Source organism: Luteibacter aegosomaticola, assembly GCF_023078475.1.
In the GTDB taxonomy this organism is placed as follows: Bacteria; Pseudomonadota; Gammaproteobacteria; order Xanthomonadales; family Rhodanobacteraceae; genus Luteibacter; species Luteibacter aegosomaticola.
Genome location: NZ_CP095741.1, coordinates 1,893,096 through 2,008,438, shown reverse-complemented (window position 1 = coordinate 2,008,438; position 115,343 = coordinate 1,893,096). Strand labels below are relative to the sequence as shown.

Here is a 115,343-nt window from a genome sequence, read left to right as displayed (position 1 = left end):
GTGACGTCGTAGGTTTCGATGTGGCGGATCACTTCCGGCAGGGCATCGAGGCCTTCTTCGAAGGTATAGACGAAGCCGTGGTGCACGGTGCCCAGCGCTTCGGCCGCCACCTCCGCCGCCTTGAGATCCGGCGAGCCATCGAGGCCAATGGCGAAGGAGTGCAGACGCGGCCACCAGGCCTCGTCGCGGTCATCGTCCTCGATGCGGCGGCGGGCGAAACCCGCGGCCACCGCGGCAACGAGCGAAGAATCAAGCCCGCCCGAAAGCAGTACACCGTAGGGCACGTCGGTCATCATCTGGCGGTGCACGGCGGCCTCGAAGGCCGCACGCAGGTCCTTCGGTTCGATCGTCTTGCCCTCGGTGACCTCGTAGTCGCGCCAGGCCGGCGACCAGTAGCGCGTGGCTTCACCGGTCGCGCTGTCGTACACATGGCCCGGCGGGAACGGCGCGACGTCGGCGCACACGCCCACCAATGATTTCATTTCCGAAGCGACGCACAGGCGGCCCTGGCGATCATGGCCCCAGTACAGCGGACAGACACCCATCGGGTCGCGGGCAATGAGGTAACGGCGCTGCACGGCATCCCACAGCGCAAAGGCGAAGATGCCGTTGAGCTTGCCGAGGAAATCGGCACCATGCTCGCGGTAGAGCGCGTTGATGACCTCGCAATCCGACCCCGTCGTGAAGTCGTAGCCGCTGGCGGCGCGCAATTCGCGGTGGTTATAGATCTCACCGTTCACCGCCAGGGCCAGCGCACCGTCACGTGAACGCAGGGGCTGGGCGCCACTGGCCGGGTCGACGATGGCGAGGCGTTCGTGAACGAGGATCGCGCCGTCATCCAGGTAAACGCCACTCCAGTCGGGCCCGCGATGACGCTGGCGCTGCGATAGCTCCATGGCCTGCGTGCGCAGCGCCTGGAGGTCATCGCCGGCCGTCAGGCCGAACATTCCGAAGATCGAACACATGGGCCTTGCTCCTGTCAGATCGATAGCTGGATGTGAGGGTGAAATCGGGACAAAGAAAAAGGCCCGCCTTTGAGGGGCGGGCCTTTGGTGATTCGGTGGTTTCAGTTGCAACCGCCTACACGCCGACCCTCCCGAGGTTCCGGGCATTATTGGTATTGGCGTTATTGGCGGCGATGCGAATCATGGCCCGACTAAATCACGTTTCCTGATGCAGTGCAATAGGCCAGATTCGCCTCGGTATGCGTTTACATCGCCGCGAGTTTTTTCACCGTATGGCGGTAGTCGGTAGCGGCGCGGGTCTCGGCGCTATGCACGTGGTCGCGCACGCGCCACGTGCCACCCACCATCACATCGCGAACCAGCGGCGTGTTACCTGCGAACAGGAACGTATCGATCACATCGGCTTCGTCGCGTGCCGCGAGCAGCGGCGCCTGGTCATCGAGCACGAGCAGGTCGGCACGGGCGCCCTGCCCCAGTCGTGCGATATCGGCACCCGACGCACGCCTTCCGCCATCGAGCGCACGCTGCCATAGCGCGACGCCGGTGCTTTCTTCCGGCTTACGTGAAGCGACATTGCGATGGCGCGTGACGAGGCGCTGGCCATATTCGAGCCAACGCAATTCTTCCACCGGCGAAACCGAGATATGCGAATCCGAGCCGATGCCCAGCGTGCCGCCAGCGTCGATGTAATCCGCGAGCGGGAACAGGCCATCGCCGAGATTCGCCTCGGTGGTCGGGCACAGGCCGGCCACCGCACCGCTCTGCGCGATGCGCTTCGTTTCATGGCCAGTGAGGTGCGTCGCATGGACCAGGGTCCAGCGTTCGTTGACATCGGCGTGATCGAGCAGCCACTCGACCGGGCGCGCGCCACGCACGGCGAGGCAATCCTGCACTTCACCGATCTGCTCAGCGATGTGAATGTGGATCGGGAGATCCTTCGCCACGCCCGTGGCAAGCACCGCGCGCATCGCCTCTTCCGGCACCGCGCGCAGCGAATGCAGCGCAATACCCACCTTGAGCATGTCGTGCTGCATCGGTACAAGGCGCTCGAGCAACGATACGTACTGACCCACATCGTGGCGGAAGCGCTGCTGGCGCTCGCTCAACGGGCGGCCGTCGAAGCCGCCGGTCATGTAGAGCACCGGCAACAGCGTAAGGCCAATGCCCGCCTCTTTCGCCGCCTCGATCAACGCCAGCGACATCGCCGCCGGATCGGCGTAATGCACGCCCTTCGGCCCGTGGTGCAGGTAATGGAACTCGCAGACCTGCGTGTAACCGGCCTTCACCATCTCGACATAGAGCTGGGTGGCGATGGCTTTCAGGTCGTCCGGGTTGATGGCCTCGGCGAAGGCATACATGGTCTCGCGCCAGGTCCAGAAGCTGTCTTCGCCCGGACCGCGGCGCTCGGCCAGGCCAGCCATGGCGCGCTGGAAGGCATGCGAATGCAGGTTGGGCATGCCCGGCAGCACGAAGCGGCCGATGCGCTGGCCCGCATCGCCGTTCCGAGGTGCGAAACGGCCCTCCTTCACCGCCAGGCCCGCCTCGGCCCAGGCACCATCGGTCCAGAGGAAATCGGCGGTGAAGTGCGACTGGGTCATCGGAAGAGCCTTAGGTAGGAGCGCGCTTGCGCGCGATACGCACAGGATAGCGTGCCCGTGTGAATGGCTTCACGCTGCGGGGGCATAATAGGGACATGACTGAGACCGCCCCCGCCCAGACCCCGAAGCTCACCCTCCGCCTGGCCCGTCCCGCGGATATCCCGGAACTGGTCGCCCTGACCGCCCGCGTCTACACCGCCGAGTGGGGCCATTCGGCCGAAATGCTGCAGGGCCAGCAGAACAACTTCCCCGAAGGCCAGTTCGTCGTCGAGTACGAAGGCCATATCGTGGGTTTCTGTGCCACGTTCCGTATCAACGAAGCGGTGGCCCTCGCCCCGCATACGTGGATGCAGATCACCGGCGGCGGCTTCGCCTCCAGGCACGATCCCAAGGGTGACTGGCTCTACGGCATGGAAGTGGTGGTGCACCCGGATTACCGCGGCATGCGCATTGGCCAGCGTCTTTACCAGGCCCGCAAGCGCCTGTGCACGGACCTGAAACTTCGCGGCATCGTGTTCGGCGGACGCATGCCGGGCCTGGGCCGTGCCATTGGCCGCTACGGGAGTGCGGAAGGCTATGTCCAGGCCATCGTCGATGGCAGCCGCCGCGATCCCACGCTGAGCTTCCAGCTGAAGAACGGCTTTGAAGTGATCGGGCTGTTGCGCGAATACGTGCCTTCCGACCACGAATCACTGGGCTACGCGGCCCACCTTGTGTGGCGTAACCCGCACCTGCTCAACCATCCGGATACGCCGCGCGTGTCGCACAGCCACCGCCTGCCCGATTCGGTCCGCGTGGCCTCCGTGCAGTACCAGCAGCGCCGGATCACCTCGTTCGCGGAATTCGCTACGCAGGTGGAATACTTCGTGGATATCGCGGCAGACTACGACGCGGATTTCGTCGTCTTCCCCGAGCTGATCACGCTGCAGCTGCTCTCCATCGAGAACGCCGAGCTCTCGCCGGTGGATTCGATCCGCCGCCTCTCCGAGTACTCCGATGAGGTGAAGGCGCTGTTCCATCGCCTGGCCGTGCACTTCAACATCAACATCATTGGCGGCTCGCACCCCACCCGCCAGCCGAACGGCGACATCCACAACGTCTGCTACGTGGCGCTGCGCGATGGCTCGCTGCACGAGCGCGAAAAACTGCATCCGACGCCCAGCGAGAAGAACGTGTGGAACATCACCGGCGGTGATTCCGCGGCGACGATCCAGACCGACTGCGGCCCGATCGGCGTGATGATCTGCTATGACTCCGAGTTCCCCGAGGTGGCCCGCCACCTCACCGACCAGGGTGCGCTGATCCTGTTCGTACCGTTCTGCACGGATGTACGCGAAGGCTACCTGCGCGTGCGTTACTGCTCGCAGGCCCGCGCCATCGAGAACCAGTGTTACGTGGTGCTCTCTGGCAATGTCGGCAACCTGCCCGGCGTGAACAACTTCGATATCCAGTACGGCCAGAGCTGCATCCTCACGCCCAGCGATTTCCCGTTTGCACGCGACGGCATCGCCGCGGACGCCACGCCGAACATCGAAACCGTGCTGTTCGCCGATCTGCGCCTCGAGAACCTGGCTAAGGCGCGCAACTCCGGCGCGGTGCAGAATCTCAAGGATCGCCGTTACGACCTTTACCAGGTGCGCTGGGCGCGCACCCCAGAAGCCCGATGAACGATACGACGGGGGAAGGCGCGCCCGCATCGCGCCTCGAACGCCTGCGCCAGCACGATTGGCTTTCCGCACAAGAGTGGCGCCGCCGCATCCTGTTCTGGAGTGGCGCGGTGATCGTGGGCCTCTCCGCGGTGTTCTTCGCCAAGGCCGCTGACTACGCGTACGAACTCTTCCACGGCATGGCCGAGCACGGTTGGTGGGTACCATTCCTGGTGACCCCAGCCATGTTCGCCCTGCTCTGCTGGCTCACCCAGGGCGCCATGAAAGCCACCCGCGGCTCGGGCATTCCCCAGGCCATCGCCGCCCTGAAGGTCGAAGACGAAGGGTTCCGCGACCGCCTGCTATCGCTGAAGATCGCGGTGGGCAAGATGGCGCTCACCCTCGCGGCGCTCGTCGGTGGTGCCTCGGTCGGCCGTGAAGGCCCGACCGTGCATGTCGGCGCGGGGCTGCTCTATTCCATGGGGCGCCGCTTTGGATTCGCGGAGCCCGCCGCCGCGGGCCGCTTCATCCTCGCCGGTTCCGCCGCGGGCCTCTCCGCCGCGTTCAACACGCCGCTCGCAGGTGTCGTGTTCGCGATCGAGGAAATGTCGGGCACCTTCGAGCACCGCATGAGCGGCACGCTGCTCACCGCTGTGATCGTCGCGGGCGTCGTGTCGCTCGGCGTCGTCGGCAACTACGCGTACTTCGGTGAGATCACCGCCGCGCTGCCACTGGGCAAGGCGTGGATCGCCGTATTGCTCACCGGCGTCGTGGGCGGCCTGGCCGGCGGCCTGTTCGCCCGTCTCATCATCCCGTCGGCCCGGGGCTTTCGCGGCGCGATGGCGCGCATCCGCGGCCGCCAGCCGGTGGTCTTTGCCGCGTTTTGCGGCCTGGCGCTCGTCTTGCTCAGCCTGCTGACCGCGCACGGCCTTTACGGCACGGGTTACGGCCAGGCCCGCGCCATCCTCGAGGGGCATGGCGATACCGGCCCGTTCTTCGGCGTGCTGAAGTTCCTCGGCAACATCGCATCTTCCTGGGCAGGCATCCCGGGCGGCATCTTCTCGCCCGCCCTCGCCGTCGGTGCCGGACTGGGCTCGAACATCGCCCACCTGTTGCCGGGCGCCGATACCTCCTCCGTCGTGCTGCTCGGCATGGCCGCTTATCTGGCAGGCGTCACCCAGGCTCCGCTCACCGCCACGGTGATCTCGCTCGAACTCACCGCGAACAACCAGATGGCGTTGCCGATCATGGCTGCGTGCCTGCTCGCCCGCGCCATGTCGGGCCTGGTCTGCCGCGTTCCGGTGTACAAGGCGCTGGCGGATACCCTCGTCGCATCGTATGAAGAAGAACGCGCGCGCCGCGAGGCGCCGCTGCCGCCGGATGCCGTCACACCATGACCACCGATACCCGCTGGGATTACCTGCTGCTCGATGCCGGCCTCGCCACACTGGCCGATAACGGCACGCCCTACGGCGCCATCGCCGATGGCGCGCTCGGCATCAAGGACGGGCGCATCGCGTTCGTGGGCGCCCGCACCGAACTGCCCGGCGAACCCCATAGCCTGTCGCACCGGGTCGAGTCATTGCAGGGCACCTGGATCACGCCAGGCCTCGTTGATTGCCACACCCATCTTGTCTTCGGTGGTGATCGCGCGCAGGAATTCGAGATGCGCCTGGAAGGCGCTACGTATGAAGAGATCGCGCGTTCCGGCGGCGGCATCGTCTCCAGCGTACGCGCCACGCGCAGCGCCAGCGAAGACGAACTGTTTGCGCAATCGCTACCCCGGGCGCGCGCCCTGCTCGCCGATGGCGTGACCACGCTGGAGATCAAATCCGGCTACGGCCTGGAACCTGATGCCGAACGGCGCATGCTGCGCGTCGCACGGCGCATCGGCGTGGAGCTGGGCATCGACGTGCGCACCAGCTTCCTCGGCATGCACGCGCTGCCGCCGGAATACGCCGGGCGCCGCGATGACTACGTGGCGCTCGTCTGCGACACGATGCTGCCATCGCTAGCCGAAGAAGAACTCGTCGATGCCGTCGATGCCTTCTGCGAAGGCATCGGCTTCAGCCATGCGGAAACCGAACGCCTCTTCGAAAAGGCGACGGCACTGGGCCTGCCGGTGAAGCTCCACGCCGAACAGCTCTCCGACCTGGGCGGCGCCGCGCTTGTCGCACGTTACCACGGCCTTTCCGCCGATCACCTCGAGTGGACGAGCGAGGAAGGGATCAAAGCCATGGCCGCCGCAGGGACCGTTGCCGTGCTGCTCCCCGGTGCTTACTACGCCCTGCGCGACACGCGGCCGCCGCCTATCGCCGGCTTTCGCGAGCACAGCGTGGCGATGGCCGTGGCCACCGACCTCAATCCGGGCACCTCGCCACTGCTCTCCCTACGTCTCGCCATGGGCATGGCCTGCACGCTGTTCCGCCTCACGCCCGAGGAAGCGCTGCGCGGCGCAACCCAGCACGGTGCCCGCGCACTCGGCCTGGATGACCGCGGCACGCTCGCGATCGGCCAGCGCGCCGACCTCGCCGTGTGGAACGTTCGGCACCTGCCAGAACTGTGCTACTGGATCGGCGGCAATCTGCTAAAGGAAACATGGGTGGCTGGCGAGCGCACGGTGTAATCCGAGCGATTTTTCAGAATCCTTCCATCGATCTGGCGGCAACGGTTGCCTAACATCAACAAGCTCGGGCCGCGTCCCAGGAAGCTTGTTGAACACCCTATCCATTCTCCGCAAGGCGCTGCCACGCGCATGCCTCTTCGTGTTCGCGCTGGGCGTGGCCGCGCTCGTAGGCGCGTGCGCGGAGAAACGCGATAGCAAAGCCGAAGCGGCGGAGCGCGCACGGCAGATGCGGGATGTGTCACGGATGCTCGATGCGATGGAAGACCCGGCAGAGCCCGGCGACGCCATGGCGAAAACGCCCTCCGCAATCACGGCACCGAGCCCCCCGCCGCAACCGCCGCAACCGCAGCAAGCGAGCGCCAACATGCCGTGGATGCCATGGGCAGCGGGCGCTGGCGTGTTTGCCCTGCTGGCCTGGGCGACGTTTGCCTGGCGACGCAGGCGCAAGCAAAAGCCCGTGCCCGACATGCCGTCCAGGGTCTCGATCGCCGCGCAGTTCGAGCCCACGCCGCCACCCGCTGTTACCGAGGACGAAACCATCGCAAGGACACATGCCCCGCCAGAGTGGACGTATCAACGTACCGCCTACGAAGCCCCTGCACTGCAACTCACCCTGGAGCCCGTGGACCTGCTCTCCGTACGCCGCGCCGACCCACCCGCGCCGGCTAGCAGCGTGGGTGACTCCCTGATCGCGCAGCTGCACGCCCCGGGTGCGCCAGCTCGGCTCTACCTGAGCGGCGACCGCGAACACCCCGCCATCCGCCACGTGGGCCGCCACGCCGACGACTTCGCTGCATGGGAGGGCATCCTGCGGGCCACGGCGCCAGCACCGGGTGCGGATGGCGATCTCGCACGCTGGCTACTCCCCGCCTTACTCACGCAACGCGCGGCGATCCTCGATCGCGCCGAAGCGGCACGCGCCGGCGATGAAGCCCTTGCGCTCTGCCACGCCGCACTCGCGACCTGCACGACCGCGGAGCGCCCCTGGTGGCGGGCCCAGCTCCTGCGCACGGAACTGGGCCGGATCAGCCGCCAATCCGGCGCGTCGCGGCTGCTCGCCCTGCGCGACCTTGGCGGCGACGGCCAGGATCAGGAGGCGCCCCCGCTCGACGCATGGATCGACATCCACCTGGCTTGGTCGCGCTGGCTCGTCGGCATAGCGGTACGAGCCCGGCTCGATCTTGCCGATGCCGTCTGCGCACGCCTGGCGTTGCACGCCCCTGCGCATGCCGAGCGCCGCCGTGCGGAAATCGTCCTGTACCGCGCACGCGCGGAAAAAGGCGACGCGCAGCTAGCTTCACTCGACGAGGCATTAACACGCCTCGACACGGCCCTCGGGGACCCTGCCTCCTTGCTGCTCGCGGCTGAATGCGAGCACCAGCGCGCCACGCTGCTTCCACCCGCTGATGCCGCCGATGCCTGCTCACTCGCGCTCGGTTACGCCTTCAGCGCGGGGCAACACCCGGCATGGCACATCGCATCGCTCGAACTGCGACTCGCCATCCAGGCCACTTTCGAACGCCTTCCAGGCCACACGGCGAGCGGCGACATCGCCGGCGCCCTGCGCCGCGAACTGGCCGACGCCCGCTCCCTCCTCTACCCCGGAACCCCATGACCCGCGCCAAGAACCCACCGCTGCTAACGACCCGCTACGGTGTCGCCGCCCCTACCACGAGCGACACCCCCGCCGCGCGCTCCCTGCGGCTCTACGGCGAATGGGCCGAACAGGAAACCGACATCCTGAGTGGTGTCGTTACCGATGGCCACGTCGTCGTCGAAGTTGGTGGCGAGCATGGCGCGCATACGCTCTGGCTGGCACGCGCCGTCGGTGACACAGGCGTCGTGCACGTCGTTGAACCGCGCCGCCTGCCGTTCCAGCAACTGTGTGCCAACGTCGCCCTCAACCAGCTCGGCAACGTGTACACCCACCATGCATGGTTCGGCGCGAACACGGGCGTGGAAGACCTCGATGGCGAACCGACCCGCCGCACCACGCTCGACGACCTCGACCTGCCCGCCGTGCATCTGCTGAAGGTGAGCCTGCCCGATGCCTTGCCCGGCCTGCTGGCAGGTGCTGCGCGGGCGCTCCACCAACATCGCCCGCTGATCTACGCCCGCCTCGGTGGCGTGGCATCTGCTGAGCGCGAAGTGGACGCGGTGAAGGCCCTGGGCTATCGCGCGTGGTCGCATACACCGCGCCTGTTCAATCCGGACAACCACGCGAACGAATCCCGCAACGTGTTCCCCGGCCTGGTCAGCTGCAACCTCATCGCCGCCCACCCGGAGAGCGGCATGGAGTTCGAGGACCTCCCCGAACTCTAGGCAACAAAAAACCCCGCCAGGGCGGGGTTTTTCGTGTCACGCCGAGAAGGGATCAGGCCTTCTTGCGCGGAGCTGCCTTCTTGGCCGCTGCCTTGGCGGCAGCCGGCTTGGCAACAGCGGCGCCGGACACGATATCGACGTGCGGACGTGCATTGCCGTAGCTGGAACGGTAGATCTTGCCGCGACGGGTGCGACGATCGCCCTTGCCCATGGGAAACTCCTTGATGCTGGTAATGGAGAGAAACGGCCGATCATCGTATCAGCGGCCGCGTAAATGGCAAGGGTCCGGGCTAATCGGACCCTGTCAGTGGCTGTGCCGGCCGTCCTGCCCGCAGCCTTCCAGCTCGTCCGGACATTCACCCGGGTCAAACTGTACCGTGGCGTGGCCCACCTGCCAGCGCTCGCTGAGGGTCGTCTTGATCGCCGTGAGAACACGCGCCTGATCGGCCCCGGGAGCCAGCTCAGCGTGAAGCGTGGCCATCCGCGAACCGGCGGTCATCTGCCAGACGTGGACGTGATGGATGTCCAGGATCGCCGGATCGGACGCGTGGAGCACCTTCGTGACCTCGTCCAGGTGCACGCCCTCGGGCGTACCTTCCAGCAGGATGTGGCCGGAACGCCGCAGGAGCGACCAGGCGCTGCGCAGGATCAGCAGCGACACCAGGATCGACAGGACCGGATCGGCCCAGAGCCAGCCCATCCACATGACCGCCAACGCCGCCAGCACCGCCGCCACGGACCCCAGCAAATCGCCGAGAACGTGCAGGCTCGCGCCAGCGATATTCACGTCATCGGGGTCGTGGCCATGCAAGGTGCGCAAGACCACCACGTTGGCGACAAGGCCCACGCCGGCGACGACGAGCATGATCTTGGACAGGATCGGCTCGGGATGGAAAAGCCGCTGGACGGCTTCGAAAATAATGAACGCGACCAGGGCGAACTGGGTGAGCGCGTTGACGAAGCCCGCCAACACCTCGATGCGGCCATAGCCGTACGTGCGCCGCGCATCCGCCGGCCGCGCGGCGAAACGCGCGCCAAGGAAGGCCAGAAGCAGCGCCAGGGCGTCGACCAGCATGTGCCCGGCATCCGCAAGCAGCGCCAGCGAACCGGAAACGAGGCCGCCCGCGGCTTCCACCAGCAGCATGACAAGGGTGAGCACGAAGGCGAAAAGCAGCTTCTTTTCGCTACTGCCTTCGAAATGCGAGTGATCGTGCGAATGATCATGCGCGTGGCCATGCGAATGGCCGTGCGCGTGGGCGTGGTCGTGTGACATGGGGCGAAGGCTAGGTGCTGCGGCGCCGGTTACACAATCACGGGTGGGCGCAGGTGGGGCCGTGGATATGCCCGGCATGCCCGCTGTGGTCGACCCGGAGGTTGATGAAGTGCGCCGTGGCGACCAGCAACCCACCGATCGTGACCAGCACGCTATGGATCAACAGCGAATCGCTGTGCAGGAACGTCACGCCCAGGACCAGCAGCAACAGGCCCGGCACGGCGAACGCAAACGGCAGGCGACGGCGGTGGCGGCGGTAACCCGACACCAGGGCGGCCATGGCGAGGACACAGGCACAGGAGACGAAGATTTCCTCGAACCGGTGGTTGGCCAGGAACGACAGGCCCAGCAGCGGCAGCGCCGCGATAACGAACGGCAGCAACGCGCAGTGGATAGCGCACAGGAACGACGCCGTGGCTCCCAACCGGTCGGCCGCATGCCACCAGCGACGGCGGGTCTCGGGGGTAACGATGGGAGCGAGCGTGGGTTCGGTCATGGAGTGCATAGCGTGGGGTTTTGCACAGGTCGAATCAAGCAATGGTACTTTATAACATTGCTCCGGCGCCACACCCGTCAGGGCGGGCTTTCCACCGCCTTGTCGGCTACGCGGCCCGCCTTTCAGCGGCCTTTCAAAAATTCGTGACTTCTTGCGCTGAACGGCACCCGACGTGATACTTTATAACATCACATCAAGAAGCCACGGAGTTCCACCCCGATGCGTAAGACCCTTCTCGCCCTGACCCTGGCCGCCACGTTCGGCCAGGCGATGCCCGCCCTTGCTGACGACACCGCCCAGGACACCCAGACCGATGCCCAGGGCAAATCGAAGAAGCATGTCGACAAGCTCGAGGGCATCGTGGTGAACGCCGTCCCGGGCGGCCGCAGCGCGGACCAGATCGTGGCACCGGTGGCCGTGCTGGCCGGCTCGGCACTGGATGACGCCAAGGGCGTCTCCCTCGGCGAAACCGTCTCTTCGATTCCCGGCGTCCAGACGTCGGCGCTCGGTACCGCCGTGGGCCGCCCGGTGATCCGCGGCCTCGATGGTCCGCGTGTCGCGGTGCTGGAAAACGGCCTGTCCTCCCAGGACGTCTCGAACGTCAGCCAGGACCACGCGGTGACTCTCGAGCCCTTCCTCGCCGACCAGATCGAAGTGCTGAAAGGCCCGGCCACCCTGCTCTACGGCTCCGGCGCGATCGGCGGCGTGGTCAACGTGGTCGATGGCCGTATCCCGGAGAAGGCGCCGGAGAACGGCTTCGCCGGCCGCGCCGAAGTCCGTACCGATTCGGTTTCCGACGGTAAGACCGGCCTCGCCCGCTTCGATGCAGGTAACGACCAGTTCGCGATCCACATCGACGGCATGCATCGCGACAACAAGGATTACGACATCCCGGGCGGCACCCTCGCCAACAGCGCGGTGAAGACCACCTCGGGTTCGGTGGGCGCCTCGTTGCTGGGCTCGTGGGGCTACCTGGGCCTCTCCGTCTCGCGCTTTATGGATCTTTACGGCAGCCCCGCCGAGCCGGGCGATGCCGCTGAAGGCGAAGATCCGGTGCACATCAAGATGGCGCAGACGAACTACACCCTGAAGGGTGGCCTCGTGCAGCCGATCGATGGCATCAGCAAGATCGAATTCAGCCTTGGCCACGGCGCGTACCAGCACGTGGAATTCGAAGGCGACGCACCAGGAACGACGTTCTCCACCGATAGCAACCAGGGCCGCCTCGTGGTGACCCACGACGACTTCGGCGGCTGGGTGGGTTCGTTCGGCGTGCAGACCCAGCACCGCAAGTTCGCTGCCGTGGGTGAAGAGACCTTCGTGCCGGCGACCACGACCAAGGGCGCAGGCGTATTCCTCACCGAAACGCGTGACTTCGGCCCGGTGAAGGTGGAACTCGGCGCGCGTCACGACAAGCAGAGCGTGCAGCCGGTCGATGGCGCCAAGCGCAATTACTCGCCAAACAGCTTCTCCGCGGGCTTTGCCTACCGCTTCGCCGAACAGTGGCACCTGTCACTGAACCTCGACCACGCCGAACGCGCGCCGTCGGAAGAAGAACTGTTCGCGAACGGCCCGCACGAGGCCTCGAACACCTTTGAAATCGGCACCGACCTGGGCAAGGAAAAATCCAACCAGGCGGAACTGGGCCTGCACTTCCACGGCGATGTCGTCGAGGGCAAGGTCGCGGTGTACTACAACCGGTACAAGAACTTCATTTACCTCGCCGACACCGGCCTGGTGGAAGACGACCTGCCGGTGCGCACGTGGTCGCAGAACGATGCCAAATTCCGCGGTGCGGAAGCGGAAGCCACCTTCCATCTTTCCGATAGCCCGGCCGGCCACTGGGACCTGCGCGTGTTCGGCGATACCGTGCGCGCCACGCTGAGCGACGGCGGCGGCAACGTGCCGCGCATCCCGGCGGGCCGCGTCGGTTCCACCCTGAGCTGGAGCGCCGATAGCCTGCGCGCGAATGTCGGCGCGGTGCGCTACATGAAGCAGGACAAGGTGGCGGCGTTTGAGACCGATACCGCGGGCTACACGCTGGTGAACGCGCACTTCGGCTGGACCTTCGTCAATGACGAACGCAGCCAGTGGGAAGCCTTTGTCGACGGCAACAACCTCACCAACCAGACGGCCCGCCCGGCCACATCGCTGTTCAAGGACGTGGCACCGATGCCAGGCCGCAATGTATCCGTAGGCGTTCGCGCCTATTTTTAAGGGATACGCGACGGGGCACCGCAGTGATGCGGCGCCCCGTTTTTTATGCGCTTACGAAACGGCTTACGACTCGCGGCAGTTCTTGCAGATGCCGTGGACTTCGAGGGTCTGTGCCTGCGGGCGGAAACCGAAGGCCTTGGCCTGGGCTTCGATCAGGTCGGCGACACGCTCGTCGCAGACTTCCTGCGCGCACTGGCACTTGTCGCAGATGAGGAACGGCACCTGGTGCGACTCCGCCGGATGGTGGCAGGAGACGTAGGCGTTGATCGATTCCAGCTTGTGGATGAAGCCGTTCTCGAGCAGGAAATCGAGCGCGCGATACACCGTGGGCGGCGCGGCGTTGCCGTGCTTCTCGCGCAGGCGATCGAGCAGGTCGTAGGCCTTCACGGGCTTGCCCGCCTCGGCCACCAGTTCCAGTACCTCGCGGCGCAGCGGCGTGAGGCGCAGGCCACGCTCGTTCGAGGCGAGCTCCACCGCCTCGACGAAGCCGCGGGCGTCATCGTGGTGGTCGTGATCGTGATGGTGGCTGGCGTGAGTGCTCATGGCTGTGATTCTAACATGAGGCCAGCCTTGCGTTTTTCGAGTCCGGGAGGGCTTGCGAGGGCGTGCCGGCGTTAAGGGCCCCGCTTAAGCGGAGGCGGCTGTCGCTGCGGGGGCACGGGGCCGCTACGCGGCAACGGAGGCGGCTCGACAGCCTTGCGCGGCAGGAAGGGCACGGCCCAGCCGAACGGGCCCAGCACCAGCGAAGCGACCACGGTGGCCGTAAAGCGGCCGCGCCACCAACCCAGTAGCGCGCCCACCACGATGAAGACCACCTGCCAGGCGATGAGCTGGCCCCAGGGGACCAGCCGCATCAGGTTCATGAAGATGGTGAAGAACGCCCCGGGCGCCTGGGGATCGACGCCCTGCGTGGCTTTGGCGAGGAGTTCTTCCACAATCCGTCAGGCAGTGGCCTTGGCCACGGCGGCGTCGATGCGGGCCAGGGCACCGTCGCGCCCGCACAGGTAGATGGTGTGCTCGATGGACGGCGAGACCTGGGTGCCGGTCATCGCCACGCGCAGCGGCGCGGCCACCTTGCCCATGCCCAGCTCCAGCGCCGCAGCGGCCTGCTCGACCGCCCCATGGATGGCTGCGGGGGTCCACTCCGGCAGCGCCGCGAGCAGTTCCTTCGCCTTCGCCAACACCGTGGGTGCCGTTTCGGTGCGCAGGTGCTTCTCGATGGCCTTGTCGTCCCACTCGGTCAGCGGGCCGTACCAGATCTTCGCGCGCTCAGCCATTTCCACGAAGGTCTGCACACGGTCGCGCAAGGCCACGACCACGTCGGCCGGGTTCGGGCCATTGGCCGGATCGATGCCGATGCGCTGCAGGTGGTACGCGAGCTCGGGGCCAAGGGCCGCCGGGTCGTCGGTCTTCAGGTAATGCTGGTTCAGCCACGAGAGCTTGGTGACATCGAAGCGCGAGGCCGCCTTGTTCACGTCGGCCGCATCGAACAGCTCGATCATCTCGCCCACGGAGAAGATTTCCTGGTCGCCATGCGACCAACCCAGGCGAACCAGGTAGTTCAGCAGCGCGTGCGGCAGGAAGCCGTCTTCGCGGTACTGCATGACGCTGACCGCGCCGTGGCGCTTTGACAGCTTCTGGCCATCCGGGCCCAGGATCATCGGCAGGTGCGCGAATTCCGGCACCGGCGCGCCAAGCGCCTTGTAGATGTTGATCTGGCGCGGCGTGTTGTTCACATGGTCGTCGCCACGGATCACCTCGGTGATGCCCATGTCGATATCGTCGACCACCACCGCGAAGTTGTAGGTGGGGAAGCCATCGGAGCGGAAGATCACCAGGTCGTCGAGCTCGGTGTTCGCCCACTCGATGCGGCCCTTCACCTTGTCATCGAACACCACCGAGCCCGAGGTCGGGTTCTTGAAGCGGATGACGCGGTTCGGGTCGTCGCGGAGCGGCTCGTTGCGATCGCGGTAATAGCCGTTGTAACGCGGCTTCTCGCCCGCGGCCATGGCGGCATTGCGCATGGCCTCGATCTCTTCCTTGGTCTCGTAGGCGTAATACGCCTTGCCCTCACGGAGCAGCTGGTCGGCCACTTCGCGGTAACGGTCCATGCGCAGGGTCTGGTAGTACGGGCCCTCGTCGTGCGACAGGCCGAGCCAGTTCATGCCGTCGAGGATGGCCTGGACGGCCTCCTGGGTGGAACGCTCGCGGTCCGTATCCTCGATGCGCAGGATGAATTCGCCGCCGCGACGGCGCGCTTCGAGCCAGCAGTACAGCGCGGTGCGCGCGCCGCCGATGTGCAGGTAGCCGGTGGGACTGGGGGCGAAACGGGTACGGACGGTCATCGTGGGGTCATGGGTTTAGCGGGTAGAACGAGGATTTTATCCGGATCGGACGGAACCTGCTGCGCCCTGGTCCATTCGCCGATTTCGCGGGTACCTGTCATATCCCAGTCATGCCGCGATAACCGGCGCGACACGGCCCGACGAGACCATGGGTCAACAAGGCCAGAAGGGTCACCGCCATGCGAGTCGGCATCGTTACCGAGACCTACGCACCGGACGTGAACGGCGTCGCCCTCACCGTCCAGTCACTCGCCCGCGGCCTCGTCCGCCGCGGCCATGCCGTCGACCTTATCCGCCCGATCCACGCTGCCACCCCGCCCCTGGCGGATGCCGGCATGGATGTGCTCGAAGTAGAAGGTGCCTCCCTCCCCCGCTACGCAGGCCTGCGCTTTGGCCTGCCGGCACGCTTCCGCATCGAGCGCCGCTGGCGCACCGAACGGCCGGATGCCATCTACGTGGCCACGGAAGGCCCCCTGGGCTGGAGTGCGGTGAGCGCCGCCCGGCGCCTCGGCATCCCGGTCGCCACCGGCTTCCACACCCGCTTTGATTTCTACGTCGGCCACTATGGGTTCGGCGCGCTGACGCCAGTGGTTCGCCGCTACCTCGCCCGCTTCCATCGCCGCGCCCAGGCCACCCTGGTGCCGACGGGCCAGCTCGCAGGCGAGCTCAACGACCTTGGCGTGCATGACGTACGCGTGCTGCGCCGCGCCGTGGATACCGTTCGCTTCCACCCGGAACGCCGCAACGACGAATTACGCCAGGCCTGGGGCGTTGGCCCGGATACGCCAGTCGTACTGAGCGTTGGCCGGGTCGCCTCCGAAAAGAATCTCCACGTGGTGATCGACGCGTACCGGGCCTTGCTCCGCCGCGCACCCGATGCCCGCTGCGTCATCGTCGGCGACGGCCCGGAGCGGGCCGCGCTCGAAGCGGCAAATCCGGACGTTATCTTTGCCGGCACGCGTCGCGGCGATGAACTCGCGGCGTTCTACGCCAGCGCGGACGTGTTCGTCTTCCCGAGCCTCACCGAAACCTTTGGCAACGTGGTCCTGGAAGCCATGGCCTCGGGCATCCCGGTGGTGGCGTATGCCGAAGCCGCCGCGCGCGAATACATCCGCAACGGCCAGAACGGTATTCGTGTGGCTCCGGGCAACGAAGGTGGCCTGATCGAACGCGCTGCCACGCTTGGCGCCGACCCGACGGTACGCGAAGCGATGGGCCGTGCCGCCCGCGCCTCCGTGGCAGGGCTGTCACCGGAATCGGTCGTCACGCAGTTTGAATCCATCATGCAATCGCTCGCCGAGGAGAACCTCCATGAACGCAGCACCGCCGTCGCCGCGTAGAGCGAACCTCGACCGCCGCATGTGCGTCGCCGCCAACCGCTGGGGCGCGCGCCGTGCGATCGGTGTCTTCTTCGGCATGATCAGCCGCCTGGGCGATGGCGTGTTCTGGTACGCGCTGATGAGCGTGATCGCACTGGTCGGCGGCCTGCACGGCCTGGCCGTCGCGGTGCAGATGGCACTCACCGGACTCACCGCACTGATGATGTACCGCGTGCTGAAGCGCTGGACGAAGCGCCCGCGCCCCTTCCGCTCGTGCCCGGGTGTGATCGCGCACGTGCCGCCACTGGATGAGTTCAGCTTCCCGTCGGGACACACACTGCAGGCGGTGGCGTTCACCGTGGTGGCTGTGGCGCATTACCCGGTGCTGGCGCCGTTCCTTATCGGCTTCGCGGCTCTCATCGGCGCATCACGCGTGATTCTTGGCCTGCATTACCCCAGCGACGTGCTGGCTGCCACGGCGATCGGTGGCAGTCTTGGCACGTTGTCGCTGTGGCTGGAGCGCGTGATTTTTTGAGGCGCCTCGCCAAAGCTCACGTGAACGGACGCAGCCGTTGCCTTGTAGAGGCCGAACAGGATCCCTAGAACGGCTGCGCCGCCCAGAATCAGGGTTTTCCAGGTCTTCAGGGAATCCACGTCCTCCCTGGTCGCTTCCGCCAGGCCCCTGAGGTGTTTCAGTTCCGTCTCGATACGCGGAATGGAATCTTTCACCCGCCCCAATTCCCTCTCGATACGCGGGACGGAATCCTTGAACCTGCTCAGCTCCACCTCGATACGCGGAAGAGCATCCTTGAGTTGAAGGAGAATCGCGTACGACAGATCGCCGCCTGGCGCGGGCGCAAACGTCGTGATCGATGGCTTGAGAGTTCGCGTCTGGCTCATGGTGCACCTCCCCTTTAGAGGGCCTTGGTTGCGGAAGTCGCACTGTGAAGTGACGCGACGCGCAAGTCCAACCCGCAGCGACGCAAACTGTGCCGGCACGCAAGCCAACCTCATGAAACACGCGCTGAAACAGCCACATGGAGTCCAGCCACCCTCAAGTGCCTGTGTGACTTCATTGATGCACAGTGAAGACGCGAGCGCCGCAGGCTTGAGATCGCGCTCATCAGCGATGTAAAAAACCCCGCCGAAGCGGGGTTTTTTGTGGATCAGGCCGCGTCAACGCGTGGCATCTTTTCCATGATGCCGAGCATGGCGCCCAGCTTTTCGCGCATCTCGCGGCGGTCGACGATCATGTCGACAGCACCGTGGTCCACCAGGAACTCCGGCCGCTGGAAGCCTTCCGGCAGGGTCTCGCGCACGGTCTGCTCGATAACGCGCGGACCGGCGAAGCCGATGAGTGCCTTCGGCTCGGCGACATTGAGGTCGCCCAGCATGCCGAGCGACGCGGACACGCCCCCCGTGGTCGGGTGAGTAAGTACCGAGATGTACGGGACGCCGGCCTCGTGCATACGCGCGATGGCAGCAGAAGTCTTCGCCATCTGCATGAGCGAGAACAGGCCTTCCTGCATGCGCGCGCCACCGGTTGCCGAGAAGCACACCAGCGCGCTCTTCTCCGCCAGCGCCTTCTCAGCCGCACGAGCGAACTTCTCGCCCACGACCGAGCCCATCGAGCCACCCATGAACGCGAACTCGAACGCCACCGAAACCAGCGGGCGGCCGAGCAGCTTGCCGGACATAGCGATCAGCGCATCCTTCTCGCCCGTGCTCTTCTGCGCGGCGACGATGCGGTCCTTGTACTTCTTCTGGTCCTTGAACTTGAGCGCGTCGACCGGCTCGAGCTTGGCCCACAGCTCCGTCGTGCTGCCTTCGTCAAAGAACGAAAGCAGGCGCGTGCGCGCGCCGATCGCATGGTGGTGGCCGCACTTCGGGCACACCATCAGCGACTTCTCGAGCTCCGGCTTGTACAGCACGGTGCCGCAGCCGGCGCACTTTTCCCACACGCCCTCGGGAACCTTGCCCTTGCCGCCAGCGGCTGCCGGGGCACGGGTTTTCGGGGTCATGATTTTCTGAAGCCAGTTCATCGAGTCTCTCCCAATATCGCGGTGGATCGCGCGCGAGCGCGCTCCTACAACTGCACTAGCCCGATCAGCGGGCGTCTAGCGCGGCGCGGATCGGAGCCAGGAATGCCTTCGCTCGGCCAGCGGCATCTTCCGCCGTGGCCGCGCCAGCAAGGCGATCGACCAGGGCGCTGCCAATGACCACGGCGTCGGCGAACTCGCCGATCGCCCTGGCCGAATCGGCATCACGCACGCCAAAGCCCACGGCCACCGGCGCCTTCGACCGCGCGCGGATACCCGCGACGCGCTCGGCGATCTGGCCGGTGCTGAGCTGGGCCGCGCCGGTGATGCCAGCGAACGACACATAATACAGGAAGCCCGATGCCGCCTCGCAAAGGCGCGCCAGGCGCCCCTCGGCGGTGGTCGGCGAGGCCAGGAGGATCTGGTCGAGACCAGCGTCGCGGAGCGACTTCAGCACAGCGGATTCCTCCAGCGGGCAATCCACCATCAGGACGCCATCCACACCAGCTTCCACGGCATCTTCGGCGAACGAGCCGTATCCGTACATTTCCACCGGGTTGAGGTAACCCATCAGGACGATCGGGGTCTCGTCATCCGTCTCACGGAACGCTGCGATCCAGGCGAGGATGTTGTGCAGGCCCACGCCCTTCTCGATCGCCCGCTCGGAAGCGTGCTGGATGACCGGGCCGTCGGCCATCGGGTCGGAGAACGGTACACCGAGCTCGATGATGTCGGCACCGGCGGCCACGAGGCCATGGAGCAACGACACCACATGGTCCGGCGAAGGATCACCCGCCGTGACGAAGGTGACCAGGCCGGTGCGGCCGGCCTGCTTGAGTTCTGCAAAGCGTTTTTCGATGCGGCTCATCAGATCTCGATCCCTTCGCGCGCGGCAATCGTGTGCACGTCTTTATCGCCACGACCGGAGAGGTTGGCGAGGACCAGGCCATCCTTCGGCAGCTCGCGGGCCAGCTTGATCGCCTGGGCGATCGCGTGGCTGGATTCCAGCGCGGCGAGGATGCCCTCGGTGCGCGCCAGCAGATGGAAAGCTTCGAGCGCTTCGTCGTCAGTGACACCGACGTAATCCGCGCGGCCAGCATCCTTCAGGAAGGCATGTTCAGGACCCACGCCCGGGTAGTCGAGGCCGGCGGACACCGAGTGCGTCTCGATGATCTGGCCGTTCGCATCCGAAAGCACATAAGTGCGATTACCGTGCAGCACGCCCGGCTTGCCCGCGGCGAGCGAGGCAGCGTGGCGCCCGGTCTCGATACCATCGCCCGCCGCCTCGGCACCGACGATGCGGACATCGCGGTCGTTGAGGAAGGCATGGAACAGGCCGATCGCGTTGGAACCGCCGCCTACGCAGGCCGTGATCACGTCCGGCAGGCGGCCGAACTGCTCAAGCGTCTGCGCACGCGCTTCGCGGCCGACGATGGCGTTGAAGTCGCGCACCATCTGCGGATACGGATGCGGGCCGGCAACGGTGCCGATGATGTAGAAGGTATCGGCGACGTTGGTGACCCAGTCGCGCATCGCTTCGTTCAGTGCATCCTTGAGCGTCTGCGAGCCCGAGGTGACCGGCACCACTTCCGCGCCGAGCAGGCGCATGCGGTACACGTTGATCTTCTGCCGCTCGATATCTACGGCGCCCATGTACACCACGCACTTCTGGCCCATGCGCGCCGCCACGGTGGCACTGGCCACGCCGTGCTGGCCCGCGCCGGTCTCGGCAATGATGCGGTTCTTGCCCATGTGCCGGGCGACCAGCGCCTGGCCCACGGTGTTGTTGATCTTGTGCGCGCCGGTGTGGTTCAGGTCCTCGCGCTTGAGGATGATGCGCGCGCCACCCACGTGCCTGGTGAGCCGTTCGGCGAAGTACACCGGGCTGGGGCGGCCCACGTAGTACTTGAGATCGCGATCGAGCTCGGCGATGAACGCGGGATCCTGGCGCAGGCGCTCGTAGGCAGCCGTAAGTTCGGCCAGCGGCTCCATGAGCGTTTCGGCCACGTAGATGCCGCCGTAATCGCCGAAGCGCCCGTGCGCGTCGGGATAGGCGTGGAAATCCGGGATCTGGGTCATTGCGGTACCGTGTGTTGCTGAAAGGGGCTACGCGCTGGGGACGGCGCGCACGGCGGCGAGGAAGCGTTCCATCTTAGCCCGATCCTTCAGGCCCGGCGATGTCTCGATGCCGCTCGAGAGGTCCACGCCCCAGGGCCGCGCCACGCGGATCGCTTCCGCGATATTTTCCGCCGTAAGTCCACCGGCGAGCACGAGGGGTTGCGTCAGGTCGTGCGGCATGTGCGACCAGTCGAAACGCTGGCCGCTACCGCCGGTTTCGCCCAGCCCGTGGCCATCGAGCAGCAGGCCGGTGGCACGCGGGTAGGCACGCAGGCGCGGCAAGGCGCCCTCGCCTTCGCCCATGGCGATGGCCTTGAGGTAGCGCACGCCGTGGGCGGCACAGGCGTCATCCGTTTCCACGCCGTGGAACTGGAGCATATCGGGGCGCACGCGCCGGACGATCTCGTCGACGTAGGCAGGCTCGTCATCCATCACCAGCACCACGCTGGTGACGAAGGGCGGCACGGCATCGCGCAGCGCGATCGCCTGGTCGATATCGACAAAGCGCTTGCTCTTGCGGGTCATGACGAAACCGATGGCATCCACGCCGAGCTGCGCGGCGGCCTGTACATCGTCGACGCGGGTGAAACCACAGTACTTGACGCGTGTCGTCACAGGGTCACCTCATCGGGCAGGCCCCAGTGGGCCTCGTAACGCGGGCCCAGGAAAGTCAGGCCTTCCGCGGGCGCGGTGGCTCCAGCGACATCGCGATTCCGGCCTTCCAGCAGTTCAGCCATCCATTCGACGGACTGCTCGCCACGGCCGATCGGGATCAGCGAACCCACGATATTGCGGACCATGTGGTGCAGGAACGCATTGGCCTCGATCTCGACCACGATGTGGATATCGTCCTGGAACACGCGGATGTTGCGCACGTTCCGGCGCGCATGCGCAGCCTGGCAGGAGATGGCGCGGAACGCGGAAAAATCATGTTCGCCAACGATCGCCTGTGCGGCCTCGTGCATGCGCGCGGCATCGAGCGCTTTCTTTTCCCATGCGACAAAGCGCGCATCCAGCGCCGGGCGCACGAAGCGCGGCAGCAAGCGGTAGCGGTAACGGCGGGCGCGGGCGGAAAAGCGCGCGTGAAAATCGTCGGCGACCGGCTGGGCCCAGGTCACCGCCATGCTGCGCGGCAGGTTGGAGCAGGCGCCAAGCACCCAGCCGCGCATGTCACGCACCACCTCGGTATCGAAATGGACCACCTGGCAACGGCCATGCACGCCCGCATCGGTGCGGCCGGCGGCAGTGGTTTCGATGGGCTCGTGGGCGACGAAGGAAAGGGCTTCCTCCAGGGCGCCCTGCACGGTCTTCGCATGGCTCAGCCGCTGCCAGCCAAAGAAGTCGGTGCCGTCGTATTCGACGCCTAGGGCGATGCGCATGGGGTATCTGGACGGGGGAAACCCTGAAGGTTACCCCGGAACGACGGTGGGAGCGAGCTTGCGAGCGATGGCCCCGGCGAGGGGTATCGCGCGCCAGCCCGCTCCCACGGGTGGTTCCGCTATCAGGCGATGCCGTCGAGGATGCGGCGGGCCGTGTCCTTCTGCATCTGGGTACCTTCGCTGATCACTTCGTCGAGCATGAGGCGGGCGCCTTCGGCGTCGCCCATGTCGAGGTAGGCGCGGGCCAGGTCGAGCTTCGTATCGACCGGGTCATCGCTGAAGCTTTCCGAGCCAACGGCATCGGTCGGCTCTTCATCCGTGAAGGTCGGCTCGTCGAAGCGCGGCGGCTCCGCCGGGGTCGCCGGGGCGACCGGTTCGACGACGGTGTCTTCTTCATCGAACGACCAGGTCGAACGCTCTTCCGCGGGGGCCTTCTCTTCCTTAAGGATGTCGCCAAACGCCGGGGCGGCATCGTGCGCCTCGGTGTACGGCGATTCCGGCGCATCCACGTCGAACACATCCGGCGCGTGCGGGCGGCTATCGGCCTCGGCGCGCTGCACCGGGGTCAGGTCGAAATTGAAGTGGTACTCGCTACGCTTCTGCGGCGCGGGCTGGGCCGGCTGGGCGTCTTCGTCCGGGCTGGTGACGTAGCTGCCCAGGTCGAACGCTTCCAGCGCGGCGTCGCCACCGAGGGTGTTATGCGACGGCGCGTAGGTGTCGCCCTCGTACGGATCTTCGACCGTCTCGACCGGCTGGCCGCCAAAGAGCGGGTGCGACGGCGCGATCTCTTCGCCCATCATCACCACCTCGCGCCACTCCGCCTGCTCCGGGTCAGTGACGTGTGCGTACATGGCTTCCGCCGCTGCTTCGAAATGATCGACGTCGCGACGGCCGTAATACAGGCTGACCAGCTCCAGGTGCAGGCCGATGTCGTCCGGGTGCTCGGCAAGCGCGTCGATGATCTCGCGCTGATCGGCATCCATGTGGCCGTCGTTATCCAGATCGAAGCCGCTGAACGACGGCTCCTGGCCGAAACGGTCGGCGAGCGAGCTCGGCGCCACCGGGCCGGCGGCGATCGCCTTCTTGCGACGGCCGAACACGGCGGCGACCAGCAGCAGGAGGATGACGACGGCGCCGCCACCCCAGGCCCACGGCTGCATGAACCACGGATCTTCTTCCACCGGCGGCGCGATCACCACCTTCTTCGGCGCCGGCTTGGCGGCGGGCGGTGCGGCGGCGGCCGGTGCAGCCAGCGGCGTCGTTGCGACCGTGGCTGCCGGGGCGGGCGTCGACGTGTTCGCGGGTGCGTTCGCCGTGGCGGCATTCGGGGCCGAAGCAGCCGGGGCCGGCGTCGAAGCCTGGGCGGGCGTCGCGGCGACGGCCGGTGCTTCAGCCGCCGGAGCGGCCGCCGTGGCGGCCGGCGCCGGGGCACTCGCGGCCGATGCAGGCTGACCGGCCTTCTTGCGGGCGTCGGCCAGCTTGCGCTGGAGCTCGGCGATCTCCGTGTCCTTCAGGCTCAGCAGGCGCTCGTTCTTGGTATTGATCGCTTCCAGGTCACCGACGCGCGACTTGAGCTCGGCGCCCTGCTGCTTCAGCGAAGCCACCGCCTCCTGCGAGGTGGTGAGCTCCTGCTTGAGGCCCGCGACCTGCGCATCGCCCGTGCCGCCCTTCACACCCGCGCGGGTCGAAGCAGCGTCGCCACCTTCCTTGGCCGGCACGATCGCGAGGCGATCGCTCTTTGGGGTGCTGGCCTTGGCCGGTGCGGTGCTGCCGGCCGATGCGCCGTCGGCCACGGAGGCCGGTGCGCGCGCGGCGCCCGAGCGCCACGCTTCGTTCTGGCGGCGGACTTCGGCCAGCGCCGTGGCGGCGGTCTGGGCCTGGATATCGTCCTGCGACGGCATGCGCAACACGGCGCCGGTCTTCAGGGCATTGATGTTGTCGCGGTAGAACGCGTCCGGATTGGCCTTGTGCAGCGCCACCAGCATCTGGTTGATGTCGGCGCCGCCAGCGTTGTCGCGGGCGATGGTCGAAAGGGTCTGGCCGCGCTGGACCGGGCCGATGCTGCCATTGGCCGCCTGGGCCGAAGGCGCCGACGAAGCCCGGGCGTGGCCCGTGGTGGCGCGCGTCTCGCTAGGCTTGGCCGGCACGCGCGACGGTACGTTCTCGGTGCGCGACGGGCGCGACGACGAGGAAGCGGCCGCAGCGGGTGTACCCGGCGGGTCGAGCAGCATGGTGACTTCGCGGATCACGGCGGGGCCCTTGCCCGCGTCGATCTCCACCAGGAAGTCGAGATAGGTATCGCGCACCGGGGCGCCACTGGTGACATGGATCACCGGCTGGCCGGCCGCGTTCTTGCCGACGGTGAAGCTGAGCTGCACCGGCATGCCGGCCTTGCTCAGGCCCGCGCGGGAAAAGGCTTCATCGGATGCCAGGGCGACATGCAGGTCGCTCGGGTTACCGGTAACACCCGTGAGGGGGATCTCGGCCGACAGCGGCTGGTCCATGGTGGAGTGGACCTGGACCGCCCCGAGGCTCTGGGCCAGGGCCTGGCTGCCTCCCATGGCAAGCGCCAGCATGATCGACAGCTTCAAAGTACGGTTCATCACGTGCATCCCCCGAACAATTCCATGCTGGCGGCACGCCTCTACGGGCGGTCGGCCGCGAAGGCGCCACTGTAGTGCACCCCAGCAACAACTAACAATAGCGGCTACGGGCATTTACGCGACAAGTTTCACTCGTTCGCGAGGCCCGTACACGCCCCCCTTACATGTTTATCCCGCGCCCGGGCCAAGGCCCTTCACGGGTGCCGCTCGGCTTCCAGCTGCCGTTCGAGCTCCGCGATCTTGCGGTCGCGCTCCTCCAGGGCTTCCCGGGAGGCCTTCGAATTCGATTCCAACGCATCCACGCGCTTCTGCAGATCCTTGACGTTCTTCCCTTCCGCCGCCGCCTGCCCTTGCGAGGCTTCAAGCTTCGCCTTGGCTGCCGCCGCGGGCCGGGTGTCCTGCGCGGCCGGCGCCGCCTTCGCCGCCTGGCCCTGGGCTACCGCGGCAAGCGGCAACACCAGGAGCAGGCAGGCGATGACGGCGCGGCCGGTTTTCATTACAGGTAATCCCTGATCAGGATTTCCGCGATCTGCACGGCATTGAGCGCCGCGCCCTTACGGATATTGTCGGAAACCACCCACAGGTCGAGGCCGTGCTCGTGCGAGATGTCCTCGCGGATACGGCCGACGAACACCGGATCCTTGCCCGCAGCGTCGCTCACCGGGGTCGGGTAACCACCCGCCTGGCGCTCGTCGATTACCACCACGCCCTCGGCCTGCTCGAGCAGCTCGCGGGCACGATCCGCGGTGATCTTGTCGCGGGTCTCGATGTGCACGGCCTCGGAATGGCCGTAGAACACCGGCACGCGGACGGCCGTCGGGTTCACCTGGATGGATGGGTCTTCCAGGATCTTCCGGGTCTCCCAGACCATCTTCATTTCTTCCTTGGTGTAGCCATTGGCCTGGAAGTCGTCGATGTGCGGGATGACGTTGAAGGCAATCTGCTTCGGGAACTTGGCCGACTCGACGTCCTGGAAATTCAACATCTGGGCGGTCTGCTTGCCCAGCTCTTCCAGGCCGCTACGGCCCGCGCCAGAGACCGACTGGTAGGTGGCGACATTGATCCGCTCAATGCCCACCTCACGGTAGATCGGCGCCAGCGCCACGAGCATGCCCATGGTGGAGCAGTTCGGATTGGCGATGATGCCGCGCACGGTGTAGTCAGCGATGGCGTGCGGGTTCACCTCGGAGACGACCAGGGGAATATCATCCTGGTAACGGAATTCCGAGGTGTTATCGATGACCACGGCACCGGCCGCAGCGGCACGCGGAGCGTGCTCGCGGCTAACCGAACCGCCGGCCGAGAAGAAGGCGATGTCGACGCCAGCGAAGTCGAATTTGGCCAGGTCTTTGACGACACAAGGTTTTCCAGCGAAATCGACGGTACCGCCCGCCGAGCGCTCGCTCGCCAGGGGAATCAGTTCGCTCACGGGAAAGTCCCGCTCGGCCAGGATCGCGAGGAGGGTTTCGCCGACCGCACCGGTCGCGCCCACCATGGCCACCTTGTAACTCGTCTTCTTGCTCATTTTCGCTCTTGTTGGCGTGGGTAGAGGGTCTAGCTGGCGTCAGCCAGCACGCCCGGGTTGAGGATCGTGGGCGGCCGACCGGCGCAGGGACCATGCCCAAACGCAGCCAGCACATTGTCCACAGCCAGCGAAGCCATATCGCGACGTGTGTCGCGACTTGCGCTAGCGATGTGCGGACTTAGCACCACATTGTCCTGTTCAAGCAGGTCCGGGTGGACCTTTGGCTCGCCCTCGAACACATCGAGGGCCGCCGCGGCGATCTCGCCGTCGGCCAGCGCCCGGGCCAGGGCCTCGTCATCGACGATACCCCCTCGGGCGATATTGGTCAGCGTGGCCGTGGGCTTCATGGCCTTCAGCTCGGCCGCGCCAATGGTGTGGCGGTTGGCCGGGGTAAACGGCAACACCAGGATCAGGTGATCCGCCCGGGCCAGCAGGGTGGCCTTGTCCACGTAGGTGGCGCCGCATTCCTTTTCGATGGCGGCATCCAGGCGCGACCGGTTGTGGTAGATCACGGGCGAGCGGAAGCCGGCGGCGCGACGGGCGATCGCCTGGCCAATCCGGCCCATGCCAAGGATGCCGATGGTCTTGCCGTGCACATCCGCGCCCAGCCAGCCCTCGAAGCGCGACCCCTTCCACTGCCCTGCCCTGAGCCAGCGCTCGGCCTCGCCCACCCGGCGGGCGGCCGCAAGCATCAGCGCCCAGGCGTAGTCGGCCACGGTCTCGTTGAGCACATCGGGCGTATTCGAGGCACCCACGCCGGCTTCGGTGAGCGCGTCGATATCGAGGTTGTTGTAGCCCACGCCGGTATTGGCCACGAAGCGCAGCTTCGGCGTGTGCTTCAGCACGGCGGCATCGATCCGGTCGGCCAGGCCAAGGATGGCCGCGTCCGCATCGCGCAGGTGCGCCACGAGCTCGTCGGCCGAATAAGCCCGCTCCTCGGCTTCCTGCGTGACATCGAAATGCTCGCGCAGGCGGTCGACGATATCGGGGAAGAACGGCCTGGAGATCCAGACCTTCGGCTTGCTCATCGTTTACTCCTGGATCGTGCCGGGGATCTGCGGCGGCATCGGCACCACGTCACCACACTGGGCACGGTGACGCAGTGCCTGGTCCATCAGCACGAGGGCCAGCATGGCCTCGGCGATAGGCACGGCGCGGATGCCGACACAGGGATCATGCCGGCCCTTCGTGACCACTTCGGTGGCGTTCCCAGCGCGGTCGACGCTGCGACCCGGGACCAGGATGCTCGAGGTTGGCTTGAAGGCCATGGACACCACCACGGGCTGGCCAGTGGCGATGCCACCCAGGATCCCGCCCGCGTGGTTGGAAAGGAAACCCTGGGCGGTGATCTCGTCACGGTGCTGGGTGCCACGCTGGTGCACGGCATCGAAGCCGTCGCCGATCTCCACGCCCTTCACGGCGTTGATCGACATCATGGCCGCGGCGAGTTCGCCATCGAGCTTGCCGTAGATGGGTTCGCCCCATCCCGCCGGCACGCCATCGGCAACCACCGTGACCTTGGCGCCCACGGAATCACCCGACTTGCGCAGTGCATCCATATAAGCCTCGAGCTCGGGGATCTGCTCGGCAAACGGCCAGAAGAACGGGCTGGTTTCGATCGCCTCGGCCTCGAAGCCACGCGGGGTGACCTCGCCAATCTGGCTGACGTGGCCCTGCACCGTCACCCCGTAGCGATGGGCCAGCCATTTCTTGGCGATGACACCCGCCGCGACACGCATGGTGGTCTCGCGCGCCGACGAGCGGCCGCCGCCGCGCGGGTCGCGCACACCGTACTTCTGCCAGTAGGTGTAGTCGGCGTGGCCCGGGCGGAAGGTGTCGAGGATGTTGCCGTAATCCTTTGACCGCGCATCGGTATTGCGGATCAAAAGGGCAATGGGCGTGCCGGTGGTCACGCCTTCGTAGACGCCCGAGAGGATTTCGATATCGTCCGCCTCGCGGCGCTGCGAGGTGTGCCTGGAGCGGCCGGTGGCGCGCCGCTCGAGGTCGGGCCGGAATTCGCTGGCCTCCAGCGGGAGCCCCGGGGGGCACCCATCGACCACGCACCCGATCGCCGGGCCGTGGCTTTCGCCGAAGGTGGTAACGGAGAGGAGCTTGCCGAACGTATTGGAGGACACGGTACTTCCGTTGGGTGTTTAGTTCCGCGCGGCGCGCACTGCGGCGATGTCCGCGGCGTGGGCGACCAGGTCGCGGCGTTCGAGGGCGAAGATACCCATCTGGCCGACCTTAAATTCCAGCCACACGAACGGGACGCGCGGCAGGAGGTTGACCAGGGCATGCTCGCTGTCACCGACTTCCACGATCAGCAGGCCATCTTCGCTGAGGTGGTCGGCGGCTTCGTCGAGCATGCGCAGGGTGATGTCCAGTCCATCATCGCCGGATGTCAGGCCAAGGACCGGTTCATGGCTATATTCGGCCGGCATGGCCGCATATTCGTCGTTGGTGACGTACGGCGGGTTCGACACGATGAGGTCGTACACCTCGCCCTGCACCCCGGAGAACAGGTCGGACTTGACGGCGCGGACGCGCTCTTCGACGTGCTGGTAGACGATGTTTTCGTTGGCGAGGCTGAGCGCATCGTCGCTGATGTCGACGATATCGACCTGCCAGTGCGGGTTGTACTCAGCCATGGCGATGCCGATGCAGCCGGAACCGGTGCACAGGTCGAGGGCGCGCTCGACGTGGCGGTCTTCGAGCCAGGGGTGGAAGCCGCCTTCGATGAGCTCGGCGATCGGCGAGCGCGGCACGAGGGCGCGGCTGTCGCTCTTGAACTTGAGGCCGGCGAACCAGGTTTCGCCTACCAGGTAGGCGACGGGGACGCGGTCGGTGATGCGCTTTTCGATGAGGGCGAGGATTTTCTCACGCTCGGCCGCGACGAGGGTGCCGGCACCGTAGGCGGGCGGCAGATCGGGCGGCAGGTGGAGGGCAGCCAGGACCAGGTGGGTGGCCTCGTCGATCGGATTGTCATGGCTATGGCCGAAGGTGAGGCCTGCGGCGGAGAAGCGGCTGGCGCCGTAGCGGATGAAATCGATGATGGAGCTGAGTTCGCTGGTCACGGGCGGGGGCTTTCTTGGGGCTGATTGGGGAGTATAGCCGTCTGAGCCTGCGCGGTTCATTCGCTGAAGCGAATGCGTGTGACCAGCGGCTGGCGCCGCCTTCGCGCTCGGGCGCCTCTGGAAGGATGCCTTGGGGCCCACCCTCGCTGCTCAAACAGGTCCTCCGCGTTCGTAAAGGAGTGCGCCTCCGGCGCATGTGTATCAATTAGGCCTACGGCCGCTCACTTGTGCGGAACTCGCCTCGAGGGTGGGCCCCAAGGCCTCCCGGACACTCTGAGGTTGCATGGCGGGAAAGCGCATGACCGGTACGTGATGGCAACCGGCGACGCTGTAGGAGCCCACCCTGTGGGCGACATCTTTCGCCTCGACGCCCAGGCCCTGGCTCGGATCACGACCGATCAAAGGCGGGACGCCGCAAGATCGGTAGGGTGGCGCGAACGGCGTCGCCCACAGGGTGGGCTCCTACAGGGTGTGTGTGTGACGGGCCGGACAGGTGGGGGCGGACAGCGGCCTGTCCGAGGACATTGATCGGTACGGCGTGAGATCCGGCGAAAGGGCGCTGTGGCGCGGTTCTTCGGGCATTTCGGCGGTTGGCACGGCGAATGCAATCTCTCTGGCGAAGGGCGCTAACGCCCACTTGCCCAACCACGGAGACTGGCCATGAAAACCGAAACCTTCCTGCTGAAGACCTTCTTTGCCGCTGCCGTCCTGCTGAGCGTGTTGACGATGGGGGCGATGGTGACGACGAGCGTGTCGACCATGCCGGCAAACGCGATCGCGTCCGCACAGTGAGGCAAGCGGGTTTGCTTGCGGTGTCTTGCTTTTGATTGGTTGGGATGGGCGCAGGGCCTGAGCGTTGACGCGAAAGATGTCGCCCACAGGGTGGGCTCCTACAGCGAACGCGGAGGACCTGTCTGAGCAGCGAGGGTGGGCCCCAAGGCCTCTTTCCTCAGACGTCCTAGCGCGAGGCGGCGCGAGCCGCTCAACACATGCATTCGCCAAAGCGAATGAACCGGTTCGACAACGCGATGCCGAAGGCGAGCCCTACCGTAGCGCCAAAACTGCAACATCGGCCGTCGGACGTGGCCGTTTTGCAGATGGGCCGGGATCGCGGCGAGGCGTAAATTGGCGGGCGCCTCTTTCCCCGGGGCGAATGCAAGGGTTGCCATGAACGCTCGACCGTGCGTCCTGCTCCTCCTGCTGGCCATCGCCGGTGCCGTCCACGCACAAGCCATGCACGACCACGACCATGGCATCCCCGAAAAGCTCGGCACCGTATCGTTTCCGGTCGCCTGCTCCCCCACCGTGCAACAGCCGTTCAACCGCGCGGTAGCGTTGCTGCACTCCTTCGCCTTCGACGCCGCCCGAAACGCCTTCGCAAATATCGCGAAGCAAGACCCCTCATGCGCCATGGCCCACTGGGGCATCGCCATGACCTACTTCCATCCGGTGTGGCAGCCCGCCCTGCCCCCAGCCACTTTCGCCGCCGGTCAGAAAGAGGCCCAGGAAGCCCTCCGCCTGCAGCCCGCCGCCGGAAGTGACCGGGCCTACATCCAGGCACTGAACCAGCTCTACAAGGCGGACCCCAAGGCCACACCCAGCCAACGCACCCTCGCCTACGAAGCCGCGACGGCCAACGTTGCGCACGATCATCCTGGTGATGTTGAAGCGCAGGTCTTCTACGCCGTGGCTCTGCTATCCAACGCATCGCCCACCGACAAGACCCACGCACGGCAAAAGCAAGCGGTTGCGATCCTCGACCCACTCTTCAAGGCCAACCCTGACCATCCCGGCATCGCGCACATCCTGATCCACGCATGTGACAGCGCCGAACTGGCGGCGCATGGTCTGGCGGCCGCGCGGAAGTACGCGAGCATCGCGCCGTCGGCTTCGCATGCGCTGCATATGCCTTCGCACATCTTCACGCGGCTCGGACTGTGGGACGATTCGATCGCGTCGAACATCGCTTCGGAAAAGGCCGCACATGCACAGGGTGACCTGATGGGCGAACTGCATGCCATGGACTATCTCGTCTACGCGTACATGCAAACGGGGCGCGTTAAAGAAGCACGCCAGGTGATCGCCGCGATGAAGCAATTGCCGCGGCTGGACATGACCGACTTCGCGATCGCCTATGCGTCGACGGCCATGCCTGTTCGCGTGGCAGTCGAAGAGCGGCACTGGGATGAAGCCGCAGCCATCGCGCCTCCACAGGGGGCGCCGGAGTCCGTCGTTGCGATTGCCGTATGGGCGAAGGGTATGGGTCTGGCGCGCACCGGGCACGCTGACGACGCACGCAAACAAGGGGAACGATTGCGCGGGATCGAGGCTCGGCTGCATGTCGCCGGCGATACTTACTGGGCTGACCAGACCGGCATCCTTGCGACCGAAATCATGGCGTGGGCCGCGCAGGCGAGTGGCAATCCCGCAGGAGCCGTGGCGCTGCTCAGTGATGCGGCCGAGAAGGAAGACCGCATCGAGAAGCGACCGGTAACGCCAGGGCCCATCGTGCCTGCGCGCGAGCAATTGGGTGAGTTGATGCTCGAACAACACAAGCCCGGACCGGCGCTGGCAGCGTTCCGCGATGCGCTGGCGTTGGCGCCTGGGCGTGCCGGGGCATTGCGTGGCGCTGCGCAGGCTTCGGCTGCGGACTAACAAACCGTCGCGGTTACCGTCCTGTAGGAGCGCGCTTGCGCGCGATCGGTGCTTGCGGCAAAACCCATCGCGCGCAAGCGCGCTCCTACAAGAGCCGGAACTTATCGCGGGCCGGGGTCGCTCGTGGCCGGATTACCGTCTTCGTGGTGGCCGGCGTATCGACGCAGGTAACGCGGGGCTTCAGGGGTCGTGATGCTTACGTCGTACCAGCCGGCGCTGCCTGCCAGGTCGATGGCGACCGTTTCCGTGGCGCCGGCGTCGATGTTCACGTGGCGCGGTTCTTCCGTGTCATAGGCATTGCTTACGCGGCAAGCCGCACGGGTCTTGCCGTGGTTCGTGATAGCGACTTCGACACGGCGCTCGCCGGCCACGCCATGCACGACCGCTTCCAGCGTGTCGTCGGCGAAGCCGCGCAAGGCCGCAAAGTAACCGTTCGGGCCGTGGACGCGGCGGTTGTATGCATCGCCCGAGGGCGCCAGTGCCCAGCTGTCTTCGATGCGGTCTCCCGCGCAGGCGGTATAGCGGCGCGGCGGCGCATCACGATCGAGGCCGTCGTAAACGAGGAAAGCCGCACCAAGCACGCCGGCGTTATTGAAGGCCAGGTGGCTGCGTCCGCCTTCGAGCCGGTGCTCAAGCGTCCAGGCGTAACCAAGCACTCGCGCGGGACGCACGCCCGGCTCCTGCTGCGGCATCACCTGTTCGGCAGGCACGGTAATGGGCACCTTGCCATCGGAACCGCCCGGCACGGCAATCGTAGGCACCTTGCTATCGTGCGTGCCTGCGAAATCGAAACAACTGGTGAGGTCACCGCATACCGCGCGGCGCCAGCTGCTGATGTTCGGCTCCTCGACACCAAAGCGTTTTTCGAGGAAACGCAGCACCGACGTATGGTCGAAGGTCTCGCTGCAGACCCAGCCGCCGCGAGTCCACGGCGATACGACGATCATGGGCACACGGTTGCCGAGCCCGACGACCTGCAGGCCCTTCGGGTCGCTATCGGGGACGATGGGACTGGAGATGCGCGGATGCGCATCGAGATCCATCACCTCGTCGCGCAAGCCGTCCACCAGCGAAGCGGAAACCACGCCGCCTTCGCCGTTCTTCAGCGGCGGCGCGGGCGCGACGACATGGTCGAAGAACCCATCGTTTTCATCGTAGTTGAGGAACAGCACCGTACGGCTCCACACTTTCGTGTTCGCGGTGAGCGCGTCCAGCACGGCACGGATGTAATACGCCCCATCCGCAGGCGACGAGGTGGGGTGCTCGCTGTACTTGTACGGCGCCACGATCCACGTCACCTGCGGCAGGCGGTCATGGACGACATCAGCGCGCAAGTCGCGCAACGTGTGCGTCGAAACACCATTGCGCACGAGCCGGCTCTTCGGATCCGCGCCTTCCTGGACCTGGTACGCGGCGAAGAACTCCAGCGAATTGTCGGTGTAGTTATCGGTCGGCGAACCGGGCTCGCCGGTACCGCCCTGGTAAACGCGCCAGGACACGCCGGCCTTTTCCAGCCGTTCCGGGTAGGTCGTCCACGTATAGCCGTTCGTATGGGCGCGCTCTTCGGTGCCGGGCCCGTTGTCCTTGCTGCCCAGCCGGCCAGCCGGATCCGACGTGCCGCTCCAGAGGTAAATGCGGTTGATCGCGGTATCGGCCAGTGCGGACGCATGGTAGGCGTCGCACACGGTGAAGGCGTCGGCCAGCGCGTAGTGGAAGGAGGCATCCTCCCGGCGCAGATAGGCCATGGTGAGCACATCCTGCTTCTGCTCGATCCAGCGATCGTTGCGGCCCAGGTTCCACGAACCATGACCGGTGCTCCAGCCGTGGTCGGTGCCTTCGTGGTGATCCCCGCTGGCGCGCGTATCAAGATGGAACGGATACACCCAGCCCACATCCGCACCGATGCCGCGTGATTTCCAGAACTTCGTGTGGGTCGCCGTCGTCGGCTGCTTCCACACCGGATCGCCGTTACCCAGTTCAAGCACGCGTGGGTCGTTGAACCCGCGAACGCCGCGCAGCGTGCCGAAGTAGTGGTCGAACGAGCGGTTTTCCTGCATCAGGATCACCACGTGGCCCACATCGGCGAGCGTGCCCGTACGGCGGTCCGGTGCCGTGGCGAGTGCCCGCGCGATGCTCGCCGGAAAACCCTGCGCGATCAGCGACGCGGCGGCGGTGGCGGCTGCGCCCTGCAGGAACCGGCGGCGGTCGCTGGAAAACATGGGTCAGTCCTTCAGTGAAGCAATGATGGCGGCATGCAGCTCCGGCGTCGCGGCAGCCACCACGCGGCCACCGCTCTGCAGACCGAGTGCCTGGCCTTCCCAATCGGTCATGACGCCACCAGCGGCCTCGACCACAGGCGCGATGGCCAGGTAGTCGTACGGCATGAGATTGGATTCGATCACGGCATCGATATGGCCGGACGCGAGCATGCCGTAGCTATAGCAATCGCCACCGAAGCGGCGCGCATGCGCGGCCTGGCTGGTGCGGTCGAAACGGGCCCACTCGTCGGGCGTGAACATGTCCGGCGTGGTGGTGTAGAGCGTGGCCTCGGCCAGCGCCTGGCATGCACTCGTGTGGCAACGCACGCCATTCATCGTGGTGCCGACGCCCACATGACCCACCCAGCGTTCATCGAGCACCGGCATGTCGAGCACCCCCAATACGGGCTTTCCGCCGCGCAGCAAGGCGATCAGCGTACCCCACAGCGGCCAGCCGGAAATGAAGCTGCGCGTGCCGTCGATGGGATCGATGGACCACACGAACTCCGCGTCCACGCGCGTGGCGCCGTATTCCTCGCCCAGCAGGCCGTGGGCCGGCCACGCCATCTCGATGCGCTCGCGCAGCATCGATTCCACGCCACGATCCACGGCGGTGACCGGGCTCATGTCGCGCTTGACCATCACATCGACCGGCCGGCGGAAACGTGGGAGAGACAAAGCGCGTGCATTGTTGGCGATGCCGGTGGCAAAGGCCTCGAATTCAGTCCGCTCAGCGGCGGACAGCGAAACAGGGACGCTCACTCGTGACTCCAAAAAGACGTGCGTGATCTAGCGTTTGCACGTTTCAGGTTAATGACGAAAACGGAAATTTTCCTGTGGACGCCGAGTCCACATGTTTGCAAATATACCCAAAACGCCACACGGGTGGGTGAACTTTTCCACCCCGAAGGTTGCACGCTCACCCCAGGGTCCGCCATGCGTCCAAGCCGCCACATCGCCAGCATCGCCGCGTTGCTCGCCCTGGGCGTGACGGCTGCCCGTGCGGGCAGCCTTACGGTGTACTCGGCGCTGGAGAGCGATGAGATCGCCACGTACCTGGCAGGCGCAAAGCAAGCCCTGCCGGACGTGGATATCCACGTGCTACGCCTATCCAGCGGCGACCTGGCCGCCCGCCTCCTGGCCGAATCGGCCGAGCCACGCAATGACGTGGTCTGGGGCATGGCAGCCACCGACCTGCTGGACCCGCGCATCGCCGCCCTGCTCCAGCCAGTGCATAGCGGGACGATCGATGCCCTGCCCGCGCGTTTCCGCGGTAAAGACGGGCGCTGGTTCGCGCCCACCGGCTATATGGCTGCGCTCTGTGTGAACCGGGAAGCCCTGGCCGAACACGGCCTGCCGATGCCACGCAGCTGGCATGACCTCGCCTCACCGAAATACAAAGGGCAGATCGCCATGCCTGACCCGGCCTCCTCCGGCACGGGTTACATGGTGCTCTCCTCGCTGAGCGATGCGGGCCGCGATGCAAAAGGCATGCAGCTGGTCAGCGATATCGCCGCGAACCTCGGCCAGGTGACGCTTTCGGGCTCGGCGCCGTGCAAGCTGGCGCGCATTGGCGAGTTCCCGATCGGCGTGTCGTTTGCCTTTTCCGCGATGCAATCGATCCACCAGGGCTATCCGGTGACCATGGTGTTGCCCAGCGACGGCACGGGTTACGAACTGGAAGGCTCCGGCCTGATGAAGGGCGCCACCAACGCCGAGGACGCGAAGCGCTTCCTCGACTGGACCGCCTCGCCTCCCGCTGCCGCGCTGTATCGCGGCTACAAGGAAATCGTAGCGGCACCGGGCAGCACCCCCACCCAGGAACAACAGCGCGCAGGACTGCCGGCCAACGTGGTCGCCACGCTGCCTGCGCGGGATTTCGACGCCGCAGCGCGAGAGCGCGCGGCACTTATTGCACGGTTCAAGCGGCTGACGCGCTGACGCGCGGCCGCAGGGGAGATCACGCTTCATGCAACTTCGCATTGAAGACATCAGCAAGGCCTGGGGCGGACACACCGTCCTCGACCGCGTGTCGTTCAGCGCTGGCGCCAGCGATTTCGTGTGCCTGCTGGGCCCGAGCGGCTGCGGCAAAACCACGCTCCTTCGTATCGTGGCCGGCCTGACCGAAGCCGATGCCGGCCGCGTGGAGCTCGGTGGCAAGGACATCACCCGCCAGCCTGCGCGCGAACGCGGCATGGGTATCGTCTTCCAGTCCTACTCGCTATTCCCCGATCTCACGGCGGCCGCCAACGTCGGCTACCCCATGCGCCTGCGCGGTATCCCGGCCAGCACCATCGCCACGCGCAGCACCGAACTGCTGGCGAAAGTGGGCCTGGGCGGTTTCGGTGGCCGTTTCCCCGATGAGCTTTCCGGCGGCCAGCAGCAGCGCGTGGCGCTGGCCCGCGCACTGGCCGCGGAGCCCGCGCTGCTCCTGCTGGATGAACCGCTCTCCGCGCTGGACCCGGCGATCCGTGCGCAGCTGCGCGGTGAAATCCGCTCGCTACAGCGCACGCTCGGCATTCCCACCATCATGGTCACCCACGACCAGGATGAAGCACTCGCGCTGGCCGACACCATCGTATGCATGAAGGCCGGCCGGATCGAGCAGATCGGCTCGCCGCGCGACCTGTACGAACGCCCGGCCTCGCGCTTCGTCGCTGACTTCATCGGCCACGCCAACCTGCTGCCCACGGCCTTCGTACGTGAAGTGATGCCGGGCTTCCTTGAGCGCCGGCCGCCCGGCGAAGACGCCACCTGGGAACTCTGCCTGCGCCCCGAAGACCTCGTGCTCGAAGCCGATCCCCGCGGCGACGCCGTCATCTCGGAGGTAACCTTCCTTGGCAACGTCGCCCGCGCTGGCATCGCCTGGCGCGGCCAGCGCCTCGTCGCGGAACTGCACGGCCGCAGCACGCTCGCGCCGGGCGAATCAGTGACCGTCGATGCACTGCGCGGCGCGTGGGTCTGCACGTGAACACGGTCGCCGCCCCGCGCGCGCTGGCACGAACGCGCAGCCTCGCCTGGCTGCTGCTGGCCCTGCCCGGCCTCGGCCTCGTCGCGTTCTTTCTCTATCCACTGCTTTCCGTCGCGTGGCGTAGCGTCACCGACGCGTCGGGCGCTTTCACGCTCGCCAATTACGGCCGGCTGCTCGATGATCCGGGTCTTCCGCGCGCGGCGCTGCACAGCATCGAGACCGGCCTGGTGACGACGCTCGCCACCGTGCTCTTCGGTCTGGGCATCGCGATGGCGCTGCACCGCTCACGCCTGCCGGGCAAGGCGCTGATCCGCGCGACGCTGCTACTGCCGATGCTCGCGCCGTCACTCGTGCTCGGCCTGGGGCTGGTGCTTCTGCTCGGAAGGAACGGTCTGGTCCACCGCCTCACCGGCCTGCCCACGGACATCTACGGGTTCCCCGGTCTCGTTATCGCCAACACGCTATACGGTCTGCCACAGGCCGTGCTGATCATCTCGGCGGCGCTCGCTCGCACGCCGGCGCGCCATTACGATGCTGCCGCCTCGATGGGCGCCACCGCCTGGCGGCAGTTCACCGACGTCACCCTGCCGCGCCTGCGCTTCGCCTTGCTTGCCGCCGCATTCCTCGTGTTTACCGAAACGCTCACCGACTTCGGCAGCGCGGTCATCGTCGGCGGCAACTATCGCGTGCTCGCCATGGAGATCTATAGCGAGGTCGTGGGCCAGCTCGATTTCGCGATGGGCGCCACGCTGGGCATGGTGTTGTTGCTACCCGCCCTGCTCTCGGTGTGGCTGGGCCGCATGGCGAGGCGACGGCAGGATAGCGGCGACGCCAGCCCCGGGCGCACGCTCACGCCGGTGCGCCACGCGGGCCGTGACACCGCGCTCGCCGCCGTCTCGCTGATCGCGCTGTTGCCGATGCTCGCCGTCGTGGGCACCGTCGCCTATGTGTCGTTCGTGAAGCTGTGGCCCTACCAGCGCACGCTGACGCTCGCCAACTACACCGGCATGACCGAAGGCTTCGGCCCCGTGGGCACCTCGCTCGCGATGGCCTTGCTCGCCGCCGTGGCCGGCACGCTGCTCGTGTTCGCCCTCTGCGCCGGCCTGCGCAAAGCACCGCCGTCGATCGCGCGGCCCGTGCAGTTCATCGCCTCGCTCCCGGCCGCCGTGCCCGGCATGGTGATCGGCCTGGGCTACGTGATGGCCTTCAACCATGGCCCGTGGTCGGGCTGGCTGCACGGTAGCCTGGTGATCATCGCCGCGAGCAGCCTGTACCACTACCACGCGCAAGCCTTCCTCACGATGCAGACCGGTATGCGCCAGGTGCCCGACGCGCTCGAGGATGCCGTCGCGGCCTTCGGCGGTGGCACGCGCGAGGTATTGCGTGATGCCGTGCTGCCGTTCACCGCGCCCGCGGCGATCTCCACCTTCTTCTATCTGTTCATGCGCTCGCTGGTCACGCTCTCCGGCGTGATCTTCCTCGTCACGGCGGATACGGGCCTCGCCTCCGTCACCGTGATGCGCCTGGACGAAAACGGCTTCCTCGCCCAGGCCGCCGCCTACGCCATGTGCGTGGTGGTGGCTGGGGCCCTCGCACTCGGCGCCATGCGCCTGCTCTTGCACACACTCAAGGAACGACGCCATGTGGCATGAAGAACGACACACCCGCATCCGCGACCTGCTCCGCTCCAGCGGCCAGGTATCCGTCGAACGCATCGTCACCGAGCTCGGTGTATCGCGCGAAACCATCCGTCGCGACCTCGTCGAACTGGCCGAGCGCGGCGAGATCCGCCGCGTGCACGGCGGTGCGGTGCTCACCTCGGACGAGCCGCCGATCGACGTGCGCCACGCCACCCGCGTCCGCGAAAAGCGCGCGATCGCCAAGGTGGTGGCCAGCCTGGTCGAAAGCGGCCAGACCATCTTCATGGATGCGGGCAGCACCATGAACGTCGTGGCCGAAGCACTGGCGACTCGCAGCGGCCTCACCATCATCACCAACGCCGTGGACGTGGCCGCACGTTTCGCCGCGCGCGAAGGCAATACGGTGCATCTGCTTGGCGGCCGCTTCGATGCACAGATCGGTTGCACGAATGGCGCCACCACCGTCTCGGAGATCCATCGCTACCAGGCCCACGTCGCCATCCTTTCGCCCGTGGGCGTGGATGCGAACGCCGGCGCCAGCAGTTTCGAGCTGGAAGAAGTCGAGGTCGCCCGCGCGATGTGTGCCAACGCACGTCGCGTGATCCTGGCCGCCGACCACTCGAAGATCGGCGTCCGCAGCCGCGCCAGCTGGTGCGAGCCCGAGCGCATCGACGTGCTCGTCACTGATCGCAAATCTGAAAAATCGAAAGCGTTCGCTCCGGTGCGTAAAGCCGTGGGCGAGGTCGCGCTCGCCTGATCCAAACACAACAACGCGCCAGGAAGGCCGCTTTAAACCTGTCGTTTAAATCGATTGAAACCTCACTGTCACAGACCCAAGCCTTTCCGGAGCATCCCCATGAGTTCCCTTCCCGCCCTCCGCCGTACCTTGCTGTGCGCCGCGGTCGCCGCGACATTCAGTGGCCTGGCTTACGGCCAGGCCACCACGGGCCGCATCACCGGCTCGGCACCGGCGACCGCCGGTGAGACCGTGCTGATCGAAGGCAGCAACGGCCTTACCCGCGAAGTCGCCGTCGATTCGCGCGGCCGTTACACCGCCGAATCGCTGCCGCTCGCGACGTACAAGGTCACCCTGCGCGCCAATGGCCAGGCCGTCGACTCGCGCGACAACATCACCCTGCGCGTCGGTGCGGCCACCGACGTGTCGTTCGAAGCCGCTTCGTCGTCGAACGCCCAGGACCTCAGCGCCGTCACGGTCTCGGCCACCTCCCTGCCGAAGATCGACGTGGCCACCGTCGCCTCGAGCACGGTGATCACCTCGGCCGATCTCGCCCGCCTGCCCCTGCAGCGCTCCGCCGAAGCGGTCGCCCTGCTCGCCCCGGGCGCTTCGCCAGGCTACACCGGCTTCAAGAACGCCTTCGGCGGCAGCACGGTGAGCTTCGCGGGTTCGTCGGTCACGGAGAACGCGTACTACATCAACGGCATGAACACGACCGATCCGCTCAGCGGCTTCGGTGGTGTAACCCTGCCGTACGGCGCGATCGACCAGCAGGAAATCCTGAGCGGCGGCTACTCGGCGATGTATGGCCGTTCGGACGGCGGCGTCATCAGCCAGGTCGGCAAGCGCGGCACCAACGAATGGCACTTCGGCGCCCAGGTGCTGTGGGAGCCGGACTTTGCCCGCGCCAGCGCCCGCAACATCACCTACGGCCATGACAACCCGGCACCCCCGGGCACGATCAACCAGCGTAACGACCGTAACCACGAATGGTCGTCCACCATCAGCGCCTACGCTGGCGGCCCGCTGATCAAGGACAAGCTGTACGCGTTCGCCGCCGTGGAAATGGAACGCACCCAGGGCAACAGCCTGGGCGACGTGAACCACGCGTATGACACGAAGTACACGTACAAGGATCCGAAGTGGTACGGCAAGCTCGACTGGAACATCAATGACAACAACATCCTCGAGCTGACCGGCGTCAACCAGACCCACCGCTCGAACGGCAACAAATACAACTACGATTACGACACCAACACCATCGGCGACTACGCCAGCGAAGATACGACGTACAAGACCAAGGCCATGGTCTACGTCGCCAAGTACACCAGCTACATCACCGACGACCTGACCCTCACCGCCCTTTACGGCAAGTCCAAGCTCACCTACTACAACGAGCCGCCGGATACCGGCGTGAGCGGCCCCTTCATCGGCAACGTGAGCCAGCAGAACCCGGCACTGAACGGCGGATCGCCGATCAGCAACGGCCAGACGCTGGATACGATCGACAACCCGGATCACGAATCGACCAACCGCAACCTGCGTGTCGACCTGAACTACAAGATCGGCAGCCACTCGATCACCGCCGGTATCGATAACCAGGATTCGAAGGATATCGACGACGGCACCACGATCGGCGGCGACGGCTACGAGCTGTGGTACGCGAAGGGTGACCCGAACCTCAACATCAGCGATAGCCCGTTCGTCGACAAGCCAGCCAACTATCCGGGCGGTGGCACGGGTTACTACGGCTACTACCGCCACTACAACACGCTCGCCTCGGTGCGCGTGAAGCAGCGTGCGCAGTACATCATGGACGACTGGCAGGTGAACGACCGCCTGCTGCTCTCGCTTGGCATCCGCAACGACCAGTTCACCAACTACAACCCCTCGGGCCAGCCGTACCTGCGCCTGACCAAGCCGCAGTGGGCGCCGCGCCTCGGCTTCAGCTGGGACGTGAACGGTGATTCGTCGCTCAAGGTGTACGGCAACGCAGGCCGTTACTTCCTCGCCATGCCGGCTTCGGTGGCCCTGCGCACCTCGGCGGGTTCGCTCGCGACCAACCAGTACTTCACCTATACCGGCATCGATGGCCAGGGCCTGCCCACGGGCGTGACCTTCATCCAGTCCGCCACCGGCGGCGCCGTGTCTCCGAACGGCGAATACGGCCAGCCGCCCGACCCCAAGACCGTCAGCTCGAAGAACATCAAATCCGAGTACCAGGACGAGTTCATCCTGGGCGCGGACAAGCAACTCAACGCCGACTGGGTGACGGGCGTGAAGGCTACCGCGCGCAAGCTGCGCAACGCGCTGGATGACGTGTGCGACAACGGTGCGATCAGCCGCGCCGCCATCGCCCAGGGCGCGGATATCGACGCGGTCACGGTCGGTAGCTGCTACCTGTCCAACCCGGGTCGGGCGAACGTCTACTCGCTGGCCAATAACACCGGTGGCTACACCGATGTCACCGTGACCAACGCGGACTTCGGCTTCCCGCACCTCAAGCGCAACTACTACGGCCTCGACCTGTACCTATCGCATCCGTTCGATGGCAAGTGGTCGGGCAAGATCGACTACCTGTGGTCGCACAGCTACGGCAACACCGAAGGCCAGGTGCGCTCGGACGTGGGCCAGGGTTCGGTCGCGGCATCGCGTGACTGGGATTACGCCACGCTGATGAACTACGCGAACGGCGACCTGGGCAACGACCGCAAGCACCAGCTGAAGCTCTACGGCTCCTACCAGATCGCACCGGAATGGCTGGTCTCGGCCAACATCCTGATCCAGTCGGGCCTGCCGAAGTCGTGCCTGGGCCGTTACGGTGCTAATGAAAGCGATCCGTCGGGTTACGGCAGCTACTACCACTTCTGCTTCGGCGTGCCGTCGGCGTATGGCGCCAAGGGCCGCGAGCCGTGGGAAGAGCTGATCGACGTGAGCACCGAATACCGCCCGCTGTGGGCTGACAAGAAGCTCGCCTTCTCGGTCTCGGTGTTCAACATCCTCAACCAGCAGCGCTCGCAGCGTACCAACCCGGTCTCGGGCAGCACGAACTCGGTGAACGATGGTTACCAGCAGGTGATCAGCTATACCCAGCCGCGCTACGCTCGTTTCGGCATCACGTACGACTTCTGACGGAGCTTCCATGCATCCACTCCTGCGACTGGGTATCGTCGCGCTTGCCGCCGGGGTCCTCGCGACCCCGGCGGTCGGCGGCGAAAAGACCTACAAAGACCTGCCCACGGAAATCCCGGCGCACTTCGCGCCGACCAATCCGGGCTTCGATTACGAACGGCGCACGGTGGATATCCCCATGCGCGATGGCGTGAAGCTGCACACGGTGATCCTGGTGCCGAAGGGCGCCACGCATGCCGGCATGCTGCTGACGCGCACACCCTACGGCGCCGATGGCATGGGCCACCGTGCCGATAGCCCGAACCTTGGGCCCACGCTGCGCGGTTACGACAACCCCGCTGACATCATCGTCCAGGATGGCTACATCCGCGTCATCCAGGACATCCGCGGCAAGAACGGCTCCGAAGGCGACTTCGTGATGAACCGGCCGCCGATCGGCCATGGCAATCCCACGGCGATCGATGAATCCTCCGATATCTACGACACGATCGACTGGCTCGTGAAGCACGTGCCGGAATCGAACGGCAAGGTCGGCATCATCGGCATTTCCTACGATGGCTTCGAGGCGATGATCGCCACGATCCACCCGCACCCCGCGCTGAAGGTGGCGGTGCCGATCAATCCCATGATCGATGGCTGGATGGGCGACGACTGGTTTCACAGAGGCGCCTTCCGCCAGCAGATGATTCCCTACATCTACGGCATGGTGAACTCGCGCAAGAGCAATATCGGCTGGACCACCGGCTACCGCGACGACTACGACCTGTACCTGAAGGGCGGCTCGGCGGGTGACATCGGCCGCGCCTACGGCATGGAGGCGCTGGGCTTCTGGCAGAAAGTGCTGGCCCACCCGGCGTATGACAGCTTCTGGTCGGAACAGGCGTTGGACAAGATCGCGGCAAAGGAACCGATGACGGTGCCGACGATGCTGGTCCACAGCCTGTGGGACCAGGAAGACAATTACGGCGACATGGCCGTCTATCGCGCGCTTGCCCCGCGCGACCCGAACCACGAGAAGCTGTGGCTTGTACTCGGCCCATGGCGGCATGCGAAGACCTGGGAAAACGCCAGCACCATCGGCGCGATCGAACTGGGTAGCGACACCGGCAAGACCTTCCGCCAGACGATGCTGCGGCCGTTCCTGGCCCAGTACCTGAAGGACGGCGCACCCAAGGCCGACATTGCGCCGGTCAACGCCTTTGTCACCGGTGAGAATGCGTGGCGCAAGCTCGATACCTGGCCGTCCGCGTGCCGTAGCGGCTGCGCGCCCACCATGCAGCGCTGGTACGCCGAACCCAATGGCGGCTTCGCCACGACCGTGCCGGCCAGCGGCAACGACGCCTACGTTTCCGACCCGGCCAAGCCGGTGCCCTACCGCGTGCGTCCGATCCAGTCGTGGTCGCATGGCGTGGCCGATCGCGAGGATTCCTGGCCGGAGTGGCTGGTGGACGACCAGCGTCAGTTCGCGACCCGTACCGACGTGCTCACCTACGTTTCCCCGGTACTCGATCAACCCATGGGTATCTCGGGTGAGCCGCTCGTGCACCTGCTCGCATCGACCAGTGGCACGGATAGCGACTGGGTGGTGAAGTTGATCGACGTGTATCCGGATGAGGTGGAAGAAAGGCCGTCGATGGGCGGCTACCAGCTCCCGGTGGCCATGGAGATCTTCCGCGGCCGCTACCGCGAGGGCTATGACAAGCCCAAGGCGCTCGAAGCGAACAAGGCCCTGCCCTTCAGCTTCCCGCTGCCCACGGTGAACCACGTCTTCCAGCCGGGCCACCGCGTCATGGTGCAGATCCAGTCGAGCTGGTTCCCGCTGTACGACCGCAATCCGCAGACCTTCGTCCCGAATATCTTCAATGCGAAGCCGGCGGATTACGTGAAAGCCACGCAGACCATCCAGCGCGATGGCGAGAACGGCACGTACATCGAACTACCCGTGGTGCACTAAAACCGTGTAGGAGCGCGCTTGCGCGCTCCTACAACGGCCGTCGGGTTAGAAATCCCAGCGGACACCCATGTTGGCCGCCCAACCCCGCGCACCGGCATCACCGATCTTGTTCTGCCAATCGGCCTCGCCATATACCGAGATCTTGTTGCGCCAGGCCCACGTACCGCCCAGGCCCACTTCCATCATCTGGCCGAACTTCCCGCCAGTGAACATCTGGGTCGTGTCAAAGCCCTCGGCGCCGACATCGATCTTCGACGAACCGCCCCAGCCCTTGATGTAGTTCGCCCGCGCGTACGGCGTGAACTGGCTGCCCGCAGCCGTCGTCCATGTGCGATCGAACCGCAAACCCGCACGGCCGATGGTCTGGTCAAAGGCGTGGTAGTGCGTGGTGATATCGTCGATATCCACCTGGTCACGCAAGCCAATGTGCTGGCGAGTCAACTGAAGCTGCGGCTCCAGCTCCCAGCCGTCGTTGAAACGGAACGGATAGCCCGCTTCCACCGAGCCCTCCCAGCCACTGCCGTGCACGCGTGCCGCGCCCTTCGAGCGCGCGGTATCCACATCACCCACATGCCGGTCGCCCTGCGCCACCGCATCGATGTAGAAGCCGTTTTGCTGCTGCCATGTAACGAACATGGCGATCGAGTTGGTGTCGAACTTCGAGTGGCTGTAGCCATCGATGGCCTTAGGATCGAGCCGGGTGGTGCCGTGCGTGTACGCGACGCCAGCGCGCAGCGTGGAGCGATCCATGTCCAGCGCGAAGATGTTCACACCGACCTGCACGGCGTGGGTATCCACGTCGTAATCGGAGCCATATTCGCTGAAGGACCGGTTCGAGGACACGTTGTAATCGCCACCGAAGTAACGCACGAAGGTCTCGCCACCCAGACCTTCGCCCAGGTCGTCCATGTTCCGGGTCTCACCAAGGCGGCGGTGCAGGTTACTGACCGACTGGTAGCCGTACAGCGCAAGAGCCGACGGCGTGGCGATGCTGTTGGGTACCTGCGGTGCGAGCGCCGGACGGGTCTCCACTGCAGGCAGCGACGCCACGGGTGTTCCGATGCCGGCAGCCGTGGGTGCCACATAGGGCGTACCTGCGGGCGGCGTGGGCGCGGGCGTCTGCGCGGTCGGCGCCGGGCACGCACCGTTACACACCAGCACGTTGGCGAGGCGGTAATCCCAGTAGTTGTTGCCGGACGTGCCACCACCGACGACGCGCTGCGTCGCGTCGCTAGCCCCTGGCTGGAAGGCGTACAACCCATACTGATAAGGGCCGAACGCGAGATACCCACCACTGAGCCGGAAGGCACCGCCGTTGGAGGCGCCAGCGACCTGGACGAGGCTGATGCCCTCACCCGCTTCGACGTAACCATTGCGGTTGAGGTCAGTCAGTGCACCCGTGCTGAGCGTGGATGGCGTGACATTCAGCACCGTCTCGCCGCTGGCATCACCCTGCACCAGCAGGCGATCGGTGGCTTGCGCCGCGAGTGGGCCACCGGCATCCAGGGTGCTGACGAGATTCACCCGGCCGCCATCGGCGCTGTAGTTGCCGTCGACCGTGAGCGTATTGCCGGGCGAGCCGCTGCCGTTGGTCAGATCGATGGTGCCGTTGTTGGCGACGTTAGCCGTGCCCGGCGTGACCGCGGAAATCACTGGATGGACGTTGTTGCCGGCATAAAGCACCGAAGCTCCATCGATATTCACGTCGCTGCCAGCGAGGGTCAGGTTATCGGTCAGCTCAAAGGCCGCACCGCCGGTGAGGTTGAACGTGTTCCAACCGGCGACACGGATGCCCTTGCCCAGGTCATCGGCGGCGAACGTGCCACCACGCGCCTGCGTGCCGTTGAACGTGAGCGTATTACTGCCCCCGGTACCGGCCAGCAGGTGGTAAGTCGACGACGTATCGACATGACCCAGCGTTGCGCTGTTTCCAGCGGTGTCACCCATGGTCAGGCCACCGTTCAACGTGCCGCCTGTCCAGCTGAAGGTATCGCTGCCTTCGCCAGTGGCAATCTCACCCGTGACCGCTCCCGCAGGCAATGACACGGTGTCGTTCCCGCCGCTGCCGCGTACGGCAAGTGCCGTCGGTGATGCCGCGGCCACCGTACCGGCGTTGGTGAAGGTGGTCCCGGACCCGTTGGCAAGATCCACCACGGGCGCGACCGTGCTGACTGACGTCAACGTGCCTGCGTTCGTCACGGACGACGCGGTGCCGGCGACCAGCGCGGACCCACCCGCCACGTTGAGGATGTCGACGTTGCCAGCGGTCGTTACCGCACCGCTCGTGAGAGCCTGGATGCCCGTGCTGCCGGCACCATTGCCGCGGATCGTGAAGCCGCTGCCAATGGCGAGGTCGCCCGTCGCTTCGCCACCGTCCGCGCGGCGGAAGGCGTAGCCCGTTCCCGCACCATCCACGTCCATCGTCGCCGTGGACGCCGGATCGATCGACGTGGCCGTACGCAACGCCGCGCCATCATTCACCCGCAGTGCGGCATCACGGAGCGTGATCGCGCTGATCTCGCCAGCGTTCTCGATCGCGTTACCCGTACCGAGCGTGGTGATGCTACCGCCCGACGCCAGCGACGAAGCGCCGCTATCCACCAGCACGCCAGTACCATCGCCGACGGTGATGTCGCCCGTGTTGGCGAATGAACCACCGCTACGCACGGCCACACCGGTAGCGCCTGGGCCCGACAGGTTCACGGTGCCGCTATTCGCGGCCGTGCCGCTGCTTTCCGCGACGAGCCCCGTGGTATTCGCACCGGTGAAACCCAGCGTTCCCGCGTTGTTGAGTTGGCCGCCGTTGCGCGCGATGAAGCCCGTCACGTCGGCAGCCCCGGAGTTGATCGTCGCCAGGCTGGTGAGCGAGGTAGCCGTCGACGGCGCGCCGACGCTCGCTCCGGTGAGATCGTGCTTCTGGCCATCCGAAACACCCGCGACCGCACCGTCGCCGGTCAGCGTCACCGCGGTCGCCGCGTCGATCGTGCCGGTGGCGCCGCCTTCGGCGACGACCCCCTGGGCACCCGTACCTGTCACGTTGATGACGGCATTCCGCGTGTTCAACACGGAACCCGTGCCGGACCCCAGGATGCCCGTCGCCTGCGCACCGGACACCGTGGCGGACAAGCCAGTGCCATCGAAGTCAGCGCCGCTGTCCAGGCGGAACAGCGTCGACCGCTGCGTGGAGACGTTGAGGTTCGAACCACCGGCAACGTTGATGTGCGCATCGTTTCCATAGGCGAAGAAGCCAATCTGGTCGGTCCCGTTGCTGAACGTCGGCGCCGCACCGGCCGCCACGTTCACCGTGGCACGCCCGCGGGCGTGGATGCCGATCGCACCGGTGCCCGAGAGATTCACTGCGCCCTGGATATCGCCGGTGGCGGTGGCGGAGCCCTGCCCTTCGATCCATACGCCGTAGTTGCGCGTGCCGCTGGCGGGATCCGCCGCGCCCGAGACGTTGATCGTGCCCGTGCTGTGCACAAGCGACGGCGTGCCGGCCGTGGAAAGCGCCTTGATGCCCGTGCCGTTCACGCCGGCGACATTGATGGTCCCCGTGTTGCGGATACCCGTACCCGTGCTGCCGGCATTCACCACCGAGATACCGAAGGTATCGCGGGGCACGGCGGACGCGCGGCCGTTGACGTTGATCGTGCCCGCGTTATTGACGTTGGCACCAGCGCCCGTGACGAGGATGCCCGCCGCGTTCTGCGTAAGCGACCCCAGCGTGATCGTGCCCTGGTTGGTCACCGTGCCGCCCGTGGCCACGTTGATGCCCGTGCTGATCGAGGTCTGGTTGAGCGCCACGTCGGCGGGTGTATCGGCCGTGGAGGTCTGCGGGCCGCGACCCAGGTAGATCAGGCCGCTCGCGCCATTGGTGAACGTCGACGTGGGAGTGTTGATGTACACACCGTTGATCGATCCGTTGGACCGCGAGCCGGTCACACCCAGGTTGATGACACCGTTGTTCGTGGCATTCGACGTGGGCCCCAGGCGGATCGCGTTGGTAGGCCCGGCCCCATTCACCGTACCGAGCGCCGCGTTGATGATGCCGGTGCTGTTATTGGTGAAGGTGCTGCTGTTCACGACATCGACGACGTTCATGCCATACGTCGTGGGAAGGGTCGTGGTGCTGCCGAAGAAGCCGCCATTGATCACGCCTGAACTCGTGCCCGTCGCGCCGATCAGCTCCACCGCAGTGCGGTCGCCGCTGGTGCCGGCCGTACCGATCGTGCCGCGCACGTCGACGGTCGCACCGCGCGTGGCACGAATGAGGCCTCCGTTGGTGTTCACACCCTCCAGCGTCGCGCCAGCGGCCACGGTGCCGTGCGCGTGCGCGCCATCCAGACCCATGACGACGCGCATGCCGACGGGCTGGAAGCCATCCTGCTGATCGTTCGCCGAGATGCCGTAGGTGATGCTCTGGTTGGTGTACGTGTAGGCCTGGTTGAACAGGCTGGTGTACTGCGTGTAGTCGATCGAGCCGTTCTGGATACCGGTGATGAGGAAGGCGTTATACGCTTTCAGCTGCGTCGCGTTGGTCACCGTGTGCGAAGTGGTGACACCGTTACGGTCGGTCACGTTGAACGTGCCGCCGTACTGCGATACGTAGCTCACCGCGTACCCCTGGTTCACCGCCGGGTTCTGGTCACCAAGGAAGGTGAACCGGTTACGGGTGTTCCAGTTGATATTGCTATCTGCGGTACCCGTACCGTCGGCGGCGAACAGCGTGCTCTGCTTGGCCACCAGCGTGAAGTTGTTGTTCGCGCTGGTGCTGGCGGCGCCCGCATCGCCGAGGGCGACATTGAGCGTGCCGCCGGTCTTCTGCACCTGGCCGATCCGCATGTTGATGTACTGGTTATCCCCCACGTTCACGTAATCCGGCACCTGGGTGTCGTACGTGACGGGGGCGATATCGTTGAAGTTGGCCGAGTTGTAGACGGACACCACGCGATTCGTCCCCGTGATCGGGTCGCGTACCGTGATGCCCTGATTCTGTGGACCGGGATTCAGGCGGGCCTTGCCGATCCACTGTTCCGAGCCGTTCTGGATACGGCCTGCGTCATACAGGTCCTGCAGCTTCGTGGGCTGGCTACCGGTCAGCCCCTGTGCGAACTGCGTGGCATTGCCGACGAGGTTGACGGTGGCACCTTGTGAGACCTGGGTGGCACCGACCAGGCCGTCATTGTCGATCGGGTTGTAGTTGGGGACCGTGGTGGTCTGGGCGGGTACCCGAGTGGCGGGTACGGTCAGGGCGGTCGCAATGGCTACGAACAGCACCGCACGGCGGCGGGCGCCTGGAGCCGGGCGAAGGGCAGGCGTGGAACGGTTCTTCATGTTGTAGGGCTTCCCGATAAAGCCGCCGTCCGGAGCGGCTTTGACGCACGGGCGCAACCCTGCCCGGATGAGCGAGCCCCCTCACTCCGCCCCACCCGGAGCCTGGCGGCCACCGTGCAGAGCAGCGGCCAGCAACAAAGGGTTGCTGAAGCCGCCTCCGGAAACGTGTATACGGATTCGGCAATGAAGAAATTGTCGAAAGTGGTAATTCACGTTAATTCAACAGACAGCCCCTGTAGGAGCGCGCTTGCGCGCTCCTACAACAGCGTGGTCAGAAGTCCCAGCGGAGGCCCAGATTGGCGGCCCAGCCCCGCGCACCCGCGGTGCCTACGTTGTCCTGCCAATCGCCTTCGCCGTAGAGGGACAGCCGGTTCCGCCAGGCCCAGGTCCCGCCCAGCCCCAGCTCCACCATCTGCCCGAACTTCCCGCCGCCGAACGATTGGGAGAAGTCGAAACCCTCCGCCCCGACCACGATCTTCGAAACACCGCCCCAGCCCTTGATGTAGTTGGCCCGGGCATAGGGGGTGAACCGGCTCCCGCCGTCGGTCGTCCACGTGCGGTCAAAGCGCAGGCCTGCGCGCCCGACCGTCTGCTCGAACGGCGCATAGCGGGTGGTGACGTGATCCACATCCAGCTGGTCGCGTAACCCGACATGCTGGCGGATCAGTTGCAGTTGCGGTTCGAGTTCCCAGCCGCCGTCGAAACGGAAGGGGTATCCGGTTTCAATCGAACCTTCCCAACCCGAACCGGTGATGCGCGCCGCGCCTTTCGCACGCGCCGTGTCCACATCCCCCGCGTGGCGATCACCCGAAGCGATCACGTCGATGTAGTAGCCGGAGGCGTGTTGCCAGGTGAGGAACATGGCGATCGAGTTGGTGTACAGCTTTGCGTGGCTATAACCGTCCGCGGCCTTCGGATCCAGTTGTGTCGTGCCATGCGTGTACGCAATCCCTGCGCGCAACGTCGACTGACCCGCATCGATCGCAAAGATGTTCGTGCCGACCTGCACGGCGCGCATGTCCATATCGTAGTCGTAGCCATAATCACGGAAGGCACGATTGGTGGAATACGTGTAATCGCCGCCGAAGTAACGCACGAAGGTTTCGCCACCGAGACCCTCGCCAAGGTCGTCCATGTTGCGCACCTCACCGAGCCGGCGGTGCAGGTTATCGATGGCGCGATAGCCGTAAAACGCGAGGGCGGAAGGCGAGACGATGGATACTGGCACCTGCGGCACCACGGCCGGGCGCGAGTCGGCCGCTGCCAGCGGGCCTGTCGCCGGTGGTGGCGCGATATACGCCTGCCCGGGGGGCGGCGTGGGTCCCGGCGTGGCCGTGGTCACCGGGCATGGCCCGTTGCAGACGATGACATTGGCCAGGCGGTAATCCCAGAACGCATTGCCCGAGCTGGCACCACCCACGACGCGCTGTGCGGCATCGCTCGACCCAGGCTGGAATGCGTAAAGCCCGTACTGATATGGCCCGAAGGCGAGGTAGCCACCATCGACGCGGAACGCGCCACCCGTCGAGGTACCCGCCACCTGCACCACGGAGATGCCTTCACCCGCCTCAACGTAGCCGTTGCGATTGAGATCCGTGAGTGCGCCCGTACTGAGCGACGACGGCGTGATATCCAGGACGGTCTCGCCGCTGGCGTCGCCCTGCACCAGCAAGCGATCGGTCGTTTGCGCGGCGAGCGGGCCGCCCGCGTCGAGCGTCGTCACCAGCTTCAGCATGCCGGGGCCACCGGTATAGTTGCCATCGATGGTCAGTGTATTGCCCGGCGAACCTCCGCCGTTCGTGAGATCGATGAGGCCTGCATTGTTGACGTTCGCCCCTGCAGGCGTGGCGGCCGAGATCACCGGGTGCACGTTATCGCCGGTGAAGAGCGTGGACGACGCATCGATGTTGACATCACTTCCGGCTAGCTTGAGGTTGTCGGTCAAGGTGAAGCTCGCGCCGTTCGAGAGGTTGAAGGTATTCCAGCCTCGAAGGTTGATGCCCTTGTCCAGGGTATCGGTGTCGAATGTGCCGCCGCGGGCCTCGGTGCCGTTGAAGTTCAACGTATTGCCGCCGCCCGCGCCAGCCACCAGGTGATACGTGCTGGCGGTATCGACGGCGTCCAACGTCGCCGTATTGTTTGCACTCCCCATCGTCAGGCCGCCGTTGAGCGTGCCCGCACTCCAGTGGAAGGTATCGCCACCTTCTCCCGTCGCGATCTCGCCCTGCACGCCACCCCCAGCGAGCATGATGTTGTCGCTCCCCGCGCTTCCGCGCACGGCCACGGCGGCCGGCGACACGGCCTGGATGGTTCCGGTATTGGTAAGCGTGGTGCCGCCGCCGTTGGCGAGATCAACGACGGGCGCGCTCGTGCTGGCGGAAACGAGATTCCCGCTATTCGCCACTGACGATGCGGTACCGGCCACCAGTGCGGAACCGGCGCCCGCGGCCATGGTGACATTCGCCGCCGTGTTCACCGCCCCGGTCGTCAGCGCCTGGATGCCCGTGCTCCCCGCCCCGTTACCGAGGATCGCGATGCCACTGCCCACGTTGAGATCACCCGTGGTCATCGAGCCATCTGCGTGGCGGAACGCATAACCCACACCGCCGCCATCGACATCAAACGTCGCACGGGATGCGGGATCGATGGACACCGCCGTACGCAACCCGGCTCCGCTACCCGAGTGCAAGGTGGCGCCGTTCAGCGTGATGGCGCTTGTTTCCGCTGCGTTCTCGATGGCGTTACCGCTACCCAGCGTGGTGATCGTGGTGCCGTTGGCCACCAGCGGCCCGGAACCGCTATCCACGAGCACGCCATGGGCGCTACCACGGGTGGTGATGGCCGAGTTGCCACTCCCCAACGTGAGACTGGCGCCCGACACCAGCCAGACACCGGCGTGACCATCATTCACCGTGATCGACCCAGCCGGATTGAGGACGCTGCCGGCACCCTCGACGCGCACACCCGTGCCATTCGCAACGGTAATGTTGCCGTTGTTGGCCAGCGAGCCTGCGCTACGAAGGATCGCGCCCGTTGCCTCGGGGCCGCCCATCGTGACAGTCCCGCTGTTGGTCGCCACCGCGCTCGTCTCGACGATAAGTCCCGTCGCGCTCGCGCCGCTGAAGTTGATCGCGCCCGCGTTCACCAGCGTGGCCTTGTTGCGCGCGATCAGACCGATGACGCCCGCCGTCGAGGCGTTCAACGTCGCAAGGCTCGTAACGGAGGTGGCCGTCGAGACACCGCCCGTCGCCGCGCCAGTGAGGTCATGCTTCTGCCCGTCCGCCACGCCGGCGATGGCACCCGCGCCGGTGAGCGTCATCGTGGTCGCGGCGTCGATCGTCGCCGTCGAACCACCCTCCGCTACCACGCCTTGCGCGCCAGCCCCGGTCACGTGGATGACCGCGTTCTTCGTGCTGAGCACGGACCCGGTGCCTGAGCCCAGGACGCCGGTGGCCTGCGCGCCGGAGACCGTGACCGTCAGTCCCGTCCCATCGAAGTCAGCTCCGCTATCCAGGCGGAACAGCGTGGATTGCGGCGTGGAGACATCAAGCGCCGCACCCGCTCCCACGTTGATCTTCGCGTTGTTGCCGAATGCAAAGAAGCCGATCTGCTTGCTGCCACCACTGAAGGTGGGTGCCGAGCCAGCGGCGACGTTCACCGTGGCCTGGCCGCGCGCGTGGATACCGATGGCCCCGTCGCCGGTCAGGTTCACCGGCCCCTGGATGTCGCCCGTGGCGGTGGCGCTGCCCTGGCCTTCGACCCATACGCCGTAATTGCGCGTGCCGCTCGACGGATCGGCGCCACCCGCTACGTTGATCGAGCCGGTGGAGTGAATGAGCGATGGCGTGCCCGCCGTGGAGACCGCCTTCAGCGCCGTGCCATTCACGCCGGTCACATTGATCGTGCCCGTGTTCGATACCGAGCCCGTGGCGCCTGCATTTACCACGGAGATACCGATGTTTTCCCGCGGCACGGCCGCCGCCCTGCCCGTGATGTTGATCGTGCCCGAGTTCGTGACGGTGGCGCCTGGTGCGGTGACCAGCATGGCCGCGGCATTCTGCGTCAGCGTACCGATCGTGATCGCCCCCGTGTTATTGACCGTGCCGGCGCTCGATACGTTGATGCCTGTCGTGAGCGTCGCCTGGTTCAACGCGACATCGGCCGGCGTATCGCTGGACAACGCCTGCGGGCCGCGGCCGATGTAAATGAGGCCCGCATTGGTGAATGCCGCCGTAGGAGCGGCAATAAGCACGCCGTTGATCGATCCGTTGGAACGTGATCCCGTGACGCCGACATTGATACTGCCATCGTTGGTCGCCGTGGACGACGCACCCATGCGGATGCCATTGGTCACGCCCGCTCCGTTCACCGTACCCAGCGCCGCGTTGATGATGCCCGTCGCGCTATTGGTAAAGGTCGACGCGCCCATCGCGGTACCGTTGAGGTCGACGGTATTCAGGCCATACGTGCTCGGCAGCACCGTCGTGCTACCGAAGAAGCCGCCGTTGATGACACCACTGTTGGTACCGGTCGAGCTCATGAGTTCAAGGGCGACGCGATCGCCACTGGTTCCCGCGGCGCCGACCGTGCCCTGCACGTTGACGGTGGCACCCGCCGTCGCGCGGATCAGACCGCCATTCGTATTCACGCCTTCCAGTACGGCGCCCGGCAGTACATTGCCATGAGCGCGCGCACCGTCCAGTTCCATGACCACACGCATACCGACGGGCTGGAAGCCGTCGAGTTCATCGTTGGCCGTCACGTTGTACGTAATGTTCTGCGTGCTGTACGTATAGGCCTTGTTGAACAGGGCCGTGTACTGCGCATAGGCAATCGATCCGTTCTGGATGCCCGCGATCAGGAAGTTGTTATAGGCCTTGAGCGACGCGGTATCGGTGACGGTATGGGTCGTGGTGACCCCATTGGCATCGGTCACGCTGAACGTACCGCCGTAGGCCGATACATAGGTCACCGAATACGACTGGGTCGTGGTCGGCGCCTGGTCACCGATAAAGGTGAAGCGGTTGTTCTGTTGCCAGTTGATCGTGCTATCCGCGCTCCCCGTGCCGTCGGCAACGAAGAGCTCGCTCTGCTTGGCGGCCAGCGTGAAGCTGTTGTTCGCCGCTGTGCTGGCCGCGCCCGCGGTGCCCATCGCGACGTTGAGCGTGCCGCCGCCCGAGGTCACCTGGCCGATGCGCATGTTGATGTACTGGTTATCACCGACATTGCCGACGTCCGGCACCATCGTCTGGGCGGTCACGGGGATCAGGTCGGTAAAGCTCGCCGAGTTATAGACCGATACCACCTGGTTGGTGCCGGTGATCGGATCCTTGACCGTGATACCGAAGTTCTGCGTGCCCGGATTCATGCGGGGTACGCCGATCCACTGCGCGCCTCCGGTGATCCGGTTGGCGTCCTGTAGTGCCTGCAGCGTGGTGTTCTGGCTGCCGGTCTCGCCAGTGACGAACTGGGGGGCCGTGCCATTGAGCGTAAGCGTGCTACCCACCGGGACGTCGGTGACACCGACCTGGTTATCGTTATCGATAGGGTTGTAGTTCGGCACGGTGACCGTCTGCGCCGCCCCAGGGCCAGGGGCAAGCAAGGCGGCGGCGATGGCAAGCGCGAGCACAGCACGGGAGGCGCCGCCCATAGCGGGGCGGCGGTTGAGCGCTACACAGGTTGTCATGTTCTTGTACCCCGTTAGCGCCGCCGTCCGGAGCGGCAAGGCGCACGGGTAGGCAACGCGTTGCCCGGGTACTGCGAAAGGCCCCCTCCTCCGCTCCCACCCCCGGGGCCTCATGGCCCGCTCGTGCAGAGCGGCGGACCGCACGTATCCGTTGCGGTTCGCCTCCGGGTCTGTCTATAGATTCCGCAAGATGAAGGAAACGTGCACGACGGGGGCCGACGCCTCCGTGGGTGGGGGTGCTGGTGGATCGGCGCGAGTCCCCTATACTCCCCGCGATGAAACCCAGTGTCCTGTTGCAGTACATCCTCCCGCACCGCTTCCTTTCCCGGATCGTCTACCAGGCGACGCGCTGGGAGTGGACGCCATGGAAGAACTACCTGATCCAGACGATCGTGCGGAACTACAACGTGGACATGGCGCAGGCGGCCCAGCCCGATCCGCTGGCGTACCCGCATTTCAACGCGTTTTTCACCCGTAAGCTGAAGCCTGGCGCGCGCGTGGCCGATCCCGACCCGCAGGCGATCCTCTGCCCCGCCGATGGCCGCATCAGCCAGTCGGGCCGCATCCGCGATGGCCGGATCTTCCAGGCCAAGGGCCAGGAGTACACCGCTGCCGAACTACTCGGCAGCGAGGAAGCCGCCGCCCCGTTCCGCAACGGCAGCTTCGCGACCATCTACTTGTCGCCACGCGATTACCACCGCGTGCACATGCCGCTGGAAGGCACCCTGGCCGGTACCACCCATGTGCCGGGGCGCATCTTCAGCGTCGCGCCGTTCGCGGTCGAAGCGATCCCGCGCCTGTTCGCTCGCAACGAGCGGCTGGTGTGCAGCTTTGAAGGCGCCCACGGTCCGTTCGTATCGGTCATGGTCGGCGCGATCCTGGTGTCGAGCGTGGCGACGGTGTGGGATGGCCTGGCCATTCCCCCCTATGCGTCGGACATCATCCGCACGGATTGCAGCTCGCGGGGCGTGAAGCTCGAGCGCTTTGCCGAAATGGCTCGCTTCAACATGGGCTCTACCGTAATTCTACTGCTCCCCGAAGGTTACGAACTGGACAATCTCCAGCCGCAACAGCAGGTTACGGTAGGCCAGCGGCTCGGTAAGTGGGCGGGTGGCGTTTAAAATCGGTTGACCCTACGCGTCACAATGTGACGAAAACGTCTTACATTTGACGTAACGCCACAGTATGCTTTGACCCTCGGACGCCAAGGGAATGGGTTGGCGTCCCGACACGCAGTGCCGTATAGGGGAAGTCGTCATGCGTCTGGTCACTCATCTCATCGCCGTCAACCGCGAAATCCGCCTTCGCCGCCAGCTGGCGGATATCGAACGCGTGGTGCTTGCCCTGCCCGTCCGCACCCATGCGGATCTGCAGCAGCTGGTTCGCCGTGAGATGGAACAGGCCGCCGCCTGCGATTTTCCGCACCTGTATGGCACGCCGCCCGACGAGCGCTACAGCACCTACGGCCACGGGCCGGATCTCGGCCTGGGCAAGGCGCGTTCTGATAATCCGCTGATCGCCACGCGTGGCGTGGCCCTGTGGATTGCTGCCGTGTACCACGAGACGCTGGATTCGCGCCGCCCGGGCATGGATGAGCTGCACCGCCAGGTGCTGCGCCTCATGCGCCAGATCAAGGAGCTCTCCACGCCGGACCGCCGTGATTTCGGCACCGAGTGGATGGAACCCTCCGCCCTCGCGTAACGTCTGCCGCCGCTTAGCGGCAGACCGGCACCTTCAGCGACTGGCCCACGCGCAGGGCATGGCTCTTCAGGCCATTCATCCTGGCGATGTCTTCCACATCGGCGCAGCTGCTCTTGCGTGCAATGCTCACCAACGTGTCGCCCTTGCGCACCGTGTAGCTCTTCGAGCCACCCGACGATTTCGACGATGACCCGCTGCCGTTCTGGTACTGCGGACCAGGACCGTTCGGGCCGTTGGCGCTGCCATTCGCCAGTGCGGCCGATGTGGCGGCAGGCGGTGGCGGCGCAATGATCTTTACCGCGTTATGCAGGTCGCTGGCGAGGATCGGCCAGGGGCCATCCGCGCAGCTGGCGATGTAGGCACGCTCGAGCTGCTTCGGCACATCCAGGCGGGTGCCGGCCGGCTGGGTCATCTGCGGATCGAGACGCGGGTTGAGGTTACGCAGCGTGCGGAACCAGCCCTGCGGCATGTCATCGGCCGAGCCGAGGCATACAGTGAGTTCGGTAAGCGAGGCCGACCGGGTCAAGGTGATCTGGCCCGGCGCGCCATCGACCTTCGGCCATTTCAGGTGGTAGCTGTCGGCATGCAGGAACAGCCACGCTGCGGCCAGCACCATCGGCACGTAGTCGCGGGTTTCCGCGGACATCTGGCCGTAGACGGAGGGGTCGTAGAAGCCAGCACCGGGGCTGGCGGCCGCGATACGGCGCATGCGGCCCTCGCCACCGTTGTAGGCGGCCAGGGTCATCTCGAGGTTGTTGTTGAACGCGCCGAGCTGCTCGTTGATGTACTCCGCATTGGCCTGCGCGGCGAGCGTCGGATCGAAGCGCTGGTCAAAGCCGCCATCGCTGGACAGGCCGAAACGCAGGCCCGTCGCATACATGAATTGCAGCGGGCCGGAAGCGCCGGAACGCGACACGGCATGGACCTTGCCGCCCGATTCCTTGGCCATGATGCCGAACAGCAGGGCCTCAGGCAGGTCGCCCTTCTGGTAGGCCGGCCACATCTTGTAGCGCATCATCTGGTAGTTGACGTACGCGTCCATCAGGTTCGGGCGCAGCTGGGTCAACCACATTTCCAGCGCAGCCTTCACCGGGCCGTTCATCACCATCATGTCGGAGAACTTCTGACCCTTGAGCAGCGTGACGCTGCGCTGGGCTTCCGGCAGCGCGCCGACGACCACCGAGCCGGCGGCATCGCCGGGCTGGGCGCCTACTTCGGCCGTCTGCTCGGTATCGTCCGCGTCCTCGCCTTCAATGAAGCTGCCATCCTTCAGGCGCAGCAGGCGGTCGAACACTGCCGCGAAACGCTGCGGGTCGCAGCCCGGAGTCAGGCCGCAACGCGCCGAGGCGTCCTTCAGCTGGTCGAGCGCCTGCTTGCGCGTGGTCGCCGCCTGCTGGGTATCGCCACGGCGCGCCTGGTCGATCGCGGCCTCATAGCCCTTGCTCGCCTGGTTCATCCGGTCGTACAACGCATTGACTTCAGGCGTTGCCTTGCCACCCTTACCGGGACGCGGGGCACCGCCAGAGGCACAACCAGCGAGGACCGCGAGGGGTAGCAGGAGAAGGGCGTAACGAGCGCGCAGCGGCATGCGTGGGACCAGGTCAGACAATGCCGGCAACGTTACGCCGTAACCCTACACGACTCAAGCTGCGCGGCGGAAAATTCTCCGTAACGGCGCATCCTTGCGTAGACTTGTTCAGGACATCCTTAAGGAACGGACCATGCCAGGCATCCTCATTGGCCGCAACGAAACCACGGCCGTCGAACTGGACTCCCGCTACGGCAACCGCCACGGCATGATCGCCGGCGCGACCGGCACCGGTAAGTCGGTGACCCTCATGCTCATGGCCGAGGGATTCTCGCGCCTGGGCGTGCCCTGCTTCCTCGCCGATGCGAAGGGCGACCTGGCCGGGCTGGCCCAGGCGGCCGCCGCGCCGTCCGAGAAGCTGAAGGATCGCCTCGCGAAACTGGGGCTCACCGGTTGGGCACCGCAGGCCAACCCGGTCGTGTTCTGGGATATCTACGGCAAGCTCGGCCACCCCGTGCGCGCGACCGTCTCGGAAATGGGCCCCACCCTGCTCTCCCGCATCCTGGAGCTCAACGACACCCAGGAAGGCGTGCTCGAGGTGGTGTTCCGCGTGGCGGACGATGAAGGCCTTCTCCTTCTTGACCTGGGCGACCTGCGCGCCATGCTCGGCTTCGCCTCGGAACACGCCAAGGACATTTCGGCGAAGTACGGCCTGATCAGCGCCCAGAGCGTCGCCGCGATCCAGCGCGCACTGCTGAAGCTCGAACAGGATGGCGCTGACCATTTCTTCGGCGAGCCCGCGCTCGAGCTGGCCGACCTCATGCGCCAGGACATGAGCGGCCGCGGCGTCATCAACGTGCTGGCCGCCGATACGCTGATCCTGAAGCCGCGCCTGTACTCCACCTTCCTGCTCTGGCTGCTTTCCGAGCTGTTCGAGCAATTGCCCGAGGTCGGCGATCTCGACGTGCCGAAGATGGCGTTCTTCTTCGATGAAGCGCACCTGCTCTTCGACGATGCGCCGCCTGCATTGCGCCAACGCGTGGAGCAAGTGGTGCGCCTGATCCGCTCAAAGGGCGTCGGCGTGTATTTCTGCTCGCAGAACCCGGATGACGTGCCGGGCGAGATCCTCGGCCAGCTGGGTAACCGCGTACAGCATGCGCTGCGCGCCTATACACCCCGCGACCAGAAGGCCGTGAAAGCCGCCGCGGAGACGTTCGCGAAAAATCCGAAGCTCGACGTCGTGGAAACGATCGGCACGCTAGGCACCGGCGAAGCACTTGCTTCCACGCTCGGCGAGGGCGGCGTGCCGTCTCCCGTGCAGAAGGTGCTGGTTTCCACGCCAACATGCCGCATCGGCGCGATCACCCTCGAGGAACGCACCACGGTGCGCTCGCGCTCACCGGTCGGGGCGAAGTACGACACCGAGGTGAACCGCGAATCCGCGGAAGAGATGCTGGCGGCGCGCGCCACCACGAAGAACACGGATGACGCGCCGCCGGTGAAGGACGCCGGCAAGGGCGCCGATGAAGGCAACGGCTGGGGCGATGCCGTGCGCGATGCGGTATTCGGCACCAAGCGTCGCCAGGGCATGCTGGAAACCATGGCCAAATCGATGGTGCGGACGGCCGGTTCGCGCGCGGGCCAGCAGATCGTGCGCGGCATCCTCGGCAGCATCTTCGGCGGGAAGCGCTAAGCATGCCGAGGGTCGCGCTCGCCGACGCATCGATGCCCTTCAACCAGCGCATCGTCGTGGGTTTCCGCTACCCGCTGCGTGGCGCCGCGATCGTTACGGTGGGTGCCATCGCGGCCTTCGACCTGCTCGCATATTTCCCGATGATGGGATTGCGCCTGCTGGTCGTGGGCCTGGGCTGGGTCGCGCTGTACACGTATGCGTTCGCCTGCCTGCGTCACACGGCCGACGGGTTCGAGGACCCGCCGGAAATGGCGATGCATTCCGAGAACCAGGCGGCGATCGCACTCATCGTCATCCAGCTCACCGGCAATGCGCTCGCCATCCTTGCGCCGCTGCTATTTGGCATATCCGGCCTGCTCATCTCGCTTGCCGTCGCCTTCGTGCTGCCGGTGATGACCATGTCGCTCACGTTCGATGGCGTGGGCGCCGCGCTGAACCCGCTGACGTGGGTGGCGGCGATCGGCCGGATCGGCGCTGACTACTTCAAGCTGTTCGGTGTCGTGCTGGTCACCAGCCTGATGCAGGCGGGTGCGCAGTACGCGATGCAGCAACGCGGGCCGCTGTTCCTGGGCACGGCCGCGTACTACCTGATCGCCAATTACTTCGCGATCTACAATTTCCACCTCATGGGCGCCCTGATCCACCACCACCACGAGCGCCTTGGTTACCGCCCTGAAGCGGAGGCCCTGGTGGAGGCGACGAACCCGGATGACGATACCGCCCTGCTCGCCCATGTGAATCAGATCGCCCACGACGACATCCCCGGCGCCACCGACATCCTCACCGAGCGGCTGCGCGAAGGGCTCGCGCCAGCACCGATGCACCTGCGTTACCGCCAGCTCCTGCGCGCGCAGGAGCGCATGCCGGAACTGCTGGTCCATGGGCAGATCTGGATTGCCGCGCTGGTCGCCGGTGGCGAAACACGGCGCGCCCTCGGCGTCGTCCAGGATTGCATGGGTATCGATGCCAGCTTCGTGCCCGATGCGACGATCACCTGCGGGCCACTGGCGGATACCGCTGCGCACGCCGGCATGCCGCGCCTTGCCCTGCAGCTCGCCCTTGGCTACCTGCGCTTGTGGCCCGGCGATGCCGGTGCCCCGAATTACGGTCTCGTCGCCGTGCAAATGCATTTTCGCCTGGAAGAACGCGAGCAAGCCGCCACGCTCGCGCGAGCGCTGCTGCACGCGTACCCCGGCCACCCCGTCTCCCAGGACCTGATGGACATGCTCGACACGCTCGATCCCTCCTGCCCGGTGACCCCATGAGCCGCTGGCGGCCACCGTCGCCGTCGTCGACGGCCATCATCACGCGTGATGGCTTCGAACGGCTGAAGACCGAGCTCGACCACCTGTGGCACACCGTGCGGCCGGAGGTCGTGAAGGCACTGGCCGCGGCGGCGGCCGAAGGCGACCGCTCGGAGAACGCCGAGTACACCTACCGCAAGAAGCAACTCGGCGAGATCGACCGCCGCGTGCGTTACCTGAGTAAGCGCATCCCGGTACTGAAGGTGGTGGAAGCGACGCCCTCGCAGGCCGATGCGGTGTTCTTCGGCGCGATCATCGAGCTGGAGAACGTGGATAGCGGCGAGACCGTGCGCTATCGCATCGTCGGCCCCGACGAGACCGACGCGAAGCTGGGCTGGATCAGTATCGATTCGCCCCTCGCGCGTGCCGTGCTGAAAAAACGCGTCGATGACGAGTTCGAAGCGATCTTGCCGGGCGGCCCGACCCGCTTCGCCGTCATCACGGTCGACTACCCGTAGGAGCCCACCCTGTGGGCGACGCCGTTCGCGAAAGCGCCACAGGACCCCGCGTACCGAGGCGAAAGATGTCGCGCACAGGGTGCGCTCCTACAGCGGCGTGGTGGCAAGCTTCGTCGTGAAGTCATCCACGCCGGCGGCGAAACGGCGCACCGCCTCGGCATCCAGCGGCGCGCCTTCTCGAAGCGCCAGCTCCAGCGCCTCGCCCTCGCGCGCTACGGCGGACTCGCCAAACACGTTTACGCCGCCCAGCACATGATGGATCCATCCCGCCACGGCCTCGGCATCGCCCGACGCCATGACCTCATCAAAGCGCGAGAGCGCTTCGCGGGTGGCACCGACGCCGGCGGAAATCACCGTGGCGATGTTCTCATCCGAGCCAAAGGCGCGGCGCATACGTTCCATGTCGATCAGGCTGGGTGGGGCCACCGCGTCACCGGTCGCGAACATATCTGCGATGGGCACATCGAACGCTGACACATGGCCGACCGGCACCGCTGACACCGCAAGCCACCGCGCTACGGCCTCGCGGAACGCATCCAGGCGAAGCGGCTTGCGCAAAAGGTCGTCCATGCCGGCTTCCTCGCAACGCTCGCGCTGGTCGGCCCGAGCGTCCGCCGTCATGGCAACGATCGGCAGGTGGCGCCCGGTGCCCTCTTCGCGCCGGCGCACCTCGCGCGCCACGGCGTAGCCGTCGACGCGAGGCATGTGGCAATCGACGAGAAGCAGGTCGTAATCCGCCGCGGCAAGCGCCTCAAGCGCCGCTTCGCCGTCGTCGACGATCGTGCACGTCCATCCGTGCATCGCGAGCTGCGCCTGGACCAGTTGCTGGTTGACCGGGTGGTCCTCGGCCACGAGGATGCGCGCCGCGCGCGCAGGTATCGCGGCATCCGCGGGTGCGGCGGGGGGCGCGGCCTGCGTGATCGCGAGCGGATCCGCGATCGGCAACTCCACCGTGGCCGTCACCACCGTACCGTGACCCGGCTCGCTCTGGATGACGATATGCCCGCCCATGCGCTCGATAAGGCGGCGCGAAATACTCAGGCCGAGGCCTGTGCCACCGAAACGCCGGGTCGTGGACGATTCCGCCTGACTGAAGGGCGCAAACACGTGGCGCAACTTCGCGGCATGGATACCGATGCCCGTATCGCTCACCACGAAGCGCATCCGTTGCCGGCCGCCATGCTCCTGGTCCACGTGCACATCGACGTCCACGTGGCCCACGGCGGTGAATTTGATGGCGTTGCCAATGAGGTTCAGCAGCACCTGGCGCAGCCGCCCGTCATCCACGAGCACCGCGGGCGCGAGGGCATCATCGAAATGCGCGGCGATAGCCAGGCCCTTCGCTTCGGCCTGCGCGGCCATGATCGCCACCGCGTCCTCAACCAGCGCACGCGGATCCGAAGGGCGCGGGTCCAATGCCAGGTGACCGGCTTCGATCTTCGAGAAGTCGAGCACGTCGTCGAGGATGTGCATCAACGCTTCGGCGGAATGCTCGATCGTCGCGACCATGCGGCGTTGCTCGCCGTCGAGCGGCGTGCGCTCGAGCACGTCGAGCAGGCCGATCACGCCGTTCATCGGCGTGCGGATTTCGTGGCTGATCGTGGCGAGGAAGTCACTCTTCGCGCGCGTGGCGGCCTCGGCCTCATCACGCGCCTTCGCCATGCCGCGCGAGGCCAGCTCCTGCGCGGTCACGTCCACCCAGTAGCCGTTCCAGCGCACACTGCCATCGGCAGCGGCCAGTGGCACGGCATCGGAACTGAGGTAACGCACGCGCTCGCCCACCTGGGCGCGGACGGTGACATGCAGCGGAGCGGTCGCCTTCGCCGAGCGCTCGAACGCGTCGTGGAGCGCCTCGCGATCTTCCGGCGCCACCGGGGCGAGCAGATCATCGCCGCTCGCCATCAGCTCGCCCGGCTCCATGCCGAGCAGGGTCTGCGGATCGCCACCGACGTAGGTCATGCTGTACTGGCCCGCCGTATCGCGCACCGCCTCGTAAACCACCGCAGGCACATGCGCCGTCACTTCGGCGAGGCGTCGCTCGGTACGTTCACGCCGCCGCGTTTCGCGACGCAGGTTGAGGTAGGCATAGCTGATGGCGATCAGCGAGGCCAGCAACACGGCCATGAACGGCAAGATCCGGCTCGCGATTTCCCGCCAGGTCGGACCGACGACGTAATGCGAGGCGAACCACGTATTGCGGATCTCCTGCTGCCGGTGCGTCGGCAGGTTCACCAGCACGCGGTTGATGAGCGGGAGCAACGGCGCGAGGTCGCGGCGCACGCCGATGGCGATGGCCTCGCTATCACCGGTCGGTGCGGCCACTTTCAGCTGGCCAAGGAAGTGCTCGCGGATGAGGTAATCGACGGACGCCAGGTTACCGACGAAGGCGTCGCCCTCACCCGCCGCCAGCCGGCGTAAGCCATCTTCTTCCGTGCCCACGGGCACCACGGTAACGCCAGGAATACGTGCCAGCAGCCGGCGGATCGGCTCGCGCGTGGTGTTGCCGAGGACGCGTTTGCCGCTCAGGTCGTCGCGCCCGGCGATGACCGGCGCGCCTTCGCGGGTCACGATCATGATCGGGAAATCGAGATATGAGGTGCTGGGCTCGAGATAGGGCCAGGTCGCGCTCTGGGGATTGATCGCCGCCACGAGGTCGACTTCGCCCCGCTCGACGCTCGCCACCGTGCCCGACCAGTTCTCGCTCGGGACCTGGGTGATGCGCAGACCCAGCTCCGCCGCGATCTCACGGACGTAGTCGAGCGCCAGGCCCTCGGCCTGGCCTTGCCCGGTGATCAGGCTGAAGGGCGCGTAGCTGGGGTCCACGCCCAGGCGCAGGGGCGGCAGATCGTGCAGCCAGGCCTTCTCGCGCTCGCTAAGCGGGATCGCGTACTGGCGCGGCCGCGGGGCGATATCGCGCCCCACCCACGGCGCCCTGAGGCGGCCATGGTCCGCGGCAGTGAGCTCGGACAGGGCGTGGTCGATCGCCCGCCCCAGAGGGGCCTCGGTGCTCGGCACGGCCAGGGCCAGGGCGCTGATGGGCAGGGCCAGCGGATCACCAACGTGAAGTTCGTGCTCCATACCCAGGCGCGCCACGAACTCGCGAGCCGAATACGGGTTATCGATGTAGGCCGTGACCTCGCCCATGCGTACGCGCTGGAGGGCCTCGGCGGTCGAGCCGACCTCCACCAGGGTCGTATCCGGCAATTCCCGGCGCAGGGCCGCCATATCGAAGTAGCCAGCGTGCACGGCGAGACGTTTGCCGGCCAGCTCACTCGTCCGGTGGATGATGGGCGTGTCGATCCGCTGCACCAGGGCCGGCAGCGATTCAAAGTAGGTCGCCCCTACCCGGATGCCGGGCATGCCCTGCTCGAGCGGGGTCACGCTCGTGGCCACGTCGATCTCACCCCGGGCCAGGGCCGCCAGGAGCTGGGGCCAGGTGGCGTAGACCCGGGTCTGCAGGGTCACCCCCAGTTCGCCGGCGATCTCGTGCAGGTAATCCGGCCCCAGGCCCTCCAGCTGGCCGTCGCGCAGCTCCTCAAAGGGCGGGTAGCCCTCCTTGTAGGCCCCCACGGTGAGGACGGGGTGGTGGCGGAGCCATTCGGCGTCTTCCTTGCTCAGGGGGACGTCGGGCGCCGCGTAGGCGATCGCTGACACCACCAGTAGCATTAACGGAAGCAAATATCGGGTCACAGGCGGACTTCGTCAGGGGAGCCATCGTGGGCATAATCGACCGAACCACATGGCGTCGCTAGTACGTAAGGAGAAACAAACACATGCCACTGAAAGTCATTCTGGCAGACGACCACCCGCTGGTACTCGTTGGCGGCGCTCTGGCGCTGCGTAATGCCCATCTCGATGTCGTCGGTGAAGCCAGGGCCGCGGACGAGCTCCTGGCCATGCTCGACGAGCGCCCCTGCGATGTCGTCATTACGGATTTTCTCATGCCGAGCGATCGCGGCGACGACGGATTCGCCCTCCTCGACACCATCCAGGCGAGGCATCCGATCCTGCGCGTCATCGTCCTGACCATGGTCAACCGGCCGGCCGCGCTACAGTCGATGCTCGCCCGAGGGGTCCTGGGCATCGTCGACAAGCGCTCGCCGATGGATGAGCTGGCCGTCGCGGCCCGCGCCGTCTACGACGGTGAAACCTACCTCAGCGAGACCCTGCTCGATATCCTGAACGAAGCGGACGACACCTCGGTCGCCATGCCGGGCGCCGAGCTCTCGCCGCGCGAGAAGGAAGTCATCCGGGCCTTCGTCAACGGCCAGTCGCTCCAGCAGATCGCCGATCGCGAAGGCAAGTCGGTCAAGACCATCAGCCGGCAGAAGCGCGATGCCATGCGCAAGCTGGGCGTGGACCACGATAGCCTGCTAGGCGACTACGTCCGCGATCACGGCCTGCTCTGAGTGCCATCAAGGGCGGCTGGGTAGAGCCGCCCGGCCCTCACCGGCTGGAAGCACGGTGCCGTGGTGTAGAACGCTTCCGTCGCGGTCTCCGCGTGCCAGCCCGGCACGCCGGACACCGGCAACGGCCGCAGCTCCTGCGGGTCGTTGAGGATCTCGCCCGAAGCGATGGCCTGCGCGCAGGTGGCCAACGCGTTACCGCCACCCATCACGACGAGCGCCTTGCCGACCAGCAGTTTGTCGGGCGTAAGCGCGTGCTCGAGCAAGGCATGGCCAAAGATGTCGACGCGTGCCTCGCCGCTCCGCCATGCCTCGCGATGCGTCCAGAACAAGGCGTGCCAGTCGTGGCGGTCCCATGCCGCCAGCATGGCCGGATCCTGCAATGTGACCACGATGCCCGCTTCGTCGAAATGCGTCAGCGCGCATTGCGGCCGTGAGCGCTCGCGAGGACCCATGGCGGCAATCTCCGCCACCTGGCGCACATTCAACGCCCGCTTGAGTGCGGGGTAGCGCAGCCAGACCAAGGCATTGAAGAGATCGTGCCAGTTGGCCTCGCGCGTGGCGATGGCGCCGCGGGCGATACGCTCTTCATAGTGAAGACCGTCATCGAGCAACGCCTTGTCCTGTGCGACAAAGTGAACCTCGCTTTCGCGTGGCAGCAACGCGTTCAGCGCGGCCGTCTCCGGCCACGCACTCTCGGTAAGAAACGGGGAAAACTCAGCCCACTGCGCCAGCGGTGGCACGGCCAGCACGCGGCGATCGAGCGACTCGCGCGTGGGTGCCACGTAGCGCATGCGGGTTACGCCAGGCGACCGTACAGGTCGTGGGCGTCGGCCTCTTCCACCAGCACGTCGACGAACTGGCCCGGCTTCAGCAGCTGGCCATCATCGATGCGCACGGCACCGTCGATCTCCGGCGCATCGGCGCTCGAACGGCCCCAGGCACCGTCCGCATCGATCTCGTCGACGAGCACCTTCACCGTCTTGCCGACCTTGCGCTGCAGCTTGGCGGCCGAAATTTCCGCCTGCACCGCCATGAACTGTTCGAGGCGATCTTCCTTCAGCTCTTCGTCGATCTGGCCCGGCAGGTCGTTAGCCTTGGCGCCATCGACCGGCGAGTAAGCGAACGCGCCCACGCGGTCGAGCTCAGCTTCGCGGAGGAAGTCGAGCAGTTCGTTGAACTCCGCATCCGTCTCGCCCGGGAAGCCGACGATGAAGGTGCTGCGAATGGTGAGATCCGGCACCTGACGGCGCCAGTTCTGCACGCGCTCGAGGGTCTTGTCCACGTTGCCGGGGCGCTTCATCAGCTTGAGGATGCGCGGGCTGGCGTGCTGGAACGGGATATCGAGGTACGGCAGGATCTTGCCATCCGCCATGAGCGGCATGATCTCGTCCACGTGCGGGTACGGGTACACGTAGTGCAGGCGCGTCCACACGCCGAGTTCCGAAAGGCCCTCGCACAGTTCGGTCATGCGGGTGCGGTAGTTCTTGCCACGCCACTCGCGCTCGGCATAACGGGTGTCGACGCCATAGGCGCTGGTGTCCTGCGAGATCACCAGCAGCTCTTTCACGCCGCCCTTCACGAGCTTTTCGGCTTCCATCAGCACCTGGTCGACCGGGCGGCTGACGAGGTCGCCGCGCATCGACGGGATGATGCAGAAGCTGCAACGGTGGTTGCAGCCTTCGGAAATCTTGAGGTACGCGTAATGCTTCGGCGTGAGCTTCACGCCGGTGTCCGGCACCAGGTCGAGGAACCTGTTGCGTGCCGGCGGCAGCGCGGAATGCACCGCGCTCATCACCGACACGTAGTCCTGCGGGCCCGAGATGGCGAGCACATCCGGGTAGCTTTCGCGAATCAGCTCCGAGCGCTTGCCCAGGCAGCCCGTGACGATGACCTTGCCGTTCTCATGCAGGGCTTCGCCGATCGCGTCGAGCGATTCCTGCACGGCCGAATCGATGAAGCCGCAGGTGTTCACCACCACGGCATCCGCCTCGCCGTAGCTGGGCACGATCTCGTAGCCCTCGACCTTGAGCTGGGTAAGGATGCGTTCGGAATCGACCAAGGCCTTCGGGCAGCCAAGGCTGACGAAGCCGATCTTCTGGGATTGCGCGGCCTGGGACATTGCCGTGGGTACCGGGGGTGGGAAACCGGGCATTATAGCCGGAGCGGGTGGCTTGCTGGGGAAGCGGGGCGGGTATTGATCTCATCAAGCCAGAGACTAATCTTTGGTGCCTAGCCCCAAGACCCCAGATCTTCCGACCGCCCGGAGGGCTCCCGCCGGACTGCACCGTTACCGCGGCACGGCGAGGACCTGCACCGAATTGACCAGGGTCCCTGACCACACATCGTCGCTGTTTCCGTTGGTCAGGTAGGTAATCACGTAGTGGTCGTCCAGATTCGCACCGTACAGGATGCGGACGCGAACCTTGGTGCCGCCGTCATGGCCCAGTTCATGCCAGCGCCCTTCTTCACCATAGTCCCAACCCGAGGCAAAGCCACCTTGGTTGCCATTCGCAAACTGATAGAGATGCCAGTGTTTCACTAGCGCGGCTTGCGAAACGAGCTTGCCATCGGCGATGGCAGACATGAACGTATCCATGTCCGCCAGCGTTGAAACGATGCACCCCTGGGCGATCGCGTAATCAGGCCACTTCACTGGCGGGTCGACAACCGCACGACCATTTTCCGCGTGGTAACTCTCGACCATGCCGGCAGGTGGGTGCGACATATCCAGGGAGGTATGGTGCAGACCCAGTCGCTGGATAACCCGCTCATCGACCAGAGCCCGATACGACTTGTGCGTGACGTTCTGAAGAACCGCCTCAAGGACGAGATAGTTTGTGCCCGAATAGCGTGTCTGCACATCGGGAGCCGACGTAACGGGCATTTTGCTTACAGCCGCAAAAGCCGCATCGAGTGTCGGCGGAAACGGTCGATCCATATGTTGCGGATCAAAGAAGTTCGGCAGCCCTGTCACATGGTTCATGAAGTGCTCGATGCGAATGGAACGCCATGCATCGGGGAGGTTCGGGACATAACGCGACGCTGGGGCGGCCAAGTCGATCTTGCCCTCTTCCGCAAGCTGCAGGACCAGCGTATTGGTGAACAGCTTGCTCACCGAATAAATGGGGAATGGCGTATCCCGGGTGATGGGTTTGCCACCACCCATGACCGTCGTCCCTGAGGCTCCTTCATAGATGAGCTCATTATTGTGGGTAACGCGTACCGCCTGGGCTGGAATGCCGTGACCCAGGGCATTTGCCTTGAGCTGCGCGTCCAGCGCCCCCTGCAGATCGTTAGCGTACGCAGGCCCAGTGGCCGCGAATAAGACGCCGACGATGACAAGCCATGTCTTCATTGCTCTCTCCCTGATAGCCCGGGGCGTAAGCATGCCATAGGCATCACCGTAAAACCCGCCACCCCGAAGTGTGAGCCCCGGCCCCCTTCACGCCATGGCGGCGTCGAGGTATCGCTCGATTTCCGCTTCGTCGACAGGCTGTGCCGAGATCAATAGCCCTCGACCGTTCCGCTGAATCAGCAAATCTACTTCTGGGCGGTCGCCGGGATACTTCCTCAGACGCAGGAGAAGCGACTCCTCAGTCTCGGTGACAGCCGTCAGATCCCAAAGCTTTCCCGTCAGATCGAACAACACCCGCCCTGCGGAAATGTCAGTAACTTTCGGCGCGTAGACCCAATGACTCATCCGCATTTCATGCGGCTCGACACTGATCTCGATTTCTCCCTCCCAGTAGCTCGCAGCCTGGTCCATATCGCTCCTTAGTTCAGCCATTTTTTTACGCGCCCCGAATTCACGAGCGCCCCTTGTCACGGCGAAATCGCTCCCGGATTTGCTCAAGTGACATGGACCGTTCCCTGAGGCTCCTCAGGCTCTCGGCATCGTGCTCTTCCCACATGATTTCCGCGCCGTCTTCCAACGGCTCGTAGATGGGCAACAGATCGGTAATGCCTTCGAAGATCCACCGGACCGGCACGCCTTCTGGACCGCCCTGGTACGGCTCCGTGCCCTGCATCCCCAGCAGTTCAATCTTCCGGAACGCCTCGTCCAGATCTCGGGCCCGCACGATGACGGTATTTTCCCACGCCAGGAAACGTGAATCGGGCTCCTCGTTGCCTGGCTCATCGACTTCGACGAAGCGAAGGAGGTAGGAGCCGACGTACCAGCCGACCGGCGAGATGTCGGCGGAGGCGGACGGATCGCGGTCATCGTTCATCGGTATTGCGCCTTCTCCATGGTCCCCGACGCCCGCGAGTGGCGCGCTTCTTGTCCAAACGTTTACCACTTGGACGGGTAAGCTTAGCGAATTACTCCCAACCCCACCCGGAGCTCCCCATGGGCCGCACCCTGATCCTCGATACATCCCGCCCGCACGAAAGCATGGATGCCTATCTGGCCGAGCCCGAGGGTACGCCCAGGGGCGGCATCGTGGTGATCCAGGAGATTTTCGGGGTGAATGCGCATATCCGCAGCGTCGCGGACCGGTTTGCGGCCGAGGGTTACGTGGCGATTGCGCCGGCGCTGTTCGATCCCGTCGAGAAAGGCGTGGAGACCGGCTACGACCAGGAAGGCATGACCAAGGGCGTGAAGATGGTCGCCGAGCTGGGCCTGCTCCGCCCCCAGCAGGATGTGGCGATCGCCGCCGCGTGGCTGGCTGACACATACAAGGTGAAGGTCGGCACGGTCGGCTATTGCTGGGGCGGCACCGTGGCAGCCCTCGCCGCCCTTCGCCTGGGCCTGCCCTCTTCCAGCTATTACGGCTCGCGCAACGTGCCGTTCCTGACCGAGCCGGCGAAGGCCAATGTCATCTTCCACTTCGGCGAGCGCGACCACTCGATCCCGCCGGAGATGGTGGAGAAGCATCGCGAGCTGAAGCCGGAAATGGATACCTGGGTGTATCCGGCCGACCATGGCTTCAATTGCGATGTGCGCGGCAGCTATGACGAGCCGAGCGCGAAGCTGGCATGGGAGCGCACCCTGGCGTTCTTTGGCCGCGAACTGGCATGAGTATTCCGTTCGAACTGGATCCTCGGCTTGCCGGCGACACCGTCGTCGTCGGCGACCTGCCACTGTGCCGGGTGCTGCTGATGCGCGATAGCCGGTTCGCCTGGCTGGTGCTGGTGCCGCGGCAGGCGGGGCTTTCGGAAGTGGCCGATCTGGCCGAGGCCGACCGGGCCGCGTTGTGGCGCGAGGTGGATCTCGCTGGCGCGGCGCTGCGGGCCGTGGCGCCTTGCGACAAGCTCAATATCGGGGCGCTGGGAAATATCGTGCGCCAACTGCACGTGCATGTCGTGGCGCGTGTGGAAGGTGATGCGGCGTGGCCCGGGCCGGTTTGGGGATCGGGGAAGGCTGAGCCTTATGCCGACATCGAGGCTGTAGTCAGCCAGTTGCGTAACACGCTGTTGTCAGGCTGATCGCACGCAAGGACGTTCTGTAGGAGCCCACCCTGTGGGCGACGCCGTTCGCGGAAGAGCCACAGGGCCTGAGCGGTGGGGCGAAAGATGTCGCGCACAGGGTGCGCTCCTACAAGAGCAACGCCTGGCGGCCGACGCAGACGCTTTGTAGGAGCCCACCCTGTGGGCGACGCCGTTCGCGAAAGAGCCACAGGGCGTGGGCGGTGGGGCGAAAGATGTCGCGCACAGGGTGCGCTCCTACGTAAAAAAGAAGGCCGGCTTTCGCCGGCCTTCTTTTTTATTGCTGCGTCTGCGGGTCGTATGCGCCGCTGGACGCTTCCTTGCCCTTCATGCGATCGGGCAGGTCGGCCTTGTGCGGGGTGTCTTCCAGCTGGCGGGCTTCGCTTTCCACGGCGTTCAGGCGGACGAGTTCGCCCTTCTTGTCGTAGTACACGGCAAAGCCGTAATCCAGCGCCATGCGGGCCATGAAGCCGAGATGGTTGTCGCGGATCTTCGAATCGTCGCTCGGGAGCAGAAGGACGGTCTTCGGCAGCTTGCCGGTGTCCTTCAGGTAGGCGAAGTGGCTGCCGGCATCGGCGGCGGAGAGCACGGCGCCATCCATCGTCTCGAACTGGCCGCTCTTGAACGCCTTCAGCGTGTAATCAAACTTGCCCTGCTCGGCGCTGGTGGCGATCACGTCGTTCTTCGACGCGCCACGATGGCAACCGGCAAGCACGAGCATGCTGGCCAGGAACAGCGCGCCAACGATGCGGGTCATCAGGGTGGGAACTCGGGTCATGCGTGTCTCCGTGGATCGTTGGTACGGGCGGAAAAGGCGAGTCTACCGCGCCCGGGTGTCGGGCGCGGATGCGACCGTGAAGGCGTTCAGGTGCTCGGCAGGGTGACGCCGCGCTGGCCCTGGTACTTGCCGCCGCGATCGGCGTACGAGACCTCGCAGACCTCATCCGATTCGAGGAACAGCATCTGCGCCACGCCTTCGTTGGCGTAGATTTTTGCGGGCAGCGGGGTGGTGTTCGAGAACTCCAGCGTGACGTGGCCTTCCCACTCCGGCTCGAGCGGGGTGACGTTCACGATAATGCCGCAACGGGCATAGGTGCTCTTGCCGAGGCAGATGGTGAGCACGTTGCGCGGAATGCGGAAGTACTCAACCGTGCGCGCCAGGGCGAACGAATTGGGCGGGATGATGCAGACATCGGACTTGATGTCGACGAAGCTGCCTTTATCAAAGGCCTTCGGGTCGACGATGGTCGAGTTGATGTTGGTGAATACCTTGAACTCATCGGCGCAGCGGACATCGTAGCCGTAGCTCGAGGTGCCATAGGACACCAGGCGGTGGCCGTCGCGCTCTTTCACCTGGCCAGGGGCATACGGCTCGATCATGCCGTGCTGCTCGGCCATGCGGCGGATCCACTTGTCGGACTTGATGCTCACTTACGGTCTCCCTCGTCGAAGCGCGACAGGATATCAGGTGTTCTGGATAACGATCTTCGGGAACGAGATCGCCTTATTCTTGGCCTGCAGCGAGAGCCGGGCGGCCGCGCCGCGGGCGATGGCCCGGTAGCGGGCGGCCAGGTCGGAGTCCGGCATGGCGGCCACGGTGGGCTTGCCGTCGTCGGACTGCTGGCGGATTCGGATATCCAGCGGCAGCTCGCCCAGGAAGGCGATCCCGGCCTCCCCGGCCATGCGGGCGCCGCCGCCGTGGCCAAAGATGTGCTCTTCATGGCCGCAGTTCGTGCAGACGTGGGTGGCCATGTTCTCGATGACACCGAGCACCGGCACCTCCACCTTGCGGAACATGCCCAGCGCCTTGCGGGCGTCGAGCAGGGCGATGTCCTGCGGGGTCGTCACGATGACGGCACCGGAGACCGGCACCTTCTGGGACAGGGTGAGCTGGATGTCGCCCGTGCCCGGCGGCAGGTCGATGATCAGGTAGTCGAGCTCTTCCCAGCGCGTGTCGTTAAGCAACTGCATCAGGGCCTGGGTGACCATGGGGCCGCGCCAGATCATCGGCGTGTCTTCCTCGATCAGGACGCCGATGGACATAGCCTGCAGGCCGTGGGCCCGCATCGGCTCGATGCTCTTGCCATCCGGCGAGACCGGCTTGCCCGACAGGCCGAGCATGCGCTGCTGGCTGGGGCCGTAGATATCGGCGTCGAGCAGGCCAACCTTCGCGCCTTCGGCCGCCAGGGCCAGCGCCAGGTTCACGGAGACGGTGGACTTGCCCACGCCACCCTTGCCCGAGGCAACGGCGATGATGTTCTTCACGCCCGGCATCGGGGCCAGCTGGCCCTGCACCTTATGGGCATGAATCCGCCAGCCCACCGACACCGCGGCCGCGGCAATGCCCGCCTCAGCCTCCAGGGCGGCCTTCGCCTCGGCGGCGGCCTGGGCCACATAGCCCTCGGCCGGGTAACCGAGCTGGATATCCACCGACACGCGATCGCCATCCACGCCCACGGCGCGGACGGCGGCGCTGAGCGGCTGGCCGGAATGGGGGTCGATGACGCGGTCGAGAACACCGCGCACCAGGGCTTCGCTGGCTTGGGTCATGGGGAGATATGAGGAAATCCTAAGATGAACCAATTATGGCACGCCCCGGCCAACCGCCCCGCACCACGGGTTCGCGCCGCGTAGGAGCCCACCCTGTGGGCGACATCTTTCGCCGCAGACCCCACGGGCCTTGGGATGTTTTCGCGAAAGGCGTCGCCCACAGGGTGGGCTCCTACGGGGTGCGCGCCCGGTGGTGGCGCGTTGCAGCTTGACGGGTTGGGGCGGGTTTCGTCAGGCTCCGGCCGTACCTGAACGTATGGGGAGCCCACGAGCCTATGAAGCACCTGATCCGCACCGCCGCCGCCCTCGCTCTTGCGACGGCCGCCCTCCCCGCCCTGGCCGCCAACGACAGCCCGGTCGGCAAGTGGAAGACCATCGACGACAAGACCCACGAGGTGAAGTCGATCGTCGAGATCACCGAGTACAACGGCCTGCTCCAGGGCAAGGTGCTGCAGGTCCTGAAGTCCGACAAGGGCCCGCACCCCGTCTGCGACGAGTGCGATGGCGACCGCAAGGGCAAGCCCATCGAGGGCATGACCATCATGTGGGGCCTGAAGAAGGACGGCGACGGGTGGTCCGGCGGCCAGATCCTGGATCCGGCCAAGGGCAAGATCTACAAGGTCACCCTGAAACTGGAAGACGCCGGCAAGAAGCTGGACGTCCACGGCTACATCGGCTTCTCGCTGATCGGCCGCAGCCAGGAATGGGTCCGCGACGAGTAACCGCCGTAGGAGCCCACCCTGTGGGCGACATCTTTCGCCCCACCGCCACAGGCCCTGTGGCGCTATCGCGAACGGCGTCGCCCACAGGGTGGGCTCCTACCGTTCCTCACCGCTGCGCTGCAGCGCAGGCGTGCCATAATCCCCGGTCCTACCGCCGACCGTGAGCATCATGGCCCGCCGCATCCTCGTTACCAACGCCCTCCCCTACGCCAACGGCCCGCTCCACCTGGGCCACATGCTCGGCTATATCGAAGCCGACGTCTGGGCGCGGGCGCAGCGAATGCAGGGCAACGAGGTCTGGTATGTCGCCGGCGAGGATGCCCATGGCACTCCGATCATGCTGGCGGCCGAAAAGGTCGGTAAGACCCCCGAGGAATACATCGCGGGCATCCGGGCCAGCCACGAAGCGGATTTCACCGATTTCCACTTCAGCTACGACCAGTACCACACCACCCATTCACCGGAGAACCAGGAGATCGCCACCGCGATCTACCTGAAACTGCGCGAGGGCGGCTATATCGCACGCCGCGATATCCAGCAGCTGTACGACCCCACCCGCGACATGTTCCTGCCGGATCGCTACATCAAGGGCACCTGCCCGGTGTGCGGCACGCCCGACCAGTACGGCGACAACTGCGAGAACTGCGGCGCCACGTACGCCCCCACCGAGCTGATCAACCCTTACTCGGTGATGTCGGGCGCCACGCCGGAGCTGCGCGATTCGGAGCATTACTTCTTCGAACTGGGCAAGTTCGACCAGCTCCTGCGCGACTGGTTCGCCGGCAAGTACACCGGCGGCAAGCCCACGGCCGATAGCAGCGTCGTCGCCAAGCTCGGCGAATGGATCGAAGGCGGTCTGCGCGATTGGGATATTTCCCGTGACGCACCGTACTTCGGCTTCCCGATTCCCGATGCGCCGGGCAAGTTCTTCTACGTGTGGCTGGATGCCCCGGTCGGTTACCTCGCCTCGTTCAAGGCCCTGTGCGAACGCAAGGGCCTGAACTTCGATGATTTCCTCGGCAAGGACAGCACCGCCGAGATGCACCACTTTATCGGCAAGGACATCATCAACTTCCATGGCCTGTTCTGGCCGGCCATGCTGCACGGCGCGGGTCTGCGCGTGCCTACGGCGCTGCACACCAACGGCTACCTGACGGTGAACGGCGCGAAGATGTCCAAATCGCGCGGCACCTTCATCCAGGCGCGCACCTACCTGGATTCAGGCCTGGACCCGGAAGCGCTGCGCTACTACTTCGCCACCATGCTCGGCCCGACGCCGGTCGACGTGGACCTGGACCTCAAGTCGTTCGAGGAGCGGGTGAACTCGCACCTCGTCGGCAAGTGGGCCAATATCGCCAGCCGCACGGCGGGCTTCGTCAATACGCATTTCGCCGGCAAGCTGGCCGATCGTTTCGACGATGAAGCCACTGCGCTGTGGCGCGACCTGCTCGCACAGTACGAGGGCATCGAAGCCCTGTATGAGGCCGATGAGTACGCCGAGGTCACGCGCCGCTTCGTCGCCATGTCCGATGCCGTGAACGGCTACATCGCCGCGAAGGCACCGTGGGTCATCGCAAAGGACGAGGCACGCCGCGACGAACTGCAGCAGGTCTGCACCTTTGCGCTTAACGCGTTCCGCCTGCTCTCGGGCCTGCTGAAACCGATCATCCCGACCACGGTGGCCGCGGCCGAAACGTTCCTTGGCGCGCCGATCGCCACGTTCGCCGATGCGCGCCGCGAGCTGTTCGGCCACACCGTCAACGCCTTCACCCCGCTGTTCGGCCGCCTCGATCCCAAGAAGATCGAAGCCATGGTCGATGCATCGAAAGAATCCCTGAGCCCCGCCGAGCAGGCCCGCGAAGCCGCGAAAGCCGAGGCGAAGAAAACCAACAAGCCCAAAGAAGCCCCGAAAGCCATGACCGACGCCGCACCCGCCACCGAAGCTGCCACCATCTCGATCGACGATTTCGCCAAGCTCGACCTGCGCATCGGCAAGGTGCTCGCCTGCGAATTCGTGGAGGGCTCGGACAAGCTGCTGCGTTTCGAACTGGATGCTGGCACGCTGGGCAAGCGCCAGATCTTCTCGGGTATCCGCGCTGCCTACGGCGAGCCGGAAAAGCTCGTCGGCCGCAACGTGGTGTTCATCGCCAACCTCGCCCCGCGCAAGATGCGCTTCGGCCTGTCCGAGGGCATGATCCTGTCCGCGGGTGATGGCGGTGCCGACCTGTTCCTGCTCGATGCCGACCAGGGCGCGGCACCGGGCGCCACTGTCCGCTAAACCCCGTTCGGCTACGCGCCAGCCATGACGCCAACGCTTGCCGACCGCATCGACGCACTGCTCCCACAAACCCAGTGCGAGCAGTGCGGCTTCCATGGCTGCCGGCCGTACGCCGAAGCCATCGCCACCCAGGAAGCAACGATCAACCGCTGCCCGCCGGGCGGTGCGCTCGGTATCGAGCGCTTGGCGGCCTTGCTCGATACGCCCGTGCTACCGCTCGATACATCGCGCGGCATCGAAAAGCCGCGCACGCTCGCCCGCATCGTCGAAGCGGATTGCATCGGCTGCACCAAGTGCATCCAGGCTTGTCCTGTCGACGCCATCCTGGGCGCGGCGAAGGTTATGCATACGGTGGTGAGCGATCTCTGCACCGGCTGCGAACTGTGTGTACCGGCCTGCCCTGTCGATTGCATCGCGCTCGACCCCATGCCGCTGGCACAGGTGGATGACCGCGCTCACGCTGACGCCGCGCGGTCGCATTTCCAGCGCCGCGAGGCACGTCTGGGCCGTGAGCGCAGCGCGCGCGAAGCCCAGCTCGCCAGCAGCAAACGCGATGTGGGCGCACCCGCCGCACGTAACGCCGTGCTCGAGGCCCTGGCTCGCGCAAAGGCAAAGAAAAAGGACGCGCCGTGAAGAAGGCCGACATCGTCGAGATGTTCTCGCGGCTGCGGGAGCTGAATCCGCATCCGAAAACGGAGTTGGAATACACGACGCCGTTTGAGCTGCTCTCTGCCGTGGCGCTTTCCGCCCAGGCCACCGATGTGGGCGTGAACAAGGCCACGCGCAAGCTATTTCCCGTGGCGAATACGCCGCAGAAGATCCTGAAGCTCGGGCTCGAGAAGCTGAAGAGTTACATCAGCACGATCGGCCTGTACAACAATAAGGCGAAGAACCTCATCGCCATGAGCCAGATCCTCGTCGACCAGTACGGCGGCGAGGTACCCGAATCGCGCGAGGCGCTCGAGTCCCTGCCCGGCGTCGGCCGCAAGACGGCGAACGTGGTGCTCAACACGGCATTCGGCCAGCCGACCATCGCGGTGGATACACACATTTTCCGTGTCGCCAACCGCACTGGCCTGGCGCCGGGGCCGGACGTGCGCAAGGTGGAGGACAAGCTGGAGAAGGTCATCCCGAAGGAGTTTCTCCAGGATGCCCATCACTGGCTGATCCTGCACGGCCGCTACGTGTGCAAGGCACGCAAGCCGGAATGCCCGACCTGCGCCATCCGCGACCTCTGCGCGTACAAGCAAAAAACCAAAGCCTGAAGGCCGTTGTAGGAGCCCACCCTGTGGGCGACATCTTTCGCGAAACAGCTACAGGACCTGCAGCGGAGTTGCGAACGGCGTCGCTCACAGGGTGAGCTCCTACAGGACCTGCAGCGGAGTTGCGAACGGCGTCGCTCACAGGGTGAGCTCCTACCAGGCGGCGCCCGGCGGTGCCTGGCACCGCCGGGCGGCGTGAGTCCACGGGAGGCCACGTGAGGCGGGATGCCTGGCGGCGTCAGGCGGCCTGGCGGGAGCCTTCCACGCGGCGGTTGAGCTCCTGCCAATCCACGATCAGTTCGCAACCGCGCTTGGAGGCGTTTCGACCCCACTCGCGCAGGAGCTCCAGCGACGCCTGGTCCACGTGCAGCAGCTGGTCCATCGACACCTGCAGGCGGGTGTTCGGCGGAACGGCTTCGAGCGTGCGCGCCATGGTCGGCACCTTCAGGAACGTGGCCGAACCCTCCAGATGCAACGTGGCGTGACCCGGCTCATCGTGGTGCTTCACGTCCATCTTCAGCTTGGCCGAAAGCAGCGCCAGGCGGAACAGCGAGAGGCCGAAGCCAACGATCACGCCCGTGAGCAGATCGGTGGCGACGATCGCCACGGTCGTGGCGACATACACCGCCGCCGTGCCCTTGCCGTACGCCGCAAGATCCTTGATCTGCTTCGGGTTCACCATCTTGATGCCGGTGAACACCAGGATGCCGGCGAGGCACGAGACCGGGGTCATTCGCATCAGCCACGGCAACAACATCACGAAGCCAAGCAACCAGGCACCGTGCATGATGGCCGCCATGCGCGTGGCCGAGCCAGCCTGCACATTGGCCGCGCTACGCACGATCACGCCCGTCATCGGCAGGGCGCCGAGGAAGCCGCAGATCATGTTGCCCACGCCCTGCGCGGTCAGCTCGCGGTCGTACTGCGTACGCGCGCCATCGTGCATGCGATCCACGGCTGCCGCCGACAGCAGCGTTTCCGCACTGGCGATGAAGGCGAACGTTACCGCTGCCACCAGCAGGCTGCTATCGAACAGCCCGAACAGGCTACCCATGCTCGGCAGGCTCACGGCGGAGAACAGGTTCGCCGGCACATCCACGCGCTTGACGTCGAGCGCACCCAACTGGGCGGTCAGCGTCATCGCGATTACGGCAAGCAGCGCGCCGGGAACGAAGCGCAGCTTCGCCGGACGCAGCTTTTCCCAACCCAGCATGATGGCGATGGTGCCGAGACCGATGAGCAGCGCGGTCATGCCCTGCCCTTCACCCGCACCGGTCACCGCCTCGAACGCCGCACCCGGGAGGGCCGCGAAGTTCTCGAGGCCGCGTGCCAGCGGGATGGCATCCATGAGCACGTGCGACTGCGATGCCACGATGAGAATGCCGATACCGGACAACATGCCTGCCACCACGGCGGGCGAGGTCATGCGGAACCACACGCCGACCTTGCACAGACCGGCGACCACCTGGATCAGGCCCGCAAGGAGCACGACGGGGCCAAGGGCGGCCACGCCGTGCTCGCGCACCAGTTCAAAGACCAGGACCGCAAGGCCCGCGGCCGGGCCGCTGACCTGCAGCGGTGAGCCGGCGATGGCGCCTACGACGATACCGCCCACGATGCCCGTGATAAGGCCCGCGCTGGGTGGCATGCCCGATGCGATGGCGATACCCATGCACAACGGAAGTGCGACAAGAAAAACGACCACCGAACCGAGGAGGTCGCGGCCAAACAGGCCCTGGGAGAAATAAGTGCGCATGTGGAGCTTCCTTTAAGCGGCAGATGCCACCGCCACAGGCACCGAGAAACGGGCATGCGGCGTGGCATCACGAACGTCGGCCGGGTCCGTCGCGAGCGGACGGAAACGGCCTTCCAGCGGATCGAAGGCGGTGATCTCCGTCTTCGCGATGTCGTAGATCCAGCCATGGATACGCAGGCTGCCGTTCGCCATGGCGGCGGCCACGGCAGGCAACGTGCGCATGTGTTCCAGCTGGCCCACGACGTTTTCTTCGGTGAGGTAGCGCAGGCCTTCTTCGCCCTGGATGGTCGGGCGGTTCTCGGCCACGACGTAACGCGCGACATCGGCGTGCTTCAGCCACTGCTCCACCGACGGCTTGCCCTTGAGCGCAGCCGGGTTCTGCAGGGCCTTCATCGCGCCACAATCCGAGTGACCGCAGATGACGATGTGCTGCACCTTCAACGCGGTGACGGCGTATTCAATGGCAGCAACCACGCCACTGACGTGCTGCGCGTACGGCGGAACGATATTGCCGACGTTACGGTAGACAAACAGATCGCCCGGCTGCGCGTTGAACATCAGCTCCGGCATGATCCGTGAGTCGGCGCAGGTGATGAACATGGTGTGCGGGGTCTGCCCCGAGGCCAGGCGCGCGAAGGTCTCGCGCTGCTCGCTGGTCATTTCGCGACGGAACTGGTCAAAGCCCTGAATGAGACGGTCCATGGTGGTTCTCTCTCTTTTTGCGGGAGGAATGGGGGTGCGGGCACGCGGGCCCGCTGCGGGCCGAAAGCGGCGCGCAACAAAACGACATTTGGGAGGCACAACACATCTGTAGGTGCGCGTTTGTGCGCGATCACGGGCGGCGAAAGAGCCAGTGACCCTGTCGCGTTCGGCGAAAGATGTCGCGCCCGAGCGCGCTCCTACAGGGGAGCGTTATGCGATGGGAGGGCGCAGCTCGAAGCTGTGGTGGTGCGCGTGGGGATCCGGCGTGATCGCCGCCGGGTGCGTGGCCAGGCCACGAGCGACATGCAGTGCATGCTCGGGCGGCAGGTCGAACGTGTCGTCGAGGCTGACGGTGTTGTCTTCCAGCGACGGCATCGTGGGATCGTTATCGTCGCCCGCTGCCGCATCGTCGATGGCCAACGTCGCGTGGGCGGCGTGCTCCAGCGGAACATCGCAAGGCGCGGCCTGCACCGACACGCACGCGACGAACAGCGCGAAAAGCACGAAGGATGTGCACGCTGCGCGACGCATGAAGCTGGTGAGGAAGTGGCCCATGCAGCGAACCTATCCAGCGCACATGACAGTTGCAAGTGGCGCAGCGCAACAGATTCAGGCTTGGCACGTGACGGGTACGAAAGCCGATGGGCGCCAACGCTTTACGTTCGGCTCCCGTATCACAGACAACGGGATTCGTTCAGTATTTGGACGTCCGTACGCGGCGGTGCGAAGTGAGATCATTCTTAAATGCGGGTGCGCCGCCCGGCCGGATCCGCCCCTGCAGGCCCGATCCAACGCCAGTAGACTGGCCCGGACGACCACAAAAGACTGGCAAAAGACTCACCTGCCAATCTGCCGGTCTTTATTGTCCCCGAACCCTGCCCGCCGGCCCCATGCACATCCTCCTGCTAGAAGACGACACTGAGCTTGGCGAGGCGATCAAACACGCGCTCGAACACCAGTCTTATGCGGTGACTTGGCTCACCGACGGCCGTAGCGCCTCGGGCGTGCTGGCCGACCCGTCGTTCGACCTGGTGCTGCTCGACCTGGGCCTGCCCGGCAAGGATGGCCTGGAGCTTCTGCTGGAAGCGCGCCGCGCGGGGGTGAAGACCCCCATCCTGATCATGACTGCGCGCGAGGCGCCCGAGGCCCGCATCAAGGGCCTGGATACCGGCGCGGACGACTACCTGGTCAAGCCCTTCCATTTGGGTGAACTGGCCGCACGGATCCGCTCGCTCACCCGCCGCGCCCAGGGCCTCGTCGATAACCGGGTGGAGGTGGGTGGCCTCGTCCTCGACCTGGGCACCACCGATGTCGAGTTCCGCGGCCAGCGCATCAGCCTGACCCGACGCGAGTTCGCCGTACTGCGCATCCTGATGGAGCGCGCCGGCCGCATCGTGCGCCGCGATAGCCTGGAAGGCTCGGTGTACGGTTTCGACACGGTCGTGGACCGCAACGCCATCGAAGTGCATATCCACTGGCTGCGGCGAAAGCTCAGCGCGGAAGTCATCCACACGGTTCGCGGTATCGGCTACATGATGCCCCGGGAGCCGAAATGACCTCGCACAGCCTCCGCGCCCGCCTGACCTGGCTGATCATCATCGTGCAGGTGGCCGTCCTTATTCCGCTCGGCGCGATCAGCTACGACCGCGAAAAGTACGAGATGAACAAGCTGCTCGACGGGCGCCTGGCGCAGGCCGGCCGCACTCTGGGGACGCTCATCGCCTACAACGATCGCGGCTACAGTGATGAAGACGCCCACCGGGCCCTTAACCTGGCCACCGCCGCGGAACGCGGTACGGTCGTGGTCGCGGTGCACGCGAAGAACTACGAGCCGGAGGTTGGCTTCCAGGCGTACGACGCCCGTGGCACGCTCATCGCCGATACCACCAACCTGGCCGATCTGCCGGCTCCGAAACCGGACGAACGCGGCTTCAGCGATATCGAGTACAAGGGCGGTCGCTGGCGGCTATTTACCCTCACCAATCGCTTCAACCTTACGATCCGTATCGGCGAGCGCGCCGAGAACCGCTCGGAGATCACCCGCGGCCTCATCCTCGAGCACTCGCTTCCGCTGGTCATCGGCCTGCCCCTGCTTGCCCTGCTGGCTGGCCTGGCGGTGAAACAGGGCCTGCGGCCGCTGGATAGCCTGACCCGGCTCCTGGCCGAGCGCGAGCCCCGGAGCCGCAAGCCGCTGGCCATCGAACGCTCACCCGACGAGATCAAACCGCTCATCGTCACCCTGAACCAACAGCTGGAACGCCTGGAAGACGCGCTGGAGCGCGAACACCGCTTCGCCGGCGATGTAGCGCACGAGCTGCGCACTCCCCTCGCGGCCACCATGATCCACCTGGAAAGCGCCCTTATCGCGAACGACGCGAGCGAGCAGGAGTTCACCCTTAACAAAGCCCGCCACAGCCTCGGCCGGCTGGGCCGGCGCATCGAGCAGATCCTGGCGATCGCCCGGCTCGAGGCGGGTGCTGCCGCTGAGCAGCGCATCCCGCTCGACCTGGTCACGGTAGCGACCGAAGTGGTGGAGGAACTGGCCCCCATCATCGCTGAGAAGGACATCCTGCTCAGCCTTACCCACGATGAGGCCGAGGTTCGCGTCATGGGCCATGAGGTCGCCCTCACCGCCATGTTCCGCAACCTCGTCGAGAATGCGCTGCGGCACACCCCGGAACGCAGCGGCGTGGATATCGCCATCACCCGGGTGGGTCACGATGCCCTTATCGATATCCGCGACGATGGCCCCGGCATCCCGGCCGAACTGCGCGACCCGGCCTTCCGCCGGTTCCAACGCGGGGCGCAGACCAAGGCCCCGGGCTATGGCCTGGGCCTCAGCATCGTGCAGCGCGCGGTGGAACTTCACGATGGCAGCGTGGAGCTGCTGGATGGCCCCCACGGCCAGGGACTGCTGGTGAAAATCCGTCTCGAAGCTGTCATTTAGCCCCAGGTTGCGGCGCACAAAAGATTCCCACAAGCATCGGGCGGAACAATGGCACTGGGCGATCCTGCCCTAGCCAAACCGAGTGCCTCCGTCCATGAAGCTGTCTGCGTCGATCGTCGCATGCTAGGGCTCGTTCGCATCGCGCTATCGCGACCCTATACGTTTATCGTGCTGGCCCTGCTCATCCTCATTGCCGGCCCCCTGGCCGCGGTGAAGACGCCTACCGATATCTTCCCCAACATCGGCATTCCCGTCATCAGCGTCGTCTGGACGTATAACGGCCTGCCGCCCGACCAGATGTCCGGTCGCGTCATCTATTACTACGAGCGCCAGCTGACCACGTCGGTGAACGACATCGAGCACATCGAGTCGCAGTCGCTGCCGGGCGTGGGCATCGTGAAGATCTTCTTCCAGCCGGGCGTGGATATCCGAACGGCGACGGCGCAGGTCACCTCGATATCGCAGACCGTGGTAAAGCAGATGCCCCCGGGCATCACGCCGCCACTGATCCTGAACTACAACGCCTCGACGGTGCCGGTCCTGCAGATGGCGCTCTCCAGCCCCATCCTGTCGGAAGCGACCATCCGCGATATCGCGCAGAACTTCATGCGCCCGACGCTCATCTCGGTGCCCGGCGTCGCTATCCCGACCCCTTACGGCGGCAAGCAGAAGCAGGTGACGCTGGATCTCAACCCGCGCGCCCTCGCCGCCAAGGGCCTGTCGGCCCAGGATGTGGGCAACGCGCTGGCGGCGCAGAACCAGATCATCCCCGTGGGCACGGCCAAGATCGGTACCTTCGAGTACCACGTGCAGCTCAACAACAGCCCCACGGCGATCGACGAGCTGAACAACCTGCCGATCAAGACCGTCAACGGCGCCACCATCACCATCGGCGATGTGGCCCACGTGCGTGACGGTGCGCCGCCGCAGAACAACGTGGTGCGTGTGGACGGCAAGCGCGCCGTGCTCATGCCAGCGCTTAAGAACGGCAATGCGTCCACCCTGGACGTCGTCGCGGGCATCAAGAAGCTGCTGCCGCTCATCGCGGAAACGCAGCCGAAGTCGCTGAAGATGAACCTGCTGAGCGATCAGTCCATCTTCGTGAAATCGGCAGTGACCTCAGTGGCGCGCGAAGGCGTGATCGCCGCCGTGCTCACCTCGGTGATGATCCTGCTGTTCCTGGGTAGCTGGCGCTCGACCGTGATCATCGCGCTGTCGATCCCGCTGGCCATTCTCTCGGCGATCGCGCTGCTCTCGGTGTTCGGGCAGACCCTCAACGTCATGACCCTCGGCGGTCTGGCACTGGCCGTCGGCATCCTGGTGGATGACGCGACCGTCACCATCGAGAACATCAACTGGCATCTCGAGCAGGGCAAGAGCGTGGTCACCGCCATCATGGATGGCGCGAAACAGATCGTGACCCCGGCCTTCGTCTCGCTGCTGTGCATCTGCATCGTGTTCGTGCCGATGTTCATGCTCAACGGCATCGCCGGCTTCCTGTTCCGCCCGATGGCGCTGGCGGTGATCTTCGCGATGGTCTCGTCGTTCATCCTCTCGCGCACCCTGGTGCCGACGCTGGCGATGTTCCTGCTGAAGCCGCACCACGTCGAGTCGGGCACGGGTAACCACCCCGAAGACAAGTACATCAACCATCACGAAGGTGACCAGCACACGCCGAAGCGCCGCAACGTGGTGGTGCGTGGGCTTATCGCGTTCCAGATGGGCTTCGAGCGCCAGTTCACCAAGGTGCGCGATACGTACTACGGCCTGCTGGAAGTGGCGCTCGCCAACCGCAAGCGCTTCGTCATCGGCTTCCTTGGCTTCGTCCTCGTCTCGTTCGCCCTGCTCCCGGCGTTGGGCCGCGACTTCTTCCCGGAAGTGGATTCCGATTCGCTTTCGATGCACGTGCGCGCCCCGATGGGCACCCGCGTGGAAGAGACCGCCGCCGAGTTCGATCACATCGAACGCGCCATCCGCTCGGTGATCCCGCCCAATGAGCTCGACACCATCATCGATAACATTGGCTTGCCGTTGTCGGGCGTGAACCTGGTTTACAGCAGCAGCGGCACCATCGGCTCGCAGGATGGCGACATCCAGATCGTGCTGAAGGAAGGCCACCGTCCGGCGGCCGAGTTCATGAAGCGCCTGCGCGAAGTACTGCCACGCCAGTTCCCGGGCACGCAGTTCGCGTTCCTGCCCTCGGACATGACCAGCCAGATCCTGAACTTCGGTGCGCCCTCGCCGCTCGACGTCTCGATCGCTGGCCGCGACCGCAAGGCCAACGAGGCGTATGCGGAGGAGATCCTGAAGGCGATGCGCAAGATCAACGGCATCGTCGACGTACGCCTGCAGCAGAGCTCGAGCTACCCGCAGCTCAACGTGAAGGTGGATCGTGTCCGCGCCGATGGCCTGGGCATCACCGAGCGTGACGTCACCAACAGCATGGTGGCCTCCCTCGCCGGCAGCTCGCAGGTCGCCCCCGCGTTCTGGCTCAACCCGAAGAACGGCGTGTCCTACGCCATCGTGGCCGCGACCCCGCAGTACCTGATGGACTCGATGGCCGACCTCAAGGCCCTCCCGGTGACCTCGTCGGGCAAGGGTTCGCAGATCCTCGGCGGCCTGGCCAGCTTCACCCGCGGCCCCAGCGATGCGGTGGTTTCGCACTACAACATCATGCCGTCGTACGACATCTACGCGTCGATCCAGGGCCGTGACCTGGGCGGCGTCGCCGCCGATGTCCAGAAGGTGCTCGCCGAGTTCGCCGCCAAGCGCCCGCCGGGCACCCTGGTGAGCCTGCATGGCCAGGTTGGCACGATGAATGAGGCCTTCAGCGGCCTCATCTTCGGCCTCATCGGCGCCGTCGTGCTGATCTACCTGCTGATCGTGGTGAACTTCCAGTCGTGGCTGGATCCGTTCGTGATCATCACCGCGCTGCCCGCCGCGCTGGCCGGCATCGTCTGGATGTTGTTCCTTACGCACACCAGCCTGTCGGTGCCTGCCCTCACAGGCGCCATCATGTGCATGGGCGTCGCTACTGCGAACTCGATCCTGGTGGTCAGCTTCTGCCGCGAGCGCTTCGAGGAACACGGTGATGCGATGAAGGCAGCGCTCGAAGCCGGCTTCACCCGCTTCCGCCCGGTGTGCATGACTGCGCTCGCCATGATCATCGGCATGCTGCCGATGGCGCTCACGCAGGAACAGAACTCGCCGCTCGGCCGCGCCGTGGTTGGCGGCCTGATGTTCGCCACCTTCGCCACCCTGCTCTTCGTGCCGGTCATCTTCGCCATCGTGCATGGCCGTGCCGCGCCCGCCCCCTCTGACGACCGCCTGATCGGAAACCAACCCCATGTCGCATGAAGCCACCGCCCCCGTCACGGGGCGCCCTCCCCGCGTCCGCCTGGCACTCGCTATCGGCATCGGCCTGGCAGCCGTCGGCGTCATCGCTGGCCTGTCGCTACGCTCGGTTGAATCGCATGACCTCAGCGAGTGGACCCAGGCCCAGCTCACTCCATCGGTGCAGGTGATCTCCGCCTCCGCCCTAAGCGACACGCAGGGCCTCACCCTGCCGGGCCATCTGGACGCGTGGATCTCCACGCCCATCCACGCCCGCGTCGGCGGCTACCTGAAGCAGTGGAACGTCGACATTGGCGAAAAGGTGAAGGCGGGCGAAGTACTCGCCCAGATCGATACGCCGGAACTCGACCAGCAGTTCGAACAGGCCAAGGCCGAACTGGTCCGTGCACAAGCCAACGTGCGCCTGGCCGACACCACGGCCAAGCGCTGGGAGAACCTGCTGCAATCGCATTCGGTCTCGAAGCAGGAAGCCGACGAGAAAGCGAGCGAAGCTGAAACGGCGCGCGCCAACGTGCTCGCCGCGCAAGCCGACGTCGATCGCCTCGCCGCACTGGAATCGTTCAAGCGCATCGTCGCGCCGTTCGACGGCACGGTGACCGCGCGCAATACCGATATCGGCGACCTCATCACCGCGAACAGCAGTGGCGGCGATCCGCTCTTCGCCATCGCCGACACCACCAAGATGCGCCTGTACACGCAGGTGCCGCAGAGCTACGCGTCATCGATCCTCCCCGGCATGAAGGTGAAGCTGCTCGTGCTCGGCCACGGCGGCGAGACCGTGGACGCCACGCTCATTGGTACCTCCCGCGCGATCAACCGCGCGTCCGGCACGCTGCTCGCGCAGTTCAAGGTGGAGAACCCGCGACAGGATCTCCTGCCCGGTGACTTCGCTGAAGTGCAGCTCGCGACGCACGCCCCGGGTGATTCGGTGACGGTGCCGGCCACCACCCTGCTGTTCCGCGCCGCAGGCCCGCAGATCGCAGTGTTGGGCAAGGACAACCACGTGATCCTGCGCGATGTGCATATCGCGATGGACCTCGGCGACAAGCTCATTATCGACAAGGGCCTGCAGTCGAACGACCGGATCGTCGACCACCCGACGGATTCGCTGTCTCAGGGCGACCTGGTGCAGATCGCGCCGCCGACGCAGGACGACAAGGGCCAGGCCAAGCATGCGTAACCTACCGACCCGCTTGCTGCTCAGCGCGAGCGTGCTGCTCGCCCTCGGCGGCTGCTCACTCGCGCCCGAGTACACCAAGCCCGTGACGGGCCCGCTCCCCGACGCCTATAAGGGCGCCGCGAAGCCCGAGGGCTGGGCCATCGCATCGCCCAAGGACGAGGCGAGCCGCGGTCCGTGGTGGAAGGTGTACAGCGACCCGACCCTCGACAAGCTCGAAGACCAGCTCAACACCAACAACCCCGATCTCGGCGTGGCCCTCGCTCGCCTGGATGCCTCGCGTGCCGTCCTCGAGCAGATCGGCTCGAACCAGGCGCCGCACGTGGGCATCAGCGCCAGCCCCACGAACGATCGCCAGTCGGATCTGCGCCCGCTGCGCGGCGCCAACCAGCCCAACGAATACGATACCCGCACGCTGGGCCTGTCGGCGGCGTACGAGCTGGATCTGTGGGGCCGTGTGCGCAACGAAGTCGCCGAAGGCAAGGCGCAGACCCAGGCGGCGGAAGCCGATCTCGCTTCCGTCCAGCTGAGCCTGCAGGCGGAACTCGCCGACCTGTACATCAAGCTGCGCGGCTACGACGTCGAAACCAAGATCGTCGAGGATTCGCTCAAGGCCTTCGGCGAAGGCCAGCAGATCACGCAGAACCGCATGGATGGCGGCGTGTCTTCCGGCCTCGATCTCGCGCGCGCCAACGTGCAGTATTCCGATGCCCAGGCCCAGGCCACCGAACTGCGCGTGCAGCGCGCGCTCACCGAACACGCGATCGCCGCACTCGTGGGCGAACCCGCGTCGACGTTCTCCCTGCCGCCGCAGAAGGCCGTGGTGTCCCTCCCGACCATTCCGCTCGGCATGCCTTCGGCACTGCTGGAACGCCGGCCCGATATCGCCGCGGCAGAGCGTCGCGCGTTCGCCGCCAATGCCGGCATCGGCGTGGCACGTGCGGCCTTCTATCCGGATATCAGCCTGAGCGCGGCGTTCGGCTTCCAGGATGTTGGCCACGGCCAGCTGCTCAGCGCGAGCAACCAGTTCTGGAGCCTCGGACCTCTCGCCGCGCTCAACCTCTTCGACGGCGGCCTGCGCCGCGGGCGCGAAGCGCAGGCGAAGGCGGAATTCAACGCGGCCTCAGCACAATACCGCCGTGTCGTGCTGAAAGCGTTCCAGCAGGTTGAGGACAACCTCACCCTGCTGCAGGAACTGGGGCACGAGAGCCAGCAGGAAGGCGCGGCGGCGGATGCGGCCATGCAATCGCAGACACTCGCCACGAACCGTTACAACGAAGGCGTCGTGAGCTACCTCGAAGTGGTGACCGCCCAGACGGCCGCGCTCAAGGCCGAGCGCACGGCAGAGCTGGTGCATACGCGCCAGTTGCAGGCGAGCGTGGATCTGATCCGCGCCCTGGGCGGTGGGTGGTCGGGCGGTACGGATGCCGCCGGCGGTCGTCCCCCGGCGACTCCTGCGGACCCAGCGGCTCCGGCACAGCCTGCCCAGCCGCCGGCCGCTACGGCAGCGCCCTGAGCCGCCAGGAGACCTCCCACGTGCAAACCCGGAGCCTTCGCCGCCTCGGCATGGTGGCGCTCATGGCCGGCCTCTCGGCCGGCTGTGCAGCCCACCTGCAAACCCGCACCGTCCAGTCCTCCGACACTTACGACCTCTGGGCGTCTCGCCTGGAGCACATGCCGTTCGTGTTCCACCATGCGGATGGCCATGCCGATGTCTACGACGTGCACGGCCGCCCCTGGACCGGCCCGACCGATGGTCTGCAGGACGGCCATACGCAGCGCGTCGAGGTTTATGTCGGCACGCTGGGCGCACCCTCGGCCGCCATGTGTTCGCCCCTGCCCCCGGGCAGCACCGGCGCGAGCGAAGCGAACGTCGTGGCCGCCATCTGCGACCGCAGCCGCACCGTCGTCTCCTTCAGCGACCACGTGCGCGATCGCGTGCTCGCATCAAAGACCGAGTACGTGCCGCGCGTACGCCACATGCTGCTCGAAGGCATCTGGGAAAGCGTGGCGCAGGAACCCGCACCGCTGCACAGCTAAAAAAGATGTCACCCAAAAAGAAAACGGCGGGCAATGCCCGCCGTTTTCGTCGTCCTTGAGTGGAACTCCTTTCCGATACCGGTTTAGAACGGGTAGTAACGGAAGCTGGTGAACACCATGTCTTCCTTCGCCTTCGGCGAACCACCCACGCCCTCGAACGCCTCACGCACAGTGTGCGAGTACTGGGCGCCGAACTGGGCCTTGCCGAACTTGCCCTGGTAGAACTTCCACCAGAAGCCGAGCGTGCCGTTCCAGATCTGCTTCGTGTTGCCCACGCAAGCGCCGCCTTCGATGTCGCAGCCAGCGTTGCTGTAAGCCTTGTTGCCGTAACCCAGGGCCACACCGTTGTAGGTGTAATCCTGCTTCTGCTCACGCTCACGACCACCGAACGCATACAGGTCGAGGTCCGGCGAGGTGTGCCAGGTCAGACCGGCCAGCAGCATGTTTTCCTTGATCGGCGAGATCTCGCCGTTCGGCTTGAACGTCACGTCCGGCAGCTGCGCCGAGCCGTAACGGCCGATGCCGCGACCCTGCATGCCGGTGAACTGGAAGTCGAGGACCTTGTCGACGACCGGGAGCAGCATGCCCACGCCGAAACCACCGCCGTAGACGTTGTGGTTGCTCGGGCCTTCACCCTGGTTGAAGCGGTTGTAGAAGGCGCGGCCGAGACCGAACACTTCGTAGTGACCGAAGCCCGGGTCAGCCGCGAACTTCACGATCACGTCCGGGATGTGGTTGAGCGACAGGGTGTTAGCCGAGTCGTAACCCGAACCCGCGGCCGTGTTGTAGATCGAGGTGACCGGTGCCTTGGCCTGGTTCGGGCTCACGTAGAACGTGGTCTGCGGGTTCTCGAGCGAGATACCGAGCCAGTATTCCTTGCTGAAATCCTTCACGAGGCGGATCTGGGTCTGGCGAGCCCAGGCGAAGCCCGGCAGGTACTGGGCGTCGATCTGCGGCGGAGCCGCTTCGTTACGCGGGGTGATGCCCTTGCTGTTCAGCGTGAGCAGCGACCAGTTCTGACCGGCCAGCAGGTGCAGGCCCGGCTTGTCCCAGTCGATCGTCATGTAGACGTTACGCTCGCGCGGGTTGAACGAGTTGGATTCGTTCTGGTTCGCGGTCTGGGCGCCGCCCAGGAAGTCCGCCTCGATGTAACCGGCGACATGCGTATCGGGATCGATGTCGCCCTGGGCGAGCATCGACACGCGGCTCTGGCGGGCGCTGAAGCGACCTTCCGAGGTGTGGCCGACGGCCGAGTTCTTGTACGGGATCGCATTCCAGTTCGAGGCGATATCGGCGCCTTCGTTGTGGGTGCGGTAGATCGATTCAGCGGCGAGGAAGCCACCGAGCGTGATGTTCACGCCCTTGTACGAGAGCTTGTCGGACGACTTCTTGGCAGCAGCGACGGCGTCGGAGGCCGTGGTCTGCACGTCGTTGACAGCCTTGGCGGTCTCGACCTGAGCGTCGGCCTGTGCTTCCTGCTTGGCCTGCAGGTCGGCGACCTGCGACTGCAGGGCGGCCAGCTGGGCCTGGAGCTGCTGGAGGGTCGCGGCGTCGATCGTGACGCGAGTCGGCTGCGTCTGCTTGGTAGCAGCGAGGGCCGAGAAGCTCGTCACGCCCAGACCGGCAGCGATGGCCACCGTGAGCAACTTGGAACGCATGGGATTTCTCCGCTAGGTATGGAAAGTGTGTGTGTGGACCCCTGTGTCCCCGCTTGAGGTATTTCTGTCCGAAACTTCTCAAAGCAGGTCCAACGCCGCGAAGGATGGGTGACGGGTTTTACGGTTCCATGGTTTTTTTGTGACAGGATGACGACACGAGCACATTGGCTTAACGTCTGGTGCCGGTCTGGCCGGGGGCTGGTATCCTTCACACCATGGATACGACGAGTAACAGCACCGCCACGGCCATGGCCGGACGGTTCCGGGGGTTCCTGCCGGTCATCGTGGATGTCGAAACGGGCGGCTTCGATGCCGAACGCGACGCCCTGCTCGAGATCGCGGTCGTCTCCATCCGCATGGAGCCCTCGGGGCTCCTGGTGCCCGAGCCGGCCGTGTCGGCCAATGTGGAGCCCTTCCCGGGCGCCAATATCGACCCGCGCTCCCTGGAAGTGACCGGCATCGACCCGGACCACCCGTTCCGGGGTGCCCTGCCCGAGCGGCAGGCACTCGATCACGTATTTAATGCAGTACGCGACGCCGTAAAGGCCGCGGAGTGCCAGCGGGCGGTCCTGGTGGGCCATAACGCCGCGTTCGATCTCGCCTTCCTTAATGCGGCCGTGCGCCGGGTGGCCCACAAGCGCAACCCGTTCCACCCCTTCAGCTGCTTCGATACCGCCACCCTGGGTGGCCTGGCCTATGGCCAGACCGTGCTTAGCAAAGCTGTCATCGCCGCGGGGCTATCCTTCGATACCCGCGAGGCCCATTCCGCGGTTTACGATGCGGAACGCACGGCGGAACTGTTCTGCGAAATCGTGAACCGATGGCGGCGGCTGGAGCTTGCTGAGGCCGATCGCGTGACCTCGGTCGCAGTTTGAGGCATTTCGTAAGCTTTTGAATATGACAGCAAATCGCCTGCTGTCATAAGCCTGAAACATTCGACACATTTCATTGCAACACGGCGGGGCTGGAATACGGCCCCGGGCGGGCATCGCCCGACACTCATTCAACCGAGGAATCCTCCGTGTTCACACGCAAACTCCGCATCGCCGCCCTGGTGGCAGCTTCGCTGTTCGGCATGGGCGCTGCCCAGGCCACCGATATCACCGGCGCCGGTTCGAGCTTCGTCTACCCCGTCCTCTCCAAGTGGTCGGCCAAGTACGCCGAAGCCACGGGTAACAAGCTGAACTACCAGTCCGTCGGTTCGGGTGCCGGTATCGCCCAGATCAAGGAAGGCACCATCGACTTCGGCGCCTCTGACGCTCCGATGAGCGGCGAAGACCTCGCCAAGTTCGGCCTCGGCCAGTTCCCCAGCGTCGTCGGCGGCATCGTGCCGGTGGTGAACCTGCAGGGCGTCCAGGCTGGCCAGCTCAAGCTGACCGGTGCCGTCCTCGCCGACATCTACCTCGGCAAGATCGCCAAGTGGGACGACCCGGCGATCACCGCGCTGAACCCGGGCCTCAAGATCCCCAGCAACAAGATCACCGTCGTCCATCGTTCGGACGGTTCGGGCACCTCGTTCAACTTCACCAACTACCTCTCGAAGGTGAGTCCGGAGTGGGCTTCGAAGGTGAAGTTCGGCACGGCCGTCGAGTGGCCGGCTGGCGTGGGTGGCAAGGGTAACGAAGGCGTGTCGCAGTACGTGCGCCAGATCCCGGGCTCGATCGGCTACGTCGAATACGCTTACGCCAAGAAGAACAGCATTTCGTTCGCGCAGATGCAGAACGCTGCCGGCAAGTGGGTCCAGCCGAACGCCGACACCTTCGGCGCTGCCGCTGGCACCGCTGACTGGGCTTCGGCCAAGGACTTCAACGTGATCATGACCAACGCTCCGGGTGAGCAGGCATGGCCGATCACCGCGACGACCTGGATCATCATGTACAAGAAGTCGAAGAACCCGTCGCACTCGAAGGTCGCTTTCGACTTCTTCAAGTGGTCGCTCGAGAAGGGCCAGTCGGACGCCGCTTCGCTCGACTACGTCGCGCTGCCGACCACGCTGGTGCAGAAGATCGAGGCCTACTGGGCTTCGGACCTCGGCAACAAGTAATAGGCCGCTGCCATCCGGCTGACATCTAAGCCGGTCACGGTAACGACCAACCGGGGGTCGCCGCCCATATCGGGCGGCGACCCTCACGTTTTGCACAGGCCCCAGGAAACCGCATCCGCATGCACGCCTCCGTCAGCAACGCCGTTCCCAGCGCCGAGCGCGCCGCCGAGGCGGCCCGCAACGCGAAGGATTCGCGCGACGACCGAATCTTCGGCTGGGTTCTCAAGGGCTGTGCCCTTATCGTCCTGCTCGCCCTGGTGGGCGCGGCGGGCTCCACGCTCTGGCTGGGCTCGGACGCGTTCCACACGTTCGGCTTCGGCTTCCTTACGAGTGCCACCTGGGACCCGAGCAACGACCAGTACGGTGCGCTCGTCCCGATCATGGGCACCATCGGCACCGCGTTCATCGCGCTGCTCTTCGCCGTGCCGGTCAGCTTCGGCATCGCCCTCTTCCTTACCGAGATCGCCCCGCAGTGGCTGCGCGGTCCGGTCAGCTCCGCCATCGAACTGCTCGCCGGCATCCCGTCGATCATCTACGGCATGTGGGGCCTCTTCATCTTCGCCCCGTTCGTGGCTGAGCACATCAAGCCATGGCTGATGAACAACTTCAGCGCCGACCCGCCGGACGGCCAGGTGTCCTGGCTCGTTACGCACGTCCCGGCCATCGGCAAGTTCTTCGCCAGCGAATACCCGTTCTTCGGCGCCGGCGTCCTCACCGCGGGCCTTGTCCTCGCGGTGATGATCATCCCGTTCATCTCCTCGGTGATGCGCGAAGTGTTCCAGACCGTGCCGACCCGCCTGAAGGAATCGGCGTACGCGCTGGGCTCCAGCACGTGGGAAGTGGTGTGGGACATCGTGGTGCCCTACACCCGCACCGCCGTGATCGGCGGCGTGTTCCTGGGCCTGGGCCGCGCGCTTGGCGAGACGATGGCCGTGGCCTTCGTGCTCGGCAACACCTTCAAGTTCTCGCTGTCGTTCCTTGAAACCAGCAGCTCGATCGCCTCGACCATCGCCAACCAGTTCGGTGAAGCGCAGGGCCTGCAGCGCTCGGCCCTGATGGCGCTGGCCTTCCTGCTCTTCGTGGTGACCTTCATCGTGCTGCTGATCGCCCGCCTCATGCTCCGCCGCATGGCCGTGAAGGAGGGCAAATAATGTCCGCCTCGCTCTACACCAAGCGCCGCGTCAAGAACATCGTTGCCATGACCCTGAGCATGCTCGCCACGGCGATCGGCCTGCTCTTCCTGGCCTGGATCCTGTGGGAAACGCTGAGCCAGGGCCTCGCCGGCCTGAAGCCGCAGCTGTTCACCAAGATCACCGCGTACCGTGAAGAAGGCGGCCTGGCGAATGCCATGGTCGGCAGCCTGATCCTCAACGTGCTCGGCATCCTGATCGCCACCCCGATCGGCGTGGCGGCCGGCACCTGGCTCGCCGAATACTCGCTGCGTTCGAAGCTCGGCCCGACCATCCGCTTCCTCAACGACATCCTGTTGTCGGCGCCGTCGATCGTGCTGGGCTTGTTCGTCTACACCATCGTGGTGCTGCCTTCGAAGTACCTCACCGACGGCGACGTGACGTTCTCCGGCGTCGCTGGCGGTATCGCCCTGGCCCTGATCGCCCTGCCCGTCATCGTCCGCACCACCGACGAAATGCTGCGCCTGGTGCCCGGCACGCTGCGCGAGGCCGCGCTCTCGCTGGGCGTGCCGCAGTGGAAGCTCACGCTGCAGATCCTGGTGCGCTCGGCCCGTTCGGGTATCGTCACCGGCATCCTGCTGGCCCTGGCCCGCATCAGCGGCGAAACCGCCCCGCTGCTGTTCACGGCCTTCGGCAACAACTTCATGACCTTCAACCCGCTCGACAAGATGCCGAGCCTGCCGCAGGTCATCTACGAGTACACCAAGGATCCCAGCCCGGACATCAACGTCCTGGCCTGGGCCGGTGCGTTCGTCCTCACCATGTTCGTGCTGGCGCTGAGCCTCATCGCCCGCTTCGCCTTCCGCTCCAAGGTGTCCCATGACTAACATGAACGAAGTCGCCGCCCAGCCGGGCTTCGGCACGTCGCCGCACCATGCGGGCGTCGACCTGGGCCAGGTGCCCGCGAAGATGACCGTGCGCGACCTGAACTTCTACTACGGCGAGTTCCACGCGCTGAAGCACATCGGCCTCGATGTGCCGGAGAAGAAGGTCACCGCCATCATCGGCCCCTCGGGCTGCGGCAAGTCCACCCTGCTGCGCATCTTCAACCGCATCTATGCGATCTACCCGGGCATGCGTGCCGAGGGCGAGATCGTGCTGGATGGCGAGAACATCCTGGACCCGAGGTACTCCATGAACCGCCTGCGCAGCAAGGTGGGCATGGTGTTCCAGAAGCCGGTCCCGTTCCCGATGACCATCTTCGAAAACGTGGCCTACGGCATCCGTCACCACGAGAAGCTCAACCGCTCGACCATGGAAGAGCGCGTGGAGCAGGCCCTGCGTGGCGCCGCGCTGTGGGACGAAGTGAAGGACAAGCTCAAGCAGAGCGCGCTGGGCCTCTCCGGTGGCCAGCAGCAGCGCCTGTGCATCGCCCGCGGTATTGCCCTGAAGCCGGAAGTGCTCCTGCTTGACGAGCCCACCTCGGCGCTCGATCCGATCGCGACGAGCCGCATCGAGCAGCTGGTCGAGGAGCTCAAGAAGGACTTTACGATCGTCATCGTTACCCACAACATGCAGCAGGCTGCGCGTTGCTCGGACATGACCGCCTTCATGTACATGGGCGAGCTGATCGAGTTCGACAAGACCGAAAAGATCTTCACGAAGCCGGACAAGAAGCAGACCGAAGACTACATCACCGGCCGTTTCGGCTAAGTCACCACTTTCGAGGCATGCGATGAACACCCCGCACCAGCACATCATCAAGAGCTACGACGACGAGCTGAAGCGCCTGACCGGCGAAATCGTGAAGATGGGCGAGCTTGCCGTCGCGCAGCTCGAAGCCGCGATCGACGTGGTCCAGCGCCGCGACGAGCGCGCCGCCCAGCGTGTGGTCGACAACGACGACGCGATCGACGCGCTCGAGCACGACATCAGCCAGGACGTGGTCCGCCTGCTCGCGCTGCGCGCGCCGATCGCCGGCGACCTGCGCAACGTGTTCGCGGCCCTGCGTATCGCGGCCGACATCGAGCGCATCGGCGATTACGCCGCCAACGTGGCCAAGCGTTCCATCCCGCTCAGCCGCGTGGCACCGATCACCGCCGCCGGTGGCCTGGCCAACCTGGCCGAGCTGGCTGCCGAACAGCTGCGCAACGTGCTCAAGGCGTACCACGAGCAGGACGCGGAAGCGGCCTACGAAGTGTGGAAGTCCGACGCTGAGCTCGACGAAGCGTATACCGTGGTGTTCCGCGCCCTCCTCACCTACATGATGGAAGACCCGCGCAACATTACCCCGTGCACGCACTTGCTGTTCATGGCCAAGAACATCGAGCGCATCGGTGACCACGCCACGAACATCGCGGAGAACGTGTGGTTCGTGGTCCACGGCGAGCCGCTGGTGGCCCCGCGCACCAAGAAAGACGACACGGCCAGCCCGGATTTCACCGTCAAATAAGCAAGCCCGACGGGCCCCCGCCCGTCGCTCTACCCGGACGCCTCGTGCGATCCGTAGGAGCCCACCCTGTGGGCGACGCCTTTCGTACAGCCGCCAGAGGGTCTGTGGCTCTTCCGCGAAAGATGTCGCCCACAGGGTGGGCTCCTACAGTATGTTTCAGCCTGCCGTGAGCTTTAGGCCGATGATGCCGGCCACGATCAGCCCGACGCAGAGCAGCCGCAACGGCTGCGCGGATTCACCGAACAGGATGATCCCGAGCGTCACCGCGCCCACCGCGCCGATACCGGTCCACACCGCATAAGCGGTGCCGAGCGGCAGCTTCTTCGTAGCGAACGCCAGCAGGACGATGCTGATCAGCATCGCGCCGCCCGTAAGCACGCTGGGCACGAGCTTCGTAAAGCCCTCGGTGTATTTCAGGCCAACAGCCCACGCGATCTCGAACAGACCGGCTAAGACGAGAATGGACCAGTACATGGTTCCGGCTCCGCCAAGGCGGGGTCGTCCCCGCGGAGTCATGCCGGCACCGGGTCGTCCCGGCGCGGGAACCCGCATTGCGCAGGTTCGAAGGGCATTTTACCAGGGCCACCTGACCGGCGTGTAACCCCCGCCCTCGCCGTCGCCCGTCGCCCGTCGCCCTCGCCCTCGCCGTCGTAGGAGCCCACCCTGTGGGCGACGCCTTTCGTACAGCCGCCACAGGGTCTGTGGCTCTTCCGCGAAAGATGTCGCCCACAGGGTGGGCTCCTACGGGGACGGGGCGTTTGGCCTTACGGGATGATCTGCGCGGCATTGCGGGCGCGGACGCCGCGCACGATGCCGTACACGCTGATCAGGAACCAGGCCATCTCCTGCAGGAACGCCGGCAGGTTGAACGTGCCGAAGATCAGCGAGAGCAGGATGCCGAACGCGCCGAGCAGGTTCATCACCTGATACGGGTAGCCCTGCCCCGAGAGCTTGTGCGCCTGGAGCAGGAAGAACGCGACCAGCACGAGCGCGACGCCCACGAGGCCACACCAGTCATGCCACAGCAAGCTACTCATTTCTTCACACCTCGCTGGCGCAGTGCCTCGAACAGCACGACGCCGGTGGCCACGGAGACGTTAAGGCTCTCCATGTTGCCCGGCATCGGGATCTTCGCCACGAAATCGCAGAGTTCACGGGTGAGATGGCGCATGCCATCACCTTCGCTGCCCAGCACGATCGCGACCGGGCCCTTGAAGTCCACCTGGTAGATCGACTGCTCGGTCTCGCCAGCCAGGCCGGTGACCCACACGCCCGCATCCTTCATGCTGCGCAGGGTACGCGCCAGGTTGGTCACGGCGACGAGCGGCACGAGATCCGCACCGCCGGCCGAAGCACGGCGCACCGTCGGCGTAAGGCCCACGGCGCGATCCTTCGGCACCACCACGGCGGTGACCTTCGCCGCCGCGGCGCTGCGCAGGCAGGCGCCGAGGTTGTGCGGATCAGTCACGCCATCGAGCACCAGCACCAGGCAATCCGGGCCGGCCTTTTCCACGAGCGATTCGAGGTCGTTCTCACCGAGCATCGGCGGCGTTTCGTAACGCGCGACGACGCCCTGGTGGCGGGCTTCACCGCTCATTTTTTCGAGCTGGTCCTTACCCATCGTACGCACCTGGATGCCGTGCTTGCGCGCGGCGGCCAGGATCTCGTTGATACGGGCGTTCTTCGAGTTCTGCTCGACCAGCAATTCACGGATACGCTCCGGATCGTTGGCGAGGGCGCCTTCGACCGGGTTGATACCCACAATCCACGTTTCTGTCGCCATAACTTACGACTTACCTTTATTCGTACGCGGCGCGGCTTTCTTCACCGCTGCCTTCTTCGCGGGGGCCTTTTTCGCGGCCGCCTTCTTTGCCGGCGCCTGCTTGGCGACGGCCGCTGGTGCTGCCGGCTTCTTCGCCGCGGCCTTCTTTGCAGGTGCCTGCGAGGGCGCCGCCTTCTTTGCCGGGGCTTTGACCGCCGTCCTGGTGGCGGCCGGTTTCGCGCCGGCAGCCTTCTTTACAGCAGGCAGCGGCGGAAGCGCGGGGAGCGGATGATCCGTGACCGACGCGGCCGAGGCAACCTCGGGGCGCTTCTTCGTCGCGAGCGGCGGCTTGGCAGCCGATTGCTTCGAGGCGGGCTGGGCGGCCTGGTGCGACTTTGCCGGCTGCTTCGCTGCAACCACGGGCTTCGCGGGTGCCGGTTTGCCCGCCTGCTGCGCCTTCGCTACCTGCGGCTTGGCAGCGTGTGGCTTGGCGGCCACCGGCTTGGCGGCGGGTACCTTGGCGGCCGGAGCCTTGGACGCGGGGGCCTTGGCGGCGGTGGGCTTCGACGCGGCCGGTGCCGGCGCCTTCGTCACGGGCGCTTTCTCCACGACCGGCTTCGCCGCAGGCTTCTTACCCGCCAGCTTCTCGGCCACCTTCTTCACCACGCGGCCAATGGCCTTGCCGACCTGGGCCACGGCGCTTGACGGTGCCGCCGGTGCGGAAGCGACGGGCGCAGGTGCGGCGGGCTTCGGTAGCGACTCCAGGCGAGCCTTCAGGCGGAAATCGATCTTGCGATCTTCCATGCTCGCGCGGAGCACCTGCACGCTCACGTAATCGCCCAGGCGATAACGTGCGCCGGTGCGCTCACCCGCCAGCAGGTGGCGGACCGGATCGAACTTGTAATAGTCGTTCGGCAGCTGCGAAACGTGCACGAGGCCGGAGACGCGCGATGCGGCCAGTTCCACGAACAAGCCGAACGACGTGACGCCCGTGATGGTGCCCGCGAACTCTTCGCCCACGTGCTTTTCCATCCACGCGCACTTGAAGCGCTCATCCACATCGCGCTCGGCCTCTTCCGCACGGCGCTCGCGCTGCGAGCAATGCACGGCCATCTTTTCCATCTGCGCTTCGCTGTACACGTAATCCGCGGGCTTGCCCTTGGTGAGTGCGTAACGGATGGCGCGATGGACCAGCAGGTCGGGATAGCGGCGAATCGGCGACGTAAAGTGAGCGTAGGCCTCCAGCGCAAGGCCGAAATGCCCGTTGTTAGCCGGCAGATACACCGCCATGCTCTGCGCACGCAGCAGCACCGACTGGATCAGCTCGGCCTCGGGGCGGTCGTGCACCTTCTTCAGCAATGCCGAGAAGTCGGCCGGCGTCACTTCATCGTTCGGCGGCAGCTTCAGCTTGAACTCGCGCAGGAACTGCAGCAGGTCTTCGTACTTCTCGACCGGCGGCGGCGCGTGCACGCGGTACAGCGCCGGGATCTTGCGCTTGGAGAGGAACTTCGCCGCCTGCACGTTGGCGGCAATCATGCATTCCTCGATCAGCTTGTGCGCATCGTTGCGGTCGCTGGCACCCATGGCCATCACATCGCCCGACGGCGCGAGGCGGAACTTCACTTCCGGCGTTTCGAAATCGATGGCACCGCGGCGTTTGCGTGCCTTCGCCATCGCCTTGTACAGCTTGTGCAGGTTTTCCACCTGCGGCAGCACCTCGGCGATTTCTTCGCGCACGGCCGCGTTGTGCTCGCCGACCGCCTGCCAGACCTTGGTGTAGGTCAGGCGCGCGTGTGAGTACATCACGGCTTCGTAGAACTTCGAATGCTGCACTTCGCCTTCCGCATCCACTTCCATGTCGCAGACCATGCACAGGCGGTCGACGCGCGGGTTCAGCGAGCAGATGCCGTTGGAGAGGGTCTCCGGCAGCATCGGCACGACAAAGCCCGGGAAGTACGTGGACGTGCTGCGCTCGTAGGCTTCGGCGTCGAGCGCCGTGCCTTCGGGCACGTAATGCGACACGTCGGCGATGGCAACGATGAGGCGGAAGCCACCCTGCTTCAGCGGCTCGGCGTACACCGCGTCATCGAAGTCGCGGGCATCCTCGCCATCGATCGTGACCAACGGCAGGTTGCGGATGTCGACCTTGCCCTGGCGCTCGGCGGCGGTGACCTTCGGCTCTACTTCCTCCGCCTGGCGGATGACCTGCGGCGGCCACTCGTGCGGGAGGTCGTGGCTGGCGATGGCCATCTCGACCACCAGCGACGGCTGCAGGCGCTCGCCCAGAACGGCGCGGATCGTGCCCATCGGGCCGCGGTGCGGGGTCGGTGGGTCGGTGATCTCAGCGACCACGATTTCGCCCGAGCGGGCACCGGCATCGCGGCCGGCGGGAATCATGATGTTCTGGTGCAGGCGGCGGTCGTCAGGCTCGACAAGCGTCACGCCATTCTCGACCACCACGCGGCCGACCAAGCGCGGCGAGCGGCGTTCCAGCACTTCGACGATGGCGCCCTGGCGGCGGCCACGGCGATCGATGCCGACGACGCTGGCAAGCACACGATCGCCATGCAGCACACTGCGCATCTGCGACGGCGAGAGGTAGAGGTCATCGCCGCCCTCGTCCGGGCGCAGGAAGCCGTAGCCTTCGGCGTTGGCGATGACACGGCCCGGGATCAGGCTGAGCTTCTGCGCCGGGGCATAACCATTGCGGCGGTTACGCAGCAACTGGCCATCGCGAACCATGGCGCCAAGGCGCTTATCCAGCGCGTTGATCTCGTATTCGGTGAACAGGCGGAGCGCGCGGGCGATGTCCTCGGCCAGCATGAGCTCGCCGCGCTCCTCGAGGAGCGCCAGGATCGCCTCGCGGCTGGGAATCGGGTTTTCATAGCGCTGCGCTTCGCGCGCGGCGTGCGGATCGGCGACCGCAGGGGCCGGGAAGCCGTCGCGGAACTTGGCCAGCGCCTTTCCGGGGCGGCTGGCCTTGGGCTTACGGGGCCCCTTGCGGGCACCGGAACCTTTGTTTTTCTTCGTCACGTAAGGACCTTGAAGGGGGGAAGTAACAATTTTTACTTCCCGTTTTGAAAAATCGTTGACAAGTGTATCTGACCTGCCTAATCTACGCGGCTCACGGGGCAGCAACTGCTGCGACCGGGACACCTGCCCAGGTGGCGGAATTGGTAGACGCACTAGTTTCAGGTACTAGCGGGTAAAACCGTGGAGGTTCGAGTCCTCTCTTGGGCACCAATTATAAGACAAAGCCTCGCAGCGATGCGGGGCTTTGTTTTTTCCGGGGTTTAGAAACGCATGGTCGATCACAAGAGCCCCACCCCGGCCGATCTTTCGCCCGAGGCCACCGCCCTGCTCGCCCAGGCGTCAGAAGCCCGCGCGGCCATGGAACGCGCCGCGCGTGACACGACCACCGCTGCGGATGAACTCCGCCGCTACGCGAAGTTCTCCAAACCCGGCCAGCCTTCCGCGCACATCGTGCAGCTCCGGCAGAAACAAGCCACCGCCCGCATGGACAGCGCACGTGCAAAGCAAGCCTTCCTCAAAGCCTCACAAGCATTCGTGCATGCAGCCGGCCTGACGGTACCGCCCCGCGTAACGCTCGAAGCCTTCATGCAATCCTGGCTCCCCAAGCCCACCTAACTCCACGCCCCCTGTATGAGCGCGCTTGCGCGCAATGCCCTTTGCACCACCCCCACCCAGGCGTACCATCCGCGAAAACCAGCGCGAGGTACTTACGGATGACCGCTCGCTTCTACTCCTATCGCCTGGCCGCACTGCGAGGCGGCGCCTTCGTCGGCATCCTCGCCGCCTTCGGCCTGATCGTTCTACTGCCAATAGGCCTCGATAACGTATTCGGCATGCATCTGGCGAAGGCCTGGGGTCTCGGCGAACTCGCCGCTCCGCTCTGTCTTGCCGGTGCGATTCCAGAGGGAATCCTCGCCGCGGCGCCAAGGCGTAACGACCGTCGGCCGGAGCGGTAGGAGATGACAGTTAGCGACCGAACAGACACAAGGATGATGACCATGCGAACGACGCTTTCCTGCCTTGGCATACTCATGGCTGTCGGATGTATCTGCGTATCGCCCCTGGCTACTGCGAAGTCCTCCGACCGAACCGTTCCTGCCAAGGCGGACGGCAATAAGTTTTCCGGTGACATCGGCCCGGATAGCAAATCCCAGCTCGATGGCTCCGTGGTAATTACCCAAGGGACCCTCAAGGTCACCGGAACACACGCAGACATGTATACGAACCAAGATAGCGCACTCTCTCGCGTGGTCGTCACGGGAGAAAATGCCCACGTAGAGCAACTCGACGACGCAAACCTCAGAATGACCGCCGATGCTCAGAAAATCGACTACAACGTCGAAACGGGGTTGGCAGTCCTCACCGGCTCAGCCCATGCCGAAAAGCAAACGGGTGGCGCGGTCTCAGGCGACGTCCTCCACTACAACGCTCACACCGGGACATTCGAAGCCGCAAGCAATGGATCGGCGCTGATCCACGTCACATTTAGCCCGAAGCCCGCAAGTACACGCACGAGCGACAAGTGAGCCGCCTTGGCTAGCCATCCCAGATAGGCGCGAGCGATGCTCCTTGCGCCGCCCCATGCCAGGCGTATGATCCGCACCACAATGTGGCTCAAAGACCATGCCGGAATGAACGCAACGCTACAAAGGCTGATCGGCACGCTGGCCGCCGTGGGATTTCTGGCATCCGTCGCCGTTCACATCTCGGCTCTTGCAGGCATCGATGTGGCCACGACCTTCCCTGCCACCTGGGCGCTTCACGCCGGCATCTTTGCAGTGTTCGTGCCGTTCATCCTTGCCGTGCGAAAGGAGTACGGCGGCCGCGTCACGCTCACCAACGCTTCGAAGGATCTTCCCCCGTGGGTCGTCGCTTTCGGCGCCGCACTTTTTGCGTACGCTGTTGTCAACTTCGGTATCTCGATCATTCAGACAGGAGGCGGCAATGCCGTCCAGCAGGGCGCTCAGTACGTCCTCAAGGTTCATGGTGCGGTGGTTCGCACACTCACGCTCGCTGAATACTCCGCGCTAAAGGCGACTGAAGTCCGACTCTTTTCGGGGCACTGGATGGTTTTCTACTTCATACCAGCCGCCTACTTCTTGTTTCACCGGCCGAACGTACCTGCGGCCGGGTCAAACTGGTAAATCGTTACGATGAACAAGTTCGTCACCGCCATGGTCTTCCTGGTAGCCACCCAGGCAGCCCATGCACAGCAGGCCGGCTCGCACCCACTGACGCCCGAAGAGCAGTGTGCGATCGGCGCGGATATCGCAGGAAAGGCCCGAAGCGCCCAGGACCAGGGGGTTTCCGAGGATGACTTCTTGAGCGACATGTCGAATGGACAGGACGCGAAAAACATTGCGAACCTGAAGAAAATCGCGGACTACACGTACGCCTCGGCGTCCGGCGGCGACCCGGCCCTATACCGCGATTGGTACAAGGAACGGTGCATGAGTGTCCTTCCAGGCGGTAAGTCCAGTCACCCCTGACTCATTCACGCAGGGCGGCGCAAGTTGCCCAGCCATGAAGCAGGACTGACCATTGCGGCTTACTTCTGCGACGCCTCGGGGTGGGCACTGAGCCACGCAGCTACCTGAGGCATGGGCGACTCCGCCATGCGCGCAGCCAGGGATCTTCCCTGCGAATCCCTCCCCTGAACGCTCGCGCCAGCCTCGAGAAGCCGGAGCACGACCTCCTCATTGCTGGCACCGAAGATCAGGCTGTTGCCCCGATTATCCGTGATCGTCGCATCCGCGCCGTGGGCAAGGAGCAGGTCGACGAACTCCATGCTTTCCACACCCCACAACGGCGGCCGCCCTTCATCGTCGCGATGATTCGGATCGGCGCCCCGCTCAAGTAGCGCCCTGACCGTCGGAATTCGCGCCCCATCCTCCCGATAGCACGCGTAGTCACTCCGCAAGCTCGCAAGCGCCGTCGCGCCACCAACATCCGTAGAACTGTACGCTGGCAATGCAATCGTCACGGCGTCGACCGGGATACCCGCAGCGACTGCCGCATCTACCATCGCCGGTGAGCAACCGGCCGATCTACGAGCAAATTCCCGCCCTGCCTCAACCCTGTCCCAGCGACCAAGCCAGTCGCGATCGACCAGGCGATTGAAAACCTGCGCATGCCCGCGCCTCAGCGATACTTTTAACAAGGTCAAACCCGCCAGCTCACCTTCGGGCGAAGTCTCCTGGAATGCCGAGTCGTCCGACACCGGTGTTTCGAGTGGCGCGCCGCGGTCGATCAAGGCGGTAACCAGGCCTTCGTCGGCAAAGCGCTTCTCAGCAGCCACCGCCATTTGTGCCGCCGTATCGGAATGGAAGTCGAATCCATTCCTCTCCAGCCACGGAATGAGCTCGGCGGTACCTTTCGTCCATCGATCCGTATGGGCCGCCTTGTCGATAGCATCCTGCAAGGCCGTCACCGAAGCAGGCATGCCCACCTCCGAGCCCATGAAATCGACGACGGACTTGGTACGCGAGCCATTCGAAAGCGTGACGGTGTAGGTCGGCACGTCGGTGACGGCAGCCTTGTACTCATCGTTGAGATCCCAGAATCCCGCGTCGCGAAACCGCGCAAGCAAGACGGAAATCTCAGTAGAGGGGATGCGGTCATCATGGCTTCCACCCACGACTACCGTATAACCCGGGCCGAAATCGCCGGGCTGCTGAGCCGCACGCGGAGGCCCACCGGGCTCACCTTCATAGTGCACGCGGCCATCGCCGTGAATCGTCACTTTATAAGCCGGGCACGCCCCGTAGCACATGCTGCGCTCAAGCGTGATCGTGGTTGCAGCCGCAGGGTGAGCAGGCGCCTTTGCCTCAGCAGCGATTCCACACGACGGGCAAGCCATTGCCAGCGCGAAACCCAGGTAACCAAGATATCCGTGTCGCATGCCACCTCCATTAACTGCTCGATCAGGCCGATCGAGACATCCGTCGCATCTCGCCGTTCTCAAGATACGTTACCCCACTTCCCCCATCAGCCGCATTGAACTCAGCGACGAACGCTCGGCCGATATCGTCCTGCTCAACCACTCCGAACCGCCCCGGCACGAGCCGGCCAAGCCACGCCACGTAACCGGGCGTGTGCGCGTTTCCAGCAATGATCCCGGGCCTGAAAATCGCGAGACGCTTGAATCCGATAGTTTCGATCGCAGCTTCCTTCATGCCCATCACGCGCACGTAACGGAAGCGGCTCTTTGGATTGCTGCCTACCGCCGACAGCAATGCGAAGTGGGTAATACCAGCGACATGGCACCCCCGGGCGAAACTACCTACGACACCGATCTCCAGCGCCTTCAACTGGTCCTCGGACCATTTCGCGCTACCGCTTCCGACACCGACGCAAGAGACCGCGTAAACGGGCTCGCCCAGCGCGAGCAGGTCGCGCGCACGCCGCGCCACCTCGTCAGCGAATTCAGCAGCACTCGTGTCCAGCACCACCTGGCTCAGCCGGGGATCGGCCGCAATCCCGACTTCCCTACGATTCACCATGACGATTTCGACACACGACGGCGTCGCAAGCAGCGCGCGAATAACCGCCGCGCCGACCTGCCCCGTGCCGCCAATGATCAGGATTCGATAAGCCATACCCACTAAGCCCTCCCGCGATTAGGGAAAGATAGCGTGAGCCAGCTCCCGGTGCAGCCCCTCTCAGTGCCCCACCACCGGCAACCACACGGCACTCGGCTGGCTATCCGACCTCAGCACCGAAATCGTCGCCGCCCGGTAGTCGCCCGGCTTCGCATTGAAGATATTCGGCACGTAGGTCTGCGGGTTACGGTCATATAGCGGGAACAGCGTGGACTGCACCTGCACCATGATCCGGTGTCCGGGCTGGAATACGTGATTTACGTTAGGCAGGTCGAATTTGTAGGTCTGCGGGGTATTGGCCGGAATGGCGCTCGGGTGCTCGAAGCTCTCGCGGTAACGGCCACGGAGAATGTCCATGGCGATCGCCATCTGGTAGCCGCCCATGCTGGCATCGCTCGGGACCGATGAGGGGAAGACGTCGATGAGCTTCACCACGAAATCGCCATCCGTACCGGTGGTCATCGCCTTGAGGTCGGCCACTGGGATGCCCTGCACATGTACTGCGGAGGTGAGTACAGGCGTCTCGTAGCTGAGCACATCACTGCGCCCGTCGACGAAGCGCTGGTCGTGCACCAGCCAAGAACTCCAGGGGAGATACCCTGCATAGGTGGAACCGTAACCGTAGAAAGGATCGAGCACCGGGCGCGGCAAGAACGGCACCGGCTTGGCGGGATCGCTCACGTAGGTATCGGCGGCCTGGCCGTCGGTAGGCTTATCGAACGACAGGCTTGCGTCCTTCGCCAGGTAAAGCGGCTTCAGACCTGTGCCGCAGCCACTCGCGCAAGCAGTCGGCCAATCCTCAAAGGTTTCCCAGCGATCGGCGCCAGTGTTGTAGATATTCACCCTGGCGAGCTTCGCCGGCTGCCCGTCCTGCAGGTACTGCTCGAAGAACGGCATCACCATCTGCCGGTTGTACTGGCGCGAGGTATCGCCCTCCCACTTGAACGCGCCAACGGCGTAGCCCTTCCCGTTGACCTGGCTGTGCGACCACGGGCCCATGACCAGCCAGTTATTCGCACTGCGCCCCGCTGCCTTGAGGGCGAGCCACGCATGGTTGGCGCCCCACATATCCTCCTGGTCGAACAGGCCCTGCTCCCAGATGGTTGGTACGCTGGACGGCTTGGCAGCGAGGCGACGGGCCAGATCCTGGCCTTGCCAGAAGTCGTCGTACGCGGGGTGTTCCATCATGCGCGCCACGAACGGCAGCTTTTCGAGGCCGCGGCTGCGGATGTAATCCCCGACCGATCCGGCGCGCAGGTATTCCTCGTATTTGTCATAGGTGTCGGTGGGCGTGACGGCGCCCTCGCCCTTCTGCACGGTCTGCATGTGGACGTAGCCGAGCATCATCTGGCGGAACGCGCCGTAATGGAACCAGTCGTCGCCCATGTAGGTATCGACCATCGGGCTCTCCGGCACGGCGGCCTTGAGCGCCGGGTGCGGATCGAGCAGGGCCATGACGATGGTCTCGCCTTCGTACGAGGAGCCAATCATGCCGACGCGCCCATTCGATTCCGGCACGTGCTTTACGAGCCAATCGATCGTGTCCCAGCCATCGGTGGTTTCATCGGTCTTGGTGGGATTCAAGGGGCCCCGCGGCGGGTACATCATCACGTACTTGCCTTCGGAGCCATACTTGCCGCGAACATCCTGGTAAACGCGGATGTATTTCGCCTCGACGAACATGGCATCCGGCGGCGGCAACGCCGTGGCCATGGAGGTAGCCTTCGGATTACCTGCACGCTCAGCCGCGTTGTAAGGCGTGCGCGTAAGGATGATGGGGGCGTTCTTCGCACCCTTGGGAATCACGATCACGGTGAAGAGCTTTGTGCCATCGCGCATGGGCACCATGACCTCGCGCCGGACATAGTCCCTACCGCCGGGAATGACATCCTCAAACTTCTGGGGAATATCATCCTTGGCGACCAGCGACGCATCCTGGGCACGCACCATGGAGGCAGAGCCCGCCAGTGCCGCACCAATAAAAACTGCCAGACAACCCTGCTTCACGATTGCGTGCATCGTTCGCCCTTCCATCGATGGTGTCCCCTTGAGTGGCCCGATCTTAATCACAGCCCATTCGCCACGGGCAGCAAGAAGTTCTAATGCGGGCCATAAGCGTGGCTTGTACCTTACGCCAGAACCTTGCAGCGTGTCGCTTTTGCCTTAGCATGAGGCCATGACGCTCAGGCTCGATATCGCCCTGCTCCGCAACTTTGTCGCGATTGCCGACGCGGCCGCAATGAGCCGCGCGGCGGATCATGTCGGGCGAACGCAGGCCGCACTCAGCCAGCAGATCAAGAAGCTGGAAGATGCCATGGGCCAGCCGCTAATGAATCGGACAGGGCGTGGCATTGCCTTGACCGCCCACGGCGAACGCCTGCTTGCGCACGCGCATAAAATCCTCCGCGCCCATGACGAAGCAGTCGCGGAACTCACCGGCACGGCACTCTCGGGTCGCATCCGGTTCGGCTGCCCTGACGATTACGCGCGCATTTTTCTGCCGGAATTGCTTGAGACTTTTGCGCGACAGCATCCGCAGGTGTTTATTGAGGTGGTGTGCGCCTCTACGCCGCGGCTTGTCGAACAGCTCAAAGAGCAGTCGCTGGATATAGCCGTGGTGTCGTTGCCGGATAGCCCGCATCGCGAACAGTTCCTGCGCTGCGAACCCTTCGTCTGGGTGGCCGCCAAGGGAGGCGACGCGCACAGACGCGACCCACTGCAACTCGCCCTATCCGACCCGGATGCACTCGATCACCTTGCGGCCACGACGAGCCTGGAGAAGGCTGGCCGCCGTTATCGCATCGCCTATGCCAGTGGCAGTGTTGCCGGACTCACCGCGGTCGTGCGTTCGGGCCAGGCCATTACCGTGATGACGCTCACTGGCGTGCCTCCCGATCTGCAGGTGCTTGCGCCTGCCAGCGGATTGCCGATGCTGCCTTCCGTGGGCATTACCGTGCAGACGGCTCGCAAGCACCCGTCGCGTCTACTGCAGCTGTTCGAAGCCCACGTTCGTACCGTCCTTCCCTCGCTTTAGGTCTACCTGCCCGCATGGACCTGCACACCTGCCTCCTCTTCGCCGGTGCGAGTGTCGCGCTCTTCCTCGTTCCGGGGCCCGACATGCTGTTCCTTTTTGGCCGGACCATGGCCTATGGGAGGCGAGCGGGGGTTTGGGCCGCGCTCGGGATCAACCTTGGGTCGTACTTCCATTTGTGCGCGGCCGTGACGGGGTTATCGGCCTTGGTGCTCACCTCGACGACGGCGTTCTCCATCGTGAAGTACATCGGTGCCGCCTACCTGCTGTTCCTGGGGTGGCAAGCCCTGCGTACCAGGTCCGGCTTCGCCACCACCCAGGCCGGCCGACCCGCTGCCCGCACGATGCAACACGTGTGGCAGGGTTTCCTCAACGACGTGCTAAATCCCAAGGTCGCGCTGTTCTACATCGCGCTGTTACCGCAATTCATCAACCCTGGGGATCCCCACTCGGTACGTCACCTACTCTTGCTCGGCCTCATCGCCAGCGCCATCGGGCTGGCGATGAGCCTTGCGTATGTTGGTGCCGCGGAGCGACTGACGCGTGCGCTCCTGCATCGGCCCGCCGCTACGCGCTGGTTGCAGCGTGGCCTTGGTACGTTGTTTATCGGATTGGGGCTCAGGCTCGCTGTCGAGAAGCTCTGAACCTGTCAATCGTGATGGAATGGTGTGTAATCAGGCACGGGCGCCTCGACGTGATCGGCGTCACCGAGCGCTTTGCGAAGCGCGTCCTGCTCTTCCGGGTCCTTCGCCGCCTTCAACTGAAGGTCGATGAGCTTGCTATAGGCGGTGCTGAACGCCTTCTCCGGTGCAATCTCGATATCCGGCTTGACGCCCACGTGCTCCCAGTTGGTTTTCGTCACGGGATTGATAGCTCGACCAGCCGGAATGAAGGCAATAAAGCCATCGCTTAGCGCGAACATGCCACCCGGATTGGCACCACCACCGGTGGTCGCACCAATCAGCGTGCCGCGCTTCTGGGTCTGGAAATCGTAGGCCGCCTCTTCGCCTGCCGAGAAGGTGCGCGCCGACGTCAGCACGTACACGGGTGCCAGCAGGCGCTGGCCGTCGACGGGGAAGGTATGGAACTGGTCAGTGCTGCCGTCCTTGCGCCAATACATATCGTTGAGGTGGCGGCCGTCGTTCTCGCGGAAGAAGTAACTCAGGAGCAGCGCCACGGCATGCGGGTCACCGCCCAGGTTCTGACGCAGGTCGATAATGATGCCTTCCGACCCGGCGAGAAGCTGCATCGCCGCCTTGTAACGCGGGACGACAAAGTCGGCCGGCGGGAACTGGCGCAGGTCGATATAGCCAATGTTTCCGGGGAGCCGACGAACGGCGGCAATCCCCGCCCCATCCTTGTCCACCCAGGCCTGCTCTTCATCCAGATCAGCCTTGGTAGGCGGCGGCGGATCGCCCGCGGGCGGCGAACGGAATTTCGGCGCGAACTGCACCATCAGGTGCCGGTCATTGCCCGAGGCACGGATGTCACGGGAGAGGTGGTCGGCAAACGCCTCCGTCGTCACATCCTGGTCGTAGCGCCCTGCTTTCAGGTTCGCGGCAAGATCCGTCGCGATGTGCCCGGCGACGTCGGGAAACACGTACCGAGATTTCAGCTCGGCTTCCAAATGCGTGACCACCGCAGCGCGCATGGCCGGCGTCAGCTTCGGGCCGTCCGCCGCGAGAACATAGCTGCTGGGCAGGCATGCCGCCATGGCCACCACAAGCATCGCACGGGCGCGCTTCGCACCCTCCCTGGTTACCTTCCCCATATGCCACGTCTCCCGATAGTTGCCATGGACAATATCGGGAAGGCGTGAGGGGGCACAAGCGCCCGCCTGCTCATCGGTAACCACGCCGCTCTGGATCATCCGAATGCCTTTCGCACGGGTCCACGCCATGGGTATGATCCGGCTCACTCGCTATGGAGCATCACGGATGAACCCCAAGCCCTTGTTCGCACGAGTCGCTGCCACTGTGATCCGCAGTGCCCTGGCGTACGTTGCACTCTCCGTGATGGCCCCGCCTTCGTCTGCGCTCAGCACGAAGCAGGCGCCGGGCACCCAGAAGCCCGCGTCTGGCACGTCCAGTCAAGGCCAGGTCGACGGCTTCAGCGGCTTGCTCCTGACAACGCCCGATGCAGACTGGCAGAAAGCATGGGCCACCCCGTCCGGCACGACGCCCGTCATCAAGACAACAAGCAGGGTCCATGTTGGCGAGAAGCTGTTTGTCGTGATCCTGTTCGGCAACCCAAGCCTGAAGGACAACACGGCCGACGTGACCTGTGATATCGACGTATTGCGACCCGACGGTACGGCATCGGTCCACGAGACCGCGCTACCTTGCTACAAGGACCCCATCGAAGGCAGCCCAGAGCAGTTCTTTGCGGCACGCCCAGGCGTCGCTTTCATCGGCGAAAGCACCGACATGCCAGGCACCTGGGTGGTCCGTGTCGTGCTTCACGATAACAACCGGAACGTTACGCTGCCGCTGGTGACGACGTTTGTGCTCGCGAAGGGAAGCTGAGCGAGTCGGTACTCAATCAGGCGAACACCGGGGCACCAGCTATCTCACGAGAAGGTCGGCGATTTCCGCATTGGACAGCCCGCGCGCCATCTTTCCATCGAGATACGCCCACGTCATGTCGTGATGCGCCAGATCGTGAGAAGCGATGCACTCACGAGCCATAATCACGTCCATATCCCGCTGGTAGGCATCCACAACCGTCATGCGAATGCAGGCGTGCGTATTGATACCAGCAATGATGAGCACGCTACATCCCATCGAAGCCAGCTGATCCTCCAGGCCAGTGCGAAAGAATGCGCTGTAACGCGTCTTCTCCACCTGCACGTCCGCACTCGAAACATCGAGCCCAGTGATCAGTCGCGCTCCATCCGTCCCGGCAATCGTGATCCTGAGGCCCAGCCGTTTAACTTCAAGCGGAGCGTCCGCCAAGTCTGCGCGAAACGCCTGCCGAACCCAGATCACAGGGCACTGATTAGCCCTGGCCACGCCGACCAAATCATTTGTGCATACAACCAGTCGATCGCGCTGCCCGGCAAGCGCCTGATGCGCGAAGAAGTCCTGCTGCATGTCCACTACAAGTAAGGCCGCTTTCATACTGTAGGAACTCCCTCGACCGTCGCGTTGGCTCATCGTACCTCACCCACTCCAGCCAGAATGAAGCGCTCGAGGGAACCGTGTTTCGCGAACGTTGAGAATCACCTCACAGGGACTACAAGCATTCAGCCAACACCTACGCTAGCGAGCGGACGGTGCCCAGTGCTTGGCAACGCGAGAGCGACGAAGATTAGGCTCATTGAAGCAGTGATCACGCATGAACCCTGCAACAGGAGACGTTGGATGAAACAAATCAGCGTAAGAGAACCACGCCTATCAGGTTGGGGGCCGTACGAAGATCCGTCCACAGTCCAACCGATTCGCTCTGAAAGTGACTACGACGCCGCCTTGGCCGTTGTCACTCAGCTCGGGAAATGGGGCGCGTCGGACAGCAGCCACCCACAGAACCGCCTTCTCGGCCTGATCTTCGACGCTCTATACGCCTACGAGAAAGTTCACTACCCGCTGCCTTAAGGCGCGGGCTTCGCCACCGCAACAAGGTAAGCCTGGCACATCACAGGAAGCTCAGTACAAAGCATGGAAGCGGCCTCGGGCGAACCATCATCTTCCAGTACCGCGCGAACCGTTCCCACCATCATGGTTCGCAATGCGTACGTCACCATCGCGAGGCTGTCGAACGTTACATCCGATGCCGTGGAAAGAAGGCGCGCGATCACGTCATCCGCACGTCTCACGATGTCATCGACCAGACCCGTCGTCTCCAGCTCGGCGGCTACCACATAGAGCGCACGAGACCCCGGCATTCCCCTCAACTTGGCTTCGAGATAGGCGCGGCTGAGCCCGGCGGCCATCTCAGCGATCGGCGTTCCGCGATAGCGCTGATACGCCTCTTCCATCGCCACCAGCACATCCTCGAGGTAATCCTCGAGCACCGCATAAAGCAGCGCTTCCCTGTGAGGGAAGTATTGGTACATCGTGCCTACGGAGACCCCCGCCCGTGCAGCTACCCGCGTCGTTGTCAGCCCCGTATACCCATCTGCGAGCAAAACCTGAATCGTTGCCTCGAAAATCGCGTCCACGGTGGCGGCTGAACGCGCCTGCCGTGGGGTTTTTCGGGGCTTTAAGGCGTCAGATGGGGCTACAGGCATATGCGAATGTAAAAGCCGAAAGAAGGTTCCCAGATCTAGGGATGGGGCTACCCATCACTTATTCAACAAGGATCCTTTGCATGAGTCAGCCGAAACGCATCACCCTCGTCACCGGTGCCAACAAGGGCATCGGCTTTGAAGTCGCCCGCCAGCTGGGCCGGGCGGGCCACCGCGTGCTGCTCGGC

The 115,343-nt window shown here is 65.3% G+C and carries 97 protein-coding genes and 1 tRNA gene (2 of these 98 cut by a window edge); 50 read left to right on the top strand and 48 right to left on the bottom strand.

Annotation, left to right across the window (positions count from 1 at the left end; all coding sequences use genetic code 11):
* Together asnB and L2Y96_RS08775 are read right to left on the bottom strand one after the other, a co-directional pair.
* A protein-coding gene (asnB, locus tag L2Y96_RS08780; RefSeq protein ID WP_247335750.1) for an asparagine synthase B crosses the window boundary here: on the bottom strand, positions 1-965 show its 5' portion. It extends 706 nt beyond the left edge of the window; 965 of the gene's 1,671 nt are visible here — the first part of the coding sequence; its start codon is at positions 963-965; its stop codon lies off the left edge, out of view.
* A 245-nt stretch (positions 966-1,210) separates the two neighbouring features.
* Positions 1,211-2,563, bottom strand: coding sequence for a formimidoylglutamate deiminase (locus L2Y96_RS08775; RefSeq protein WP_247335737.1), 1,353 nt, complete (start codon positions 2,561-2,563; stop codon positions 1,211-1,213).
* A 95-nt stretch (positions 2,564-2,658) separates the two neighbouring features.
* Here L2Y96_RS08775 and L2Y96_RS08770 point away from each other — a divergent pair, with 95 nt between their 5' ends.
* The 5 genes from L2Y96_RS08770 to L2Y96_RS08750 all read left to right on the top strand — a co-directional run bounded on the left by L2Y96_RS08770 (position 2,659) and on the right by L2Y96_RS08750 (position 9,157).
* Positions 2,659-4,230 (top strand): bifunctional GNAT family N-acetyltransferase/carbon-nitrogen hydrolase family protein, encoded by a 1,572-nt coding sequence (locus tag L2Y96_RS08770; RefSeq protein WP_247335735.1) that lies wholly within the window; start codon positions 2,659-2,661, stop codon positions 4,228-4,230.
* The gene (locus L2Y96_RS08765) at positions 4,227-5,606 is read left to right on the top strand and encodes a chloride channel protein (protein WP_247335733.1); all 1,380 of its coding nucleotides are present in this window, start codon (positions 4,227-4,229) and stop codon (positions 5,604-5,606) included. Before L2Y96_RS08770 ends, L2Y96_RS08765 begins: the two co-directional genes overlap by 4 nt.
* Positions 5,603-6,835, top strand: coding sequence for an imidazolonepropionase (gene hutI / locus L2Y96_RS08760; RefSeq protein ID WP_247335731.1), 1,233 nt, complete (start codon positions 5,603-5,605; stop codon positions 6,833-6,835). The genes L2Y96_RS08765 and hutI overlap by 4 nt, the downstream gene beginning before the upstream one ends.
* Positions 6,836-6,923: 88 nt before the next feature.
* Positions 6,924-8,450: a hypothetical protein gene (locus L2Y96_RS08755; RefSeq protein ID WP_247335728.1), complete on the top strand. Its 1,527-nt coding sequence runs from the start codon at positions 6,924-6,926 to the stop codon at positions 8,448-8,450.
* The gene (locus L2Y96_RS08750; RefSeq protein ID WP_247335725.1) at positions 8,447-9,157 is read left to right on the top strand and encodes a class I SAM-dependent methyltransferase; all 711 of its coding nucleotides are present in this window, start codon (positions 8,447-8,449) and stop codon (positions 9,155-9,157) included. Before L2Y96_RS08755 ends, L2Y96_RS08750 begins: the two co-directional genes overlap by 4 nt.
* Before the next feature lie 52 nt (positions 9,158-9,209).
* Here the strand turns inward: L2Y96_RS08750 and L2Y96_RS08745 are convergent, their stop codons facing one another.
* From L2Y96_RS08745 to L2Y96_RS08735, 3 genes are all read right to left on the bottom strand, one after another.
* Positions 9,210-9,368: a 30S ribosomal protein THX gene (locus L2Y96_RS08745; protein WP_247335722.1), complete on the bottom strand. Its 159-nt coding sequence runs from the start codon at positions 9,366-9,368 to the stop codon at positions 9,210-9,212.
* A gap of 93 nt (positions 9,369-9,461) precedes the next feature.
* A complete protein-coding gene (locus L2Y96_RS08740; protein ID WP_247335719.1) occupies positions 9,462-10,430 on the bottom strand; it encodes a cation diffusion facilitator family transporter in 969 nt (322 codons plus the stop codon).
* Between the two features lie 37 nt (positions 10,431-10,467).
* Complete coding sequence (locus L2Y96_RS08735) at positions 10,468-10,926, bottom strand: MerC domain-containing protein (RefSeq protein WP_247335717.1); 459 nt, start codon at positions 10,924-10,926, stop codon at positions 10,468-10,470.
* 219 nt (positions 10,927-11,145) lie between these two features.
* Between L2Y96_RS08735 and L2Y96_RS08730 the strand changes: the two genes are divergently transcribed.
* Positions 11,146-13,143 (top strand): TonB-dependent receptor, encoded by a 1,998-nt coding sequence (locus L2Y96_RS08730; RefSeq protein WP_247335706.1) that lies wholly within the window; start codon positions 11,146-11,148, stop codon positions 13,141-13,143.
* 63 nt (positions 13,144-13,206) lie between these two features.
* On the opposite strand, the gene L2Y96_RS08725 is transcribed toward L2Y96_RS08730, so the two are convergent.
* From L2Y96_RS08725 to gltX, 3 genes are all read right to left on the bottom strand, one after another.
* The gene (locus L2Y96_RS08725; protein ID WP_247335704.1) at positions 13,207-13,686 is read right to left on the bottom strand and encodes a transcriptional repressor; all 480 of its coding nucleotides are present in this window, start codon (positions 13,684-13,686) and stop codon (positions 13,207-13,209) included.
* Positions 13,687-13,757: 71 nt separating this feature from the next.
* Positions 13,758-14,078: a hypothetical protein gene (locus L2Y96_RS08720; RefSeq protein WP_247335701.1), complete on the bottom strand. Its 321-nt coding sequence runs from the start codon at positions 14,076-14,078 to the stop codon at positions 13,758-13,760.
* Between the two features lie 6 nt (positions 14,079-14,084).
* Positions 14,085-15,488 carry a glutamate--tRNA ligase gene (gene gltX / locus L2Y96_RS08715; protein WP_247335698.1) on the bottom strand — a complete coding sequence of 468 codons (1,404 nt, stop codon included), beginning with the start codon at positions 15,486-15,488 and terminating at the stop codon, positions 14,085-14,087.
* A gap of 179 nt (positions 15,489-15,667) precedes the next feature.
* Between gltX and L2Y96_RS08710 the strand changes: the two genes are divergently transcribed.
* Positions 15,668-16,828: a glycosyltransferase family 4 protein gene (locus tag L2Y96_RS08710; protein WP_247335695.1), complete on the top strand. Its 1,161-nt coding sequence runs from the start codon at positions 15,668-15,670 to the stop codon at positions 16,826-16,828.
* Positions 16,800-17,342: a phosphatase PAP2 family protein gene (locus tag L2Y96_RS08705; protein WP_247335692.1), complete on the top strand. Its 543-nt coding sequence runs from the start codon at positions 16,800-16,802 to the stop codon at positions 17,340-17,342. The genes L2Y96_RS08710 and L2Y96_RS08705 overlap by 29 nt, the downstream gene beginning before the upstream one ends.
* On the opposite strand, the gene L2Y96_RS08700 is transcribed toward L2Y96_RS08705, so the two are convergent.
* The 12 genes from L2Y96_RS08700 to prmB all read right to left on the bottom strand — a co-directional run bounded on the left by L2Y96_RS08700 (position 17,258) and on the right by prmB (position 29,545).
* The gene (locus L2Y96_RS08700; protein ID WP_247335689.1) at positions 17,258-17,707 is read right to left on the bottom strand and encodes a hypothetical protein; all 450 of its coding nucleotides are present in this window, start codon (positions 17,705-17,707) and stop codon (positions 17,258-17,260) included. The two genes, L2Y96_RS08705 and L2Y96_RS08700, sit on opposite strands and share 85 nt — an antisense overlap.
* 266 nt (positions 17,708-17,973) lie before the next feature.
* Entirely contained in the window at positions 17,974-18,849 is an 876-nt protein-coding gene (accD, locus tag L2Y96_RS08695) for an acetyl-CoA carboxylase, carboxyltransferase subunit beta (protein ID WP_247335686.1), read from the bottom strand.
* Positions 18,850-18,913: 64 nt separating this feature from the next.
* Positions 18,914-19,714 (bottom strand): tryptophan synthase subunit alpha, encoded by an 801-nt coding sequence (gene trpA / locus L2Y96_RS08690; protein ID WP_247335669.1) that lies wholly within the window; start codon positions 19,712-19,714, stop codon positions 18,914-18,916.
* Positions 19,714-20,925 (bottom strand): tryptophan synthase subunit beta, encoded by a 1,212-nt coding sequence (gene trpB, locus L2Y96_RS08685; protein WP_247335667.1) that lies wholly within the window; start codon positions 20,923-20,925, stop codon positions 19,714-19,716. The genes trpA and trpB overlap by 1 nt, the downstream gene beginning before the upstream one ends.
* 27 nt (positions 20,926-20,952) lie before the next feature.
* Positions 20,953-21,579: a phosphoribosylanthranilate isomerase gene (locus tag L2Y96_RS08680; RefSeq protein WP_247335665.1), complete on the bottom strand. Its 627-nt coding sequence runs from the start codon at positions 21,577-21,579 to the stop codon at positions 20,953-20,955.
* Positions 21,576-22,343 (bottom strand): tRNA pseudouridine(38-40) synthase TruA, encoded by a 768-nt coding sequence (truA, locus tag L2Y96_RS08675; protein WP_247335662.1) that lies wholly within the window; start codon positions 22,341-22,343, stop codon positions 21,576-21,578. The genes L2Y96_RS08680 and truA overlap by 4 nt, the downstream gene beginning before the upstream one ends.
* 122 nt (positions 22,344-22,465) lie before the next feature.
* Complete coding sequence (locus L2Y96_RS08670) at positions 22,466-24,946, bottom strand: motility hub landmark protein FimV (protein WP_247335659.1); 2,481 nt, start codon at positions 24,944-24,946, stop codon at positions 22,466-22,468.
* Between the two features lie 194 nt (positions 24,947-25,140).
* Positions 25,141-25,443, bottom strand: coding sequence for a hypothetical protein (locus tag L2Y96_RS08665; protein WP_247335656.1), 303 nt, complete (start codon positions 25,441-25,443; stop codon positions 25,141-25,143).
* On the bottom strand, positions 25,443-26,471 hold the full coding sequence (locus L2Y96_RS08660) for an aspartate-semialdehyde dehydrogenase (RefSeq protein ID WP_247335653.1): 1,029 nt from the start codon (positions 26,469-26,471) through the stop codon (positions 25,443-25,445). Before L2Y96_RS08660 ends, L2Y96_RS08665 begins: the two co-directional genes overlap by 1 nt.
* A 29-nt stretch (positions 26,472-26,500) precedes the next feature.
* A complete protein-coding gene (locus L2Y96_RS08655; RefSeq protein ID WP_247335646.1) occupies positions 26,501-27,499 on the bottom strand; it encodes a 2-hydroxyacid dehydrogenase in 999 nt (332 codons plus the stop codon).
* A gap of 3 nt (positions 27,500-27,502) precedes the next feature.
* Positions 27,503-28,606: a chorismate synthase gene (gene aroC, locus L2Y96_RS08650; RefSeq protein WP_247335643.1), complete on the bottom strand. Its 1,104-nt coding sequence runs from the start codon at positions 28,604-28,606 to the stop codon at positions 27,503-27,505.
* An 18-nt stretch (positions 28,607-28,624) separates the two neighbouring features.
* The gene (gene prmB / locus L2Y96_RS08645; protein ID WP_247335641.1) at positions 28,625-29,545 is read right to left on the bottom strand and encodes a 50S ribosomal protein L3 N(5)-glutamine methyltransferase; all 921 of its coding nucleotides are present in this window, start codon (positions 29,543-29,545) and stop codon (positions 28,625-28,627) included.
* A 660-nt stretch (positions 29,546-30,205) separates the two neighbouring features.
* Here prmB and L2Y96_RS22895 point away from each other — a divergent pair.
* Both L2Y96_RS22895 and L2Y96_RS08640 read left to right on the top strand, forming a co-directional pair.
* A complete protein-coding gene (locus tag L2Y96_RS22895) occupies positions 30,206-30,337 on the top strand; it encodes a hypothetical protein (RefSeq protein WP_256452201.1) in 132 nt (43 codons plus the stop codon).
* A gap of 375 nt (positions 30,338-30,712) precedes the next feature.
* Positions 30,713-32,200 (top strand): tetratricopeptide repeat protein, encoded by a 1,488-nt coding sequence (locus L2Y96_RS08640; RefSeq protein ID WP_247335640.1) that lies wholly within the window; start codon positions 30,713-30,715, stop codon positions 32,198-32,200.
* 101 nt (positions 32,201-32,301) lie between these two features.
* Here the strand turns inward: L2Y96_RS08640 and L2Y96_RS08635 are convergent, their stop codons facing one another.
* Positions 32,302-34,419, bottom strand: a complete 2,118-nt coding sequence (locus L2Y96_RS08635) for a phosphocholine-specific phospholipase C (RefSeq protein WP_247335638.1) — start codon at positions 34,417-34,419, stop codon at positions 32,302-32,304.
* A gap of 3 nt (positions 34,420-34,422) precedes the next feature.
* Positions 34,423-35,220, bottom strand: coding sequence for a histidinol-phosphatase (gene hisN / locus L2Y96_RS08630; RefSeq protein WP_247335636.1), 798 nt, complete (start codon positions 35,218-35,220; stop codon positions 34,423-34,425).
* A gap of 174 nt (positions 35,221-35,394) precedes the next feature.
* On the opposite strand from hisN, the gene L2Y96_RS08625 reads away from it, so the two are divergent.
* From L2Y96_RS08625 to L2Y96_RS08600, 6 genes are all read left to right on the top strand, one after another.
* Positions 35,395-36,399, top strand: a complete 1,005-nt coding sequence (locus L2Y96_RS08625) for an ABC transporter substrate-binding protein (RefSeq protein ID WP_247335634.1) — start codon at positions 35,395-35,397, stop codon at positions 36,397-36,399.
* A 28-nt stretch (positions 36,400-36,427) separates the two neighbouring features.
* Positions 36,428-37,429 (top strand): ABC transporter ATP-binding protein, encoded by a 1,002-nt coding sequence (locus L2Y96_RS08620; protein WP_247335632.1) that lies wholly within the window; start codon positions 36,428-36,430, stop codon positions 37,427-37,429.
* Positions 37,426-39,081 carry an ABC transporter permease subunit gene (locus L2Y96_RS08615; RefSeq protein ID WP_247335630.1) on the top strand — a complete coding sequence of 552 codons (1,656 nt, stop codon included), beginning with the start codon at positions 37,426-37,428 and terminating at the stop codon, positions 39,079-39,081. Before L2Y96_RS08620 ends, L2Y96_RS08615 begins: the two co-directional genes overlap by 4 nt.
* On the top strand, positions 39,071-39,826 hold the full coding sequence (locus tag L2Y96_RS08610) for a DeoR/GlpR family DNA-binding transcription regulator (protein ID WP_247335623.1): 756 nt from the start codon (positions 39,071-39,073) through the stop codon (positions 39,824-39,826). Before L2Y96_RS08615 ends, L2Y96_RS08610 begins: the two co-directional genes overlap by 11 nt.
* Positions 39,827-39,925: 99 nt before the next feature.
* The gene (locus L2Y96_RS08605) at positions 39,926-42,937 is read left to right on the top strand and encodes a TonB-dependent receptor (RefSeq protein ID WP_247335620.1); all 3,012 of its coding nucleotides are present in this window, start codon (positions 39,926-39,928) and stop codon (positions 42,935-42,937) included.
* Between the two features lie 10 nt (positions 42,938-42,947).
* Positions 42,948-44,891 (top strand): CocE/NonD family hydrolase, encoded by a 1,944-nt coding sequence (locus tag L2Y96_RS08600; protein WP_247335617.1) that lies wholly within the window; start codon positions 42,948-42,950, stop codon positions 44,889-44,891.
* Between the two features lie 45 nt (positions 44,892-44,936).
* Here L2Y96_RS08600 and L2Y96_RS08595 read toward each other — a convergent pair whose 3' ends face one another.
* Both L2Y96_RS08595 and L2Y96_RS08590 read right to left on the bottom strand, forming a co-directional pair.
* On the bottom strand, positions 44,937-50,225 hold the full coding sequence (locus tag L2Y96_RS08595) for an autotransporter outer membrane beta-barrel domain-containing protein (RefSeq protein WP_247335615.1): 5,289 nt from the start codon (positions 50,223-50,225) through the stop codon (positions 44,937-44,939).
* A 271-nt stretch (positions 50,226-50,496) separates the two neighbouring features.
* Positions 50,497-55,911 (bottom strand): autotransporter outer membrane beta-barrel domain-containing protein, encoded by a 5,415-nt coding sequence (locus L2Y96_RS08590; RefSeq protein WP_247335610.1) that lies wholly within the window; start codon positions 55,909-55,911, stop codon positions 50,497-50,499.
* Between the two features lie 275 nt (positions 55,912-56,186).
* Between L2Y96_RS08590 and asd the strand changes: the two genes are divergently transcribed.
* Both asd and L2Y96_RS08580 read left to right on the top strand, forming a co-directional pair.
* On the top strand, positions 56,187-57,032 hold the full coding sequence (asd, locus tag L2Y96_RS08585) for an archaetidylserine decarboxylase (protein WP_247335608.1): 846 nt from the start codon (positions 56,187-56,189) through the stop codon (positions 57,030-57,032).
* Between the two features lie 136 nt (positions 57,033-57,168).
* Positions 57,169-57,612, top strand: a complete 444-nt coding sequence (locus L2Y96_RS08580) for a hypothetical protein (protein ID WP_247335606.1) — start codon at positions 57,169-57,171, stop codon at positions 57,610-57,612.
* Positions 57,613-57,625: 13 nt separating this feature from the next.
* Here the strand turns inward: L2Y96_RS08580 and L2Y96_RS08575 are convergent, their stop codons facing one another.
* Positions 57,626-59,200 carry a lytic transglycosylase gene (locus L2Y96_RS08575; protein WP_247335604.1) on the bottom strand — a complete coding sequence of 525 codons (1,575 nt, stop codon included), beginning with the start codon at positions 59,198-59,200 and terminating at the stop codon, positions 57,626-57,628.
* Positions 59,201-59,333: 133 nt separating this feature from the next.
* Between L2Y96_RS08575 and L2Y96_RS08570 the strand changes: the two genes are divergently transcribed.
* Genes L2Y96_RS08570 through greB form a run of 3 tightly spaced genes read left to right on the top strand, consistent with a single transcriptional unit; the run spans position 59,334 to position 62,595 of the window.
* On the top strand, positions 59,334-60,833 hold the full coding sequence (locus L2Y96_RS08570; protein WP_247335603.1) for a helicase HerA-like domain-containing protein: 1,500 nt from the start codon (positions 59,334-59,336) through the stop codon (positions 60,831-60,833).
* 2 nt (positions 60,834-60,835) lie between these two features.
* Entirely contained in the window at positions 60,836-62,098 is a 1,263-nt protein-coding gene (locus L2Y96_RS08565) for a hypothetical protein (protein ID WP_247335601.1), read from the top strand.
* Positions 62,095-62,595 carry a transcription elongation factor GreB gene (greB, locus tag L2Y96_RS08560; protein ID WP_247335585.1) on the top strand — a complete coding sequence of 167 codons (501 nt, stop codon included), beginning with the start codon at positions 62,095-62,097 and terminating at the stop codon, positions 62,593-62,595. The genes L2Y96_RS08565 and greB overlap by 4 nt, the downstream gene beginning before the upstream one ends.
* A gap of 87 nt (positions 62,596-62,682) precedes the next feature.
* Here greB and L2Y96_RS08555 read toward each other — a convergent pair whose 3' ends face one another.
* Positions 62,683-66,249: an ATP-binding protein gene (locus L2Y96_RS08555; RefSeq protein ID WP_247335581.1), complete on the bottom strand. Its 3,567-nt coding sequence runs from the start codon at positions 66,247-66,249 to the stop codon at positions 62,683-62,685.
* Positions 66,250-66,368: 119 nt separating this feature from the next.
* Between L2Y96_RS08555 and L2Y96_RS08550 the strand changes: the two genes are divergently transcribed.
* Positions 66,369-67,004: a response regulator gene (locus tag L2Y96_RS08550; RefSeq protein ID WP_247335578.1), complete on the top strand. Its 636-nt coding sequence runs from the start codon at positions 66,369-66,371 to the stop codon at positions 67,002-67,004.
* Here the strand turns inward: L2Y96_RS08550 and L2Y96_RS08545 are convergent.
* From L2Y96_RS08545 to L2Y96_RS08525, 5 genes are all read right to left on the bottom strand, one after another.
* Positions 66,989-67,795 (bottom strand): DUF3025 domain-containing protein, encoded by an 807-nt coding sequence (locus L2Y96_RS08545; protein WP_247335576.1) that lies wholly within the window; start codon positions 67,793-67,795, stop codon positions 66,989-66,991. The two genes, L2Y96_RS08550 and L2Y96_RS08545, sit on opposite strands and share 16 nt — an antisense overlap.
* A gap of 5 nt (positions 67,796-67,800) precedes the next feature.
* A complete protein-coding gene (gene rimO / locus L2Y96_RS08540; protein ID WP_247335573.1) occupies positions 67,801-69,123 on the bottom strand; it encodes a 30S ribosomal protein S12 methylthiotransferase RimO in 1,323 nt (440 codons plus the stop codon).
* Positions 69,124-69,291: 168 nt separating this feature from the next.
* The gene (locus L2Y96_RS08535) at positions 69,292-70,359 is read right to left on the bottom strand and encodes a serine hydrolase domain-containing protein (RefSeq protein WP_247335571.1); all 1,068 of its coding nucleotides are present in this window, start codon (positions 70,357-70,359) and stop codon (positions 69,292-69,294) included.
* 87 nt (positions 70,360-70,446) lie between these two features.
* Complete coding sequence (locus L2Y96_RS08530) at positions 70,447-70,770, bottom strand: hypothetical protein (RefSeq protein ID WP_247335569.1); 324 nt, start codon at positions 70,768-70,770, stop codon at positions 70,447-70,449.
* Between the two features lie 40 nt (positions 70,771-70,810).
* Positions 70,811-71,233: a DUF4288 domain-containing protein gene (locus L2Y96_RS08525; RefSeq protein ID WP_247335567.1), complete on the bottom strand. Its 423-nt coding sequence runs from the start codon at positions 71,231-71,233 to the stop codon at positions 70,811-70,813.
* A gap of 119 nt (positions 71,234-71,352) precedes the next feature.
* Between L2Y96_RS08525 and L2Y96_RS08520 the strand changes: the two genes are divergently transcribed.
* Together L2Y96_RS08520 and L2Y96_RS08515 are read left to right on the top strand one after the other, a co-directional pair.
* A complete protein-coding gene (locus tag L2Y96_RS08520) occupies positions 71,353-72,024 on the top strand; it encodes a dienelactone hydrolase family protein (protein ID WP_247335565.1) in 672 nt (223 codons plus the stop codon).
* The gene (locus tag L2Y96_RS08515) at positions 72,021-72,431 is read left to right on the top strand and encodes an HIT domain-containing protein (protein ID WP_247335562.1); all 411 of its coding nucleotides are present in this window, start codon (positions 72,021-72,023) and stop codon (positions 72,429-72,431) included. Before L2Y96_RS08520 ends, L2Y96_RS08515 begins: the two co-directional genes overlap by 4 nt.
* A gap of 277 nt (positions 72,432-72,708) precedes the next feature.
* On the opposite strand, the gene L2Y96_RS08510 is transcribed toward L2Y96_RS08515, so the two are convergent.
* The 3 genes from L2Y96_RS08510 to apbC all read right to left on the bottom strand — a co-directional run bounded on the left by L2Y96_RS08510 (position 72,709) and on the right by apbC (position 74,981).
* Positions 72,709-73,209, bottom strand: coding sequence for a hypothetical protein (locus L2Y96_RS08510; protein ID WP_247335560.1), 501 nt, complete (start codon positions 73,207-73,209; stop codon positions 72,709-72,711).
* 86 nt (positions 73,210-73,295) lie between these two features.
* A complete protein-coding gene (dcd, locus tag L2Y96_RS08505; RefSeq protein WP_045827707.1) occupies positions 73,296-73,862 on the bottom strand; it encodes a dCTP deaminase in 567 nt (188 codons plus the stop codon).
* Positions 73,863-73,895: 33 nt separating this feature from the next.
* On the bottom strand, positions 73,896-74,981 hold the full coding sequence (gene apbC / locus L2Y96_RS08500; protein WP_247335550.1) for an iron-sulfur cluster carrier protein ApbC: 1,086 nt from the start codon (positions 74,979-74,981) through the stop codon (positions 73,896-73,898).
* 275 nt (positions 74,982-75,256) lie between these two features.
* Between apbC and L2Y96_RS08495 the strand changes: the two genes are divergently transcribed.
* From L2Y96_RS08495 to nth, 4 genes are all read left to right on the top strand, one after another.
* Positions 75,257-75,703 carry a DUF2147 domain-containing protein gene (locus tag L2Y96_RS08495; protein WP_247335548.1) on the top strand — a complete coding sequence of 149 codons (447 nt, stop codon included), beginning with the start codon at positions 75,257-75,259 and terminating at the stop codon, positions 75,701-75,703.
* A gap of 169 nt (positions 75,704-75,872) precedes the next feature.
* Entirely contained in the window at positions 75,873-77,981 is a 2,109-nt protein-coding gene (gene metG / locus L2Y96_RS08490) for a methionine--tRNA ligase (RefSeq protein WP_247335546.1), read from the top strand.
* A gap of 24 nt (positions 77,982-78,005) precedes the next feature.
* Positions 78,006-78,614, top strand: a complete 609-nt coding sequence (locus L2Y96_RS08485; RefSeq protein ID WP_247335536.1) for an RnfABCDGE type electron transport complex subunit B — start codon at positions 78,006-78,008, stop codon at positions 78,612-78,614.
* Complete coding sequence (gene nth / locus L2Y96_RS08480) at positions 78,611-79,246, top strand: endonuclease III (protein ID WP_247335526.1); 636 nt, start codon at positions 78,611-78,613, stop codon at positions 79,244-79,246. The genes L2Y96_RS08485 and nth overlap by 4 nt, the downstream gene beginning before the upstream one ends.
* Positions 79,247-79,481: 235 nt before the next feature.
* Here nth and L2Y96_RS08475 read toward each other — a convergent pair whose 3' ends face one another.
* The 3 genes from L2Y96_RS08475 to L2Y96_RS08465 all read right to left on the bottom strand — a co-directional run bounded on the left by L2Y96_RS08475 (position 79,482) and on the right by L2Y96_RS08465 (position 82,256).
* The gene (locus tag L2Y96_RS08475; RefSeq protein WP_247335523.1) at positions 79,482-80,999 is read right to left on the bottom strand and encodes a SulP family inorganic anion transporter; all 1,518 of its coding nucleotides are present in this window, start codon (positions 80,997-80,999) and stop codon (positions 79,482-79,484) included.
* Positions 81,000-81,011: 12 nt separating this feature from the next.
* Positions 81,012-81,701, bottom strand: coding sequence for a carbonic anhydrase (locus L2Y96_RS08470; RefSeq protein ID WP_343218444.1), 690 nt, complete (start codon positions 81,699-81,701; stop codon positions 81,012-81,014).
* 210 nt (positions 81,702-81,911) lie between these two features.
* Positions 81,912-82,256, bottom strand: a complete 345-nt coding sequence (locus tag L2Y96_RS08465; protein ID WP_247335520.1) for a hypothetical protein — start codon at positions 82,254-82,256, stop codon at positions 81,912-81,914.
* 335 nt (positions 82,257-82,591) lie between these two features.
* Between L2Y96_RS08465 and L2Y96_RS08460 the strand changes: the two genes are divergently transcribed.
* The 6 genes from L2Y96_RS08460 (at position 82,592) to L2Y96_RS08435 (ending at position 91,219) form a co-directional block, all read left to right on the top strand.
* Positions 82,592-83,257: a response regulator gene (locus L2Y96_RS08460; protein WP_247335518.1), complete on the top strand. Its 666-nt coding sequence runs from the start codon at positions 82,592-82,594 to the stop codon at positions 83,255-83,257.
* Positions 83,254-84,648: a sensor histidine kinase gene (locus L2Y96_RS08455; protein ID WP_247335517.1), complete on the top strand. Its 1,395-nt coding sequence runs from the start codon at positions 83,254-83,256 to the stop codon at positions 84,646-84,648. The genes L2Y96_RS08460 and L2Y96_RS08455 overlap by 4 nt, the downstream gene beginning before the upstream one ends.
* 120 nt (positions 84,649-84,768) lie before the next feature.
* Positions 84,769-88,005 (top strand): efflux RND transporter permease subunit, encoded by a 3,237-nt coding sequence (locus L2Y96_RS08450; protein WP_247335515.1) that lies wholly within the window; start codon positions 84,769-84,771, stop codon positions 88,003-88,005.
* Positions 87,995-89,182 carry an efflux RND transporter periplasmic adaptor subunit gene (locus L2Y96_RS08445; protein WP_247335513.1) on the top strand — a complete coding sequence of 396 codons (1,188 nt, stop codon included), beginning with the start codon at positions 87,995-87,997 and terminating at the stop codon, positions 89,180-89,182. Before L2Y96_RS08450 ends, L2Y96_RS08445 begins: the two co-directional genes overlap by 11 nt.
* Positions 89,175-90,695: an efflux transporter outer membrane subunit gene (locus L2Y96_RS08440; protein WP_247335511.1), complete on the top strand. Its 1,521-nt coding sequence runs from the start codon at positions 89,175-89,177 to the stop codon at positions 90,693-90,695. The genes L2Y96_RS08445 and L2Y96_RS08440 overlap by 8 nt, the downstream gene beginning before the upstream one ends.
* Before the next feature lie 20 nt (positions 90,696-90,715).
* A complete protein-coding gene (locus tag L2Y96_RS08435; RefSeq protein ID WP_247335510.1) occupies positions 90,716-91,219 on the top strand; it encodes a hypothetical protein in 504 nt (167 codons plus the stop codon).
* Between the two features lie 83 nt (positions 91,220-91,302).
* Here the strand turns inward: L2Y96_RS08435 and L2Y96_RS08430 are convergent, their stop codons facing one another.
* A complete protein-coding gene (locus L2Y96_RS08430; protein ID WP_247335508.1) occupies positions 91,303-92,877 on the bottom strand; it encodes a hypothetical protein in 1,575 nt (524 codons plus the stop codon).
* Between the two features lie 215 nt (positions 92,878-93,092).
* Here L2Y96_RS08430 and rnt point away from each other — a divergent pair, with 215 nt between their 5' ends.
* From rnt to phoU, 6 genes are all read left to right on the top strand, one after another.
* Complete coding sequence (gene rnt / locus L2Y96_RS08425; protein ID WP_247335506.1) at positions 93,093-93,752, top strand: ribonuclease T; 660 nt, start codon at positions 93,093-93,095, stop codon at positions 93,750-93,752.
* Between the two features lie 200 nt (positions 93,753-93,952).
* Entirely contained in the window at positions 93,953-94,921 is a 969-nt protein-coding gene (pstS, locus tag L2Y96_RS08420) for a phosphate ABC transporter substrate-binding protein PstS (RefSeq protein WP_247336977.1), read from the top strand.
* 119 nt (positions 94,922-95,040) lie between these two features.
* Positions 95,041-96,072: a phosphate ABC transporter permease subunit PstC gene (pstC, locus tag L2Y96_RS08415; RefSeq protein ID WP_247335504.1), complete on the top strand. Its 1,032-nt coding sequence runs from the start codon at positions 95,041-95,043 to the stop codon at positions 96,070-96,072.
* Positions 96,072-96,938 carry a phosphate ABC transporter permease PstA gene (pstA, locus tag L2Y96_RS08410; protein ID WP_247335503.1) on the top strand — a complete coding sequence of 289 codons (867 nt, stop codon included), beginning with the start codon at positions 96,072-96,074 and terminating at the stop codon, positions 96,936-96,938. The genes pstC and pstA overlap by 1 nt, the downstream gene beginning before the upstream one ends.
* Before the next feature lie 82 nt (positions 96,939-97,020).
* On the top strand, positions 97,021-97,764 hold the full coding sequence (gene pstB / locus L2Y96_RS08405) for a phosphate ABC transporter ATP-binding protein PstB (RefSeq protein ID WP_247336975.1): 744 nt from the start codon (positions 97,021-97,023) through the stop codon (positions 97,762-97,764).
* A gap of 22 nt (positions 97,765-97,786) precedes the next feature.
* The gene (phoU, locus tag L2Y96_RS08400; RefSeq protein WP_247335501.1) at positions 97,787-98,503 is read left to right on the top strand and encodes a phosphate signaling complex protein PhoU; all 717 of its coding nucleotides are present in this window, start codon (positions 97,787-97,789) and stop codon (positions 98,501-98,503) included.
* A 156-nt stretch (positions 98,504-98,659) separates the two neighbouring features.
* On the opposite strand, the gene sugE is transcribed toward phoU, so the two are convergent.
* The 4 genes from sugE to rnr form a co-directional block, all read right to left on the bottom strand.
* On the bottom strand, positions 98,660-98,977 hold the full coding sequence (gene sugE, locus L2Y96_RS08395; protein WP_247335490.1) for a quaternary ammonium compound efflux SMR transporter SugE: 318 nt from the start codon (positions 98,975-98,977) through the stop codon (positions 98,660-98,662).
* 290 nt (positions 98,978-99,267) lie between these two features.
* On the bottom strand, positions 99,268-99,540 hold the full coding sequence (locus L2Y96_RS08390; RefSeq protein ID WP_247335488.1) for a CBU_0592 family membrane protein: 273 nt from the start codon (positions 99,538-99,540) through the stop codon (positions 99,268-99,270).
* Positions 99,537-100,286, bottom strand: coding sequence for a 23S rRNA (guanosine(2251)-2'-O)-methyltransferase RlmB (rlmB, locus tag L2Y96_RS08385; RefSeq protein ID WP_247335486.1), 750 nt, complete (start codon positions 100,284-100,286; stop codon positions 99,537-99,539). The genes L2Y96_RS08390 and rlmB overlap by 4 nt, the downstream gene beginning before the upstream one ends.
* 3 nt (positions 100,287-100,289) lie before the next feature.
* Positions 100,290-103,298, bottom strand: coding sequence for a ribonuclease R (gene rnr, locus L2Y96_RS08380; RefSeq protein WP_343218443.1), 3,009 nt, complete (start codon positions 103,296-103,298; stop codon positions 100,290-100,292).
* A 125-nt stretch (positions 103,299-103,423) separates the two neighbouring features.
* On the opposite strand from rnr, the gene L2Y96_RS08375 reads away from it, so the two are divergent.
* The 6 genes from L2Y96_RS08375 to L2Y96_RS08350 all read left to right on the top strand — a co-directional run bounded on the left by L2Y96_RS08375 (position 103,424) and on the right by L2Y96_RS08350 (position 105,787).
* Positions 103,424-103,508: transfer RNA gene (locus tag L2Y96_RS08375), tRNA-Leu, on the top strand.
* A 60-nt stretch (positions 103,509-103,568) separates the two neighbouring features.
* On the top strand, positions 103,569-103,913 hold the full coding sequence (locus L2Y96_RS08370) for a hypothetical protein (RefSeq protein ID WP_247335485.1): 345 nt from the start codon (positions 103,569-103,571) through the stop codon (positions 103,911-103,913).
* A gap of 98 nt (positions 103,914-104,011) precedes the next feature.
* Positions 104,012-104,254 carry a hypothetical protein gene (locus L2Y96_RS08365; RefSeq protein WP_247335483.1) on the top strand — a complete coding sequence of 81 codons (243 nt, stop codon included), beginning with the start codon at positions 104,012-104,014 and terminating at the stop codon, positions 104,252-104,254.
* Positions 104,255-104,296: 42 nt separating this feature from the next.
* Positions 104,297-104,824 carry a lipopolysaccharide transport periplasmic protein LptA gene (gene lptA / locus L2Y96_RS08360; protein ID WP_247335482.1) on the top strand — a complete coding sequence of 176 codons (528 nt, stop codon included), beginning with the start codon at positions 104,297-104,299 and terminating at the stop codon, positions 104,822-104,824.
* 66 nt (positions 104,825-104,890) lie between these two features.
* The gene (locus tag L2Y96_RS08355) at positions 104,891-105,442 is read left to right on the top strand and encodes a hypothetical protein (RefSeq protein WP_247335480.1); all 552 of its coding nucleotides are present in this window, start codon (positions 104,891-104,893) and stop codon (positions 105,440-105,442) included.
* 9 nt (positions 105,443-105,451) lie between these two features.
* Entirely contained in the window at positions 105,452-105,787 is a 336-nt protein-coding gene (locus L2Y96_RS08350; RefSeq protein ID WP_247335478.1) for a hypothetical protein, read from the top strand.
* Positions 105,788-105,846: 59 nt separating this feature from the next.
* On the opposite strand, the gene L2Y96_RS08345 is transcribed toward L2Y96_RS08350, so the two are convergent.
* The 3 genes from L2Y96_RS08345 to L2Y96_RS08335 all read right to left on the bottom strand — a co-directional run bounded on the left by L2Y96_RS08345 (position 105,847) and on the right by L2Y96_RS08335 (position 109,918).
* Positions 105,847-107,199 (bottom strand): DUF6438 domain-containing protein, encoded by a 1,353-nt coding sequence (locus L2Y96_RS08345; RefSeq protein WP_247335475.1) that lies wholly within the window; start codon positions 107,197-107,199, stop codon positions 105,847-105,849.
* A gap of 22 nt (positions 107,200-107,221) precedes the next feature.
* On the bottom strand, positions 107,222-107,896 hold the full coding sequence (locus L2Y96_RS08340) for a Rossmann-fold NAD(P)-binding domain-containing protein (RefSeq protein ID WP_247335474.1): 675 nt from the start codon (positions 107,894-107,896) through the stop codon (positions 107,222-107,224).
* Positions 107,897-107,959: 63 nt separating this feature from the next.
* Positions 107,960-109,918 carry a CocE/NonD family hydrolase gene (locus L2Y96_RS08335; RefSeq protein WP_247335469.1) on the bottom strand — a complete coding sequence of 653 codons (1,959 nt, stop codon included), beginning with the start codon at positions 109,916-109,918 and terminating at the stop codon, positions 107,960-107,962.
* A 157-nt stretch (positions 109,919-110,075) separates the two neighbouring features.
* Between L2Y96_RS08335 and L2Y96_RS08330 the strand changes: the two genes are divergently transcribed.
* Together L2Y96_RS08330 and L2Y96_RS08325 are read left to right on the top strand one after the other, a co-directional pair.
* Positions 110,076-110,933 carry a LysR substrate-binding domain-containing protein gene (locus L2Y96_RS08330; protein WP_247335453.1) on the top strand — a complete coding sequence of 286 codons (858 nt, stop codon included), beginning with the start codon at positions 110,076-110,078 and terminating at the stop codon, positions 110,931-110,933.
* A gap of 14 nt (positions 110,934-110,947) precedes the next feature.
* Positions 110,948-111,574: a LysE family translocator gene (locus L2Y96_RS08325; protein WP_247335450.1), complete on the top strand. Its 627-nt coding sequence runs from the start codon at positions 110,948-110,950 to the stop codon at positions 111,572-111,574.
* A 5-nt stretch (positions 111,575-111,579) separates the two neighbouring features.
* Here the strand turns inward: L2Y96_RS08325 and L2Y96_RS08320 are convergent, their stop codons facing one another.
* Positions 111,580-112,701 (bottom strand): S41 family peptidase, encoded by a 1,122-nt coding sequence (locus L2Y96_RS08320; protein WP_247335447.1) that lies wholly within the window; start codon positions 112,699-112,701, stop codon positions 111,580-111,582.
* A 166-nt stretch (positions 112,702-112,867) separates the two neighbouring features.
* Here L2Y96_RS08320 and L2Y96_RS08315 point away from each other — a divergent pair, with 166 nt between their 5' ends.
* The gene (locus tag L2Y96_RS08315) at positions 112,868-113,455 is read left to right on the top strand and encodes a hypothetical protein (protein WP_247335437.1); all 588 of its coding nucleotides are present in this window, start codon (positions 112,868-112,870) and stop codon (positions 113,453-113,455) included.
* Between the two features lie 39 nt (positions 113,456-113,494).
* On the opposite strand, the gene L2Y96_RS08310 is transcribed toward L2Y96_RS08315, so the two are convergent.
* Complete coding sequence (locus L2Y96_RS08310; protein WP_247335436.1) at positions 113,495-114,049, bottom strand: cysteine hydrolase family protein; 555 nt, start codon at positions 114,047-114,049, stop codon at positions 113,495-113,497.
* Positions 114,050-114,519: 470 nt separating this feature from the next.
* Positions 114,520-115,089, bottom strand: a complete 570-nt coding sequence (locus L2Y96_RS08305) for a TetR/AcrR family transcriptional regulator (protein WP_247335433.1) — start codon at positions 115,087-115,089, stop codon at positions 114,520-114,522.
* 149 nt (positions 115,090-115,238) lie between these two features.
* Here L2Y96_RS08305 and L2Y96_RS08300 point away from each other — a divergent pair, with 149 nt between their 5' ends.
* Positions 115,239-115,343: the beginning of an SDR family oxidoreductase gene (locus tag L2Y96_RS08300; protein WP_247335423.1), read on the top strand. It continues 627 nt past the right edge of the window; the window shows 105 of its 732 coding nt (coding positions 1-105); its start codon is at positions 115,239-115,241; its stop codon lies off the right edge, out of view.

Bases quoted from the DNA above. Each gene is read 5' to 3' on its own strand.
- L2Y96_RS08775 (WP_247335737.1), bottom strand. From the start codon at position 2,563: ATGACCCAGTCGCACTTCACCGCCGATTTCCTCTGGACCGATGGTGCC.
- L2Y96_RS08770 (WP_247335735.1), top strand. From the start codon at position 2,659: ATGACTGAGACCGCCCCCGCCCAGACCCCGAAGCTCACCCTCCGCCTG.
- L2Y96_RS08765 (WP_247335733.1), top strand. From the start codon at position 4,227: ATGAACGATACGACGGGGGAAGGCGCGCCCGCATCGCGCCTCGAACGC.
- hutI (WP_247335731.1), top strand. From the start codon at position 5,603: ATGACCACCGATACCCGCTGGGATTACCTGCTGCTCGATGCCGGCCTC.
- L2Y96_RS08750 (WP_247335725.1), top strand. From the start codon at position 8,447: ATGACCCGCGCCAAGAACCCACCGCTGCTAACGACCCGCTACGGTGTC.
- L2Y96_RS08745 (WP_247335722.1), bottom strand. From the start codon at position 9,368: ATGGGCAAGGGCGATCGTCGCACCCGTCGCGGCAAGATCTACCGTTCC.
- L2Y96_RS08740 (WP_247335719.1), bottom strand. From the start codon at position 10,430: ATGTCACACGACCACGCCCACGCGCACGGCCATTCGCATGGCCACGCG.
- L2Y96_RS08735 (WP_247335717.1), bottom strand. From the start codon at position 10,926: ATGACCGAACCCACGCTCGCTCCCATCGTTACCCCCGAGACCCGCCGT.
- L2Y96_RS08730 (WP_247335706.1), top strand. From the start codon at position 11,146: ATGCGTAAGACCCTTCTCGCCCTGACCCTGGCCGCCACGTTCGGCCAG.
- L2Y96_RS08725 (WP_247335704.1), bottom strand. From the start codon at position 13,686: ATGAGCACTCACGCCAGCCACCATCACGATCACGACCACCACGATGAC.
- gltX (WP_247335698.1), bottom strand. From the start codon at position 15,488: ATGACCGTCCGTACCCGTTTCGCCCCCAGTCCCACCGGCTACCTGCAC.
- L2Y96_RS08710 (WP_247335695.1), top strand. From the start codon at position 15,668: ATGCGAGTCGGCATCGTTACCGAGACCTACGCACCGGACGTGAACGGC.
- L2Y96_RS08705 (WP_247335692.1), top strand. From the start codon at position 16,800: ATGAACGCAGCACCGCCGTCGCCGCGTAGAGCGAACCTCGACCGCCGC.
- L2Y96_RS08700 (WP_247335689.1), bottom strand. From the start codon at position 17,707: ATGAGCCAGACGCGAACTCTCAAGCCATCGATCACGACGTTTGCGCCC.
- accD (WP_247335686.1), bottom strand. From the start codon at position 18,849: ATGAACTGGCTTCAGAAAATCATGACCCCGAAAACCCGTGCCCCGGCA.
- trpA (WP_247335669.1), bottom strand. From the start codon at position 19,714: ATGAGCCGCATCGAAAAACGCTTTGCAGAACTCAAGCAGGCCGGCCGC.
- trpB (WP_247335667.1), bottom strand. From the start codon at position 20,925: ATGACCCAGATCCCGGATTTCCACGCCTATCCCGACGCGCACGGGCGC.
- truA (WP_247335662.1), bottom strand. From the start codon at position 22,343: ATGCGCATCGCCCTAGGCGTCGAATACGACGGCACCGACTTCTTTGGC.
- L2Y96_RS08670 (WP_247335659.1), bottom strand. From the start codon at position 24,946: ATGAACCGTACTTTGAAGCTGTCGATCATGCTGGCGCTTGCCATGGGA.
- L2Y96_RS08665 (WP_247335656.1), bottom strand. From the start codon at position 25,443: ATGAAAACCGGCCGCGCCGTCATCGCCTGCCTGCTCCTGGTGTTGCCG.
- L2Y96_RS08660 (WP_247335653.1), bottom strand. From the start codon at position 26,471: ATGAGCAAGAAGACGAGTTACAAGGTGGCCATGGTGGGCGCGACCGGT.
- L2Y96_RS08655 (WP_247335646.1), bottom strand. From the start codon at position 27,499: ATGAGCAAGCCGAAGGTCTGGATCTCCAGGCCGTTCTTCCCCGATATC.
- L2Y96_RS22895 (WP_256452201.1), top strand. From the start codon at position 30,206: ATGAAAACCGAAACCTTCCTGCTGAAGACCTTCTTTGCCGCTGCCGTC.
- L2Y96_RS08640 (WP_247335640.1), top strand. From the start codon at position 30,713: ATGAACGCTCGACCGTGCGTCCTGCTCCTCCTGCTGGCCATCGCCGGT.
- L2Y96_RS08635 (WP_247335638.1), bottom strand. From the start codon at position 34,419: ATGTTTTCCAGCGACCGCCGCCGGTTCCTGCAGGGCGCAGCCGCCACC.
- L2Y96_RS08625 (WP_247335634.1), top strand. From the start codon at position 35,395: ATGCGTCCAAGCCGCCACATCGCCAGCATCGCCGCGTTGCTCGCCCTG.
- L2Y96_RS08620 (WP_247335632.1), top strand. From the start codon at position 36,428: ATGCAACTTCGCATTGAAGACATCAGCAAGGCCTGGGGCGGACACACC.
- L2Y96_RS08610 (WP_247335623.1), top strand. From the start codon at position 39,071: ATGTGGCATGAAGAACGACACACCCGCATCCGCGACCTGCTCCGCTCC.
- L2Y96_RS08605 (WP_247335620.1), top strand. From the start codon at position 39,926: ATGAGTTCCCTTCCCGCCCTCCGCCGTACCTTGCTGTGCGCCGCGGTC.
- L2Y96_RS08600 (WP_247335617.1), top strand. From the start codon at position 42,948: ATGCATCCACTCCTGCGACTGGGTATCGTCGCGCTTGCCGCCGGGGTC.
- L2Y96_RS08595 (WP_247335615.1), bottom strand. From the start codon at position 50,225: ATGAAGAACCGTTCCACGCCTGCCCTTCGCCCGGCTCCAGGCGCCCGC.
- L2Y96_RS08590 (WP_247335610.1), bottom strand. From the start codon at position 55,911: ATGACAACCTGTGTAGCGCTCAACCGCCGCCCCGCTATGGGCGGCGCC.
- asd (WP_247335608.1), top strand. From the start codon at position 56,187: ATGAAACCCAGTGTCCTGTTGCAGTACATCCTCCCGCACCGCTTCCTT.
- L2Y96_RS08580 (WP_247335606.1), top strand. From the start codon at position 57,169: ATGCGTCTGGTCACTCATCTCATCGCCGTCAACCGCGAAATCCGCCTT.
- L2Y96_RS08575 (WP_247335604.1), bottom strand. From the start codon at position 59,200: ATGCCGCTGCGCGCTCGTTACGCCCTTCTCCTGCTACCCCTCGCGGTC.
- L2Y96_RS08570 (WP_247335603.1), top strand. From the start codon at position 59,334: ATGCCAGGCATCCTCATTGGCCGCAACGAAACCACGGCCGTCGAACTG.
- L2Y96_RS08565 (WP_247335601.1), top strand. From the start codon at position 60,836: ATGCCGAGGGTCGCGCTCGCCGACGCATCGATGCCCTTCAACCAGCGC.
- greB (WP_247335585.1), top strand. From the start codon at position 62,095: ATGAGCCGCTGGCGGCCACCGTCGCCGTCGTCGACGGCCATCATCACG.
- L2Y96_RS08550 (WP_247335578.1), top strand. From the start codon at position 66,369: ATGCCACTGAAAGTCATTCTGGCAGACGACCACCCGCTGGTACTCGTT.
- L2Y96_RS08545 (WP_247335576.1), bottom strand. From the start codon at position 67,795: ATGCGCTACGTGGCACCCACGCGCGAGTCGCTCGATCGCCGCGTGCTG.
- rimO (WP_247335573.1), bottom strand. From the start codon at position 69,123: ATGTCCCAGGCCGCGCAATCCCAGAAGATCGGCTTCGTCAGCCTTGGC.
- L2Y96_RS08535 (WP_247335571.1), bottom strand. From the start codon at position 70,359: ATGAAGACATGGCTTGTCATCGTCGGCGTCTTATTCGCGGCCACTGGG.
- L2Y96_RS08530 (WP_247335569.1), bottom strand. From the start codon at position 70,770: ATGGACCAGGCTGCGAGCTACTGGGAGGGAGAAATCGAGATCAGTGTC.
- L2Y96_RS08525 (WP_247335567.1), bottom strand. From the start codon at position 71,233: ATGAACGATGACCGCGATCCGTCCGCCTCCGCCGACATCTCGCCGGTC.
- L2Y96_RS08520 (WP_247335565.1), top strand. From the start codon at position 71,353: ATGGGCCGCACCCTGATCCTCGATACATCCCGCCCGCACGAAAGCATG.
- L2Y96_RS08515 (WP_247335562.1), top strand. From the start codon at position 72,021: ATGAGTATTCCGTTCGAACTGGATCCTCGGCTTGCCGGCGACACCGTC.
- L2Y96_RS08510 (WP_247335560.1), bottom strand. From the start codon at position 73,209: ATGACCCGAGTTCCCACCCTGATGACCCGCATCGTTGGCGCGCTGTTC.
- apbC (WP_247335550.1), bottom strand. From the start codon at position 74,981: ATGACCCAAGCCAGCGAAGCCCTGGTGCGCGGTGTTCTCGACCGCGTC.
- L2Y96_RS08495 (WP_247335548.1), top strand. From the start codon at position 75,257: ATGAAGCACCTGATCCGCACCGCCGCCGCCCTCGCTCTTGCGACGGCC.
- metG (WP_247335546.1), top strand. From the start codon at position 75,873: ATGGCCCGCCGCATCCTCGTTACCAACGCCCTCCCCTACGCCAACGGC.
- L2Y96_RS08485 (WP_247335536.1), top strand. From the start codon at position 78,006: ATGACGCCAACGCTTGCCGACCGCATCGACGCACTGCTCCCACAAACC.
- L2Y96_RS08475 (WP_247335523.1), bottom strand. From the start codon at position 80,999: ATGCGCACTTATTTCTCCCAGGGCCTGTTTGGCCGCGACCTCCTCGGT.
- L2Y96_RS08470 (WP_343218444.1), bottom strand. From the start codon at position 81,701: ATGGACCGTCTCATTCAGGGCTTTGACCAGTTCCGTCGCGAAATGACC.
- L2Y96_RS08465 (WP_247335520.1), bottom strand. From the start codon at position 82,256: ATGGGCCACTTCCTCACCAGCTTCATGCGTCGCGCAGCGTGCACATCC.
- L2Y96_RS08460 (WP_247335518.1), top strand. From the start codon at position 82,592: ATGCACATCCTCCTGCTAGAAGACGACACTGAGCTTGGCGAGGCGATC.
- L2Y96_RS08455 (WP_247335517.1), top strand. From the start codon at position 83,254: ATGACCTCGCACAGCCTCCGCGCCCGCCTGACCTGGCTGATCATCATC.
- L2Y96_RS08450 (WP_247335515.1), top strand. From the start codon at position 84,769: ATGCTAGGGCTCGTTCGCATCGCGCTATCGCGACCCTATACGTTTATC.
- L2Y96_RS08445 (WP_247335513.1), top strand. From the start codon at position 87,995: ATGTCGCATGAAGCCACCGCCCCCGTCACGGGGCGCCCTCCCCGCGTC.
- L2Y96_RS08440 (WP_247335511.1), top strand. From the start codon at position 89,175: ATGCGTAACCTACCGACCCGCTTGCTGCTCAGCGCGAGCGTGCTGCTC.
- L2Y96_RS08430 (WP_247335508.1), bottom strand. From the start codon at position 92,877: ATGCGTTCCAAGTTGCTCACGGTGGCCATCGCTGCCGGTCTGGGCGTG.
- rnt (WP_247335506.1), top strand. From the start codon at position 93,093: ATGGATACGACGAGTAACAGCACCGCCACGGCCATGGCCGGACGGTTC.
- pstS (WP_247336977.1), top strand. From the start codon at position 93,953: ATGGGCGCTGCCCAGGCCACCGATATCACCGGCGCCGGTTCGAGCTTC.
- pstC (WP_247335504.1), top strand. From the start codon at position 95,041: ATGCACGCCTCCGTCAGCAACGCCGTTCCCAGCGCCGAGCGCGCCGCC.
- pstA (WP_247335503.1), top strand. From the start codon at position 96,072: ATGTCCGCCTCGCTCTACACCAAGCGCCGCGTCAAGAACATCGTTGCC.
- pstB (WP_247336975.1), top strand. From the start codon at position 97,021: ATGACCGTGCGCGACCTGAACTTCTACTACGGCGAGTTCCACGCGCTG.
- phoU (WP_247335501.1), top strand. From the start codon at position 97,787: ATGAACACCCCGCACCAGCACATCATCAAGAGCTACGACGACGAGCTG.
- sugE (WP_247335490.1), bottom strand. From the start codon at position 98,977: ATGTACTGGTCCATTCTCGTCTTAGCCGGTCTGTTCGAGATCGCGTGG.
- L2Y96_RS08390 (WP_247335488.1), bottom strand. From the start codon at position 99,540: ATGAGTAGCTTGCTGTGGCATGACTGGTGTGGCCTCGTGGGCGTCGCG.
- rlmB (WP_247335486.1), bottom strand. From the start codon at position 100,286: ATGGCGACAGAAACGTGGATTGTGGGTATCAACCCGGTCGAAGGCGCC.
- L2Y96_RS08370 (WP_247335485.1), top strand. From the start codon at position 103,569: ATGGTCGATCACAAGAGCCCCACCCCGGCCGATCTTTCGCCCGAGGCC.
- L2Y96_RS08365 (WP_247335483.1), top strand. From the start codon at position 104,012: ATGACCGCTCGCTTCTACTCCTATCGCCTGGCCGCACTGCGAGGCGGC.
- lptA (WP_247335482.1), top strand. From the start codon at position 104,297: ATGCGAACGACGCTTTCCTGCCTTGGCATACTCATGGCTGTCGGATGT.
- L2Y96_RS08355 (WP_247335480.1), top strand. From the start codon at position 104,891: ATGATCCGCACCACAATGTGGCTCAAAGACCATGCCGGAATGAACGCA.
- L2Y96_RS08350 (WP_247335478.1), top strand. From the start codon at position 105,452: ATGAACAAGTTCGTCACCGCCATGGTCTTCCTGGTAGCCACCCAGGCA.
- L2Y96_RS08345 (WP_247335475.1), bottom strand. From the start codon at position 107,199: ATGCGACACGGATATCTTGGTTACCTGGGTTTCGCGCTGGCAATGGCT.
- L2Y96_RS08340 (WP_247335474.1), bottom strand. From the start codon at position 107,896: ATGGCTTATCGAATCCTGATCATTGGCGGCACGGGGCAGGTCGGCGCG.
- L2Y96_RS08335 (WP_247335469.1), bottom strand. From the start codon at position 109,918: ATGCACGCAATCGTGAAGCAGGGTTGTCTGGCAGTTTTTATTGGTGCG.
- L2Y96_RS08330 (WP_247335453.1), top strand. From the start codon at position 110,076: ATGACGCTCAGGCTCGATATCGCCCTGCTCCGCAACTTTGTCGCGATT.
- L2Y96_RS08325 (WP_247335450.1), top strand. From the start codon at position 110,948: ATGGACCTGCACACCTGCCTCCTCTTCGCCGGTGCGAGTGTCGCGCTC.
- L2Y96_RS08320 (WP_247335447.1), bottom strand. From the start codon at position 112,701: ATGGGGAAGGTAACCAGGGAGGGTGCGAAGCGCGCCCGTGCGATGCTT.
- L2Y96_RS08315 (WP_247335437.1), top strand. From the start codon at position 112,868: ATGAACCCCAAGCCCTTGTTCGCACGAGTCGCTGCCACTGTGATCCGC.
- L2Y96_RS08310 (WP_247335436.1), bottom strand. From the start codon at position 114,049: ATGAAAGCGGCCTTACTTGTAGTGGACATGCAGCAGGACTTCTTCGCG.